Annotated in this window: 99 protein-coding genes and 2 pseudogenes (2 of these 101 cut by a window edge); 70 read left to right on the plus strand and 31 right to left on the minus strand. The window is 61.7% G+C overall.

Annotated elements, in window-relative coordinates; all coding sequences use genetic code 11:
- The 5 genes from A3AY_RS0116050 to A3AY_RS0116070 form a co-directional block, all read right to left on the minus strand.
- Window positions 1-966 carry the 5' portion of an ABC transporter permease gene (locus A3AY_RS0116050; protein WP_018326675.1) on the minus strand. It extends 210 nt beyond the left edge of the window, so only the first 966 of its 1,176 coding nucleotides appear in the window; its start codon is at window positions 964-966; its stop codon lies beyond the left edge, outside the window.
- Window positions 963-1,961 (minus strand): ABC transporter permease, encoded by a 999-nt coding sequence (locus A3AY_RS0116055; RefSeq protein ID WP_018326676.1) that lies wholly within the window; start codon window positions 1,959-1,961, stop codon window positions 963-965. The genes A3AY_RS0116050 and A3AY_RS0116055 overlap by 4 nt, the downstream gene beginning before the upstream one ends.
- A gap of 2 nt (window positions 1,962-1,963) precedes the next feature.
- Window positions 1,964-3,865, minus strand: coding sequence for an ABC transporter substrate-binding protein (locus tag A3AY_RS0116060; protein ID WP_026203501.1), 1,902 nt, complete (start codon window positions 3,863-3,865; stop codon window positions 1,964-1,966).
- Complete coding sequence (locus A3AY_RS0116065; protein ID WP_018326678.1) at window positions 3,862-5,763, minus strand: dipeptide ABC transporter ATP-binding protein; 1,902 nt, start codon at window positions 5,761-5,763, stop codon at window positions 3,862-3,864. The genes A3AY_RS0116060 and A3AY_RS0116065 overlap by 4 nt, the downstream gene beginning before the upstream one ends.
- Window positions 5,764-6,019: 256 nt before the next feature.
- Window positions 6,020-7,372, minus strand: a complete 1,353-nt coding sequence (locus tag A3AY_RS0116070) for an adenylate/guanylate cyclase domain-containing protein (RefSeq protein ID WP_026203502.1) — start codon at window positions 7,370-7,372, stop codon at window positions 6,020-6,022.
- 260 nt (window positions 7,373-7,632) lie between these two features.
- Between A3AY_RS0116070 and A3AY_RS0116075 the strand changes: the two genes are divergently transcribed.
- Complete coding sequence (locus tag A3AY_RS0116075) at window positions 7,633-8,982, plus strand: nucleotide sugar dehydrogenase (protein ID WP_040668860.1); 1,350 nt, start codon at window positions 7,633-7,635, stop codon at window positions 8,980-8,982.
- Here A3AY_RS0116075 and A3AY_RS0116080 read toward each other — a convergent pair.
- On the minus strand, window positions 8,972-10,150 hold the full coding sequence (locus A3AY_RS0116080) for a DUF3095 domain-containing protein (protein ID WP_018326681.1): 1,179 nt from the start codon (window positions 10,148-10,150) through the stop codon (window positions 8,972-8,974). The two genes, A3AY_RS0116075 and A3AY_RS0116080, sit on opposite strands and share 11 nt — an antisense overlap.
- Window positions 10,151-10,398: 248 nt before the next feature.
- On the opposite strand from A3AY_RS0116080, the gene A3AY_RS0116085 reads away from it, so the two are divergent.
- Window positions 10,399-10,881 carry a class I SAM-dependent methyltransferase gene (locus A3AY_RS0116085; RefSeq protein ID WP_018326682.1) on the plus strand — a complete coding sequence of 161 codons (483 nt, stop codon included), beginning with the start codon at window positions 10,399-10,401 and terminating at the stop codon, window positions 10,879-10,881.
- 14 nt (window positions 10,882-10,895) lie between these two features.
- On the opposite strand, the gene A3AY_RS0116090 is transcribed toward A3AY_RS0116085, so the two are convergent.
- Together A3AY_RS0116090 and A3AY_RS0116095 are read right to left on the minus strand one after the other, a co-directional pair.
- Window positions 10,896-11,759, minus strand: a complete 864-nt coding sequence (locus A3AY_RS0116090) for an FkbM family methyltransferase (RefSeq protein ID WP_026203503.1) — start codon at window positions 11,757-11,759, stop codon at window positions 10,896-10,898.
- Window positions 11,760-11,865: 106 nt separating this feature from the next.
- Window positions 11,866-13,029, minus strand: coding sequence for a dihydrodipicolinate synthase family protein (locus tag A3AY_RS0116095; protein ID WP_018326684.1), 1,164 nt, complete (start codon window positions 13,027-13,029; stop codon window positions 11,866-11,868).
- 330 nt (window positions 13,030-13,359) lie between these two features.
- Here A3AY_RS0116095 and A3AY_RS0116100 point away from each other — a divergent pair, with 330 nt between their 5' ends.
- The 5 genes from A3AY_RS0116100 to A3AY_RS0116120 are packed head-to-tail and all read left to right on the plus strand — an operon-like array spanning window position 13,360 to window position 19,311.
- On the plus strand, window positions 13,360-14,409 hold the full coding sequence (locus A3AY_RS0116100; RefSeq protein WP_018326685.1) for a LacI family DNA-binding transcriptional regulator: 1,050 nt from the start codon (window positions 13,360-13,362) through the stop codon (window positions 14,407-14,409).
- Window positions 14,406-15,407: a Gfo/Idh/MocA family protein gene (locus tag A3AY_RS0116105; RefSeq protein ID WP_018326686.1), complete on the plus strand. Its 1,002-nt coding sequence runs from the start codon at window positions 14,406-14,408 to the stop codon at window positions 15,405-15,407. The genes A3AY_RS0116100 and A3AY_RS0116105 overlap by 4 nt, the downstream gene beginning before the upstream one ends.
- 10 nt (window positions 15,408-15,417) lie before the next feature.
- Complete coding sequence (locus A3AY_RS0116110) at window positions 15,418-17,031, plus strand: acyl CoA:acetate/3-ketoacid CoA transferase (RefSeq protein WP_018326687.1); 1,614 nt, start codon at window positions 15,418-15,420, stop codon at window positions 17,029-17,031.
- Window positions 17,024-17,803: an enoyl-CoA hydratase/isomerase family protein gene (locus A3AY_RS0116115; protein ID WP_018326688.1), complete on the plus strand. Its 780-nt coding sequence runs from the start codon at window positions 17,024-17,026 to the stop codon at window positions 17,801-17,803. Before A3AY_RS0116110 ends, A3AY_RS0116115 begins: the two co-directional genes overlap by 8 nt.
- Window positions 17,803-19,311, plus strand: a complete 1,509-nt coding sequence (locus A3AY_RS0116120) for an aldehyde dehydrogenase family protein (RefSeq protein WP_018326689.1) — start codon at window positions 17,803-17,805, stop codon at window positions 19,309-19,311. Before A3AY_RS0116115 ends, A3AY_RS0116120 begins: the two co-directional genes overlap by 1 nt.
- Before the next feature lie 71 nt (window positions 19,312-19,382).
- Here A3AY_RS0116120 and A3AY_RS0116125 read toward each other — a convergent pair whose 3' ends face one another.
- Window positions 19,383-20,402: a LacI family transcriptional regulator gene (locus tag A3AY_RS0116125; protein WP_018326690.1), complete on the minus strand. Its 1,020-nt coding sequence runs from the start codon at window positions 20,400-20,402 to the stop codon at window positions 19,383-19,385.
- 370 nt (window positions 20,403-20,772) lie between these two features.
- On the opposite strand from A3AY_RS0116125, the gene A3AY_RS0116130 reads away from it, so the two are divergent.
- The 13 genes from A3AY_RS0116130 (at window position 20,773) to A3AY_RS0116195 (ending at window position 36,036) form a co-directional block, all read left to right on the plus strand.
- A complete protein-coding gene (locus A3AY_RS0116130; protein ID WP_018326691.1) occupies window positions 20,773-22,029 on the plus strand; it encodes an ABC transporter substrate-binding protein in 1,257 nt (418 codons plus the stop codon).
- Window positions 22,030-22,277: 248 nt separating this feature from the next.
- Complete coding sequence (locus A3AY_RS0116135; protein WP_018326692.1) at window positions 22,278-23,159, plus strand: carbohydrate ABC transporter permease; 882 nt, start codon at window positions 22,278-22,280, stop codon at window positions 23,157-23,159.
- A complete protein-coding gene (locus A3AY_RS0116140) occupies window positions 23,156-24,037 on the plus strand; it encodes a carbohydrate ABC transporter permease (RefSeq protein ID WP_018326693.1) in 882 nt (293 codons plus the stop codon). Before A3AY_RS0116135 ends, A3AY_RS0116140 begins: the two co-directional genes overlap by 4 nt.
- A 4-nt stretch (window positions 24,038-24,041) precedes the next feature.
- Window positions 24,042-25,154 carry an ABC transporter ATP-binding protein gene (locus A3AY_RS0116145; protein ID WP_018326694.1) on the plus strand — a complete coding sequence of 371 codons (1,113 nt, stop codon included), beginning with the start codon at window positions 24,042-24,044 and terminating at the stop codon, window positions 25,152-25,154.
- 7 nt (window positions 25,155-25,161) lie between these two features.
- Window positions 25,162-26,670: a GMC oxidoreductase gene (locus A3AY_RS0116150; RefSeq protein ID WP_018326695.1), complete on the plus strand. Its 1,509-nt coding sequence runs from the start codon at window positions 25,162-25,164 to the stop codon at window positions 26,668-26,670.
- Window positions 26,667-27,434, plus strand: a complete 768-nt coding sequence (locus A3AY_RS0116155; protein ID WP_018326696.1) for a 3-ketoacyl-ACP reductase — start codon at window positions 26,667-26,669, stop codon at window positions 27,432-27,434. The genes A3AY_RS0116150 and A3AY_RS0116155 overlap by 4 nt, the downstream gene beginning before the upstream one ends.
- Before the next feature lie 167 nt (window positions 27,435-27,601).
- Window positions 27,602-29,257, plus strand: coding sequence for a GMC family oxidoreductase (locus A3AY_RS0116160; RefSeq protein WP_026203505.1), 1,656 nt, complete (start codon window positions 27,602-27,604; stop codon window positions 29,255-29,257).
- An 8-nt stretch (window positions 29,258-29,265) separates the two neighbouring features.
- Window positions 29,266-29,580: a Dabb family protein gene (locus A3AY_RS0116165; RefSeq protein ID WP_018326698.1), complete on the plus strand. Its 315-nt coding sequence runs from the start codon at window positions 29,266-29,268 to the stop codon at window positions 29,578-29,580.
- A 6-nt stretch (window positions 29,581-29,586) separates the two neighbouring features.
- Window positions 29,587-30,855: a glycerate kinase type-2 family protein gene (locus A3AY_RS0116170; RefSeq protein WP_018326699.1), complete on the plus strand. Its 1,269-nt coding sequence runs from the start codon at window positions 29,587-29,589 to the stop codon at window positions 30,853-30,855.
- Window positions 30,856-31,255: 400 nt separating this feature from the next.
- A complete protein-coding gene (locus A3AY_RS0116175; RefSeq protein WP_018326700.1) occupies window positions 31,256-32,173 on the plus strand; it encodes a transglutaminase-like domain-containing protein in 918 nt (305 codons plus the stop codon).
- Between the two features lie 608 nt (window positions 32,174-32,781).
- Window positions 32,782-33,516: an MBL fold metallo-hydrolase gene (locus tag A3AY_RS0116185; RefSeq protein ID WP_018326702.1), complete on the plus strand. Its 735-nt coding sequence runs from the start codon at window positions 32,782-32,784 to the stop codon at window positions 33,514-33,516.
- A 16-nt stretch (window positions 33,517-33,532) separates the two neighbouring features.
- On the plus strand, window positions 33,533-34,966 hold the full coding sequence (locus A3AY_RS0116190; RefSeq protein WP_018326703.1) for an aldehyde dehydrogenase family protein: 1,434 nt from the start codon (window positions 33,533-33,535) through the stop codon (window positions 34,964-34,966).
- 170 nt (window positions 34,967-35,136) lie between these two features.
- Window positions 35,137-36,036, plus strand: a complete 900-nt coding sequence (locus A3AY_RS0116195; protein ID WP_420830240.1) for a DMT family transporter — start codon at window positions 35,137-35,139, stop codon at window positions 36,034-36,036.
- Here A3AY_RS0116195 and A3AY_RS0116200 read toward each other — a convergent pair whose 3' ends face one another.
- Together A3AY_RS0116200 and A3AY_RS0116205 are read right to left on the minus strand one after the other, a co-directional pair.
- Window positions 36,037-37,215 carry an aminotransferase gene (locus tag A3AY_RS0116200; RefSeq protein ID WP_018326705.1) on the minus strand — a complete coding sequence of 393 codons (1,179 nt, stop codon included), beginning with the start codon at window positions 37,213-37,215 and terminating at the stop codon, window positions 36,037-36,039.
- A gap of 18 nt (window positions 37,216-37,233) precedes the next feature.
- Window positions 37,234-38,280, minus strand: a complete 1,047-nt coding sequence (locus A3AY_RS0116205; protein ID WP_026203507.1) for a LysR substrate-binding domain-containing protein — start codon at window positions 38,278-38,280, stop codon at window positions 37,234-37,236.
- Window positions 38,281-38,532: 252 nt separating this feature from the next.
- Between A3AY_RS0116205 and speB the strand changes: the two genes are divergently transcribed.
- From speB to A3AY_RS0116260, 11 genes are all read left to right on the plus strand, one after another.
- Window positions 38,533-39,594 (plus strand): agmatinase, encoded by a 1,062-nt coding sequence (gene speB / locus A3AY_RS0116210; protein WP_018326707.1) that lies wholly within the window; start codon window positions 38,533-38,535, stop codon window positions 39,592-39,594.
- A 63-nt stretch (window positions 39,595-39,657) separates the two neighbouring features.
- Entirely contained in the window at window positions 39,658-40,458 is an 801-nt protein-coding gene (locus A3AY_RS0116215) for a transporter substrate-binding domain-containing protein (protein WP_040668863.1), read from the plus strand.
- A 4-nt stretch (window positions 40,459-40,462) separates the two neighbouring features.
- A complete protein-coding gene (locus tag A3AY_RS0116220; protein WP_018326709.1) occupies window positions 40,463-41,131 on the plus strand; it encodes an amino acid ABC transporter permease in 669 nt (222 codons plus the stop codon).
- Window positions 41,128-41,775, plus strand: a complete 648-nt coding sequence (locus A3AY_RS0116225) for an amino acid ABC transporter permease (protein ID WP_018326710.1) — start codon at window positions 41,128-41,130, stop codon at window positions 41,773-41,775. The genes A3AY_RS0116220 and A3AY_RS0116225 overlap by 4 nt, the downstream gene beginning before the upstream one ends.
- Before the next feature lie 94 nt (window positions 41,776-41,869).
- Window positions 41,870-42,958, plus strand: coding sequence for an ABC transporter substrate-binding protein (locus A3AY_RS0116230; RefSeq protein ID WP_018326711.1), 1,089 nt, complete (start codon window positions 41,870-41,872; stop codon window positions 42,956-42,958).
- A gap of 157 nt (window positions 42,959-43,115) precedes the next feature.
- Window positions 43,116-44,153: an ABC transporter ATP-binding protein gene (locus A3AY_RS0116235; RefSeq protein WP_018326712.1), complete on the plus strand. Its 1,038-nt coding sequence runs from the start codon at window positions 43,116-43,118 to the stop codon at window positions 44,151-44,153.
- Window positions 44,150-45,004, plus strand: a complete 855-nt coding sequence (locus tag A3AY_RS0116240) for an ABC transporter permease (protein WP_018326713.1) — start codon at window positions 44,150-44,152, stop codon at window positions 45,002-45,004. The genes A3AY_RS0116235 and A3AY_RS0116240 overlap by 4 nt, the downstream gene beginning before the upstream one ends.
- Window positions 45,001-45,801: an ABC transporter permease gene (locus A3AY_RS0116245; RefSeq protein WP_018326714.1), complete on the plus strand. Its 801-nt coding sequence runs from the start codon at window positions 45,001-45,003 to the stop codon at window positions 45,799-45,801. The genes A3AY_RS0116240 and A3AY_RS0116245 overlap by 4 nt, the downstream gene beginning before the upstream one ends.
- The gene (locus A3AY_RS0116250) at window positions 45,798-46,580 is read left to right on the plus strand and encodes a carbon-nitrogen hydrolase family protein (RefSeq protein WP_018326715.1); all 783 of its coding nucleotides are present in this window, start codon (window positions 45,798-45,800) and stop codon (window positions 46,578-46,580) included. Before A3AY_RS0116245 ends, A3AY_RS0116250 begins: the two co-directional genes overlap by 4 nt.
- A 138-nt stretch (window positions 46,581-46,718) precedes the next feature.
- Window positions 46,719-47,672, plus strand: coding sequence for a ring-cleaving dioxygenase (locus A3AY_RS0116255; RefSeq protein WP_018326716.1), 954 nt, complete (start codon window positions 46,719-46,721; stop codon window positions 47,670-47,672).
- Window positions 47,673-47,765: 93 nt separating this feature from the next.
- Complete coding sequence (locus A3AY_RS0116260; protein WP_018326717.1) at window positions 47,766-48,323, plus strand: NADPH-dependent FMN reductase; 558 nt, start codon at window positions 47,766-47,768, stop codon at window positions 48,321-48,323.
- Between the two features lie 10 nt (window positions 48,324-48,333).
- Here the strand turns inward: A3AY_RS0116260 and A3AY_RS0116265 are convergent, their stop codons facing one another.
- Window positions 48,334-49,890: a VOC family protein gene (locus A3AY_RS0116265; protein WP_026203508.1), complete on the minus strand. Its 1,557-nt coding sequence runs from the start codon at window positions 49,888-49,890 to the stop codon at window positions 48,334-48,336.
- 118 nt (window positions 49,891-50,008) lie between these two features.
- Window positions 50,009-50,872 carry an SDR family NAD(P)-dependent oxidoreductase gene (locus A3AY_RS0116270; protein ID WP_018326719.1) on the minus strand — a complete coding sequence of 288 codons (864 nt, stop codon included), beginning with the start codon at window positions 50,870-50,872 and terminating at the stop codon, window positions 50,009-50,011.
- Between the two features lie 179 nt (window positions 50,873-51,051).
- Here A3AY_RS0116270 and A3AY_RS0116275 point away from each other — a divergent pair, with 179 nt between their 5' ends.
- The 5 genes from A3AY_RS0116275 (at window position 51,052) to A3AY_RS0116295 (ending at window position 57,879) form a co-directional block, all read left to right on the plus strand.
- Window positions 51,052-51,807: a Crp/Fnr family transcriptional regulator gene (locus A3AY_RS0116275; protein ID WP_026203509.1), complete on the plus strand. Its 756-nt coding sequence runs from the start codon at window positions 51,052-51,054 to the stop codon at window positions 51,805-51,807.
- A 156-nt stretch (window positions 51,808-51,963) separates the two neighbouring features.
- The gene (locus tag A3AY_RS0116280) at window positions 51,964-52,347 is read left to right on the plus strand and encodes a response regulator (protein ID WP_040668865.1); all 384 of its coding nucleotides are present in this window, start codon (window positions 51,964-51,966) and stop codon (window positions 52,345-52,347) included.
- Window positions 52,348-52,604: 257 nt separating this feature from the next.
- Window positions 52,605-53,702, plus strand: a complete 1,098-nt coding sequence (locus A3AY_RS0116285) for an efflux RND transporter periplasmic adaptor subunit (protein WP_234913024.1) — start codon at window positions 52,605-52,607, stop codon at window positions 53,700-53,702.
- Complete coding sequence (locus A3AY_RS0116290) at window positions 53,699-54,778, plus strand: efflux RND transporter periplasmic adaptor subunit (RefSeq protein WP_018326723.1); 1,080 nt, start codon at window positions 53,699-53,701, stop codon at window positions 54,776-54,778. Before A3AY_RS0116285 ends, A3AY_RS0116290 begins: the two co-directional genes overlap by 4 nt.
- A complete protein-coding gene (locus A3AY_RS0116295) occupies window positions 54,775-57,879 on the plus strand; it encodes an efflux RND transporter permease subunit (RefSeq protein WP_018326724.1) in 3,105 nt (1,034 codons plus the stop codon). The genes A3AY_RS0116290 and A3AY_RS0116295 overlap by 4 nt, the downstream gene beginning before the upstream one ends.
- Window positions 57,880-58,207: 328 nt before the next feature.
- Here A3AY_RS0116295 and A3AY_RS0116305 read toward each other — a convergent pair whose 3' ends face one another.
- Complete coding sequence (locus A3AY_RS0116305; protein WP_018326726.1) at window positions 58,208-59,239, minus strand: DUF2793 domain-containing protein; 1,032 nt, start codon at window positions 59,237-59,239, stop codon at window positions 58,208-58,210.
- 163 nt (window positions 59,240-59,402) lie between these two features.
- A complete protein-coding gene (gene cysQ / locus A3AY_RS0116310) occupies window positions 59,403-60,179 on the minus strand; it encodes a 3'(2'),5'-bisphosphate nucleotidase CysQ (protein ID WP_026203510.1) in 777 nt (258 codons plus the stop codon).
- Window positions 60,180-60,439: 260 nt separating this feature from the next.
- Here cysQ and A3AY_RS35420 point away from each other — a divergent pair.
- From A3AY_RS35420 to A3AY_RS0116360, 10 genes and pseudogenes are all read left to right on the plus strand, one after another.
- Window positions 60,440-61,689 (plus strand): annotated as a pseudogene (locus A3AY_RS35420) (sarcosine oxidase subunit beta family protein).
- An 8-nt stretch (window positions 61,690-61,697) separates the two neighbouring features.
- Complete coding sequence (locus A3AY_RS0116320; protein WP_018326728.1) at window positions 61,698-61,976, plus strand: sarcosine oxidase subunit delta; 279 nt, start codon at window positions 61,698-61,700, stop codon at window positions 61,974-61,976.
- A pseudogene (locus A3AY_RS35425) lies at window positions 61,973-64,902 on the plus strand (sarcosine oxidase subunit alpha family protein). The gene A3AY_RS0116320 and the pseudogene A3AY_RS35425 overlap by 4 nt, the downstream one beginning before the upstream one ends.
- A gap of 6 nt (window positions 64,903-64,908) precedes the next feature.
- Window positions 64,909-65,466 (plus strand): sarcosine oxidase subunit gamma, encoded by a 558-nt coding sequence (locus A3AY_RS0116330; protein ID WP_018326729.1) that lies wholly within the window; start codon window positions 64,909-64,911, stop codon window positions 65,464-65,466.
- A 331-nt stretch (window positions 65,467-65,797) separates the two neighbouring features.
- The gene (locus A3AY_RS0116335; RefSeq protein WP_018326730.1) at window positions 65,798-66,700 is read left to right on the plus strand and encodes a branched-chain amino acid ABC transporter permease; all 903 of its coding nucleotides are present in this window, start codon (window positions 65,798-65,800) and stop codon (window positions 66,698-66,700) included.
- Between the two features lie 4 nt (window positions 66,701-66,704).
- A complete protein-coding gene (livM, locus tag A3AY_RS0116340) occupies window positions 66,705-68,096 on the plus strand; it encodes a high-affinity branched-chain amino acid ABC transporter permease LivM (RefSeq protein WP_018326731.1) in 1,392 nt (463 codons plus the stop codon).
- A complete protein-coding gene (locus tag A3AY_RS0116345; protein WP_018326732.1) occupies window positions 68,096-68,974 on the plus strand; it encodes an ABC transporter ATP-binding protein in 879 nt (292 codons plus the stop codon). Before livM ends, A3AY_RS0116345 begins: the two co-directional genes overlap by 1 nt.
- The gene (locus A3AY_RS0116350; RefSeq protein ID WP_018326733.1) at window positions 68,974-69,699 is read left to right on the plus strand and encodes an ABC transporter ATP-binding protein; all 726 of its coding nucleotides are present in this window, start codon (window positions 68,974-68,976) and stop codon (window positions 69,697-69,699) included. Before A3AY_RS0116345 ends, A3AY_RS0116350 begins: the two co-directional genes overlap by 1 nt.
- 107 nt (window positions 69,700-69,806) lie before the next feature.
- Window positions 69,807-70,151 carry a DUF6867 family protein gene (locus A3AY_RS0116355; RefSeq protein ID WP_018326734.1) on the plus strand — a complete coding sequence of 115 codons (345 nt, stop codon included), beginning with the start codon at window positions 69,807-69,809 and terminating at the stop codon, window positions 70,149-70,151.
- A 122-nt stretch (window positions 70,152-70,273) separates the two neighbouring features.
- Window positions 70,274-71,392, plus strand: coding sequence for a branched-chain amino acid ABC transporter substrate-binding protein (locus A3AY_RS0116360; RefSeq protein WP_018326735.1), 1,119 nt, complete (start codon window positions 70,274-70,276; stop codon window positions 71,390-71,392).
- An 82-nt stretch (window positions 71,393-71,474) separates the two neighbouring features.
- On the opposite strand, the gene A3AY_RS0116365 is transcribed toward A3AY_RS0116360, so the two are convergent.
- Window positions 71,475-71,924, minus strand: a complete 450-nt coding sequence (locus A3AY_RS0116365; protein WP_018326736.1) for a MarR family winged helix-turn-helix transcriptional regulator — start codon at window positions 71,922-71,924, stop codon at window positions 71,475-71,477.
- A 232-nt stretch (window positions 71,925-72,156) separates the two neighbouring features.
- Between A3AY_RS0116365 and A3AY_RS0116370 the strand changes: the two genes are divergently transcribed.
- Both A3AY_RS0116370 and A3AY_RS0116375 read left to right on the plus strand, forming a co-directional pair.
- Window positions 72,157-73,155 carry an alpha/beta fold hydrolase gene (locus tag A3AY_RS0116370; RefSeq protein ID WP_018326737.1) on the plus strand — a complete coding sequence of 333 codons (999 nt, stop codon included), beginning with the start codon at window positions 72,157-72,159 and terminating at the stop codon, window positions 73,153-73,155.
- Between the two features lie 519 nt (window positions 73,156-73,674).
- Complete coding sequence (locus A3AY_RS0116375; RefSeq protein WP_051108362.1) at window positions 73,675-73,968, plus strand: hypothetical protein; 294 nt, start codon at window positions 73,675-73,677, stop codon at window positions 73,966-73,968.
- Window positions 73,969-74,085: 117 nt separating this feature from the next.
- Here A3AY_RS0116375 and A3AY_RS0116380 read toward each other — a convergent pair whose 3' ends face one another.
- Window positions 74,086-75,006, minus strand: a complete 921-nt coding sequence (locus tag A3AY_RS0116380; RefSeq protein WP_018326739.1) for a response regulator transcription factor — start codon at window positions 75,004-75,006, stop codon at window positions 74,086-74,088.
- Entirely contained in the window at window positions 74,999-78,388 is a 3,390-nt protein-coding gene (locus tag A3AY_RS0116385) for a hybrid sensor histidine kinase/response regulator (RefSeq protein ID WP_018326740.1), read from the minus strand. The genes A3AY_RS0116380 and A3AY_RS0116385 overlap by 8 nt, the downstream gene beginning before the upstream one ends.
- Window positions 78,389-78,598: 210 nt before the next feature.
- Between A3AY_RS0116385 and urtA the strand changes: the two genes are divergently transcribed.
- The 17 genes from urtA (at window position 78,599) to ureG (ending at window position 92,924) form a co-directional block, all read left to right on the plus strand.
- Window positions 78,599-79,888 (plus strand): urea ABC transporter substrate-binding protein, encoded by a 1,290-nt coding sequence (urtA, locus tag A3AY_RS0116390; protein ID WP_026203512.1) that lies wholly within the window; start codon window positions 78,599-78,601, stop codon window positions 79,886-79,888.
- A 307-nt stretch (window positions 79,889-80,195) separates the two neighbouring features.
- Window positions 80,196-81,803 (plus strand): urea ABC transporter permease subunit UrtB, encoded by a 1,608-nt coding sequence (gene urtB, locus A3AY_RS0116395; protein ID WP_018326742.1) that lies wholly within the window; start codon window positions 80,196-80,198, stop codon window positions 81,801-81,803.
- Window positions 81,800-82,993 (plus strand): urea ABC transporter permease subunit UrtC, encoded by a 1,194-nt coding sequence (gene urtC, locus A3AY_RS0116400; RefSeq protein WP_018326743.1) that lies wholly within the window; start codon window positions 81,800-81,802, stop codon window positions 82,991-82,993. The genes urtB and urtC overlap by 4 nt, the downstream gene beginning before the upstream one ends.
- A 5-nt stretch (window positions 82,994-82,998) precedes the next feature.
- Entirely contained in the window at window positions 82,999-83,751 is a 753-nt protein-coding gene (urtD, locus tag A3AY_RS0116405; RefSeq protein ID WP_018326744.1) for an urea ABC transporter ATP-binding protein UrtD, read from the plus strand.
- A 93-nt stretch (window positions 83,752-83,844) separates the two neighbouring features.
- A complete protein-coding gene (gene urtE, locus A3AY_RS0116410; RefSeq protein ID WP_018326745.1) occupies window positions 83,845-84,540 on the plus strand; it encodes an urea ABC transporter ATP-binding subunit UrtE in 696 nt (231 codons plus the stop codon).
- An 11-nt stretch (window positions 84,541-84,551) separates the two neighbouring features.
- A complete protein-coding gene (locus tag A3AY_RS0116415) occupies window positions 84,552-85,382 on the plus strand; it encodes an urease accessory protein UreD (RefSeq protein ID WP_018326746.1) in 831 nt (276 codons plus the stop codon).
- Window positions 85,383-85,408: 26 nt separating this feature from the next.
- Window positions 85,409-85,711: an urease subunit gamma gene (locus A3AY_RS0116420; RefSeq protein WP_018326747.1), complete on the plus strand. Its 303-nt coding sequence runs from the start codon at window positions 85,409-85,411 to the stop codon at window positions 85,709-85,711.
- Between the two features lie 11 nt (window positions 85,712-85,722).
- The gene (locus A3AY_RS0116425; RefSeq protein ID WP_018326748.1) at window positions 85,723-85,977 is read left to right on the plus strand and encodes a DUF1272 domain-containing protein; all 255 of its coding nucleotides are present in this window, start codon (window positions 85,723-85,725) and stop codon (window positions 85,975-85,977) included.
- Window positions 85,978-85,995: 18 nt separating this feature from the next.
- Window positions 85,996-86,301 (plus strand): urease subunit beta, encoded by a 306-nt coding sequence (locus A3AY_RS0116430; RefSeq protein WP_018326749.1) that lies wholly within the window; start codon window positions 85,996-85,998, stop codon window positions 86,299-86,301.
- Window positions 86,298-86,729, plus strand: a complete 432-nt coding sequence (locus tag A3AY_RS0116435; protein WP_018326750.1) for a lysozyme inhibitor LprI family protein — start codon at window positions 86,298-86,300, stop codon at window positions 86,727-86,729. The genes A3AY_RS0116430 and A3AY_RS0116435 overlap by 4 nt, the downstream gene beginning before the upstream one ends.
- Before the next feature lie 10 nt (window positions 86,730-86,739).
- Window positions 86,740-87,390 carry a hypothetical protein gene (locus A3AY_RS0116440; RefSeq protein WP_018326751.1) on the plus strand — a complete coding sequence of 217 codons (651 nt, stop codon included), beginning with the start codon at window positions 86,740-86,742 and terminating at the stop codon, window positions 87,388-87,390.
- Between the two features lie 5 nt (window positions 87,391-87,395).
- Window positions 87,396-89,105, plus strand: coding sequence for an urease subunit alpha (gene ureC, locus A3AY_RS0116445; RefSeq protein ID WP_018326752.1), 1,710 nt, complete (start codon window positions 87,396-87,398; stop codon window positions 89,103-89,105).
- 1,088 nt (window positions 89,106-90,193) lie between these two features.
- Window positions 90,194-90,733, plus strand: a complete 540-nt coding sequence (locus tag A3AY_RS0116455) for a peroxiredoxin (RefSeq protein ID WP_026203515.1) — start codon at window positions 90,194-90,196, stop codon at window positions 90,731-90,733.
- A gap of 99 nt (window positions 90,734-90,832) precedes the next feature.
- The gene (locus A3AY_RS0116460) at window positions 90,833-91,105 is read left to right on the plus strand and encodes a putative quinol monooxygenase (protein ID WP_018326754.1); all 273 of its coding nucleotides are present in this window, start codon (window positions 90,833-90,835) and stop codon (window positions 91,103-91,105) included.
- On the plus strand, window positions 91,106-91,612 hold the full coding sequence (gene ureE, locus A3AY_RS0116465) for an urease accessory protein UreE (RefSeq protein WP_018326755.1): 507 nt from the start codon (window positions 91,106-91,108) through the stop codon (window positions 91,610-91,612).
- Window positions 91,605-92,276, plus strand: a complete 672-nt coding sequence (locus tag A3AY_RS0116470; RefSeq protein ID WP_026203516.1) for an urease accessory protein UreF — start codon at window positions 91,605-91,607, stop codon at window positions 92,274-92,276. The genes ureE and A3AY_RS0116470 overlap by 8 nt, the downstream gene beginning before the upstream one ends.
- A gap of 36 nt (window positions 92,277-92,312) precedes the next feature.
- Window positions 92,313-92,924 (plus strand): urease accessory protein UreG, encoded by a 612-nt coding sequence (gene ureG / locus A3AY_RS0116475; protein WP_018326757.1) that lies wholly within the window; start codon window positions 92,313-92,315, stop codon window positions 92,922-92,924.
- Between the two features lie 84 nt (window positions 92,925-93,008).
- Here ureG and A3AY_RS0116480 read toward each other — a convergent pair whose 3' ends face one another.
- From A3AY_RS0116480 to A3AY_RS0116510, 7 genes are all read right to left on the minus strand, one after another.
- Window positions 93,009-96,302 (minus strand): efflux RND transporter permease subunit, encoded by a 3,294-nt coding sequence (locus A3AY_RS0116480; protein ID WP_018326758.1) that lies wholly within the window; start codon window positions 96,300-96,302, stop codon window positions 93,009-93,011.
- A 14-nt stretch (window positions 96,303-96,316) separates the two neighbouring features.
- Window positions 96,317-97,510, minus strand: a complete 1,194-nt coding sequence (locus tag A3AY_RS0116485; RefSeq protein WP_026203517.1) for an efflux RND transporter periplasmic adaptor subunit — start codon at window positions 97,508-97,510, stop codon at window positions 96,317-96,319.
- A gap of 356 nt (window positions 97,511-97,866) precedes the next feature.
- Complete coding sequence (locus A3AY_RS0116490; RefSeq protein WP_018326760.1) at window positions 97,867-98,859, minus strand: ABC transporter substrate-binding protein; 993 nt, start codon at window positions 98,857-98,859, stop codon at window positions 97,867-97,869.
- A gap of 54 nt (window positions 98,860-98,913) precedes the next feature.
- Entirely contained in the window at window positions 98,914-99,783 is an 870-nt protein-coding gene (locus tag A3AY_RS0116495; RefSeq protein WP_018326761.1) for an ABC transporter permease, read from the minus strand.
- Window positions 99,780-100,664, minus strand: a complete 885-nt coding sequence (locus tag A3AY_RS0116500) for an ABC transporter permease (protein ID WP_018326762.1) — start codon at window positions 100,662-100,664, stop codon at window positions 99,780-99,782. Before A3AY_RS0116500 ends, A3AY_RS0116495 begins: the two co-directional genes overlap by 4 nt.
- Window positions 100,665-100,666: 2 nt before the next feature.
- Window positions 100,667-101,002, minus strand: coding sequence for a hypothetical protein (locus A3AY_RS0116505; protein ID WP_026203518.1), 336 nt, complete (start codon window positions 101,000-101,002; stop codon window positions 100,667-100,669).
- Between the two features lie 192 nt (window positions 101,003-101,194).
- Window positions 101,195-101,986 (minus strand): ABC transporter ATP-binding protein, encoded by a 792-nt coding sequence (locus A3AY_RS0116510; protein ID WP_018326764.1) that lies wholly within the window; start codon window positions 101,984-101,986, stop codon window positions 101,195-101,197.
- Between the two features lie 134 nt (window positions 101,987-102,120).
- Here A3AY_RS0116510 and A3AY_RS0116515 point away from each other — a divergent pair, with 134 nt between their 5' ends.
- A complete protein-coding gene (locus A3AY_RS0116515) occupies window positions 102,121-102,534 on the plus strand; it encodes a cupin domain-containing protein (RefSeq protein WP_018326765.1) in 414 nt (137 codons plus the stop codon).
- Between the two features lie 252 nt (window positions 102,535-102,786).
- Here A3AY_RS0116515 and hydA read toward each other — a convergent pair whose 3' ends face one another.
- From hydA to A3AY_RS0116530, 3 genes are read right to left on the minus strand one after another with little or no spacing between them, the layout of a single operon-like run.
- Window positions 102,787-104,241, minus strand: coding sequence for a dihydropyrimidinase (gene hydA / locus A3AY_RS0116520; RefSeq protein ID WP_018326766.1), 1,455 nt, complete (start codon window positions 104,239-104,241; stop codon window positions 102,787-102,789).
- A gap of 13 nt (window positions 104,242-104,254) precedes the next feature.
- Window positions 104,255-104,935 (minus strand): endonuclease domain-containing protein, encoded by a 681-nt coding sequence (locus A3AY_RS37900; RefSeq protein ID WP_338053437.1) that lies wholly within the window; start codon window positions 104,933-104,935, stop codon window positions 104,255-104,257.
- On the minus strand, window positions 104,901-106,154 hold the full coding sequence (locus A3AY_RS0116530) for a Zn-dependent hydrolase (RefSeq protein WP_018326768.1): 1,254 nt from the start codon (window positions 106,152-106,154) through the stop codon (window positions 104,901-104,903). Before A3AY_RS0116530 ends, A3AY_RS37900 begins: the two co-directional genes overlap by 35 nt.
- 292 nt (window positions 106,155-106,446) lie before the next feature.
- On the opposite strand from A3AY_RS0116530, the gene A3AY_RS0116535 reads away from it, so the two are divergent.
- Window positions 106,447-107,097 carry a TetR family transcriptional regulator C-terminal domain-containing protein gene (locus A3AY_RS0116535; protein WP_018326769.1) on the plus strand — a complete coding sequence of 217 codons (651 nt, stop codon included), beginning with the start codon at window positions 106,447-106,449 and terminating at the stop codon, window positions 107,095-107,097.
- A 230-nt stretch (window positions 107,098-107,327) separates the two neighbouring features.
- On the opposite strand, the gene A3AY_RS0116540 is transcribed toward A3AY_RS0116535, so the two are convergent.
- The 3 genes from A3AY_RS0116540 to A3AY_RS0116550 form a co-directional block, all read right to left on the minus strand.
- The gene (locus A3AY_RS0116540) at window positions 107,328-108,998 is read right to left on the minus strand and encodes an adenylate/guanylate cyclase domain-containing protein (protein ID WP_018326770.1); all 1,671 of its coding nucleotides are present in this window, start codon (window positions 108,996-108,998) and stop codon (window positions 107,328-107,330) included.
- 577 nt (window positions 108,999-109,575) lie between these two features.
- Window positions 109,576-110,889, minus strand: a complete 1,314-nt coding sequence (preA, locus tag A3AY_RS0116545; RefSeq protein ID WP_018326771.1) for an NAD-dependent dihydropyrimidine dehydrogenase subunit PreA — start codon at window positions 110,887-110,889, stop codon at window positions 109,576-109,578.
- Window positions 110,890-110,904: 15 nt separating this feature from the next.
- Window positions 110,905-112,266: an NAD(P)-dependent oxidoreductase gene (locus A3AY_RS0116550; protein ID WP_026203520.1), complete on the minus strand. Its 1,362-nt coding sequence runs from the start codon at window positions 112,264-112,266 to the stop codon at window positions 110,905-110,907.
- A 204-nt stretch (window positions 112,267-112,470) separates the two neighbouring features.
- Here A3AY_RS0116550 and A3AY_RS0116555 point away from each other — a divergent pair, with 204 nt between their 5' ends.
- The 3 genes from A3AY_RS0116555 to A3AY_RS0116565 form a co-directional block, all read left to right on the plus strand.
- A complete protein-coding gene (locus A3AY_RS0116555; protein ID WP_018326773.1) occupies window positions 112,471-113,424 on the plus strand; it encodes a sugar-binding transcriptional regulator in 954 nt (317 codons plus the stop codon).
- Between the two features lie 152 nt (window positions 113,425-113,576).
- The gene (locus A3AY_RS0116560; protein WP_018326774.1) at window positions 113,577-114,887 is read left to right on the plus strand and encodes an ABC transporter substrate-binding protein; all 1,311 of its coding nucleotides are present in this window, start codon (window positions 113,577-113,579) and stop codon (window positions 114,885-114,887) included.
- Window positions 114,888-115,079: 192 nt separating this feature from the next.
- Window positions 115,080-115,343: the beginning of a carbohydrate ABC transporter permease gene (locus A3AY_RS0116565; protein ID WP_018326775.1), read on the plus strand. 609 nt of this gene lie beyond the right edge of the window; 264 of the gene's 873 nt are visible here — the first part of the coding sequence; its start codon is at window positions 115,080-115,082; the stop codon falls past the right edge of the window.

Genomic DNA, 115,343 nt, shown 5'->3' on the forward strand with positions numbered 1-115,343 from the left:
CATGCCGGGGATCGACATCGTCGCCGTGGCGATCAGGTGCGACATGAAACCGGGGACGAGGTGGCGGCCGATGACGCGGCTCGAGCCGGCGCCCATCAGCTGCGCGGCCAGGACGTAGTCTTCCTCGCGCAACGCCAACAGCTTCGAGCGCACGGCACGCGCCAGGCCCGTCCAGTCGAGCATGCCGAGAATGGCTGTGATGCCGAGATAGATGAGGATCGGGCTCCAGGTCACCGGCATGATCGCCGCCAGCGCCATCCAAAGCGGAATGCTCGGGATGGATTGCAGCACCTCGATGACACGCTGGACGATCAGGTCGAAGACGCCGCCGTGATAGCCGGCGAGACCGCCGATGACGATGCCGAGCACGAAGCTCATGGTGATGCCGAGCAGGCCGATGGTGAGCGATATGCGAGCGCCGTAGAGGATGCGCGACAGGACATCACGACCCAGACGGTCGCTGCCGAGCAGGAACAGTTCTCCGTCCTTGGCCGGGCAGACCAGGTGTTTGTTGGCTTCGAACAGGCCCCAGAACCGGTAGCTGTCACCGCTGCAGAAGAAGCGGATCGGTTCGACCTTGTTCACATCGTCGGTGTAGATCCGGCGCAGCGTGTCCATGTCGAGCGTCATTGTGCGCCCATAGACGAACGGTCCGACGAAATTGCCGTCATGGAAGAAGTGAACCCGCTGCGGCGGCGAATGGATGAAATCGACGTTGCGCGTGTGCAGATTATAGGGCGCCAGGAGCTCGACAATGGCGATGACCGCGTAGAGAAACCCGAGGAAATAGAGCGAGTACAGCGCCAGGCGGTGCTTCTTGAACTTCCACCACATCAGCCGCATCTGCGACGCCTGATAGACGCGCGATTGTTCCTCGGTCATCACATCGACGGAATGCGGGTCGAAGGGTGCGGTCGATACGTAATGCGCCAGCGGCGCGCCGGATTCGGGAAGGGATATCGTCACTTGGTGCTACCGCCTTGTAGTCTGATGCGCGGATCGAGCAGGGCAAGCGCAAAGTCCGAGATGAGGACGCCGATCACCGTGAGGAACGCCAGGAACATCAGGAACGAGCCGGCAAGATACATATCCTGGCTTTGCAACGCTTTTATCAGCATCGGACCCGTTGTTTCGAGAGACAGGACGATGGCGGTGATTTCGGCACCGGAAATGATCGCCGGCAGGATCGAACCGATATCCGAGATAAAGAAGTTGAGTGCCATGCGCAGCGGATATTTGACCAGTGCGCGGAACGGATGCAAGCCCTTGGCACGGGCAGTCACGACATACTGTTTTTGCAGCTCGTCGAGCAGGTTGGCGCGCAGCCTTCGGATCATGCCCGCGGTGCCCGCCGTGCCGACGATCAGCACCGGGATCCACAGATGCTCCAGAATCGACTTCATCTTCTCCCAGCTCATCGGCTCGGCCAGGTATTTCTGGTCCATCAAGTGGCCGATGGAGGTCCCGAACCAGATATTGGCGAAATACATCAGGATCAATGCGAACATGAAGTTCGGAATGGCGATGCCGATCAGGCCGAGGAAGGTGAGACCATAATCGCCCCAGCTATATTGATGGGTGGCGGAATAGATGCCGATCGGAAAGGCGACGAGCCAGGTGAACAGGATGGTGACGAAGGAGACGAGCACGGTCAGCCAGAGACGATCGCCGACGACCTCGTTGACGGGAAGCTGGTACTCGAAGGAATAGCCGAAATCGCCCTGCAGCATGCCGGCAACCCAATGGAAATAGCGCAGTACCGGCGGGCGGTCGAAGCCGTATTGGGCCCGCAGTTCTTCGATCTCCGCCATGTCCACGGCTTCGCCCTGGGCGCGCAGTTCGGAGATGTAGCTTTCGAAATAGTCGCCCGGCGGCAGTTCGATGATGGTGAAGACCAGCGCGGAGATGATCAGCAGCGTCGGGATCATCGCCAGGATGCGCCAGAATACGTAACGCAACATGATCAGCTAACCTCGCTGCTGTACCAGAAGGTATCCGGCATATAGACACCGAGAAAACAGGTCGGATCGAAGCCGTAGAGACCCGTTTCGGGAACGTTTCGCAGATGGGAAGAGTGGAGCACCGGCTGAAGCGTGGCGTTGACGATACCGATCGAAAATACGTTCTGCGTGTAGATAGCGAGCATTTCGTGCCAGATCCGCGTCCTTTCGGGGGTATTGACGGTCCTGCGCCATTCCTTCAAGAGCTCGACGAGCCTGATCGCTTCCGGCAGTTCCGGAGCATGGCCGTTTTGTTCAAGGGAGAGGTAGTACATACCCCAGACCGGCCACTGCAACTGGTCGTCGGCGCTCGGCGCAAGGCGCGAAGGGTTCATGTCCGCCGTCGGCACGCCGTTTTCGAGGCCGTTCCACATCGACATCATGATGTCGCCGCCCATCGCACGACTGCGGAAGACGTCGCGCTGCGATGTCTTGATGAAAAGCGAGAAACCGATTTTCATCCAGTGATCCTTGATCAGTTCCAGAACATCGGTTTCGAGCGTGCTTTCACCGGCGGTCTCGATGACGATCTGGGCCTCGCGGCCATCCGGCAGGAGGCGAATGCCCGCGCTGTTTTTCTCTGTAAGACCGACCTCGTCGAGCAGCGCATTGGCCTGGTCCGGATCGTGGCTGGCCCAGGCCGAGGCATATTCGGGCTTGAACAGGGGGCTGTCCGGAAGGATCGTGTCGGCGCTTTCCTTGCCAAGACCATAGAAGCTGACCATGTTGATCTCGTGCCGGTCGATCGCGAGCGAAAGCGCCCGGCGCACCCGTACGTCCCAGAACAGATTGCGCCAAACCTTGTCGCTGCAGTTGAGGTTGGGCAAAAGGGCGATGCGGGAGCCTTCCGTTCTCTTGAAGAGCTTGACCTTCACCGGGTAGCGTTTTTCCGAGTCTTTGAAAAACGCATAGTCTGAGAAATCGACGCCTGTCGATTGAAGGTCGCTCTCGCCCGCCCCCGTTTTGGCCGGAATGATTTCGGACGAACTGATATTGAGCAGGAAACGATCGATATAAGGCAGTTGCAGCCCGTTTTCATCGACCCGGTGGAAGAAGGGATTGCGCTCGAAGACGAATTGTTCGGCCGGCGGCGCCGTTCTGTTCATCCAAGGATCAAGCGTCGGCAGATCGGGGTTTTCGGGGCGGTACTGCCGCGACATCTTGATATGCAGGTCGGCCCATTTCTTGGCGCGGTACTGCTTCATCAGCGCCGAGAGGCGAAATTCGTCCTGATACTTCTTGTGGAAATGCCGCATATAGGCGGAGGGCAAGAGTAGGATGATCGGGGACGCGGCGGCAAGACCCGGGAGGAAGTCCGGGTTCGGTGCGCTCCACGTGTAGCGGACGGTCAATTCGTCCAGAACCTCGAAGACGGGCGGTTTGCCATCGGCCAGAAGTTCGCGCTGGACGCCACCCTTGCGCAGGTCCTTGTTGAGGATCACGTCTTCCCACGTGTAGCGGAAATCCTCGGCTGTCAGATAGCTGCCGCTCGACCAGCGATGACCATCGCGGATCTTGAACGTGAAGATGCGGCCTTCCTGCACATCGAAGCTCTCAAGGATATCCGGCTGGAACTGCAGGTTTTCGTCATAGCCAACCAGACGGGAATAGCCGTTGATCGTCATATAGCGGATATCCTTCTGGCTGCCGATCAGCATGCGGGCAGTTCCGCCATATTTTCCGGGCTCACGACCCATGGCCGCAAGATTGACGCGGCGGGGATTTTTCGGAATCCGCTCGCTGAGCACAGGCAGCGTTTGCGCACGCAGGTAGGGTCGCAGAAATGCAGGCTCCGGCGCGGCGCGGCTGGTGCCGGGAACCAGCACGGAGGCAAGCATGCCAAGTGTCGTTCTGCGGGTAATCACGGTCGTAACTCCCTCACATCGGCGTTTCGCCGCGCAAGGACCAGATGGCCACCGCCAAGATCCGCCGTCGATAGAACGCCCTCTTCTCCCTCATCGGAGAACTGTTTGCCCCAGCTGCGCTTGTCGGAGGCGCCGCCCGGATCGAGAATGGAAAAATCGAGCGGCCGGTCGAGATCGGGGAAGGGCACGGCGGCGAGCAGCGACTTCGTATAGGGATGGACGGGCGCACGCATCAGCGTCTCGCGCGGGGCGACCTCGACGATCCGCCCGCCGCACATCACGGCGATCCGGTCTGCCATGTAATCGACGACCGCAAGGTTGTGCGAGATGAAGAGATAGGTGAGCCCCAATTCCTTCTGCAGGTCCTTCAACAGGTTGAGGATCTGCGCCTGGACGGAAACGTCAAGCGCCGAGACGGGTTCGTCGCAGATCAGGAGATCGGGTCCGAGCGCAAGCGCCCTGGCGATACCGATGCGCTGGCGTTGGCCGCCGGAAAAGCTGTGCGGATAGCGGTTGAGATGACGCTCGTTGAGGCCGATCGCCTTGAGCAAGGCCTTGACCGTCTCGACGCGCGACTTGCCGCTGCCGCGATCATGAATTTCGAGTGGTTCGCTCAGGATGTTCTGGACCGTCATCCGCGGCGAGAGCGACGAGACCGGATCCTGGAAGACCATCTGCACCTTGGTGCGCAGCGTTTGCAGTCCGTCACCTTCCGCCTTCAGCACATCGATCGGGCCGTCGCTGCTGTTGAGCAGGACCGCGCCCGCGTCGGGCGTCACGGCCCGCATCAGGATCTTGCTGACCGTCGTCTTGCCGCAGCCGCTTTCGCCGACGAGCCCCAGACATTCGCCGCGCATGATGTCGAAGCTGACGCCATCCACCGCCTTGGTCCCGGCAGACGTATCCTTCGTCAGCCAGCTCGATTTGCGCGTGCTGAAGGTCTTGCTGATGTCGCGCACGGAGAGGAGCACATCGGGCTTGGTAGGCGCTGCATGTGCAACAAGCCTCTTCTTCCCAAGCAGGCTGCTGGTATTGACCGGTACCTCGCGCAGCGCTTTCAGGCGTTCTCCCGGTTTCATGTCGAAATGCGGCACGGCGGCCATCAGGCCCTTGAGATAGGGATGCGCTGGCTTGCGGAAGATGGTCTCGACCGGTCCTGCTTCCATGATCTCGCCGTGATAGATCACCACGACTTCGTCGGCGACGTTGGCGACGACGCCGAGATCGTGGGTGATCAGCAGCATCGCCATGTTGAGCTTCGTTTGCAAGCCGCGCAGCAATTGCAGGATCTGCGCCTGGATGGTCACGTCGAGCGCTGTCGTCGGCTCGTCGGCGATCAGAAGCGAGGGATTGCAGATCAGCGCCATGGCGATCATCGCACGCTGGCGCATGCCGCCGGACAGTTCGAAGGGATACATGTCGAAGGCGCGCGACGGTTTGGCAAAGCCGACCAGTGCGAGCATTTCCTCGGTGCGCTCACGCCGCTCCCTGGCAGATTTGTCCGTGTGGATTTTGAGCGCTTCGCTGATCTGGTTGCCGATCGTATGGAGCGGCGACAGCGAGGTCATCGGCTCCTGGAAGATCTTGCCCATGCGGTTGCCGCGCAGGTGGCGGATTTCCCGCCCGTCGCGCGGCATCTGCAGAAGATCGGCCGGACTTCCGCCAGTCGCCGGATCACAAAAGAGGATACGGCCGCTGCACGATGCCGTCTTCGGCAGGATACCCATCACGGCTTGGCTGATGACGGACTTGCCCGAGCCGGACTCGCCGACCAGAGCCGTTACCTTGCCCGGCAGGACGCGCAGGCTCGCCTTGCGCACGGCATCGAGCTGCCCGCCGAGCATCGCGAACGAGACACTCAAATCCTCGATCCGCAGCAGGTCTGCGCCTGAATTCATGCCAGCAGGTGTCCTTGTATCATGGCTGCTCGCGGTCACGCAGAGCTCGCCTCCGAGTGGAGACCCGGCTTCATCTTAGCCAGACTATCGCACGGAAATTGGCCTGTCCATGACCTACGGCTGGTAAAGTTCGCGCCGATATAATGCCTCGGCGGCGAAGTGCCGCGAATGGAGAAACACCAATCATTCGAGCGGGATCGCGCCATCCTGCGTCCCGCGGGACAATGGGTGCCGCAGGGGCACCGCCACCCGGTCTTTACTGCAACAGCTTGTTCCAGAGAAGCTCGCGCGGCTCCGCTTTCTTCTTGCTGTTGCGATAGAGCAGCATGACCTGTTCCGCTTCCGAGCGCGTCTCCAACGACCGGCCTTGCGTGGCCTCGCCATTGTCCAGCTTCATGTTGGCTTCGCCAGGCACAAGCACCGTGACCTTCTGGCCCACGCCGCGCAACTTCTCCTGGCCAAGCGTCACCCAGTCGCCGCCGCAATAGGTGGCGAAGGACTGGCTGGCGATGATCGGTTTTGAATATTTCTTCGTCAGCCCCTGCAACCGCTCGACCTCGTTGACCGCGGCCCCGAAGGCGGAAAAGGTCAGGCGGTCGTTGAGGCCGACATTGCCGAACATGACATTGCCCACATGCAGTCCGATCCCGTATTTGACATCGGCCAGCCCATGCCTGCGGCGGCCGTCATTGAGTTCCGCCATGCGCGCCGTCGCCTGGCGAACCGCCGCCATCGCGGCCAAGGAGGCGACCTGTGATGGGTCGCGGTGACGGCCACAGGGATAGACGGCGAGAAAGCCGTCGCCGAGGAAACTGAGGATTTCGCCGCCGTTGCGGCTGAACGGCGTCGCGATCGCATCGAAGAACTGGTTGAGCGTATCGATGTAGACCTGCCGGCCTTCCTTCTCGGCAAGCACGGTCGACTGGCGCATGTCCGCCATGACCAGCGCGGCGCGGATGGTCTCGCCGTCACCGCGGCGGGTCTGACCCGACAGGACGCGCTTGCCGGCATTTTCCCCGAGATAGGTGGTGAGCATATTGTCGGCGAGCTTGCCGAGAACCGCCATCTTGGCTGCCACCGCGAGGCTGTTCTGGATGCGCAGAAGCGCCTCGATGACGTTGTCGCCAAAGCCGCCATGGGCATCGGTGGACCACGAGCCGATCATGCCCTGGCCGGAGGTTTCGCCGAAGGATTGCACGAAGGCGATGTAATCGGTAACGCCCATTTCCTTCAAGTCGTCGAAGATGGGGAATTCGGACGGGGTCGTCGGATCGAGCTGCCGGCGCAGGTGGTCGAGATTGTTGCTGAGCAGGTAATAATAGGGGCTGAGCAGAAAACGATCGGGTTTGTCGTCGTTGGGATCGGCGCGGTAGCCCTCGACGGTGACACCCTGGCCACGCAGCCAGGTGAACCCCAATGCATCGTAGAGGGGGTGCAGCATTGAGAAGCTCAGGTGGACGCGATTGAGCGGCAAGCCGGCCGCTGCCAGCCTTTCGCAGAAGCCCGTCACCACGGTTTCGAGATTTTCGCCGTTGAGGGCAGCCTGCTGCAGCCAATTCGACACGCGGTCCAGCAGGTGAACGGAAACATTCGTCTCGTTGATGTTCATTGCGTTTCTGCCGCTTTCTACAGGAAAATCCGACGGTTCGCCGATCCGGCACATGCAAGCCGCTTCTAGGTGGCCCGGTATTTGCCCTCGCTCAATATAGGTGGCGATATCGGCGAAACCAGATTGCGCGCCAACAATTTGGCAGACCGCTGCGTGTCGGCCGCAGCACGATAGAGGCCCGTGCTTGACACCCGGTGAATTTATCCTCAACTGACCGGCATCAGCAAAGCCGCTTTCGCGTGCCACGATCAGCCGGGAATATGCATTTGACCGTCCTTTCCTCCCCAAGCGAAACCCTTCTTTCGAAGATCGCAGACCGCAACGCCCATGCCGGCGTGATCGGCCTCGGCTATGTCGGCCTGCCGCTCGCAATCACCGTCGCACGCAGCGGATTTGCCGTCACGGGCTTCGATATCGACCCGGAGAAGATCGTCGCCATCGATGCCGGACGTTCCTATATCGAGGCGGTGCCGGATGCGGTCCTGACAGGGGAAACGGCGAAGGGTCGCTTTCGTGCAACGACGGATTTCGGGCGGCTTGCCGATTGCGACATCGTCGTCATCTGCGTGCCGACGCCGCTGACGAAATACCGAGATCCCGATCTTTCCTTCATCACGAAGACCTGCGACCGGATCGCCGAAACATTGAGGCCGGGGCAGTTGATCGTGCTGGAATCGACCACTTATCCCGGCACGACGGACGAGGTCGTGCGGCCGATCCTGGAAAAGACCGGGCTGAAATCGGCGAAGGATTTCTTTCTCGGCTTTTCGCCGGAGCGCGAAGACCCGGGCAATCGCGATTTCCATACGTCCAGCATTCCCAAGGTGGTCGCAGGCGATGGCGCCGAGGCGGCGAAACTGATGGAGGCCTTCTACGGGGCTGCGGTGCAAACCGTCGTGCCCGTATCGTCCACGGCGACGGCCGAGGCCGTGAAGCTGACCGAGAACATTTTTCGCGCCGTCAACATCGCGCTCGTCAATGAGTTGAAGGTCGTCTACGAGGCGATGGGCATCGACATCTGGGAGGTGGTCGACGCGGCCAAGACCAAGCCGTTCGGTTACATGCCATTCTATCCAGGCCCGGGACTTGGCGGCCACTGCATCCCGATCGATCCCTTCTACCTGACCTGGAAGTCGCGCGAATACGAACTGCCGACCCGTTTCATCGAACTCGCCGGCGAGATCAATTCGGCGATGCCACGTCATGTCGTGGGACGGCTTGCCGAGGCGCTGGATATCCATCTCGGCAAGGCGCTTAGCCGTTCGCGCGTTCTTGTGATCGGCCTTGCCTACAAGAAGAATGTGCCGGACATCCGGGAGAGCCCCTCGCTGAAGCTGATCGAACTGATCGAGGAGCGGGGCGGCAGTGCGGCCTATCACGACCCGCACGTCGCCGAGATTCCCCGGACGCGCGAATATATGGCTTTGAAGGGGCGGCAATCGGTGCCGCTCACCGAGCAATCGGTGAAGGCCTTCGATGCGGTGTTGATCGCCACCGATCACGATGCGGTGGACTATGCCGCGCTTGCCCGTTGGGCGCCGCTCATCGTCGATACCCGCAATGCTTTTGCTAGACGAGGCATCGCGGGCCAGACGATCCTCAAGGCGTAGCGGAGACGGCGGGCGGGGCGAGCGCCTGCTTCTTCAGGCGGCTGGCCGCCACCGCATAGCCACCCGCAGCACCGTCGATGAAGTGCATGTGGTCGTGGCTGAGCGGCGTCGGCACGATGCAGGTCATCAGCGCCGAATCCTGCCGGTGCAGGCCGTAGCGGCAAACGCCGGCCCTGGCGGCTTCCTCCAGCCGCGCCTCGATCAGGCGCAGCCGTTCCGGAGCGACATCGATCGTCATTTTCAGGCCATCGTCGAACTTGCGAAAATCCGAATTGCGGGAGACTTCCCGCCGATAGCTGCGCGGGTCGAAATTGCCGAGCGTCAGGCCGAGGCGGTAGAGCCCAACGAGAAGCAGATATTGTGCAAGAATGAAAAGCCGGCGCCGGAGGCGTTTGCCCTGCGGCGCGATTTTCGTCTCCGCCGACAAACCCGCCGCCGACAATCCCAACTGCGGTCCCTCGGATGCGACCGGATGGCCATCTCGTTCTTCGCCGGCGGCGAGCGCCACGACATCGGAAATCAGGGCTTGAAACGCTTCATTGTTGCCCGAACCGGCTGGCACCGCGATGATCGAGACGATGTCGCCATGGCGGGACTGGATCGGGTTCCAGCGGCAGGAGAGGCCTGTCAGGTCGGGTCGCGCGCCTTCCGGCGCCGGCGGGACGGCATACTGGCCCTCCTTCATGCGGGTTTCCGCCCAGCTCGAGCCACCGCCGGCGAACATTGCATAAGAGATGTTCGGGTTGACCTGAAAGCGCGCGACGCGGACCTCGAGGCCGGCGGCGACGACATCGGCGACAGGAACGAGGGCGGCGCGGAGCGTCAGCTGCAGTTCTTCCCTGACCCATTTCTGCACCGCCGAGAGGGCGGTGCGGGCTTTCTCAATTCCCGACGGCGGTACGGCAACCAGCGCGCCGTCGCCGCCGAACACGAAGGGGAGGTCATGCTTGCCAAGCGCATTCAGGATCGCCGAGATGACGCTGGCGCCCGCCATGTTGACGGCCTTGTAGCGCCCGGCCTCGATCGCGCCGGTCGAATCGACGATGTCGGCGGTGGCCAGCGCCCAGTCGGCGGGCAGCCCCCGATAATTGCTGGCATCGGCAACGCCTTGAAAATCGACGAAGACCGGAAGCGCATTGAAGAATGTTTCGCTGGAAAGCTCGTTCATGGCGGGAGGCTAACATATTCGTGCAAGGCAGGCGACGGCGGTTTGACAAGCGCAGATGTCAAAAATGTGTGGATACGACCGCGCTTGCGGCATCCTTCTCGCGTGCTGAAATAGCTGCTTATTTCGTGCCGCTGCGGTCGACCGGTCGCGCAACCTCGTGTTAAGCGGGACAATGCGCATGATCTAGGCCGCGTGATTTGGGTCGCATGATTTGGGTCGCATGATTTGAAATGGATGGATAGAATTAGATGAGCCGCCTCGATAGTTTTATTTCACGCATGCAGTCGCAGCGCGCTGTTCTCAACCATATCAAGGACACGTCGATGGTTGCGGCCGATGGCGTGATTCTGGAAATCGGGCTCGGAAACGGCAGGACCTATGACCACATCCGCGAACTGTTTCCGACCAACCGCATCATCGCTTTCGACCGAGCCGTGGGCTCTCATCCGCACTCGACGCCACCGGAGGCCGATCTCGTGCTTGGCGACATCCGGGAGACGATCAGGCAGTTTGCCGGAAAGGATGTTGCCTTTGCGCATGCCGATATCGGCACGGCCTATCCGGAACGGGATGCCCAGACGCTGACATGGCTGCCGCAATCGGTCGCCGCCGCGCTTGTATCCGGCGGCATCGCCGCAAGCGGCCTGCCGCTTGACCATTCAGCACTTGAGCCGTTGCCGCTTCCCGCCGGCGCCGAGCCGGGGCGGACCTATTTCTACCGAAAGCGTTGATTGAGCCGATGCCGTCAGGGCAGGAGCAGGACGTCGAACTGCTCGATGTCGGCCGGCATTGCCGTCACCTTCATCTCCACCTGCCGGTCCTCGAAGAAGACGATGCAGTTGGTGTAGAATTGTGCGAGGTGATCGATGAAGGCCTTTGATCCGTCAGGTCCATAGAAGACCGGCGAAAACTCCATATAGAACGGCACGCGGCGCTCAAGCAGCGGCTGCATCGAGCGGGCCGCGACCGGCTCGTAGCCTTCGATATCCATCCAGATCAGCCCGATCTCCTCCGGCGCGATGGCCGCTTCCGCGAGGATGGCGGTGACGGGCTTCACCGGAACGGTGATCGCGATGTCCCGGTCGCTCTGGCGCAGGGCGCTGCTCTTGCCGTGGTTGTCGCGATGCAGGAAGAAATCGAGCGCGCCTTCGTTTTCGCCGGCTGCACTGTTGATCGCCGTGATGCGGTCGCCCATCGCGTTCTGGTCGATGTTGGTCTTCAGGAGCCTGTAATTGCGTGGGTCGGGCTCGACGGTCACGATGTGGCGGAACGCCTTGCTCAGGGCGAAATAGAGGGTTTGCGTGCCGATATTGCCGCCGAGTTCGAGAAGAACCGCGTCCTGCTTCAGCAGATTGCGCTGGCGCAGGATGGCCAGCAGGCGGTCGACGTTCTCGCGCTCGAAATGGCCCTTGCGATAGATTTTCCGGCCAATGTAGTCATGTGGCGAGAAGGTCATCAGGTGGTCGCCGCAATCGGCCGTCATCGTCAGGACCCGGGGGCTTATGGCGTTGACGAGCATCTCGCGGCCTGCGCGGGTGCTCAGGATGCGTCTCGCGATGCGGTTGCGCCATTTGCGCAATCGTCGCTTCCAGGATTTCATCGCAAGCATGCCTTCGCCGTCTCCCGCATTTTCCAGGTCCTTCTTCAACACGAGATCAGGCAAGAAATGAAGGCGTTTCTGCGAAAAGCGGGAAGCAATCGTGAAGTCCGGGATCTCAGAATCCCTGGGTGACGAGAAACGCCTTCATCCTCTCCATGGCCAGTTCCGGCTTGTCGAGCACGTTGGCCCTGTCCGCAAGTCGGAAGATGTCGGCATAGTGCAGCACGCCGCGAGCCGACTGCATGCCGGCCGGCATGGTGAAGTGCTTCTGGTGGCCGTTCAGCCAGGCGAGAAAGACGACGCCGGCCTTGTAATACTGCGTCGGCGCCTCGAAGATCTTGCGCGACAGTGGCACGGTCGGCTCGATGACGCTGCGGAATGTTGCGACGTCGCCCGCCGCCAGCGACGCCAACGCCTTCGAAGCCGAGGGCGCGACGGCATCGAAAATGCCAAGCAGGGCGTGGCTGTATTTCCGGCCGTCGCCTTCGATCAGTTCGGCATAGTTGAAATCATCGCCGGTGAAGCAGAGCACGCCGTCCGGCAACCGGTTGCGCAAGGCGACTTCGCAGGCATTGTCGAGCAGTGAAATCTTGATGCCTTCGACCTTGGCCCTGTTGTCCTCGATGATCGACAGGACCGTCTCCAGCGCGTCCTCGAATTTTTCAGAGCCCCAATAGCCCTTCAGCTTTGGATCGAACATGTCGCCGAGCCAGTGGAGCACGACCTTGTCCTTCGTCTGGCGGAGAATGTGGCCGTAGACCTTGCGATAATCATCCGGCGATCTGGCAATATGTGCGAGCGCCCGGCTTGCCATCATGATCGACCGGCCGCCTTCCTTCTCAACAAAACCGATCTGCGTCTCATAGGCGTGGATGACGTCGTCGAGTGAGCGTGTATCGGCGGGGGCGAGGTGATCGGTGCCGGCGCCGCAGGCGAGATCGGCGCCCGGCACGGTACGGGCTTCGGCCAGCGAGCGGCGGATCAGTTCCTGAGCGCCGGCCCAATCGAGACCCATGCCGCGCTGTGACGTGTCCATCGCCTCGGCTACCTTGAAGCCCAGCGCCCAGAGATGATGCCGGAACGCCATCGTCGCTTCCCAGTCGATGGCAGGGCGGCCCCACGGCTGCAGATCGGCCAGCGGATCGGACACGACGTGGGCGGCGGCATAGGCGATGCGATTGAAGGCGGGGACTGCTGCGGGCCGCACGATCGGTGTTCCTGACAGGCGGTAAGGCTCGAGCGTGCCATCGACGCGCGGCAGCGACAGGGTAAAGGACATGCGGGTTCCTCCTCGGGCGTTATCGGTCGAATAATTTAGATCGTTCCAAATTTCAAGAGGAATTTAATGTGGCTATTGTGCTTTGGGACGCTCGAGCAATGGTCTTAATTGCCTCGTTTCGAGGTTGTGGACGATGGAATTCCTTACTGATTTAAGATTTTACTGTTCAAAATCAACGGAATGAGCGATCGGCAAGTCGTCACGGCGCTTCACTGAAGGCCTTCTGTCAGCGCGCCCGCACATTTTTCAAGAAATACGCTTGACAACTTTGGAACGTTCCAATTATCTAATGGCGGATGTTGAGGCGAAAGACCTCGTAGGGAGGAAGATGTGGGCAAGGAACGGGTCACGGTCATCGATATTGCGCGCGCCGCCGGCGTGTCGAAGTCGACTGTGTCGCTCGTCCTGCAGGCAAGTCCGCTCGTCAACGAGGCGACCCGCGCCAAGGTCAATGCGGCCATCCGCGAGCTTGGCTATGTCTATAATCGCGGCGCCGCCAATCTGCGCCAGTCCAATGCCAAATCGAAAATCATCGGAATCGTCGTCAACGATCTGACCAACAGCTTCTTTGCCGAGCTTGCCGTCGGGGTCGACATGGTCGTGCAATCGGCCGGCTATGTGCAGTTCCTCGCCAATACCGGCGAGAGCGTCGACCGGCAGCGCGAGGTCATCGCGTCGATGCGCGAGCATGGCATTTCCGGGCTGATCCTGTCGCCGGCGCGCGGCACGGAGGCGGCCGATCTGAAGTCGCTGGTGGCAAGCGGCATTCCGGTGGTCAATGTCGTCCGCCAGGTCGCCGGTGCCAAGGTCTCGTCGCTGGTTTCGGACAATCATGCCGGCACGCGCGAAGCGGTGCGGCATCTTGCCGGGCTCGGGCATCACCGCATCGCCTTCCTCGGCGGTTTTCCCGATACGGCGGTCTTTCATGAGCGGCTGCAAGGCTATCGCGATGCGCTCTCGGACATGGATCTCGCCGTTCATGGTGAACTGGTCATCAGTTCCGCGCCGTCGCGGGCAGGTGGCGTGGCTGCGATCGAGCGGGCGCTGCTGCTGCGCGAGCGGCCGACGGCGGCGGTCTGCTTCAACGATGCGGTCGCCTTCGGGGTTTGCGACGGGTTGCGCGCCCACCGCCTCGATCCGGGCGAGGATTTTGCCGTCATCGGCTTCGACGACGTGATCGAGGCGCAGACGGCGGTGCCGGCGCTGACCACGATTTCCGTCGACCCGCAAGGCATGGGCCGGCGCGCCGCGCAACTGCTCCTGAAACAGATCAATGCCGGCAAGGCGGACGCCGAAGCAATCGTCAGTTCGGTGCGTCTCGTCGTGCGCCAGAGCTGTGGCGCTGCGACCGACAAGAGAGAAAGGCTGTCTCTGCTATGACGCATTGGGGTTTGATCGGGGCAAGCACGATTGCCCATGAATGGGTCATCGATGCGATCCGCACCGTCGGTGGCGAGATCGTGTCGGTGATGAGTACGAGCGCCGAGCGGGGTGCTGCCTATGCGCGCGATCACGGCATCGCCAAGTCGGTGAACGGTGTTGACGAACTCGTCAATGATCCCGATGTGCAGGCCGTCTATATTTCCACCACCAACGAACTGCATCGCGATCAGGTGTTAGCAGCCGCGCGGGCGGGAAAACATATTCTCTGCGAGAAGCCGCTGGCGCTCTCGCTCGACGATGCCCATGCGATGGTGAAGGCTGCCCGCGACGCCGGTGTGGTGATGGCGACCAATCATCATCTGCGGGGAGCTGCCACCCATCGCGCCATGCGTGACGCGATCGCGGCCGGGACGATCGGCAAGCCTCTGGCGGCGCGCGTCTTTCACGCCGTCTACCTGCCGCCGCACCTGCAGGGCTGGCGTCTCGACAGGCCGGATGCCGGCGGCGGCGTCATCCTCGATATCACCGTGCATGACACCGATACGCTGCGCTTCGTGCTCGGCGACGATCCGGTCGAGGCCATCGCCGTTGGGCAATATGGCGGCATGGCGAAGGCCGGGCTGGAGGACGCGGCGATGGGCGCGCTGCGGTTCAAATCCGGGCTGATCGCGCAATTCCACGACGGCTTCACCACGAAATACGCGACGACGGGCTTCGAGGTGCATGGATCCGAAGGCTCGCTGATCGGTCGCAACTGCATGACCCAGCAGCCGGTCGGCACGGTCACGCTGCGCAACGTCGATGGCGAGACCGAACTGTCACTCAATCACCGCAATCTCTACCAGAACACGCTCGCGGGCTTCGAGGACGCCATCGCCGGTAGGGGCAAGCCACTTTGTAGTGGCGAGGATGGCATCTGGTCGTTGAGCACCGGCCTTGCCGTTATGCAGGCCGCGGCGAGCGGCAGCGCCGTTCGCATCGAACCCGGACTTTGAGACGAGACTGATGAGCAAGCATATCACTCCTGCGGAAGCCGCTTCCCTGATCCCGGATGGCGCGATCGTGTCGTTGTCGTCGTCGAGCGGGCTCGGTTGCCCCGACCTGATGCTGAAGGCGATCGGCGAACGCTTCGATGCAACCGGTCACCCACGCGATCTGACGACGCTGCACCCGATCGCCGCCGGCGACATGAGCGGCATCAAGGGTGTCGACCACATCGCCAAAAAGGGCCTGTTGAAGAAGATCATCGGCGGCTCCTATCCCTCCGGCCCATCGACGGCCGAACCGCCGATGATCTGGCAGATGATCGGCAATGACGAGGTTGCGGCCTACAATATCCCCTCCGGCGTGCTGTTCGACATGCACCGGGAAGCGGCGGCGAAGCGCCCGGGCGTCTTGACCAAGATCGGGCTCGATACTTTCGTCGATCCGTCGCGCCAGGGCTGTGCGATGAACGCGAAGGCCGCTGCCGAGCCGGTGGTGAAAAAGATCGAATTCGAAGGCGAGGACTGGCTCTATTTCAAGGCGATCGTGCCGCAGGTGGCGATCATCCGCGCGACGACGGCCGACGAGCGCGGCAACCTCACCTATGAGCACGAGGGTGCTTATCTCGGCGGCCTCGACCAGGCGCTGGCCGCCCGCAACAACGGCGGCATCGTCATTGCGCAGGTCAAGCGCATCACCAAGTCCGGCTCGCTCAAACCCCATGACGTGCGCGTGCCCGGCATGCTGGTCGATTACATCGTCGTCGATCCGGACCAGAAGCAGACGACGCTGACGGATTACGACCCGGCCATTTCCGGCGAAATCTTCCGGCCGCTCGAAACGTTCCGCGTGCCGGAATTCAACATCCAGAAGGTCATCGCCCGCCGCGTGGCGCAGGAATTGCAGGGCGGGTCCTGCGTCAATCTCGGCTTCGGCATCTCGGCCAACGTGCCGCGTATCCTGCTCGAAGAAGGCCTGCATGGGTCGGTTACCTGGGTGATCGAGCAGGGCGCTGTCGGCGGCGTGCCGCTGCTCGATTTCGCCTTCGGCTGCGCCTCGAATGCGGACGCCTTCATGCCGTCGCCCTACCAGTTCACGTATTTTCAAGGGGCAGGCTTCGATGCCTCGCTGCTTTCCTTCCTCGAAATCGGCAGGGACGGCTCGGTGAATGTTTCGAAACTCTCCTTCCGGCCGCATGTGACGGCGGGGGCGGGCGGTTTCGTCGATATCACGGCGCGGGCAAAGAAGATCGTCTTTTCGGGCATGTTCAATGCCGGCGCGAAGCTCTCGATGGTCGACAGCAAGCTGGTGATCGAGAAGGAAGGCAAGTTGAAGAAACTCGTCAACGAGGTCGAGCATGTCACCTTCTCCGGCCGCCGGGCCGTCAGCCAAGGTCAGGACATCACCTATGTCACCGAGCGCTGTGTGATGAAGCTGACGCCGGAAGGTATCATGCTTACCGAGATTGCGCCCGGCGTCGACCTGCAGACGCATATCCTCGACCAGTCGGAGTTTCCGCTGATCGTATCCGACCGGCTTAAAGTAATGGACGAGGCCCTGTTCCACGAGGCGCCGATCGGCCTGACGCTGCCGCAAAAGCCGGTGCGGAAACTGGAAGGAGCCTTGGATGTCTGATGCCCGGCTCAAGATCGAGATCGACAATGCGATTGCGCTCCTCACGGTGGCGCGGCCGGAAAAGCTGAATGCCTTCGACATCGACATGCTGAAGGCGCTCTCGGCCACGTGCGATACGGTCGAGGCTGACGCCAGCGTGCGTGTCGTCATCCTGACCGGCGAGGGCAAGGCCTTTTCCGCCGGTGGCGACATCAAGGCGTGGGCGGCGATGAGCCCCAATGAATTCGGCCATCAATGGGTACGCTTCGGCCACCGGGTGTTCGAGCGGCTGGCGACGCTGCGCATGCCGGTGATCGCCGCGATGAACGGCCACGCGCTTGGCGGCGGGCTGGAACTGGCGGCGGCGGCCGACATCCGCATCGCGGAAGCGCATGTCAAGATCGGCCTGCCGGAAACAGGGCTCGGCATGGTGCCGGGCTGGTCGGGCACCCAGCGTCTGGTCAAGCGCTTCGGCGCGCAGGTGGTGCGCCGCATGGTGCTCGGCGGCGAGATGTTTACCGCCGAAGAGGCGAGGGTGCTCGGGCTGGTCGATGCGGTGGCCGAGAGCGGAACGGTGCTGGCGGTGGCGAAGGATTACGCCGGCCGTATCGCCAGGCGCGGCCCGGCGGCACTGGAGATCTGCAAGCTGATGATCGCGTCTGCCAACGGCGAGGACAACGGCACGGCCGTCGAGGCGCTGGGGTCGATGCTCGCCGCCAAGACCGGCGACATGAAGGAAGGCGTTGCGGCTTTTGCCGGCAAGCGCCCGGCGGAATTCAAGGGAGAATGGTAATGACGGTTGTGGTGAAGCCCAAGGCTCTGGTCGACGCAAAGGTGCGCGACTTCCAGATGCTGATCGACGGCAAGTGGGATGCTGCTGCCGAAGGCAGGACGCTGGAGCGTGTGGCGCCTGGTCACGGTGTCACCATCAGCCGCTATCCGGCCGCCACCAAGGCGGACGCGGAGCGGGCGATCGCCGCCGCGCGAAAGGCGTTCGACGATGGTCCATGGCCGCGCATGACCGCGTCGGAGCGCTCGCTGATCCTGCTCAGGGCCGCCGACATGATCGCCGCCCGTGCCGATGAACTCGCCTATCTCGACTGCATCGAATCCGGCAAGCCGATCAGCCAGGCCAAGGGCGAACTCGGCGGGGCCGCCGATATCTGGCGCTATGCGGCCGCCCTTGCCCGCGACCTGCATGGCGAGAGCTACAATACGCTGGGCGACGGCACGCTCGGCGTCGTCCTGCGCGAAGCGATCGGTGTCGTCTCGATCATCACGCCCTGGAACTTCCCCTTCCTGATCGTCAGCCAGAAGCTGCCTTTCGCGCTTGCGGCCGGTTGCACCACCGTCGTCAAACCTTCCGAGCTCACATCGGGGTCTACTCTGGTTCTCGGTGAAATCCTCGAGGCCGCCGGCGTTCCGGCAGGTGTCGTCAATATCATCACCGGCACCGGCCCGGATGTCGGCGCAGTGATGACGAGCCACCCGGATGTCGACATGGTCTCCTTCACCGGCTCGACCGGCGTCGGCAAGCTGACGATGACCAATGCGGCGCAGACCCTGAAGAAAGTCTCGCTGGAACTCGGCGGCAAGAACCCGCAGATCGTCTTTCCGGACGCCAATCTCGACGATTTCATCGATGCGGCGGTGTTCGGCGCCTATTTCAATGCCGGCGAATGCTGCAATGCCGGCTCGCGGCTGATCGTTCATCGCGAGATCGCAGCCGAAGTCACCCGCCGCGTTGCCGAGCTTTCGGCCAAGGTCAGGGTCGGCGATCCGCTCGATCCCTCGACGCAGGTTGGCGCCATCATCACGCCGCAGCATCTGGAAAAGATCGTCGGTTACGTTTCGGCCGCCTCCGGCAATGGCGCGACCGTGTCGCATGGCGGCGCGGCGCTCGATCTCGGCTCCGGCCAGTTCATGTCGCCAACCATTCTGTCGGCCGTGACGCCCGACATGGCGGTGGCGCGCGAGGAAGTGTTTGGGCCGGTTCTCTCCGTCCTCACCTTCGAGACGACCGATGAGGCGATCCGGACAGCCAACTCCATCGATTACGGCCTGTCGGCCGGCGTCTGGAGCCGCGATTTTGACACTTGCCTCACCGTCGGTCGCAAGGTGCGGGCGGGAACGGTCTGGATGAACACCTTCATGGACGGTGCCTCCGAGCTGCCCTTCGGCGGCTATCGCCAATCCGGCCTTGGGCGCGAACTCGGTCGCCATGCGGTGGAAGACTATACCGAAACCAAGACGCTCAACATGCACATCGGCGGCCGCACGGCCATGTGGATGCCGCGCTGAGCAACGGAAGAGAATCGTAGATGACCGCCATTTCGGCTTTTTCGACGCCTGACCGGAAGGGGGGCGTATTCTCAGCCTCCGCTTTGCGGCGCCGGAAAGTTGATCTGCGGCTTGAGCAGCACCTGCATATCGGTCGTTTCGCCGCCGGCGATCCGCGCGAGAAGAATGCGCCCCATCTGCTCGCCGGTGTCGGTCAGGTCCTCATAGATGGTCTCGACCTTGGGCTGGATGTTGACCAGCAGTTTCGACGTCTGCTTGGCGACGATGTCGTATTCGACGCCGAGCGTCAGGCCATGGTCGCTCATGCCGGTGATGGTCGCGAGCGCGGAAACCTCCCCGCCGCAGGCAAATCCGTCGGGGGCATCGGGCTCGCCGGCCCGGCGGCTGATGTAGTCGCGGATCTGGTCGACGGGACAGTCGAGGTCGATTTCGGTGGGGATCTCGTAGGCGACGCCCGCCTCGCGAACGGCGGTCATGAAGCCGTGCAGCAGGTGCTGCGAGAAGGTCATGCGCTTCGGCGGCAGGATGATCATCGGCTTGCGGCGGCCCCGGGCGATCAGCCGTTTGGTGGCCTCGTAGGCGAACGAGAAATTGTCGTAATCGACGTAGGGGTGAGGCGTGGTGAACTCGGTTCGCCCATGCGTGACGAAGGGAAAGCCGTTTTCGAGAAGAAGGCGCACGCGCGGGTCGAAGGGCTCGGTGCGGGAGAAGATCAGCCCGTCTGCCATGCCGTTGCGGACGATGTGCCTGATCGCGTCGACATTGCTGTCATTGATGAAGTTCGGCGTGACGATCAGGTGGTACGGCGTGTTTTTGAGCGCTTTGGCAAGGCCGAGCATCAGCGACGTGCCGTAGCCGAGGATTTCCTCGTGCGGATCGAGAAGCACGCTGATGACGTTGGTTCGGCCGGTTTTCAGTCGCTGGGCGGCACGATCCGGCAGATAGCCGATTTCGGCCGCAACCTCGTGAACACGCTTGCGGGTATCGAGCGAAATCTGCGGCGCATTGCTGAGCGCACGCGACACGGTGGTCACGGCAAAGCCAGTGATGTCGGCAATCGTGCGCAGGGTCGGCTTGCCGCCTTTCAGCATGCTTTCCGAGGGGGCGGGTTTGGGAGTGTCGGGCAATGAAATACTCCCGCGAGGCGAACACAAGACCGCCTTTGTAACGCTGCACGAACGGATGTGCAATGTGTTTTATGCAAACGTTTTAAACAGCATTTATCGGAAGTATTTGCTGCAGTGCGGAATCGGTAAAATGGACTATAATCATCCAAATTCAGTATGTTATAGCTATTGATATGGAGATTGTGAGCAACCCTTGACTTGAGGTAACTTATAACGTTTTAAATGTGCCAGCGGCGGAGGCCGCGACCAATTGCTTCCCGTTTCGAGACGGGACGGCATTCAACGGCGGGGGAGGAGTTTTCCCGCTCTACGACTTGCAAACGGGAGGAATACGATGCGCAAGTTTTTGACGACGACGGCAGTGGCAGCGATCATGATGGGCAGCATGGCGGGCGTCAGCGCCGTTCATGCGGCCGAGAGCGTTGAGGTTCTGCATTGGTGGACATCGGGCGGCGAAGCGGCCGCGCTGGACGTCCTGAAGAAGGATCTGGAAAGCAAGGGCATCTCGTGGACCGACATGCCGGTTGCCGGCGGCGGTGGCACGGAAGCCATGACGGTGCTTCGCGCCCGCGTCACCTCGGGCAATGCCCCGACGGCGGTTCAGATGCTCGGTTTCGACATTCTCGACTGGGCCAAGGAAGGCGCACTCGGCAATCTCGACGACACCGCTGCCAAGGAAGGCTGGGACAAGGTCATCCCGACCGCGCTGCAGCAATTCTCCAAATATGACGGCCACTGGATCGCCGCTCCGGTCAACGTCCACTCCACCAACTGGGTGTGGATCAACAAGGCAGCGCTGGACAAGGCAGGCGGCAAGGAGCCCCAGAACTGGGACGAACTGATCGCTCTGCTTGACAACTTCAAGGCTCAGGGCATCACCCCCGTCGCGCATGGCGGCCAGCCCTGGCAGGACGCGACGATCTTCGACGCCGTCGTGCTCTCGCTCGGCACCGATTTCTACAAGCAGGCCTTCATCGATCTCGATCCGGCAGCCCTCGGCGGCGACAAGATGAAGGAAGCCTTCGACCGCATGACCAAGCTTCGTTCCTATGTGGACGACAACTTCTCCGGCCGTGACTGGAACCTTGCTTCCGCCATGGTCATCGAAGGCAAGGCCGGTCTGCAGTTCATGGGCGACTGGGCAAAGGGTGAATTCGTCAAGGCCAAGAAGGTGCCGGGCACCGACTTCATCTGCATGCGCTTCCCGGGCACTCAAGGGGCCGTGACCTTCAACTCCGACCAGTTCGCGATGTTCAAGGTTTCCGAAGACAAGGTGCCGGCCCAGTTGCAGATGGCTTCGGCGATCGAAAGCCCGACCTTCCAGTCGGCCTTCAACGTGGTCAAGGGCTCCGTTCCCGCGCGCACCGATGTTCCGGACACGGATTTCGACGCCTGCGGCAAGAAGGGGATCAAGGACCTGGCCGAAGCCAATGCAAGCGGCAAGCTGTTCGGTTCCATGGCGCATGGCCATGCCAATCCGGCCTCGGTGAAGAACGCGATCTACGACGTTGTCACGCGCCAGTTCAACGGTGAACTGTCTTCGGAAGATGCCGTCAAGGAACTGGCCTCCGCCGTCGAAGCCGCAAAATAAGGCTTGAGGGTTTCGAGGTTTTGCCCCTCACCCTGACCCTCTCCCCGCAGGCGGGGAGAGGGGATCACGGAGGTTGCCGCTGTCCCTTCTCCCCGCAAGCGGGGAGAAGGTGCCCGACAGGGCGGATGAGGGGCTTTTACGACTGTTCCAAAGGCAGGAAATGCCCGCGGATTTTCTGGGTTTCGAAATTGTGCGCGATCGATCCGGACCTTGCGGGCCCGGAGGTATGCGCCAAAGGTGGTGTCACTATGGATAGCCGCAGCCGGTTGCAGGATATTGTGCCAAAGTTGGTACTTGCTCCAAGCTTCCTCATCGTCCTGATTTTTGTCTATGGCTTCATCGCCTATACCGGCTTCCTGTCGATGACGGACAGCAAGATGCTGCCGTCCTACAACTTCGTGGGCCTCAGCAACTATTCCAAGCTCTGGGCCCTGCCGCACTGGTGGCGGGCGATCTCCAATCTGGCGATCTTCGCGACGCTCTATATCGGCATCTGCTCGGTGCTCGGGCTTGGTCTTGCGATCCTGCTCGACCAGAAGATCCGCGCCGAGGGTCTGCTGCGGCCGATCTATCTCTATCCGATGGCACTGTCTTTCATCGTCACCGGCACCGCCTGGAAATGGTTCCTCGACCCCGGCATCGGGCTGGAAAACACCATGCATCTCTGGGGCTGGGAGAGCTTCACCTTCAACTGGATCAAAGACCGCAACTACGCGATCTATTGCGTGGTGATCGCAGCCGTCTGGCAATCCTCGGGCTTCATCATGGCGATGTTCCTTGCGGGTCTGCGCGGCGTCGACAACGAGATCATCAAGGCAGCGCAGATCGATGGCGCCTCGACGACGACCATCTACCGCCGGATCATCATTCCGCTGATGCGCCCGGTCTTCCTGTCGGCCTTCGTCGTGCTCGCCCATCTTGCCATCAAGGCCTATGACCTGATCATCGCGCTGACCGGCGGCGGGCCGGGGCAGGCAACCGAACTGCCGGCAACCTTCATGTATTCCTACACCTTCACCCGCAATCAGATGGGCATCGGCGCTTCCTCGGCGATCATCATGCTGGTGATGATCTTCTCGATCATCATTCCCTACCTCTATTCCGAAATCAAAGGGGAGAAGCGCCAATGAGCGTCCAGAGCCCTGACAACGCCATTTCCAGCGGCCGCCTGACGCGCGCGATCATCTATTCGGTGCTGATCCTGTTTGCGCTCTATTCGCTGCTGCCGCTCTACGTGATGGTGGTCAATTCCTTCAAGCCGCTCGATGAAATCCGTCAGGGCGGCATGCTGAGCGTGCCGCAGACCTGGACGATCGAGCCCTGGCTTTCCGCCTGGTCGACCGCGCAGATCGGCGTGCAGCCGACCGGCCTTCGCCCCTTTTTCATCAATTCCATCCTCATGGTCATTCCGGCTGTGGCGATCTCGACCATCGTCGGCGCGCTGAACGGCTATGTGCTCACCAAGTGGCGTTTCCCTGGATCGGGCATCTTTTTCGGCATGCTGCTTCTTTCCTGCTTCATCCCGTTCCAGATCGTGCTGATCCCGATGGCACGCATTCTCGGCATTCTCGGGCTGGCGGGGTCGGTGCCTGGCCTGGTTTTCGTGCACGTCATCTACGGTCTCGGCTTCACGACGCTCTATTTCCGCAACTACTATGAGGCGTTCCCGACCGAACTGGTGCGGGCGGCGCAGATTGATGGCGCGAGTTTCTTCCAGATTTTCCGGCGCATCCTCCTGCCGTCCTCAGGCCCGATCATCGTCGTCTCGGTCATCTGGCAGTTCACCAATATCTGGAACGACTTCCTGTTCGGCGCCTCGTTCTCCGGTGCGCATTCGACGCCGATGACGGTCGCGCTCAACAACCTCGTGTCCTCCTCCACGGGGGTCAAGGAATACAACGTCCACTTCGCAGGCGCGATCCTCGCCGCCCTGCCAACGCTTGTCGTCTACATCGTCTCCGGCCGCTACTTCGTCCGCGGCCTGATGTCCGGCGCCGTGAAGGGTTAAGACCATGTCGTTTCTGAAAATCACCGATCTGCGCAAGTCCTACGGCTCGCTGGAAATCCTCAAGAACATCAATCTCGAGATCGAGGAGGGCGGCTTCCTGGTGCTGGTCGGCCCGTCCGGCTGTGGAAAATCGACGCTTCTGAACACGATCGCGGGGCTGGAGCCGATCACCTCGGGCGAAATCTCGATCAATGGCAGGTCGGTCGCGGGCCTGCATCCTTCAAAGCGCGATATCGCCATGGTCTTCCAGTCCTACGCGCTCTATCCGAACATGACGGTTGCGGGCAACATCGCCTTCGGCATGGAAATCCGCGGGGTGCCGAAGGAGGAGCGCGAGAAGGCGATCAAGCAGGTCGCCGATATGCTGCAGATCGGCCACCTGCTCGAGCGCAAGCCGAGCCAGCTCTCCGGCGGCCAGCGGCAGCGCGTCGCCATGGGCCGGGCACTGGTGCGCAATCCGCAGGTCTTCCTGTTCGACGAGCCGCTGTCCAACCTCGATGCCAAGCTGCGCGTCGACATGCGCACCGAGATCAAGCGCCTGCACCAGCGCATGAAGACGACGATCGTCTACGTCACGCACGACCAGATCGAGGCGATGACGCTGGCGACCAAGATCGCCGTCCTGAAGGATGGCGTGCTGCAGCAGTTCGGAACCCCGGCCGAGATCTACAACAATCCGGCCAACCTGTTCGTCGCCGATTTCATGGGCTCGCCGGCGATGAACCTCCTGAGCGCGACCGTCGAAGGGGGCGGCAACGATCTTCGGGTCTCGCTGGCACGCCCGGATGCGGAGCCGCTGCATCTGCCGGTGGCGCAGGTGAATGGCCTTTCCGCCTATGCCGGCAAGCAGATCGTCTTCGGCATCCGGCCGGAAGCCTTGACCGATCCGGATGGCGCCGACCGCAATGCCCGCTCGCTGGTCGAAGGGGAGTGCTTGATCGAAGTGGTCGAGCCGGCCGGTTCCGATACGTTCGCCGTGACCAAGCTCGGTGGTAAGGAAGTGGTCGCACGCCTGCGCGCCGATGCGCGTATCGCGCCCGGACAACACACAAGGCTTGCCTTTAACCTGGACAAGGCGGTGTACTTCGATCCGCAAAGCCAGCAGCGCATCGGCTGAGTCTGTCATGGTGAAGCAGCCCGATATCGTCATCATCGGCTCCGGCATCGGCGGGGCGACGATCGCCTCTGCCCTTGCGGGTTCCGGCGCCGACATCCTGATCCTGGAGGCCGGCAGTCATATCGAGGACCGGCCGGAAAACCGCGACCAGCGAGCGATCTTCCAGCGCGGCCATTTCCGGCCAAAGGAGCTCTGGTACGAAACCGACGGCACGGGCTTCAATCCGGGCAACTATTACAATGTCGGTGGCAATTCGAAATTCTTCGGTGCCGTGCTGGTGCGCTATCGCCGCGAAGATTTTGCCGAAATGCGGCATCTGGAAGGTGTCTCGCCCGCCTGGCCGTTCCCTTATGAGGAACTGGAGCCCTGGTACAGTCGCGCCGAACAGCTCTATCAGGTGCGTGGCACGCTCGGTGAGGACCCGACGGAGCCGCCGCATTCGCAAGGCTACGCCTTTGCGCCTGTGCCGGACGAACCCCCGATTGCCGCAGTGCGCGAGAAGCTCAAGCGCAACGGCCTGCATCCCTATTCGCTGCCGCTTGCTATCGATATCGACAAGTGGCTCGCCAAGGCGAAGACACCCTGGGACGCGCACCCCAACAGCTTCGACGGCAAGATGGATGCGGAGACCGCGGCGCTGACGGTCGCGTTGCAGCATCGGAATGTCCGGTTGCAGACCGGGTCGCGGGTGACGCTGCTGGAAACGGCGCCGGATGGCAAGCGGATCGAGACCGTTCGCTATGCCAAGGATGGCGTCGAGCAGACGGTGACGCCGAAACTGGTCATCCTGTCGGCAGGTGCGGTGCAGTCGGCGGCGCTGTTGCTACGCTCGGCCAGTGCGGCTCATCCGAAGGGGCTTGCCAACAGTTCGGACCAGGTCGGCCGCAACTTCATGAACCACAATTCGAGCGCAGTGATCGCGGTTTCGCCGTTCTACAGGAACAGCTCGATCTACCAGAAGACCTTCGGCTTCAACGACTACTACCTTTCGGACGGTGAGGGCGGCCCGCCGCTCGGCAATGTGCAGCTTCTCGGTCGCATCTCCGGTCCCATCCTGAAGGCGAACATGCCGTCCGTGCCGGAATGGCTGCTCGGTCGGATCTCGGCGCATGCCATCGACTTCTACGCCATGAGCGAGGATATCCCGCATCCGGAAAGCCGGATCATGGTCGATGGCGAGCGTATCGTGCTGCAATGGGTACGCACCAACTGGCCGGCGCATCTGATGCTGGTGAAGAAGCTGAAGCAGGCGCTGAAGGCGGCGGGATTCCCGATCGTGCTGTCGCGCCCCTTCGACAAGCGCACGCCGTCGCATCAATGCGGCACGGTGCGGATCGGCAACGATCCGGCGTCTGCGCCGCTCGATGTCTATTGCCGCGCCTTCGATCATCACAACCTGTTCGTCGTCGACGCGTCGTTCCTGCCGACATCGGCAGCGGTCAATCCGGCCCTGACGGTCGCGGCGCAGGCGTTGCGCGTTGCCGATCACATCGCTTCGAAGGATCTGGCGGCATGACGAAACGTCCCGTTGCCATCGTCACCGGCGGCCGCCGCGGTATCGGCCTTGGCATCGCCAAGGCGCTGGCAAAAGGCGGTTTCGACATCGCCATCACCGGCATCGGCGAGGCTGATCAGATCGGCACCGCGCTCGACGACCTTTCCGCACTCGGTGCCAAGGCGATCTTTCTGCAGGCCGATCTTTCCGATCTCTCGGGGCACCAAGCGACTGTCGATGCCGCCCAGGCGCAACTGGGGCCCATCGCCTGCCTCGTCAACAATGCCGGCATGGCGTCGGTGGTGCGCGGTGATTTTCTCGATCTGGCGCCGGAGAATTTCGACACGATCGTCGCCACCAATCTGCGCGGCACGGTGTTCTTCACCCAAGCCGTGGTGAAGGCGATGCTGGCCGTCGGTTGCGAGGCGAAACGCTCGGTGATCAACATTACCTCCGTTTCGGCGACGATGAGTTCGCCGGAGCGGCTGGACTACTGCGTCACGAAGGCCGGGCTCGCTGCCTTTTCGCAAGGGTTGGCGCTGCGTCTTGCAGAAACCGGCATCGCCGTTTTCGAGGTGCGGCCGGGCATCATCCGCTCTGCCATGACCGCCGGCGTTTCCGCGAAATATGACGCCCTGATCAATGACGGTCTGGTGCCGATGAAGCGCTGGGGCGAGCCGGAGGATATCGGCGCAATCGTTGCGGCATTGGCGAGCGGCGGTTTCGGCTTTGCGACGGGATCGGTGATCAATGCCGATGGCGGGCTGTCGATCGGACGGCTGTGAGGGTGCGTCGGCGATTGCCCCTCACCCTGGCCCTCTCCCCGCAGGCGGGGAGAGGGGACAACTGAGTTTGCCGTACTCTCCTTCGCCCCGCTTGCGGGGAGAAGGTGGCCCGGAGGGCCGGATGAGGGGCCCTGGCTTGGCAAAACGTGGAATTTGAGGACGACGACATGACTTACGACTACATCATCACCGGAGGCGGTCCGGCGGGTTGCGTGCTTGCCAACCGGCTGACGGAGGATGCCGACGTCAAGGTGCTCCTGCTCGAGGCGGGCGGCAGCGACTGGAACCCGCTGTTTCATATGCCGGCCGGTTTCGCCAAGATGACCAAGGGCGTGGCAAGCTGGGGCTGGGAAACCGTGCCGCAGAAGCACATGAAGGGGCGGGTGCTGCGCTATACGCAGGCAAAGGTGATCGGCGGCGGCTCATCGATCAATGCGCAGCTTTATACGCGCGGCAATGCGGTCGATTATGATCTGTGGGCGAGCGAGGACGGCTGCGCGGGTTGGGATTACCGCAGCGTCCTGCCCTATTTCAAGCGGGCGGAGGACAACCAGCGTTTCGCCGACGACTATCATTCCTATGGCGGGCCGCTCGGTGTTTCCATGCCTGTTTCCGGCCTGCCGATCTGCGATGCCTATATCCGTGCCGGCCAGGAGCTCGGCATTCCCTACAATCATGATTTCAATGGCAGGCAACAGGCCGGCGTCGGTTTCTACCAGCTCACCCAGCGCAATCGCCGCCGCTCCTCCGCCTCGCTCGCCTATCTCTCGCCGATCAGGAACCGCAAGAACCTGACGGTCAGGCTCGGCGCGCGGGTGAGCCGGATCGTGCTCGAAGGCAAACGCGCCGTCGGCGTCGAGATCGCCACGTCGCGCGGCGCCGAGATCCTCCGCGCCGGGCGCGAGGTTCTGATCACGTCCGGCGCGATCGGTTCGCCGAAGCTCCTGCAACAGTCCGGCATCGGGCCTGCCGATCATCTGCGCTCGGTCGGTATAGAGGTGAAACACGATCTGCCGGGGGTCGGCTCCAACCTGCAGGATCATCTCGATCTCTTCGTCATTTCCGAATGCACCGGCGATCACACCTATGACGGCGTCGCCAAACTGCACCGCACGCTCTGGGCGGGGGTGCAATATGTGCTGTTCCGCTCCGGCCCGGTGGCCTCCTCGCTCTTCGAGACCGGCGGCTTCTGGTATGCCGATCCGAATGCCCGCTCGCCCGATATCCAATTCCACCTCGGTCTCGGTTCCGGCATCGAGGCGGGCGTCGAGAAGCTGAAGAATGCCGGCGTCACGCTGAACTCCGCCTATCTGCATCCGCGTTCGCGCGGCACCGTGCGGCTATCCTCTTCCGACCCGGCGGCCGCTCCGTTGATCGATCCGAACTATTGGGAAGATCCGCATGACCGGAAGATGTCGATCGAGGGATTGAAGATCGCGCGCGAAATCCTCCAGCAGGCGGCTCTGAAGCCGTTCGTCATGGCCGAGCGTTTGCCGGGACCCAAGGTCATGACGGACGAGGAATTGTTCGACTATGGCTGCGCCAACGCCAAGACCGATCATCATCCGGTCGGCACCTGCAAGATGGGCACCGGTGCGGACGCCGTCGTCGATCTGGAGCTGAAAGTCCATGGCCTTGAAGGCTTGCGTGTCTGCGACAGTTCCGTCATGCCGCGCGTGCCCTCCTGCAATACCAACGGCCCGACGATCATGATGGGCGAAAAGGGATCCGACATCATCCGCAACCGGCAGCCGCTGCCGGCGGCGATTTTCAGCCACGAACGCAACGACCTCAGACCGCGGGCACGCGCCGAGATCCGATAGGAGCTACCATGATCCGCCATTGCGTCTTCCTCCGCTTCAAGACGAGCGTACCGGATGCCGAGAGGGCATCGATTCTCGCCGACATAGCGGCGTTGAAGCCGCTTGTTCCTGGATATCTCACCATCGACATCGGCCCCAATGTCAGCCCCGAGGGCCTTGGAAAGGGCTACAATGGCGGCTTCATCATCGATTTCGCCGATGCAGCTGCGCGCGACACCTATCTTTCCCATCCCGAGCATGAGAAGGCGGGAGGCCGCATCATTGCTGCGACGGAAGGCGGCGTTGATGGCGTTTTCGTCTACGACTTCGAAATCGCGAGATGATCCTGAATGATGCTAGAACCGCGTCCCTTGCTGGCCAGCCTGTTCGAGGCCGCCGTCGAAGCTGCCGATCCGCTTGCGGCCATTCGTGCCCATTTGCCTGCGCGGCCCAGAGGCCGAACCATCGTCGTCGGCGCCGGCAAGGCGGCAAGCCAGATGGCGGCGGCGTTTGAACGCCTGTGGGATGGCCCGCTCGAGGGTGCTGTTGTCGCCCGGCACGGGCCGATCGCTGCCTGCGAGCGTATCCGCATCCTGCAATCGGCGCATCCGGTACCGGACGAGGCCGGCCTTGCCGGCTCGGCCGAATTGCTGCGGCTGGTGCAGGGGCTGACGCCGGATGACCTCGTCGTGGCGCTGATTTCCGGCGGCGGCTCGTCGTTGCTGCCGGCGCCGCCCGCCGGCTTGTCGCTTCAGGACGAGATTGCCGTCAACCGCGCTCTCCTCGCTTCCGGCGCTCCGATTTCGGCGATGAACGTCGTGCGCAAGCATGTCTCGCGCATCAAGGGCGGTCGTCTGGCCTTTGCGGCGGCACCCGCCAAGGTCGTCAGCCTGATCGTCTCCGACGTGCCCGGCGACAATCCGGCCTTTGTCGCATCCGGCCCGACCATCCCGGATCTGTCGACACCGGCGGATGCTCTTGCCATCGTCGAGCGCTACCGGATGGAATTGCCCGAGGCGGTGATGCGGCACCTGAACTCATCCGAAGCCGCAGCGCCTCGGCCGGACCACGCGGCCTTTGCCGGTCACGAGCGTCATATCATCGCTTCGGCCAGCGTTTCGCTGGAAGCGGCTGCTGCCAAGGCCCGGCAGCAGGGCATCGAGGCGGTGATCCTTTCCGACGCGATCGAGGGAGAGGCCGCCGATATCGGCCGCATGCATGCCGCGATCGCGTGCGAAACGGCGTTGCGCAACCGGCCGTTCCAAAAACCTGTCGCCATCCTGTCCGGCGGCGAAACGACGGTGACCATTTCCGGCAACACCTATGGCAAGGGCGGGCGCAACAGCGAGTTCCTGTTGTCCTTCGCGCTCGATATCGAGGGCGTTGAAGGCATCCATGCCCTGGCGGCCGATACCGACGGCATCGATGGCTCGGAGGACAATGCAGGGGCTTTCGCCGATGCGGGGACGGTGACGCGTGTGCGTGCGGCCGGTGGCGATCCGCGCCACTATCTTGCCCGGCACGATGCCTGGAGCGCCTTTCATGCGAGCGGCGACCTGTTCATTCCCGGTCCGACAGGAACGAACGTCAACGACTTTCGGGCGATGCTGATCGTTTGAATCTGCTTATAAATCAGAAGTTTAATGTTGGATGTCGCGATTAAGCCGCGCACGCCTTCGGGCATCCCCTGCGAACCTTTTCGCTTGCACATCAATACCCGGCATCCATCGGTAGGTTGTCAGCGTTTGGCGATCGGCTTAGTATTTGCGGTAAATGTCTGCCTCGCGGCGACGCCCGAACGGCGCCCGGTTCCGATTATCGAGGGCCCCGGGCAGTGGCGGTAGGCACCTTATTCTCAAGGCTCGATCCTCCAAGACGCCGGGACGAGCGATAAAGACATGCGTCAGATGTGCGATTTGCGTTCTGTAGCGTAAGCTCTCTTGGGTTCTCATTTTCCAGACCTGAAGCCGGAAGAATGACGCGGGAAATCCGTTCCCGCTCGGTGGTGGGAGGTAGCGTATGTTCATACGGTTCGGATACGAGATCGGTATCAGCTGCGACCAGCCGACGCCGATGATGACCTATCTTTCCGTCGATCGGGCCAGGCGGTCCGACATCATCAGCGAGCGGGGACCGGTTAGCGATCCAGCCGTGAAAATCGGCGAGGTCATCGATCCGCATGGTAATGTCTGCATGCGCATGGTGGCGCCGGCAGGCGGGCTGCATTTGAGCTACGACGCCGTCGTAAGGGATAGCGGCCGGCCTGATCGCGTCAATCTCGACGCGAAGGCTGTACCGGTCGAGAGACTGCCTTCCGCCTGCCTGCCCTATCTTTCTGCCAGCCGCTATTGCGAAACCGACCGCTTTGGCCCGCTTGCCTGGCGCCTGTTCGGAGATATCGAACCGGGTTGGCAACGTGTGAAGGCGATCTGCGACTATGTGCATGACCGACTGATCTTCAGCTACGGATATGCACCAGCCTTGCGGACGGCGATGGAGGCGCATGAGGAGCGGGCAGGAGTCTGCCGGGATTACGCCCATCTCGCCGTCACCCTCTGCCGCTGCATGAACATGCCCGCCCGCTACGTCAACGGCTATATGGGTGATATTGGTGTCGCCGGTGATCCCGCGCCGATGGATTTCAATGCCTGGTTCGAAGTCTATCTTCAGGACCGATGGTACACGTTCGATGCCCGCCACAATATTCCGCGTATTGGCCGCATTGCCGTTGCACGCGGCCGTGACGCCGCCGACATTCCGCTGATCCAGACCTTCGGCAAGCATGAGCTGACGACCTTCAAGGTATGGACCTACATGGAAGAGACCGGTGCGATGACGAAGCCGCACAGCCAACCGGATGTTTCGTTGCTCAGTCCCTGGTTCAGCGAGCAATGGTCCCGGCACGTAAGAGAAAGAGAACACGGCCGGGAACATTAGGGCGCCTGCCGCGTTTCTTCCTTTGGCCGATCGCGCCCGAGGACGGTTTTTCCTCCCGAGTGGAAAAACAAAGAAAATAATATCTATAAACTCAATGGAAAATATCGGAGAAAACCGGGGCGACGATACGGCCGGCAGAATATCTGCAACAACGCGAAGTGGAGGACAGGATGCAAGGTTCGAAACCGGTGATTCAGAATCGCTCAACCGCCTTTGGCGCGCATACCGGACCTCAGTTTTCCTGGAACATGGCAGCGCAGGCGGTCGCACTGGCTGCAGCGTTCCTTTTTGTTTGCGCGCTCGTCTTCGGGGCGATCTGAGCCTTTTCGAAACGGCGAGTTTCAAGATTGCGAGGCCTCTGAATCGATACTGATTCAGAGGCCTCGTTTGTTTTGGTCGCTCGCCTCCGTCGCGGTGCAGTCAGTAGCGCCCTCCGTTCGCACCGTGTCCGCAGTATCGCTGCCATCTGAGGCCGGGCGACATCCGGGAGTTTGCGATCGTGGCGCATGGGCCGTAACCGGCAGCGGTGGCTGAGGTCAGATCGTCCCACTTGCCGTCAATCCTGCCGATGTCGTAGCCTTGCCAGCGTGACACGGCAGGAGATGGGTATGGAACGCCTCGGTCCCGACAAATGGTATGCCGTCAAACGTCTCGATGACGGCGTAACCGCAATCTCCGAGCCCTTCATCCAGGAATTCTACCGCTGCAATATCTGGCATGTGCGCGGCCGCGATCGCGACATGCTGGTCGATAGCGGCATGGGCGTGGTTTCCCTGCGTCAGTGGGTGCCGCTGGTGACCGAACGTGATCTCGTCGCCGTCGCCAGCCACACGCATTTCGACCATATCGGCTGCCATCACGAATTCGAATGCCGCGCGGTGCATGCCGCCGAGGCCGATCTGCTCGCCAGCCCGACCCGGGCAAACACCCTTGCCGACCTCTACGTGACAGACGAGATTTTTCACGCCCTGCCGCCGGAACCCTATTGTTCGAGATGTTACGCCGTAAAAAAGGCGCCAGCGACGCGCATTCTCGACGACGGTGATGTCATCGATCTGGGCGACCGGGTCTTCGAGGTCATTCATACGCCCGGCCATTCCCCGGGTGGCATTGCGCTCTATGAGAAGGCTACCGAAATTCTGTTCTCCGGCGACATCCTCTACGATGGCCCGCTGGTCGAGGACATCTATCACTCAAATGCCGCTGACTATCTCACATCCATGGAGCGGCTGTTGAAAATCCCCGTGCGCATCGTACATGGCGGACATTTTCCAAGCTTTTGCGGCGCACGTTACCGCCAATTGATCACCGATTGGCTGCAGGAAAAACAGAAAACGATCTGACGGGAGGGAGCGACTCATGCTCGACAAACGCAAGTTCTACATCAACGGCGAATGGGTAGACCCGATCACGCCGAATGATCTCGAGGTGCTCAATCCGGCAACGGAAAAGCCGGTCGCCGTGATCTCGATGGGCACGGCGGCCGATATCGACCGCGCGGTTGCGGCCGCCAGGAAGGCCTTCGTCAGCTATAGCCGCACCAGCGTCGAGCAACGACTGGCGCTTCTGGAAAAGCTGCTTTCGATATACAAGCGCCGCTACGACGAAATGGCGCAGACCATCACCATGGAACTGGGTGCTCCGGCGACGATGAGCCGCGAGCAGCAGGCCGATGTCGGCATCGGTCATCTTCAGGGCTTCATCGATGCCTTGAAGCGCCTGCATGTGCGCAAGGTGCTGGCGAACGGCGATGTGTTGCTGCGCGAGCCGATCGGTGTCTGCGGCCTGATCACGCCGTGGAACTGGCCGATCAACCAGATCGCGCTGAAGGTCGTTCCGGCACTGGCGACGGGCTCGACCTGCGTCCTGAAACCGAGTGAATTCACGCCGCTGAATGCGCTCCTTTACGCTGAAATGGTGCACGAGGCCGGCTTCCCGGCCGGTACGTTCAACCTCGTCAACGGCGATGGGCCGAATGTGGGCGCGGCCCTTTCCCGGCACAAGGACGTCGACATGATGTCGTTCACCGGCTCGACCCGCGCCGGCATCGCCGTCAGCAAGGATGCGGCCGATACCGTCAAGCGCGTCACGCTGGAGCTCGGCGGCAAGTCGCCGAACATCGTCTTCGAAGATGCCGACCTGGAAGAACGCGTTACTGCCAGCGTGCTGGAATGCTTCAACAATTCCGGCCAGTCCTGCGACGCGCCGACGCGGCTTCTGGCGCAGAAATCCGTCTACGACAAGGTCGTCGAGATCGCCACGCGGGTCGGCAAGCAAGTCAAGGTCGGCAATCCGACCGAAGAGGGCAGCCATATCGGCCCATTGGTCAGCGATATCCAGTTCAGCCGGGTACAGGCGTTGATCGAGGCGGGAATTACCGAAGGCGCCCGGCTTCTGGTCGGCGGCGCCGGCAAGCCGCAGGGTTTCAAGCAAGGCTATTTCGTCAAGCCGACGATCTTTGCCGACGTCAACAACAGGATGCGGATCGCCCGCGAAGAAGTGTTCGGCCCGGTGCTTGCCATCATGCCGTTCGAAACTGAAGAAGAGGCGATCGAGATCGCCAACGATACCAGTTACGGTCTCGCCGCCTATGTCCAGACCGGCGATCCCAAACGTGCCGAACGCGTTGCCGCGCGGCTTCGCGCCGGCATGGTCCACATCAACGGCGGCCCGCATCGCTACGGAAGTCCCTTCGGCGGCTACAAGCAGTCGGGCAACGGCCGCGAAGGCGGTATGTTCGGCCTTGAGGATTTCCTCGAGGTGAAGACGGTGCACCGGCCGGATGCGGGGTGAGGCCCGTGTGTTGAAACATATGCCTCGCGGCCTTGCGGCTGCGGGGCTCGCTTCACCAATTCTCATGCTTCCATAAGGAGAAGTCGTTGTTTCCGGCGGCGGGTTTCTGCTAGCTCCGATGCGTTATCGCGTGGCGGCGCCGTGCCGCGCAGATTCTGTGGACAGCTCTCGTGTCAGACACTGCCCTTGGTTCTTCCGCGTCTGCGTCCGCAAGCCGCCTTGCCCTGGTTGCACTGCTGGTTGGTGGTGTGGCGATCAGCGGGTCGCCGATCTTCGTGCGGCTGTCGGAAGTCGGCCCCATGGCGACGGCGTTCTGGCGGGTGGCGCTGGCGCTGTTGCCGCTTCTGATCTGGGCCAAGGCGACGGAAAAGACGGTTTCGGATTCCCGGCCGGCCGGGTTGGCCGATTACGGCCTGCTCGTCCTGCCGGGCGTCTTCCTTGCGGCCGATCTCGCCGCCTGGCACCTGTCCCTGCATATGACCTCGGTCGCCAATGCGACGCTGCTTGCCAATATGGCGCCGATCTTCGTGACGCTCGGCTCGTGGGTGCTGTTTCGCGCCCGTGTCAGCGGCGTGTTCCTCGCCGGCCTGGCGACGACGCTGGCCGGCGTCGTGGTGCTCAAAGGCGGGCCTGCGGCACTCGGCGATGGTCATCTGGCCGGTGACGCGGCGGCAGTCGTCGCTGCCGTCTTCTATGCAGGCTACATCCTCTCGATCGGCCGCCTGCGCAGCCGCTTTTCCACCAGCCGGATCATGATCTGGAGCACCGCTTCGGCAGCGGTGTGCCTGTTGCCGTTGGCACTCCTCCTCGAAGACAGCTTCATCCCCATGGCGCTGTTCGGCTGGGCCATTCTGATCGGCCTTGCGCTTATCAGCCACGCCGGCGGGCAGGCGCTGATCATCTATGCGCTCGCCTTCCTGGCGCCGGCCTTTTCGTCGCTGACGCTGTTGCTGCAGCCCGTCGTGGCGGCAGTCCTCGCCTGGGTTCTGCTCAGCGAGCCCATTGGCCTGATGCAGGCGGTCGGCGGCACCGTCGTGCTTGCCGGCATCATGGTTGCCCGCCGGGGCTGATCAGATCCCCGGCAGATGGAAGGTCGACAGGCGTTCTTCCAGTTTAAGGATCGTCGGCACGTCGGCATTGGCGAACGCAAAGCGCAGGTAGCCTTCCTGGCCCTCGCCGAAATAGTCGCCCGGCAGGCAGACGACGCCGGCAATCTTTGCCAGCTTCTCGGCCACGAATTCGGAGCTGATATCTGGATAGGGGTGGCGGATATAGGCAAAGTAAGCGCCGATCGCCTGGAGTTTCCAGCCGGTCAGTTTGCTCATCACCTGTCTCAGCGCTTCGGCCCGCCTGCCAATTTCTGCGCGATTGCTCGCACGCCAGTCGTCCAGCGCCGGAAGCGCCCTGGCCACGGCCGCTTGCGCCGACCGTGGCGCGCAAATTTGCAGGTTGTCCATGACCTTTGCGACCTGCCGTACGACGGCAAGGCCAGCCGTGATCGCGCCGAGGCGGTGACCGGGAATGCAGAAGGATTTGGAGAAACTGTAGAGGCAGATCAGGCCGTCCTGCCACCCCTCGAGCGCCAGAAGATCGTGCGGCGCGCCGCTGCCTTCGCCCAGAAAGTCGCGATAGGTTTCGTCGAGGATCAGCCAGGTCTTGTTGGCGCGGCAAAGATCATAGATCCGCCGCAGCAAGGCCGGCGGATAGACCGATCCGGTCGGGTTGTTCGGCGTGACGAGCGCCAGCGCCCGCACGCCTGGTTTCAGCGATGAGGCGATGGCGTCGATATCCGGCAGGAAGCCATCGCTTGCGTCGCAGGGTACCAGCTCGACACCGATGCCGAGCATGGCAAGCGTGGTTTCCTGGTTGAAGTAGAAGGGGTTGGTCATCAGGACCGTATCGCCGGCGCCGGCGATCGCAATCACGGTCGAGATGAAAGCCTGGTTGCAGCCGGAGGTGATGTGGATGTTCCGCGCGTTGATCGAGGCGTTGTAGAGGCTTGAGACATGCGTGGCATAGGCGGCCCGCAGAACCTGCTCGCCTTCGATCGCGCCGTAGCCTGCATATGCGGGAGAGGCGGCGGCCTCGCCGAGCCATTTCAGCATCTCGGGATGCGGCGGATAGCCGGGAACTGCCTGGCTAAGGTCGATGAGCGGTCCACGCGCGCCGTCATAGGCCTTCGCCCAGGCGAGGACGGAAGGCACCGGCGGCGGCGATAGTCTGGCGATCAGCGGATTGAAACGCGGCATTCTGATTATCCTGTGTTTTCAAGACTTGACCCGGCGCTTTGGGGTCGGTTCGGGCCGACGGGCGCGGGCAGGAGAGGAGACGGGCTTGAAGCCATCCTTGGATGGCAGGCGCTCGGGGGCGCTGACCTTGGCGGCGCGGGCGCGGATGATGGTGCGCGCCGAGGTCTGCAACTCCGGCATGGGGTCGCTTTCCAGCGCCGAGAACAGCCAGTCGATGAAGACCTTGACGATGGGGGCGGCGCGGACCTCGTTGCGGCAGGCGACATAGAAGGCGTCGTTGGCGGGCACGGTGAGATCGAAAGGTGCGATCAGTTCGCCCTTGGCGATCAGGCTGCCGGCGGTGATCGTATCGCCGAGCGCCACGCCCTGATTGTGCAGCGCCGCTTCCGTCGAAAGGCGGGCGTCGCTCATGAAATGCTGGCGGCCGCGCTGGATATCGATGCCATCGGCGGCGGCAAGCCAGGTGTTCCATTCGCGGCCATCGTCGCCATGCAGGATGACGTGGTCGCGCAGGTCGCGCACCGAGCGCAGCGGCCGCATGTTGAGCAAGGTCGGGCTGACGACGGGAAACAGTTCCAGCCGGCTCCACAGACGCGCCCAGCAATCCGGCCAGTTGCCGTCGCCGTAGAGGAGGCAGATATCGACATCGCCGGAAAACAGGTTGGCTGCGTCGTTCGAGGCAATCAGGGTCAGTTGCACATCGGGAAACTGTTCGGTGAACAGGTGCAGGCGCGGGATCATCCAGAAGGACAGGAGCGCCGGCACGCAGGCGATGCGCAATTGACCGCTCGTCGTCGGTCGCGTCATGGCCGCGGTGGCCGCGGCGATCCCCTGGAATGCCTCGGTAACGGCCGGCAGCAGCAGTGCCCCTTGAGGCGTAAGCTTCAGCCGCTTGCCGCCGCGTTCGAAAAGCGCCGCATTGAAGGAGAGTTCCAGCGCTCTTATCTGGTGGCTGATCGCACCATGCGTGACGTTGAGCTCGCGCGCCGCCGCCGAAACGGAGCCACGCCGGGCCGTCGCCTCAAAAGCGCGCAACGGGTTTAGCGGGGGCAGGCGGCTGGACACGGAAACGGCTCCGAAAGGCGGAAAATGATGTGAGTTTTTCTCACACCAAACGCTATAACAATGTCAATTGATTTTCCAATCAAATTGTTTCCTAATGTCGGCAACAAGGGCAAAAGCCTGGGGAACATGCACGCAAGCGCTTTGACACCGATGTCGATGCGCGAACCGTTTTCGGCGAACATTCGAGCCGCTTTAAGGCTTTTCGATCGCCGATCCCGCACGTCTCCTCCGGCCCGATACGAGGTGACTGATATGGCGTGGGACGAGAAAAAGCTGAGCGCGCTGAAGGCGAAGTATGGCGAAAGCCACGGCGGCGAGTTGTTCGATCCGGCCTTCCGCAAGGTAGCGGACAAGATTTTCTCCAAGACCGGCACGCGCCTTGCGCCCTATGCCGGCGTTCCGACCTTCCTGACTGCCCCCTATATGCCGGTCGATGCCAGCGCGCCCGATTTCGGCAATCTCCAGGTTGCCATCATCGGCGTGCCGATGGATCTCGGCGTCACCAACCGTCCAGGCTCCCGCTTCGGGCCGCGCGCCATGCGCACGATCGAACGTATTGGCCCCTATAACCATGTGCTCGACTGCGCACCGGTATTCGACCTGCGCGTCGCCGATATCGGCGACGTCCCGTTTCAAAGCCGCTACCGGCTGGAACTCAGCCATGATGATATCGAGAAGCGGGTCAACCAGATCGTCGATGCCGGCGTTGTGCCGCTGTCGGTCGGCGGCGACCACTCGATCACCCATCCGATCCTGAAGGCCGTCGGCAAGAACCGCCCGGTCGGCTTGATCCATATCGACGCGCATTGCGATACCGGCGGCGCCTTCGACCAGACGAAATTCCACCATGGCGGACCGTTCCGCAATGCGGTTCTCGATGGCGTGCTCGACCCGACGCGCACGGTCCAGATCGGCATTCGCGGTTCGGCGGAATATCTCTGGGAGTTTTCCTACGAGTCCGGCATGACCGTGATCCATGCCGAGGACGTGACCGGCATGGGCATGCCGGCGATCGTCGAGAAGGCGAAGCAGATTGTCGGCGACGGCCCGACCTATCTCTCCTTCGACATCGACAGCGTCGATCCGAGCTTTGCGCCAGGCACCGGCACACCGGAGATTGGCGGCCTCACCACCCGCGAAGTGCTGGAACTGATCCGCGGCCTGAAAGGCATCAACCTCGTCGGCGGCGATGTCGTGGAAGTGGCGCCGCAATATGACGCGACCACCAATACGGCGCATGTCGGCGCGCAGGTGCTGTTTGAAATTCTCAGCCTCATGGTGTTCAGCCCCTTCGTCAACGGCAAGCGGGTCTGATCCCACATCTGCGGCCGGATTGCCCGCACCACCCAAAGCAATGTCCGTATAAAGGGGAAGACAATGAAAAATGTAATGAAATCATCCTTTGCCGGCGCCCTGATGCTGAGCGCCGCCGTTCTCGGCTTCGCCGGCAACGCCCAGGCCGACGCCATCGACGATATCACCAAGGCAGGCGTCCTGAATGTCGGTGTCTTCGCCGATTTCCCGCCCTTCTCCTCGGCCAGCGCCGATATGAGCCTCAAGGGTTATGACATCGACGTTGCGCAGTATATTGCCGACAGCCTGAAGGTGAAGCTCGTTCCGGTGCCGGTGACCGGCCAGAACCGCATCCCTTACCTGACCGAGAAGCGCGTCGACGTGCTCGTCAGCGTCGGCTACAGCAAGGAGCGCGCCGAGGTCATCGATTTCGCTGCGGCCTACGCGCCTTACTATATCGCCGTGATCGGTCCGGCTGCCCTGGAAGTGAAGGGCAAGGAAGACCTCGCCGGCAAGAGCATCGCCGTCAATCGCGGCACGCTCGAAGACACGTCGCTGACGGAAGCAGCACCGAAGGATGCCGACATCAAGCGCTTCGACAACTACAACTCGGTGATCCAGGCCTTCATCTCCGGCCAGACCGAACTGATGGTTGTCGGCAACGACGTCGGCGCACAGGTTCTGGCCCGCCAGGAAGCCTTGAAGCCGGAGCAGAAGTTCCAGCTCCTGACCTCGCCGTCGCATCTGGCGCTCAACAAGGGCGAAGATCGCCTGAAGCAGGCAATCAACGACGCGGTCGCCAAGATGCTCGCCGACGGCAAGCTCAATGAAAGTTCGCAAGCGTGGCTGAAGACCCCGCTCAACCCTGATAACCTGAAGGATTGATCCTTTGGGCTATGCGCTCGATTTCGGCTGGCTGAATGACGCGGTCTCGCTGATCGCGAGCGGCGCGGCCATGACGATCTTCCTGATCGCGGTGTCGGCAATCGCCGGCATCGTGCTCAGCATTTTGGGCGCGGCAGCCCGGCGCAGTCGCCATGCCATCCTGCGCCAGGGAATTGCCGGTTATGTCGAGCTCGTCCGCAATACGCCATTTCTGGTGCAGCTTTTCTTCATCTTCTTCGGGTTGCCCAGCCTTGGCATCCGCCTCGATCCCGTCGTCGCCGCCATTCTGGCGATGACGCTGAACATGACGGCCTATACGACGGAAATCGTCGGCGCCGGGCTCGATGCCGTGCCGAAGGGGCAGAGGGAAGCAGCGCTTGCACTGGGCTTGCGGCCACGCGTGGTCTTCATGAAGATCGTGCTGCCGCAGGCGCTGAAGGTGATCTATCCGGCGCTGACGAGCCAGATCGTCATCATGATGCTGGAATCAGCCGTCGTTTCGCAGATTGCCGTGCGCGAACTGACCTATGAGGCCGACATGCTGCAGGCCCGCACCTTCCGCGCGTTCGAGACCTATTTGATCGTCACGCTCGTCTACCTCGCGATGAGTATCGGCTTGCGCCGCTTGCTGATCGCCGGAGGCAACCGCATGTTGGCTGGAGGCGTGTCGTGATCGAGTTCACGCTCTGGGACATCATCCGCAACCTCTTGCTGGCAGCCCGGTGGACGGTGCTTCTGTCGGCGGTGGCCTTCGCGGGCGGCACGATTGTCGGCCTGCTCATCCTGTTCCTGAGGATATCCAAGCGCTACTGGATGCGGCAGTTCGCCGAATATTACATCGGCCTGTTCCAGGGCACGCCGCTTCTGATGCAGCTTTTCCTGTTGTTCTTCGGCCTGCCGCTGCTCGGGTTTCGCATCGAACCCTGGACCGCTGCCGTGCTCGGGCTTACCCTGTGCGCCAGCGCGTTTCTGGCGGAAATCTGGCGCGGCGGCGTACAGGCGGTGCCGCTTGGGCAGTGGGATGCCGGCAGCAGTCTCGGGCTGCATTATCTCAAGCAATTGCGGCTGATCATCCTGCCGCAGGCTTTTGCAATCACTCGGGCTCCCACCGTCGGTTTTCTCGTGCAGTTGATCAAAAGCACGGCGCTCACGTCGATTATCGGCTTTGAGGAACTGGTCAGAACCTCGAATGCGATCAACAATGCAACCTTCGAGCCGTTCACGGTCTATGGGTTTGTTGCCTTGATCTATTTCGCCTTGTGTTTTCCGTTGACGCGATACGCAAAGGTGCTGGAACTTAGGGCCTTGAAACATTGACTGGCATGCAATCCGGACTTGCATGCCGGGTCAGAAATTGGGAACAGACCGGAAGCTGAAAAAGAGCGGCACCGGCAAAAACAGGAGAGTGACGATGACTGAATTTCTGAAACAAAATATCGGCCGCCGGGCCGTGCTCGGCGCCGGCCTTGCCGGTGTGTCGATGCTGGCCATGCCATCGATCCTGCGGGCGCAGGACAAGTCGCTGAAAGTCGGCGTCTATGGTGGTTATTTCAAGGATTCGTTCGACAAGAACATCTTCCCGGAATTCACCAAGGCGACGGGCATCGCGATCGAAGCCGTTGCCGAACCGACCGGCGAAGCCTGGCTTGTCCAGCTCGAACAGGCGGCCAAGGCCGGCCAGGCGCCTGCTGACGTCTCGATGATGTCGCAGGTTTCGATGCTGAAGGGCCAGGCGACCGACCTCTGGGCGCCGCTCGATGTTGCCAAGATCAAGAATGCGTCCAATCTGATCGATCGCTTCGTCAACAAATACCCGGATGGTCGCATTGCCGGTATCGGCGCCGTTTCGTGGTACATCACGCTGGTGACGAACACCGATGTCTACAAGGAAGCCCCGACCTCCTGGGAAGCTTTCTGGGATCCGGCGAATGTCGACAAGCTCGGTCTGCTGGCGCTCGTATCCAATTCCTTCCTGCTCGAAGTGACGGCCAAGACCTTCTTTGGCGGCACCAATGCGCTCGATACGGAAGAGGGGATTGAGAAGGCCTTTACCAAGCTCGCCGAAGTCAAGCCGAACGTTCGGCTCTGGTATCGCGACGAGGCACAGTTCGAGCAGGCGCTGAAGTCGGGCGAAATCCCGATGGGGCAGTATTATCACGACGTTACCGGCCTTGCGGCTGCCGACGGCAATCCGGTCCGCTCGACCTTCCCGAAGGAAGGCGGCATTCAGGACTCCGGTTGCTGGGCGCTGTCGCGCGCCTCGCAGAAGGTCGAGGAGGCCCACATCTTCATCGACTATATGAGCCAGCCGTCGATCCAGGCCATTCTGTCGCGCAAGGTCGGGACCTCGCCGACCGTCAAGCGCGAACTCACGGATCTCACCGCAGAAGAGTTCGCCGCCGTGTCGTCCGACATCGAGCCGATCATTCCGCGCTACGACCTCTACCAGACGAAATCGGATTGGCTGAACCAGAAGTGGACCGAGCTGATCGTCGGTTGAGGGTGCGCCCCTCATCCGGCCTATCGGCCACCTTCTCCCCGTGAACGGGGAGAAGGACTAAGCGGCAACCTCGATCGTCCCCTCTCCCCGCTCGCGGGGAGAGGGTTAGGGTGAGGGGCTTTGAATATTACGTTCGAGAAGCGGAACAAGGAAACTCATGTCAGGCCTCGCGCTCAACAACGTCACGAAGGAATTCGGGACCTTCACTGCGGTCAACAATGTCGATCTGACGGTGCCGCACGGCACGTTCGTCTGCATGCTCGGACCGTCCGGCTGCGGCAAGACCACGCTCCTCAGGATGATCGCCGGCCTCGACCTGCCGACAGGCGGCGCAATCCGGCTCGACGGCGACGACATCACCCGCGTCCCGACGCACAAGCGCAATCTCGGCATGGTGTTCCAGTCGCTGGCGCTGTTCCCGCACCTGACGGTCGGCGAGAATATCGCCTATCCCCTGCGTATCCGCAGCGCGCCGAAGGAAGACCAGAAAAAGCGCGTTGATGAACTGCTCTCGATGATCCATCTCTCCGGCTATGCGGACCGGCCGGTATCGAAACTCTCCGGCGGCCAGCGGCAACGCGTGGCGATCGCGCGCGCTCTTTCGATCTCGCCGAAGCTCTTCCTGCTCGACGAACCGCTCTCGGCGCTCGATGCCAAGCTGCGCGAGGCAATGCAGGTCGAACTGCGCCAGCTCCAGCAGAAACTCGGCATCACCACCATCGTCGTGACGCACGACCAGCGCGAGGCGATGACGATGGCCGACACGGTCGTGGTGATGAACCGTGGAGAGATCCGTCAGGCGGCATCTCCGATTGAAATCTACCGTCGCCCCGCCGACACCTTCGTCGCCGACTTCATCGGCTCCACCAACCTGCTCGAGGCGGAAGCCGACAGCGCCGGCCGAGTCACCGTGCTCGGTCAGCCGGTTGCCGGCATTTCCCTTGGCCCGAATATCAGCAAGGCGACGCTGTCTGTCCGGCCGGAAGACGTGCATCTGACGGCGCCCGGCGACGGCGCGCTGTCCGGCACGGTGACCTTCGTGCGCGATCTCGGCGGCACGATCGAGACATTCGTCGACGTTGCCGGCCGGCAGATCATCGCCGTCTCGACGCCGCGGGCGCGGCCCGATGTTTCCGTCGGCCAGCCGGTTGGCGTGGTGCTCTTGCCCGACGTTTGCGTGGTGCTTGCCAAATGAGACGCGAAACGCCGCAACGCCTGGCCGACTACGGGCCGCTGTTCTTCCCGGCGATGATGCTCATCGTCTTCTTCGTCGTGCCCTTTGCGACGATGATCGCCGTCTCGTTTTTCCAGCGCCAGCAGGGCGGCTTCTATGTGCCGGCCTTCGAACTTTCGAACTACCAGCGATTCCTCAGCCTGTTCTTCGCCAATGTGCTCGGCTTCTCGCTGATGCTGGCGATCGCGGTTGCGATCTGCTGCGTCGTGCTCGCCATCCCCTTTACCTACCTTCTGACTCGCATGGCGAGAAAAGTGCAGATCATCTGGCTGGTGGCGCTGCTGTCTGTGCTGTCGCTGTCGGAAGTCATCATCGGCTTTGCCTGGTCGACGCTGTTTTCACGCACCGCCGGGATCACCAATCTGCTGGTCATGGCGGGGCTCATGAGCGAGGCGAAGGCGCTTTTGCCGAGCTTCGGCGCGGTCCTGACCGGCATGGTCTATCAGGCCTTCCCCTATACGGTGCTGGTGCTTTATCCGGCACTGGTGCGGCTGGACCCGACACTGACGGAAGCGGCTCGCACGCTTGGCGCTTCGCCCATCAAGGCCTTCTTCACCGTCGTAGTGCCGGCGTTGCGCAACACCATCACCGCGACGCTGATCATGGTCTTCATCTTCGCGCTCGGTTCCTATCTCTTGCCGCAGCTTCTCGGTCGCCCGCAGCACTGGACCCTGTCGGTGCTGATCACCGATCAGGCGATCTACCAGTCCAACATGCCGTTTGCGGCCGCGATGGCGGTGTTCCTGGTGCTGGTGACGCTCGGACTGGTGGCGCTGACCGTGATAGCCGGACGCAAGGGAGAAGCAGCATGACCAGTGCGCTCAGCAAAGTCTATTTCTTCCTGATCGGCCTGTTCATGGCGCTGCCGATGATCGTCGTTGCCGGCGTGTCGGTGAACGCGAAGCAGACGCTGGCTTTCCCGCCAAAAGGCTTCTCGCTCTCCTGGTACGGCGAAATCTTCCTCAATCCCGAATGGCGCAACGCATTGCTTGCTTCGCTGACGCTCGCCATCCTGTCGGCGGCTCTGGCGGTGGCGATCGCCCTGCCGCTTGCCTGGTTCCTGTGGCGACGGATCGCTCCCTGGGCGAACATCTTCCAGTTGCTCGGCGTGGCGCCCTTCACGCTGCCACCGGTCATCACGGCACTCGGGCTGCTCACCTTCTGGGCGACCACCGGCTTTTACGGCCAGCCATGGACCGCCGTCGTCAGCCATGCGATCTTCTTCGTCACCTTGCCGCTGGTGACCCTGTCGCTTGGCTTCACGGCGATTGACCGGTCGTTGGTCGAGGCGGCCGCCACCATGGGGGCCGATGACAAGACGATCTTTCGCACGGTGGTCCTGCCGCTGATCCTGCCCTATATCGTCTCTGGCTATGCCTTCGCCTTCGTGCTGTCGCTCAACGAGTATATCGTCGCCTATATGACCGTCGGTTTCATCATGGAAACACTGCCGATCAAGATCTTCAACGCGCTCCGCTACGGTTACACGCCGACCATGGCTTCGGTGACGATCCTGTTCGTGGTGACGGCGGCCGTCATCTTCTCCCTCGTCGCGCGGTTCGGCGATTTGCCGAAGCTGCTCGGCGCCATGTCATCGGACGACACATGATTACGCTCGCCGCCCTGCAGATGAGATCGGAAAGCGGCGACGTTGCCGCCAATCTGGCACGCATCGGTGAGGCGGCGAGGGATGCTGCCGGCAAGGGCGCAAGCCTGCTGATCACGCCGGAGCTCGGGCTGACGGGCTATGGCGCCGGTGACATCATAAGCGATCTGGCAGAGCCTGCGAATGGACCTTTGGTGCGGAGGCTACAGGCGATTTCAACGGCGACCGGGGTGGCGGTGATCGCCGGTTTTGCCGAGAGGGCGGGTCCCGAAGTCTTCAACAGCGCTGTTTACGTCGACGGCGCGGCAGAACCCGTCGTCTATCGCAAATCGCATCTCTACGGGGCCTACGAGCGTGCGCTGTTTGCTGCCGCCGCGCCGAGCGCGGTGTTGTTCACCCATCGCGGCGTCAAGTGCGGCATGCTGATCTGTTATGATGTGGAGTTTCCGGAAAACGTCCGGCGGCTGGCTCTGGCGGGCGCCGACGCGGTACTGGTGCCCACGGCGCTACCGGCCGGTTATTCGGGCACCTTCATTGCCGATCACATGATCCAGACCCGTGCCTTCGAAAACCAGGTTTTCGTTGCCTATGTCAATCATTGCGGCGCCGACGAGCGCTTCACCTTCGCAGGTTCCTCGCGCATCGCCGCACCCGATGGCAGCCTGCTTGCAGGCGCCGCATCCCATGGCGAGACGCTGATGATCGTGACCGTCGATCCGGCCGTATTCGATGTTTCGAGAAGCGAAAATACCTATCTGAGCGATTTGCAGCGCCAGGCGTGATCGCCTCGCGCGACGAGGTGCTGCAAAGCCGCCGCGACTGTCCACGGTCATTGAACGTTCTGTTCGGGCTGTGCCCCTTTATTAAACAGGTGAAGCGACCGATATTCGCTCCATATCTTTCCGATGGAGGAGGCAGCCATGAGCTTGCAACTGACAGGAATTCATCATCTGACGGCGATCACCGCGAACGCGCCTGAAAACCTGCGTTTCTATACGCAGACGCTCGGCATGCGCCTGGTCAAGAAGACGGTCAATCAGGACGACACCAGTGCCTACCATCTCTTCTACGCCGACGGACAGGCGACGCCCGGGACGGACCTGACCTTCTTCGACTGGCCGGTCCAGCCGGAAGGCCGTGGCACCCACAGCATATCGCGCACCGGCCTGCGTGTCGGCAGCCGCGACACGCTCGCCTGGTGGAAGAGCCGTTTCGACCAGCTCAAGGTCAAATCCGAGGCAGTGACCGAAATCGACGGCCGCGCCTCGCTCGACTTCGAGGACGGCGAGGGGCAGCGGTTGCGGTTGATCGACGATGGCGGGCTGGCGCCATCTCACCCATGGGACAGGAGCCCGGTTCCGGCCGAGCATCAGATCAAAGGCCTCGGCCCCATCATCATGAGCGTGCCGGATCTCACCAATACGGCGGCGGTTCTGGAAGAGGTGATGAATATGAGCAGGGTGCGCCAGTATGCGTCGCCGGATGGCATTGGCGACGTGCATGTGTTCTCGATGGGCAAGGGCGGTCCGGCGGCGGAGCTGCATGTCGCCGTCCAGCCGGGGTTGCCGGCTGCCCGGCAGGGCGCCGGCGCCGTCCACCACGTCGCCTTCCGCGCTCCGGACGTGGCGGCGCTGCATGAATGGACCGAACGGCTGCAAAACTTCCGCCTGCCGTCGAGCGGCGAGGTCGAACGCTATTATTTCCGCTCACTCTATTTCCGCGAGCCGAACGGCATCCTGTTTGAGATCGCAACCGACGGCCCCGGCTTTGCGGTCGACGAACCGATGGAAACGCTCGGTGAAGGGCTGTCGCTACCGCCATTCCTGGAACACAAACGCAGCCAGATCGAAGCGAGGCTGAAGCCGCTGGTCTAGCAGAATAGGCCGGGGAGCATCGTTTTCCGGCTTTTCCATCTGTACTTTTTCGCTTTTCTGACCATCTTTTGCGAAAACAAAGGATGGAATCGGATGACAAAACTGATCGGCATTTCCGGGAGCCTGAGAAAGGCATCGTTCAACAAATCCCTCTTGAACGCGGCGATCCCGCTGGCGCCGGAAGGCGTGACGTTCACGACGGGAACCATCGAGGGCATCCCGCTCTACAATGCCGATGTCGAGAAAGAAGGGGTGCCGGCCGCGGTGCAGCTTCTCAAAGACCAGATCGCGGCGGCCGACGGCGTCATTCTCTTCACGCCGGAATACAACAACTCCATACCCGGCGTTTTCAAGAACGCCATCGACTGGGTGAGTTCCTCGATGACCGGTGCGCCGAATGTCTTTGCGGGCCGCGCCTTCGCGCTGGCCGGCACGTCGCCCAGCGCCTTCGGCACCCTGCTCAGCCAGAATGCCTGGCTGCCGGTGCTGCGCACGCTGGGCGCCGACCTCTGGTCCGGCAAGCGGCTGATGCTGCCGAAAGCGGGCTCGCTGTTCGACAAGGACGGCAACCTTGTCGACGAAGATGCCAAGGCAAGGCTGAGGGCCTTTGTCGAGGCCTTCGCCGCTTATGTCGCCCGGAAAACCGCCTGAGTCTTGGCCGTCAGGCTCCGAAGGATTTCAGCCATTCGCGAACGGCCTTCGCGTCCATGTCGCCGATCTCGTGTCCGGCTTTCAGCGTGACGGTCTCAAGCGTCGCGCCTGCCTTGCGCAGAATCGCCTCAAGCGGCGAGGCATAGCGGGAATAGGCGTCTGTTGCCCCTGTCACCGTCAGGATATTGGTGCCGGAAAGATCGGCGTCCGGTACCGTTTCCAGCGGGTTCATCATGCGCAGCAGCGCGGCATTCCTGATCAGGCCCGGATGAAGCAGCATGGTCGCGATCAGCATGTTGGCACCGTTCGAATAGCCGATGAAAACCATCCTTTCGCGGTCGATGCCGTAGGCCGGAACGGCGCCCTCGATCATCGCGACAAACGCTTCGACTTCGGAGACGATATCCTTCTGGTCGAAGCTGAAGGGCGTGATCCGGCGAAAAAACCGCGGGAAGCCCTCTTCGGTGCTACGTCCCCTCAGGCTGAAGAGCAGGGAATTCGGGGCGATCTGCCGGCCGAGTGGCAAGAGGCTCGTCTCGTTGGCGCCGCTGCCATGCAGCAGCACGAGGGTGCGCCCGTCCGGATGGTCTGGCTGGTGCAGGCGGTGAATGAAGGGCAGGTCGCGCTGGGTGAAACGCTCCTCGCCCGGCAACGCGAATTGCGGCAGGACGACGAGGTTGGATTCCAGATCGCCGCCGAAATGTTCGGGAACGAACAGGCGCGTTCCGAGCGAGGCCACATCCTCGTCGACCGTCATGCCGGGGGCGTCGGTTGCGAATTCGAACAGCGTGCCGGCCGGCTCGCGCACATAGAGCGAGAAGAAATATTTGCGGTCGTGGGCCGAGATCGTTCCGGCGTCCTCCGCCGCCAGCCGTGTACGCAGATCGTCGACGGCGGCCCTGTCGGCTGCCCGGAAGGCGATGTGGTCGATCGTGCCCGTCCCGGGGGCGGCGGTCCAGAATCCGCTGGCATCGCGAACGTCGATGACATCGCCGGAGGCCGAGCCGAGGCGGCGGATGGTCTCGGTCCTTGCCGTTTCGGCATAGCCGAAATGCCGGCCGATGAAGGCTGCCGTCCCCTCCGGTTTGTCCGTCAGGATCGTTGCGCCACGCAGCCGCCGGATTGCGTCCTGAGGCAGAATCTCCTGCGTGGCGCAGGGTGTGTCGGTGGCAAGGGCCGCGGTACCGACGAGTTTGACGATGACGCCGTCGGGATCCTTCAGCCGGATGACGGGTTCATCGAACTCCTGGGTCGGACCAGTTGTAGAGATATTGTATCGCAGCGCCCGGGTCAGCCAGAAGCCGATGCTTTCCGGCGCAATGGCAAAGGCGATCTCGCTCGGCTGGCCATGACCGACGCGGCCCGGCGCCCCGTCTTCCCAGACGAGGAACGTCACCAGCGATCCCGGCGACCCGATGGCATCGCCATAGAGCAGGTGAAGCTGCATCGCGTCTTCAAATCCCGCTGTCCGTTTGACCAAACGCAGGCCGAGAAAACCGGCGTAGAAGTCAACATTCGCTTGTACCTTGCGGGTGATCAGCGTGATGTGGTGGATACCGCTCGTCATGTCATGAAACCTTTTGATCACGCCGCAGGAAAGCAGCAAATGGCGGTCGACGCCAGCCCTGCCGGGCGAACACAGCGTCACCGCACGAAGATAGGAAAGCGCCTTTGAGCCGCTGGCGTCAGCCGATCTTGGGACGATCCTTCGTCAGGAATGCCTTGAAGGCGTCAGCATAATCCGGGTGCCAGCGCGACAGGGGCGGGCGGTTCTCGATGATATCGCCGGCGGCCCATAGGATGCGTTTCTCGTCGGTGGCGCGCTCGACGTCATTGTCCGGGCAGAGAATGTAGAAGTCGTCGTTTTCGAGGCTTTGCATCATGAAATCGACCGTTTCCTGCGGCGTCCAGGCGCCCTGAGGCTTTTCCGTCCGGCCCTGGGCGGTGAGCGCCGTGTAGACGAATCCTGGAATCAGCAGGTGTGCCGTGATCCTGCAGTCGGGCGTGTTGCGCAATTCGTGCTGCAGTGCTTCGGTGAAGGCTTTGACGCCGGCCTTCGTCACATTGTAGGCGGGGTCGCCAGGTGGGGTGGTGATGCCCTGCTTGGAGCCGGTATTGATGATGAGGCCGGTCTGGCCGTGGGCGATCATGCCGGGCGCAAAGATGCGTGAACCGTTGATGACGCCCCACAGATTGACGGCGAAGACCTTTTCCCACGCGTCCTGCGCGCCGAACATCGAGCTGCCCGGAATGCCGGCATTGTTCATCAACACGTGAACGCGGCCGAACAGCGCGACGACGTCCCGTTCCAGCGCCTGCAGCGATTCGATCGACGCCACATCCGCGGCAATGGCTGCCACGCTGTCTAAGCCATGCGGGGACAGCGCCGCCGTCTCGCGCGCCGCCGTGTCCAGCCGTTTGCCCGGCAGATCGGCGAGCACGACGTTCATTCCGAGGCCAGCGAAGCGCTGGGCGGCGGCAAGGCCGATGCCTGACGCGGCTCCGGTCACAACGGCGACATGGTTGCTGGCAAAGGCTGGATGGTTCATTGCGGTTCCGTCCCATTCTGAAGGGTATGATCTCGAAGCGAAAAACTAGGCTTGCCGGGTGCAGAAGTCCACCGGCGCGTTGCAAGCTGCCCTTGCCGGGAAAACATTGGCCTCTAATTTTCATTGTAAATCAAAGCCCTGTTTCCAGGGCCGATCTTTCACTTTGCCGAGGACACCCGATGGCCGCTCCTAAAGCCCGCAACAGCAAACAGACGCCCTGCGAGCAGTGTCCCTTGCGGGCGCTCGAGCATTTCCGTGAATTCAAACCGGACGAACTCGCGTTTGTTTCCAACTTCAAGACGGGTGAACTGGCTGTCGATGCGGGAACGACGATCCTGGTGGAGGGATCTCACAGCGCCCATCTTTTTACGGTGCTTTCCGGGTGGGGCTTTCGCTACAAGATGCTGGACGACGGCCGACGGCAGATATTGAACTATATGATGCCGGGCGACCTGATCGGCCTTCAAGGCAGCCTCATGGGCGAGATGCAACATTCGATCGAAGCGCTTTCGCCCGTGATCCTGTGTGTGTTCGAGCGTGACAAACTCGGCACGCTATTTCGCAACTACCCCGATCTTGCTTTTGACCTGACCTGGATTGCAGCGCAGGAAGAGCGCATCCTCGATGAAAACCTGCTCAGCATCGGTCGCCGTTCGGCACTGGAAAGGGCGGCCTATCTGCTAGCCTTCCTCTATCAGCGCGCCAGGGCGGTGCATCTTTTCAAAGGCGCGCGCGTCTCCATTCCAATCACCCAGCAGCATGTCGCCGATACGCTCGGGCTTTCGATCGTGCACACCAACAAGACATTGAAAAAACTGGGGGAACGGAAGCTGATCCGCTGGGCTGATCGCGGCTGCGATATTCTCGACGACAAAGGCCTGATGAAGATTTCGGGCTGGGAAGGGCATTCGGAAAAGACGCGCCCCTTTATCTGACTGCGAAAGAGCGCCCGTCCAACGCAATCGCCGAGATGGTCCGGCCGTTCGATGATCTACATGTCTTATTTAAATGCCGCCGCCCCGTTCTTGTTTTAACTGGAAAGGTTCGAGACCCGTTCGCAGCTGAGCGGCCGAAGGCAGGGACCAATATCGGTGGCATTTACGGAAGTCGAAGTTTTGACGAAGCGTGTGTTGGTGCTGGAAGACAATTTGCTCATTGCCATGGAGGCGGAGGATATTTTGAAATCGCTGGGCGTCGAGCACGTCGAGATTGCCACTGACCTGACGCAGGCCGCGGCACTCATCGAACAGCAGACCTTCGATTTCGTATTTCTCGACGTCAAACTTGGTCCCCACACGAGCTTCGATTTCGCCGGCGTGCTGATCGCGCGCGGCATCGCCTTCGGCTTCGTCAGCGGCTATGGCGAGGACGCAAGTTTTCCGGCGGCTTTGCGGGACGTTCCCCGGATCGGCAAGCCGTTCAATGAACGGTCGCTCGGCAGCCTCCTCGGTGTCGTGGTGACTGGTCGATCATGAGTTTCCTGCCCTCGGAACTGGTCACGGACGTCCCGTTCTGCGTTCCCCGACCAAGAGAGCAATCCGGTTTTTCTCGCCCTTTGTAAGAAATTCTCATAAGTTCGCCGTCCAGTCTGCTTGGTGCCCACGAGGGCCGATTCTTCTCGCTGTGAAAATTGCGTCCTGTCCGTCCGGGTAGCTTGTCACGGTCTTTGACCTTCTATATTGAGGGGCCACAATAAATGGTTCAGCGCGATTTTCGGAGCGAGCAGCCGCAGATGAACGGAAAACAAAATCACGGCCCGGGCAGGTGGTTGGCGGCGACTGCCGTTATGCTCGTTCTCGCCTCCTGCCAGGGCGAGACGCAGCAATCGGAGAAGGAAAAGGCGACGGTGCGGGTGCAAAGCGCCGACGTTGTCGACTATCAGCAGAGGGTGATGCTCACTGGCGAGGTCGTCGCCCATGTCCAGACCAATCTTTCGTTCCGCGTCAGCGGTCAGGTAACGGAGTGGTATGCGGATGTCGGATCGCACGTGACGGTCGGAGACGTTCTGGCGCGCATCGACCCAAGGGTGCAGCAGGCGGATGTCAGGTCTTCGGAAGCCGCAGTCCGTTCGGCGGAAGCGCAGGTGAGGCAGGCCACATCCGCTTTCGAACGTCAAAAATCCCTGCTTGCGAAAAATTCCACGACGCAGGAAGCCTTCGATCAGGCGCAGACGGCCTTGCGGACTGCCGAGGCATCGCTCGATTCCGCCAGGGCGCAACTCGGCACATCGCGCGATGCCCTTTCCTACACCGAGCTACGCGCCGATGCGGACGGCATTGTGACCGTGCGCAACGCCGAAGCGGGCCAGGTGGTTCAGGCAGCGCAAACCATGTTCAGCGTCGCGAGGGACGGCCCGCGCGATGCGATCTTCAACGTCTATGAATCGCTGCTTTTCGAAAGGCCCGCGGAGCCCAAGATCGGTCTGGCGCTGGTCAGCGACCCCTCGGTCAAGGCCGAAGGAGTGGTCAGCGAGATCTCGCCGACGATCGACGCGGCGACGGGCACGGTGCGCGTCAAGGTCGCTATGGACAGCACGCCCGACCGCATGACGCTGGGCGCGCCGGTCACCGGTTTTGCCAGTTCCCGGCCAATGAAACTGGTTATCCTGCCCTGGACCAGCCTTTCCGAACTGGATGGCAAGCCTGCCGTCTGGGTGGTGGATGAAAAAAACAGCACCGTCGATCTGAAGCCGGTGACGGTGGCGACGTACGAGAAGGGCCGCGTGCTCATTTCCGATGGCATCGCCAAGGGCGAAACCGTGGTGGTCGAGGGTGCAAAGATGCTGCGTCCCGGCCAGGTTGTCGACGTCATCAAGGAGCAGGCGGAATGAACCGGATATCGCTGGCGCTGGTTTTCGCGCCTGTCACGCTTCTGATGCTCACGGGTTGCCAGAAGGGCGAGGAGCAGGGGCCTCCGGTGATCCGTCCGGTGCTTTCACAAATCGTCACTCCCACGCGTCTGCCCGGTTCCACTTTCGCAGGCACCGTGCAGCCGAAGGTTCAGACCGCTTTCGGTCCGCGCACGACCGGTCTTCTTGTGGCCCGTGACGTCGATACCGGCGATGTGGTCCGCCGCGGTCAATTGCTGGCGACGCTCGATCCGACGGCGCTCGAGCTTGCGGTCGGGTCGGCCCGCGCAGATCTCGCCAATGCCCAAGCCACGCTCGCCAATGCCGTTTCCGTCGAGCGCCGCGCCAAGGCACTGTTCAAGGTTGGCACGGAAACCCAGGCGGCAGTGGAAAGCACCGAGCAGGCGAGGACGGCGGCTCAAGCTTCGGTCGTGCAGGCGCAGGCAGCCTTGGCGAAGGCCAAAGAGCAACTTTCCTATACGCAAGTCACGGCTGCATTCGACGGCGTCGTGACGCAGACCGGGGCGGAGGTGGGGCAGGTCGTCGCCGCCGGCGCCGCCGTCGTGACGGTGGCCCGGCCAGATGAGCGCGACGCCGTGGTGGATGTGCCGGATGGCAATGCGCTGTTGCCGGTGGGCACACCGTTTTCGGTGACCCTACAGATCAATCCTGCCATGGCGGTGAGCGGCAAGGTGCGCGAGATCGCGCCGGCCGCAGATGCCGCCACCCGAACGCGCCGCATCAAGATCGCTCTTGAAAACCCGCCGGAGAGTTTCCGGCTCGGAACGACGATCACCGCTTCCCTGAAGGAAGCCGCCGTCGAGCAAATGGTTCTGCCGGCGACCGCTATCCTTCTGCGCGACGGCAAATCCTTTGTCTGGGTGGTCGACGAGGGTGACGGAACCGTCAAGAGCCGCGAAGTGATCACCGGGCATGCGCTCGGAAGTGGGATCGTCGTTACCGCCGGCATCGACGCCGGGATGCGTGTCGTGACAGCCGGCGTGCACAGTCTTCAGGAAGGGCAGAAAGTGAAATTCGAAAACAAGGCGCGGTCATGAAGAAGTTCAACCTTTCCGACTGGGCACTCGATCATGCCTCGATGGTCTGGTATTTCATGATCGTCTTCGGCCTGCTCGGCTTTTTTTCCTATCTGAGCCTCGGCCGCGAGGAAGACCCGTCCTTCACCATCAAGACCATGACGATTTCGGCCCAATGGCCGGGCGCTTCGGTCGAGGAGACCACGCGGCAGGTCACCGAGCGCATCGAGCGCAAGCTCGAAGAGCTTGAATCCCTCGATTACACCCGCAGCATCACCACTTCGGGCCAGACGCTCGTCTTCGTCAATCTGAAGCAGTCGACGAAGGCCCGCGATGTCGCCTCGATCTGGGTGACCGTGCGCAACATGATCCGCGATATCAGCGGCCAGTTTCCCTCCGGAGTCGTGGGGCCATCGTTCAACGACCGGTTCGGCGATGTGTTCGGCAATATCTATGCCTTCACCGCCGATGGCCTGACGCAGAGGCAATTGCGCGATTATGTCGAGGACGCCCGCCGGCAGATCCTTACCGTTCCGAACATCGGCAAGGTCGATATCATCGGCGCGCAGGACGAGGTGATCTATCTTGAGTTCTCGGCGCGCCAGCTCGCCGCACTCGGCATCGACCAGAACGCTGTCGTCGCCACGCTGCAGGCGCAGAACGCCATCGCGCCCTCGGGCGTCGTGCAGGCCGAGGGAGAGCGGATCAGCCTGCGCGTCAACGGCCAGTTTACCTCGGAAGAAAGCCTGCGCGCCGTCAACCTGCAGGTGAACGACCGCTTCTTCCGGCTGAGCGACATCGCCACGATCACCCGCGGATATACCGATCCGCCCTCAGCACTGTTTCGATTCAACGGACAGCCCGCGATCGGTCTTGCCATCGGCATGAAGCAGGGCGCCAACCTCCTGGACTTCGGTGCCCATGTCGAGGAGCAGATCAAGGCGGTGGAAGCCGAGTTGCCGGTCGGCGTCGGCGTGCACCTCGTCTCCGACCAGCCGCTGATCGTCGAAGAGGCCGTTTCGGGGTTCACCCGCGGACTGGCGGAGGCGGTGATCATCGTGCTTGCCGTCAGCTTTGTCAGCCTCGGCATGCGCGCCGGCTTCGTCGTCGCCCTTTCTATTCCGCTGACGCTCGCCATCACCTTCGTCGTCATGTCCTATTTCGGCATTTCGCTGCAGCGCATTTCGCTCGGCGCGCTGATCATTGCGCTCGGCCTTCTCGTCGATGACGCGATGATCGCGGTGGAAATGATGGTGGCACGGCTGGAGGCGGGCGACTCTCTGCGTAAGGCAGCGACGTTTGTCTATACCTCGACCGCCTTTCCGATGCTGACCGGCACGCTCGTCACCGTCGCGAGCTTCATTCCGGTCGGCCTCAACGACAGCGCCGCGGGCGAATTCACCTTCACGCTGTTCGTCGTCATCGCCGTTTCGCTGCTGGTCTCGTGGATCGTTGCCGTGGTGTTTGCGCCGCTGCTCGGTGTCACCATCCTGCCGAAAACCATGAAGCAGCATCACGGCGAGAAAGGCCGACTGGCACGGATGTTCTCCGCCGTTCTCCTCCTGTGCATGCGCTGGCGCTGGACCACCATCGTCGCCACCGTGGTCGTTTTTGCGGCCTCCGTCTTCGGCATGGGCCACGTTCAGCAGCAGTTCTTCCCGTCGTCCGACCGGCTTGAGCTGATCGTCGACTGGTCGCTGCCGCAAAACGCATCGATCACCGAGACCGACGCGCAGATGGCGAAGTTCGAGCAGGACAAGCTCGTCGGCAATCCCGATATCGAACGGTGGTCCACCTATGTCGGCCAGGGCGCGGTACGCTTCGTCTTGTCCTTCGATGTACAGCCGCCGGATACGTCCTTCGGCCAGACGATCATCGTCACCAAGAGCTTGGAGGTGCGCGACAAGGTCCGCGCCGACCTGCAGAAATACCTGAAGGAAACCTTCATCGGTACGGATGCCTATGTGAAGCTGCTCGACATCGGCCCACCCGTTGGCCGTCCGGTGCAATATCGCGTCAGCGGGCCGGATATCGGCGAAGTGCGCAAGCACGCGCTCGAACTCGGCAGCGTTCTCGCACGCCATCCGCTGCTCGGCGGCATCGTCTATGACTGGAATGAACCGGCCCGCGTGATCAAGGTCGATGTTCTGCAGGATAAGGCCCGCCAACTGGGTGTTACCTCGCAGGATATCTCCTCGGCGCTGAACGGCATCGTCGGCGGTACGACCGTCACGCAGGTTCGTGACGATATCTATCTGATCAACGTCGTTGCCCGTGCCAAGGTGTCGGAGCGGCAATCGATCGAGACGTTGCGTGATCTTCAGCTGCCGGGCGCAAGCGGCACCTCCGTACCGCTCGCCGCGGTTGCGAACTTCCGCTACGAAATGGAGCAGCCGGTGGTCTGGCGGCGGTCGCGCATGCCGACGCTGACCGTCAAGGCGGGCATCATCGGCCCGACGCAGCCGGCGACGATCGTCGCGCAGTTGGAAAAGGACGTCGCCGCCTACGCCGAAAAGCTGCCACCGGGATACAAGGTGACACTCGGCGGCAGCGTCGAGGAAAGCGCCAAGAGCCAGGCGCCGATTGCGGCTGTCGTGCCATTGATGCTGTTCGTCATGGCGACGATCCTGATGATCCAGCTTCAGAGCTTCTCGCGACTGTTCCTTGTCTTTGCGGTAGCGCCGCTGGCGCTGATCGGGGTGGTCGCGGCGCTTTTGTCGAGCAATTCGCCGATGGGCTTCGTCGCCATTCTCGGCATCCTGGCGCTGATCGGCATCCTCATTCGCAATTCCGTCATCCTGGTCGTGCAGATCGAGGATCTGCGCAAGGAGGGGATGGCGCCCTGGCAGGCCGTGCAGGAAGCGACCGAACACCGCATGCGGCCGATCATGCTCACCGCCGCGGCAGCCAGCCTGGCGCTGATCCCGATCGCGCGCGAAATCTTTTGGGGACCGATGGCCTACGCCATGATGGGCGGCATCATCGTCGGCACGGTGCTGACGCTGCTCTTCCTGCCGGCGCTCTATCTCGCCTGGTTCCGTATCAGGCCGCCGGAAAAGGAGGACGAGGCGACAGCCGCGGGCACGGAAACGCCGGTTTCCGGCGAGGCCGTGCCGGTTTAGGAGATATCGTCCCTCTGTCGGATGTTATTGGGACTGTTCCACACCTTCTTCACCCCCCTCTGCCCTGCCGGGCATCTCCCCCTCAAGGGGGGAGATTGGCGTGGGGCTGGCCTCTTGCTCCCGATCTCCCCCCTTGAGGGGGAGGTGTCACGGAGTGACAGAGGGGGGTATTTCGATGCTGTCGTGTAATGTGACTCGGAGAAAAACAGCACCGCCTCTAAGCCGACTTTCGTTGGCAGGCCAACGAACGTCTGCTTAGGCGTTTGTTTTAACGCAGGTTCTGGCCGGAAAACCGTTGGACACTTTTCCGAAACCTGCTTAGCGCGCCTTACAGCATGACCACCGTCAGCTCCGTTTTGTCGTAGCCGAAATCGAGCGGCGTGGTTCCCGTGTGTTCCAGGACCAGCCAGTCTCCGGCATTCAGAAGCGCCACTCCGACCGCGCAATTGCCGTAGGATGAAGAGGCCGCGTCGTTGTCGTTGATGCTGGCGATCGTCGTCGTCCCATTGATCTTTACGGCAACCGAAAACGCGCCGGCGGGATTGGCTTCGACGCCGAGGGCTACGAGGTAAGGGGCCGTCACGGGAATGATCAGCCGGCTGCCGCCGCCGGCGACCGTGGCGCCAAGGGTGAAGCCGCCCTGGTTGACGCTCGGGGTAGAGAACCCGGTCTGCGAGCCGGATGCGGGCGTCAGCACACCGCCGCCGCGGGTGGCGCGCACCAGCGGCCGTTGCGGCATGCGCACCTGGCCCTGACCGGTAATATCGAGTGCAGACGTCCAGCTGGTGCCGTCGGGGCTGACCTTGATGGCGAATTCGTCCGTGCCGGCAAGGCCCATTTCCGCCCGGCCCGACCAGCCGCTCTGGAACAACAGGCTTGCTGTGTCGCCGGCCACCGCCTTGTTCACCTTCACCTGGTGACCATTGCCGTCATGGGTCAGCAGCGTGGCGGCGGCCGAGACGGCAAGCCGGTTGGTGCTGTCGGCGGTGGTGTTGATGCCGAGAAGCGACGGTGTGCCGATGGCGTCATAGATGGCCCAGGCCGCGCCGTCGTGGATCTTCAATTTGTCCTCGGCCAGGAACCAGCCGCGCCAGCCCTCTTTCGGGCTGATGAAGATCCAGTCGCCGTCCTGGCGGAAGGCGAGTTTGCCGCTCTTGCCAGTCCATGCGCCGGTCGAGGACGTGGCGATATCGTAGCAGGTTCCTTCCTCTGGATCGGAAGGCGGGGTTGCCAAGCTCGCTGTCACCGTCAGCTGGGTGACGGCGTCGAGCCGCTGCAGTGCTTCATTGTGGGTGACGTGCTTTTGTGCCTGGGAGGGCAGGATATAGGGCAGTTCGAGATTGGCGGTGGTCTCGCTCATCGTGCGGTTCTCCTTTGTCGTGAGGAGAAGGGTATCCGTTCACGGCAAAGCGGGGACGGATGCTCCAATGTAGCGTTGGCCGCAAAGGGGAATTTCGCCCGACTGTTCCCGCTGCCGCCGCACAGCGAGTAGGCGCGCAGTGCGCGCCTTCCGAAAAATCGCGTCAGTGTTTTCCCCGCGATACGAAGTGCGGGTTGGCGAAGTCGACGTCGAAGGCCTGATTGCGCTTTCCGTAGGACAGGGGATTGCCATCCATGGTGACTGTCTCGCCGCCGGCCGCCCGCAAAACGGCGTCGCCGGCGGCGGTGTCCCATTCCATCGTCCGGCTGAGGCGTGGATAGATGTCGGCCAGACCTTCGGCGAGAAGACAGAATTTCAGCGACGAGCCGATGGACTCGTAATCGGTGATGCCGTGCTCGGCGAGGTAGGCGATGGTTTCCTGGTTGTTGTGCGACCGGCTGGCCAGCGCGACCAGGCGGTCGCCGCGGCTGCGGCAGCCGATGATCGTCGGCGGGCCGATTTCTCGTTGGCCCGAGACGACGGCCTTCTTCGCCTTGTTGCGGCTGGCGGCGTAGAGAATGCCGAGTGCCGGCGCGTAGACGACGCCGGCCACGGGCTCGCCGTTTTCGATCAGGGCGATATTGACGGTAAAGTCGTCGTTGCGGCCGACGAATTCCTTGGTGCCGTCGAGCGGGTCGACGAGAAAGAAGGGCTTGCCCTCGATATCGGGAACGTATCCGGCCGAGACGGCTTCCTCGGCGACGACAGGGATGTCCGGAAAGGCCGCTGCCAGCCGATCGAGGATGATCTTTTCCGCGCTCTCGTCGGCATCGGTGACGGGTGAGGAGTCGGCCTTGTAGCTGACATCCGGGCCGGCATGATAGACGTCGAGGATTGCTTTCCCCGCTGCCACGGCCGCTTCTTCCAGTATGTCCAGCATCTGCATCCTGCGCCCTTGATGAATTTTCTCCGGAAACCGCCAATGATGTTGTCCGGAACGACGAGTATACATCCACGTTCCTTACCGGTCTTTTCAAGATTTGTTCGTCGAATTTTATCGACTGTGCCGGATTTGGCACTGTATCGCAGGTTCGCTTCGGCTAGAGATTCGACAGCATGGCGTGGGCCGAGGCGGCCTTTGCGCTGGTCGCAGCCGGTGGAAATGTGGCGCTGCAGCATGATGGGGGAAATGGGACTGGCATGCGCTATTCGGCATTCTCGATCGTCAGGAACGCGCTTTCGGGCAACCTCAACTGGAAGCCGGCCTGGCGCCAGCCGGAGCCGAAACCATTCTATGACGTCATCATCGTCGGCGGCGGTGGCCACGGACTGGCGACGGCCTACTATCTCGCCAAGGAATTCGGCCTCAAGAACATCGCGGTTCTGGAAAGGGGCTATCTCGGTTCGGGCAATGTCGGCCGCAACACGACGATCGTGCGCTCCAACTACATGCTGCCCGGAAACGAGCCATTCTACGAATTTTCGATGAAGCTCTGGGAGGGCCTGGAGCAGGATCTGAACTACAACGCCATGCTGTCGCAGCGCGGCGTCATCAATCTCTACCACAACGACAGTCAGCGCGACGCCTATATCCGCCGCGGAAATGCCATGTGGATGGAGGGGGTTGCAGCCGAGCTGCTCGACCGAGCCGCGCTGAAGAAGATGCTCCCTTTCCTCAATTTCGACCATGCGCGCTTCCCGATCCTGGGCGGGCTGCTGCAGAAGCGCGGCGGCACGGCGCGCCATGACGCTGTCGCCTGCGGTTACGCCCGCGCCGCCGATCGCCTTGGCGTCGACCTCATCCAGAATTGCGAAGTCACCGGCATCCACCGCGAGAACGGCGCAGTGACGGGCGTCGACACGTCGAAGGGCTTCATCGGCTGCGGCAAGCTGGGCTTGGCGGTGGCGGGCAATACGTCGCAAGTCGGCCAGATGGCCGATCTGAAGCTGCCAATCGAAAGCCATGTGCTTCAGGCCTTCGTCACCGAAGGGCTGAAGCGGCGATCGATCACGTCATCACCTATGGCGCCGGGCATTTCTACATCTCCCAGTCAGACAAGGGTGGCCTCGTCTTCGGCGGCGAGATCGACGGTTACAATTCCTATGCGCAGCGCGGCAATCTGGCGACGGTGGAACATGTGATGGAGGAGGGGGTCTCGATGATCCCCGGCCTGTCGCGCGTGCGCGTGCTGCGCTCCTGGGGCGGCGTCATGGATATGAGCATGGACGGCTCGCCGATCATCAGCCATACGCCGATCGGCAATCTGTATCTGAACTGCGGCTGGTGTTACGGCGGCTTCAAGGCGACGCCGGCCTCAGGCTGGTGTTTCGCGCATCTGATCGCCAGGGACGAGCCCCATCCCGTCGCCCGTTTCCTGCGTCTCGATCGCTTCCAGCGCGGCTATGCCATCGATGAACGCGGCGCCGGCCCGCAACCCAATCTGCATTGAGACCCTGAATGGCAAGCCTTATCCATTGCCCGCACTGCGGCGTCCGGCCCAGCCAGGAATTTTCGATCCGCGGTGACGCATCGGTGGTGCGTCCGGCCCCCGACGCCGCAGATGAAGCCTGGCACGAATACGTTCATCTCCGTTCCAATCCGCGGGGCCGCCATCGGGAGCACTGGCACCATGTCGCGGGCTGTCGGCGATGGCTCGTCGTCGAGCGCGATACGTTTACCCATGACGTCTTTTCGGTGACGGATGGCGCAGCCGTGGCGCGGGAGGGTGGCCGATGACCGCCTATCGCCTCGGATCCGGCGGTGTCGTCGACCGCAGCAACACGTTGAGCTTCAAGTTCGACGGCCGGGCCATGAAGGGATATGCAGGCGAGACGCTGGCCTCGGCCCTGCTTGCCAATGATCAGCTTCTGGTCGGCCGCAGCTTCAAGTATCACCGGCCGCGCGGCATCGTCACGGCTGGCCCTTCCGAGCCAAACGCGCTGGTTGCGATCGGCAAGGGGGCAGCCACCGACCCGAATACCAAGGCAACGGTCGCCGAGCTTTACGCTGGGCTCGATGCCCGCAGCCAGAACCGCTGGCCGTCGCTGAAATACGACATCGGCGCCCTCAACGGTCTTCTGTCGCCATTCCTGTCGGCGGGTTTCTACTACAAGACCTTCATGTGGCCGGCTGCCTTCTGGGAGAAGGTCTACGAGCCTCTCATTCGCCGCGCCGCAGGTCTCGGCCGGGCCGTGCTGGAACACGATCCGCATAGTTACGAGAAGTGCTGGGCGCATTGCGACCTGATCGTTGTCGGCGCCGGACCGACGGGCCTGATGGCGGCGTTGACTGCCGGCCGCGTCGGGCTGCGGGTCATTCTGGCGGACGAAGATTTCCGGCTCGGCGGTTCGCTGCTGGCCGAGACGACACGCATCGACGACCGCCCTGCGGTGGATTTCGCCGAGGCATGCCTTGCCGAGCTTCGCGCTTTGCCGAATATCACGATCATGCCGCGCACTACCGTCTTCGGCTGGTATGACGACAATGTCTTCGGTGCGCTGGAGCGGGTGCAGAAGCATGTGGTCGCGCCGCAGGCGAAGCTGCCGGTGGAGCGGCTCTGGCGTATCGTCGCCAAGCGCGCGCTGTTGGCGACGGGCGCGGAGGAAGGGCCGCTGGTGTTCGGCGGCAACGATCGGCCGGGCGTGATGATGGCAGGCGCCATGCGCACCTATGCCAACCGGTTCGGCGTTGCGGCGGGCAGGTCGGTGGCGATCTTCACCAATGGCAGCGCGGGCTACAGGACAGCCAGCGATCTCTCTGCTCATGGGGTCGAGGTGGCGGCCATCATTGACAGCCGCGACGCGCCCCGCGATGCGGCGCCAGCGGGTGTACGCGTCATTCCGTCCGCCTCGGTCATCGATACGCGCGGACGCCAGCGCGTCTGCGGCCTCGTGGTCGAACGTGCGGGTTTCGAGGAAACGATCGCCTGTGACGCGATCGGGATGTCCGGCGGCTGGAACCCGGTCATTCATCTCGCCTGCCAGCGCGGCGCGAAAGCGGTCTGGTCGCCGGAACTGAACACGTTTCTTGCGCCTGACATCGGCAACGGGCTGGTCGTTGCCGGCTCTGCCGCCGGCCGTTACAGCCTTGGCGGCTGTCTCCGGGACGGCGCGGAACGGGCTGCAAGGATCGCGGGAGATCTCGGTTTTCCATCCGTTGGCAATCCGTTGCCGGCGGTGGGCGACGAAGTCGATCCTTCCTTCACGGCATTGTGGTACGCCCCGGGCGCCAAGGCGAAAGCCTTTGTCGATTTCCAGAATGACGTTGATGTCAAGGATCTCGGCCTGGCTCTCAGGGAAGGTTTCGGCCATGTCGAGCATGCCAAGCGCTACACCACTGCCGGCATGGCAACGGATCAGGGCAAGTTGTCGGCTATCAACACCACCGGTCTTCTGGCGGCCATGCAGGGTATCAGCCCCGCCGACGTCGGAACCACCACCTTCCGTCCCTTCTATACGCCGGTCGCATTCGGTGCCCTGGCCGGAACAGCGCGTGACGAGCGTGCCGCGCCGGTGCGCAAGTCGCCTCTGTATGGCTGGGCGGAAAAGAACGGTGCGATCTTTGTCGATTCCGGCCTGTGGTATCGGCCGGCCTATTTTGCCCGGCACGGCGAAAAGACATGGCGGGAAAGCACCGACCGCGAGGTTGTCAACGTCCGCCAGCATGTCGGGCTCTGCGATGTCTCGACGCTCGGCAAGATCGAGATTTTCGGGCCGGACGCCGCCGAGTTCCTCAACCGGCTCTATTGCAATCCTCAACCTGCCGGTCGGCAAGGCGCGCTACGGGCTGATGCTGCGCGAGGACGGAATAGTCTATGACGATGGCACCACCAGCCGGCTTTCGCCGCAGCACTTCGTCATGACTACCACCACGGCGCTCGCCGGCGGGGTCATGTCCCATATGGAACATTGCGCGCAGGTGCTCTGGCCGGAGCTCAAGGTTCGTTTTTGCTCGTCGACCGATCAGTGGGCGCAGATGGCGATTGCCGGTCCGAAATCCCGCCTTGTCCTCCAGGCGCTGGTCGGGGATGATGTCTCGGATACGGCCTTTCCATTCCTTTCCGCCGGCGTTGTGACCCTGAGGGGCGGGCTTAACGCGCGGCTGTTCCGCATCTCCTTTTGCGGTGCCCGCGGGCTTGGGTGAAGCCGTCGCCGACGCGATCATGGAAGAGGGCAGCGCGCATGGCATCTGCGCCTATGGGCTGGAGGCCATGAACGTGCTGCGCATCGAGAAAGGTCATGTCACCCATGCCGAGTTCGACGGCCGCGTGACGCCGGACGATGCCGGCTTCGGACGGTTGGTATCGGCGCAAAAAAACGATTTCATCGGCAAGCGGCTTTCGACGCGCTACGGACTGACGGCGGCGGACCGCATGCAGATGGTCGGGTTGAAACCCGTCGAGACGGACCAGCATATCCGCGCCGGGGCGCACCTGCTGCGCGAGGGCGCCAAGGCGTCGACCTTGAACGACCAGGGTTACGTCAGTTCCGCCTGCCACTCGCCGACGCTCGGTCATGACATCGCGCTCGCCTTCCTCAAATCCGGCCGCGAACGCTATGGCGAACGTGTCGTCGTCTGGGACGAGCTTGGCGGCAGCGAGACAGTGGCGGAGATCTGTCACCCGGTCTTCGTCGATCCCGGCAATACGCGGTTGAGGGGGTGAGCGGACATGACCAAGACCTACATTTCCCACCACCCATTGGAAGGCCGCATTCCGCTGGATCCCGGCATTCGGGCCGTCGATCACCTGGAGGTCCCTCGCAGGCAGGCGATCGTGACGGTCATGGCGGCTGATGGCGAGGAAACTGCCGTCGCCGCGGCGCTGACTACGATGAGCGAGCCATCCTTGCGATTCGTCGGGCCGGGAGAATGGCTGGTGGTGTCGCAGTCGGAAACGCCGGACGGCCTGCTGCGACGCAGCCTTTCGCTTGTCCTTGCCGACACCGCCTATGTCCTTGACCAGAGCGACGGCCGCATCGTCCTGCGGTTGTCGGGTCCGAACGTGCGTCGCATCCTGGCCAAGGGCGTGGCGATCGATCTGCACCCTTCCGTTTTCGCGATCGGCGCCGCGTCGAATCTTCTGTGCGGACATATCAGCGTCAATCTGGCGCGAACCGGCGAGAACGAATTCGAACTGATCGTCACGCGAAGTCTTGCCGAATCGCTGTTTGACGACCTGAGGCTGATGGGGCGGGAGTTCGGTCTCTCCGTCGATTTCTCCGGCTGAAACCGTTCGTTGTTGATGTCCTGACAGTTCGCCTGAAGGTGCAACCCTTTGTGCCGCGGATCGCACCTGCGATCTTGCCGACAGGACTGGCGGGGCTCTCGCCGTAGGTTTCACGGTTTGCTGCCTAAAAACCGGCATGCGACTGCTATTTTTTTGATTTTTTGGCCCTAAAAGCGTCAATGTCACTAAATTGGGAAAGAATTTCAGCAAGCTGTCATTTTACGCTTCACTTTTTGTTCGAAAGCATTATGGAATCCGTATCGAAAAAGGCTCGCTAAGAGCTTCTAAAACAAGAGGTCTGACCTAACAGGATCGGGCCCGGGGGATATAGATGGAGTATTTTGTCCAGCAGCTCGTCAACGGGCTGACGCTTGGCTCGATTTATGGTTTGGTCGCCATTGGCTACACAATGGTTTACGGCATCATCGGCATGGTCAATTTCGCCCACGGCGATATCTTCATGCTGGGCGGTTTTGCAGCTCTGATAGTCTACCTGATCCTGCTGGGATTGTTCGGTGGCATTCCGATTGCCCTTGCCCTGTTCATCATGATTCTCATTGCGATGCTGATGACGGGCCTGTGGAACTGGGTTATCGAAAAGCTGGCCTACCGTCCGCTGCGCGGTTCGTTCAGGCTGGCGCCGCTGATCACTGCGATCGGCATGTCGATTGCGCTGTCGAACTTCGTTCAGGTGACGCAAGGTCCGCGCAACAAGCCGGTTCCGCCGCTGGTGTCGTCCGTTTACGACATTTTCGGCATAGCGATTTCGCTGAAGCAGATCATCATCGTGCTGGTGACCGCGGTTCTGCTGACGATCTTCTGGTACATCGTCAATCACACGCCGCTTGGCCGTGCGCAGCGGGCGACCGAACAGGACCGCAAGATGGCGGCGCTGCTTGGCATCGACGTCGACAAGACGATCTCGATCACTTTCGTCATGGGTGCAGCTTTGGCGGCCGTCGCCGGTACCATGTACCTGATGTATTACGGTGTGATCGTATTCACGGATGGGTTTACGCCGGGCGTCAAAGCGTTCACGGCGGCCGTTCTCGGCGGCATCGGCTCTCTTCCGGGCGCCGTGCTGGGTGGTCTGATGATCGGCCTGATCGAATCGCTCTGGTCTGCCTATTTCACCATCGACTACAAGGATGTCGCGACATTCTCGATCCTCGCCATCGTGCTGATTTTCAAGCCGTCTGGTATTCTGGGTCGGCCGGAAGTCGAGAAGGTATAATTTTATGGCAAACATTTCGCAAACCAATGAGGCCGTCGGCACCAATCTGATGGCGCGGGCTCTGCGCGAGGCCTTCTATGCGGGTCTCATCGCCCTTGGCCTTTTCGTGCTGTTCGTCGGACTGAAGACCGACCAGAACATCCTGAACGAGCTTATTCTTGTTCAGCGCTGGGGTCTTCTGGCGATCTTCGTCGCCATTGCCGTGGTCGGCCGTTTCCTGACGGTCGCCTATATTCGCCCCTGGTTCGAGGAGCGCAAGGCAGCAAAGGCCGCGGCTCCCGTGGTCGAGCGGGAAGCGAGCTTCGTGGCACGCAATTTCAGTCTGCTCGCCGTCCTCGCCCTGATCATCTATCCGCCGGTCATGGTGGGATTGTTCGGCTTCCAGGGCTCGCTGAAATGGGTCGACAACTTCGGCATCCAGATCCTGATCTATGTGATGCTGGCCTGGGGATTGAACATCGTCGTCGGCCTCGCCGGCCTTCTCGATCTCGGTTATGTCGCCTTCTACGCGGTCGGCGCCTATTCCTACGCGCTGCTGTCGTCCTATTTCGGCCTGTCCTTCTGGTTGCTCCTGCCGATGGCCGGCGTCCTGGCAGCGCTATGGGGCACCATCCTCGGCTTCCCGGTGCTGCGCCTCAAGGGTGACTATCTGGCGATCGTGACGCTCGCCTTCGGGGAAATCATCCGGCTGGTGCTGATCAACTGGACGGAAGTCACCAAGGGCACCTTCGGTATCTCGGGCATCGCCAAGGCAAGTGTCTTCGGCATCTGGTCCTTCGACATCAGCGCCGCGAACAACTTCGCCAAGGCGTTCGGCCTGCCGATGTCCTCGGCCTATTACAAGATCTTCCTGTTCTATCTCGCTTTAGCACTCTGCATGCTGGCTGCCTTCGTCACGATCCGCCTGAGACGCATGCCGATCGGCCGTGCCTGGGAAGCGTTGCGTGAAGACGAGATCGCCTGCCGTTCGCTCGGCATCAACACGGTTACCACCAAGCTGACGGCATTCGCCACCGGCGCGATGTTCGGGGGGATTGCAGGGTCGTTCTTTGCCGTCCGCCAGGGGTTCGTCTCGCCGGAATCCTTCGTCTTCCTGGAATCGGCGATCATTCTTGCAATCGTGGTTCTCGGCGGCATGGGCTCGCTGGTCGGCATCGCCGTCGCTGCGACCGTGATGATCGGCGGCACCGAACTGCTGCGTGAAATGAACTTCTTGAAGCAGATCTTCGGCCCGGACTTCACGCCGGAACTCTACCGCATGCTGATCTTCGGTCTGGCAATGATCGTCGTCATGGTCTGGAAGCCTCGCGGCTTCGTCGGCTCGCGCGAACCCACGGCATTCCTGCGTGAACGCAAGAGTGTCTCCGGCAGCTTTACCAAGGAAGGGCACGGCTGATGGCCCTCGAGACAGACACCATGACGAAAGATCCAATTCTCAAAGTCGAGCATCTGTCGATGCGTTTCGGCGGACTGATGGCCATCAACGACCTGTCGTTCGAAGCCTATCGCGGTGATATCACCGCGCTCATCGGCCCGAACGGGGCCGGCAAGACGACGGTGTTCAACTGCATCACCGGCTTCTACAAGCCGACGATGGGCATGATCACATTGCGGCAGAAGGCCGGGAAGGAATACCTTCTCGAGCGCATGTCGGATTATGAAGTCAACCGCGATGCCAAGGTGGCCCGTACCTTCCAGAATATCCGGCTTTTCTCGGGCCTGACCGTCCTGGAAAACCTGTTGGTCGCCCAGCACAATAAGCTGATGCTGGCTTCGGGCTACACCATCCTCGGTCTGCTCGGCTTTCCGACCTACAAGGCGGCGGTCGGAGAATCGATCGAGCGTGCGAAATACTGGCTCGACAAGGCAAACCTGACCGACCGCGCCGACGACCCGGCCGGCGACCTGCCATACGGTGCGCAGCGTCGCCTGGAGATCGCGCGCGCCATGTGCACGGGGCCGGAGTTTCTCTGCCTCGACGAGCCAGCCGCTGGTCTCAATCCGCGTGAATCGCTCGCCCTCAACGAGCTCTTGCGCAGTATCCGCAAGGACACGGACACATCGATCCTGTTGATCGAGCACGACATGTCGGTGGTCATGGAAATTTCCGACCACGTCGTGGTGCTGGAATACGGCCAGAAGATTTCCGACGGAAATCCGGACTTTGTGAAGCACGATCCGAAGGTTATTGCGGCCTATCTCGGTGTTGAAGACGTTGAGGTCGAAGAAGTGATCGAAGAGATCCAGGAAATCGCACCGGGAGAGACGCACTGATGAGCGATACTCTCCTGAATGTAAAAAGCGTCGAGACCTATTACGGCAATATCCGCGCGCTCGCCGGTGTTGATGTCGAGGTCAAGCGCGGTGAAATCGTCTGCATGATCGGTGCCAACGGCGCCGGTAAGTCGACCCTGATGATGACCATATGCGGCAGTCCGCAGGCCAAGACCGGTTCTGTCACCTTCGATGGACAGGACATTACCCGCATGCCGACGCACGAAATTGCCCGGTTGCGCGTTGCCCAGTCTCCTGAAGGCCGGCGGATCTTTCCGCGCATGACCGTCTTTGAAAATCTTCAGATGGGCGCGAGCCTCGACAACTTGAAGTATTTCGATGAGGACGTGGAAAAGATCTTCACGCTTTTCCCGCGGCTCAAGGAGCGGCAGGCGCAACGCGGCGGTACCCTGTCCGGCGGTGAGCAGCAGATGTTGTCGATTGGCCGTGCGTTGATGGCCCGCCCGAAGCTTTTGCTGCTCGACGAACCATCGCTCGGTCTTGCGCCGCTGATCGTCAAGGGCATCTTCGAAGCGATCAAGAAGCTCAACGAACAGGAGGGCCTGACCGTCTTCCTCGTCGAGCAGAACGCCTTTGCCGCCTTGAAGCTCTCCCATCGCGGCTATGTCATGGTCAACGGCAAGGTGACCATGAGCGGCAGCGGCAAGGAATTGCTGGCCAATCCGGAAGTGCGTGCCGCCTATCTTGAGGGCGGCCATCATTGATGCCATGCCTGCCGCCGGCATCTCTTTGCAGCCGGCAGGGGTGATTTCGGTACGTTGGAGCGTTTTGCGCGGCTTGAGACCCGCAGCGCTTTGAAGGGAGAAATGGAATGCAAGGCATTCTCTACGAAGAACCGACCGTTCTGCAATTTGCGCTCGTCACCGTGGTGATGGGCGGATGGACGGCTTGGCGCACGGGAAAGAGCGCCGCCGAGGGGTGGAGCAAATACTCGACATTGGTCATCTACACACTGCTTCTCGGTGTCGCGATCCGCTTTATCCATCATGCGCTTTTTAACGGCAGCATGTTGACTTTGCAGTACTATATCGTGGACACCGTCGCTCTTTTGCTGTTTGCTACGGCCGGCTATCGCTACTACCGCACGAAGCAGATGACCAACAATTACTACTGGCTCTATGAGAAGGCGTCGCCTTTCTCCTGGCGATCGAAATAATAGAGGGAAACCCATGGGTAGCGCCGGGCGCGCTGCCTGCGGATACAAGAATACCGGCGCGATTATGGTGGGTATCGTGACCGGCTTAAACGGCACCCGCTTAAATTTTTGGGAGTAACAAGATGAAGAAGTCACTTTTGTCGGCTGTTGCGCTGACTGCAATGGTCGCTTTCAGCGGCACTGCATGGGCTGACCTGCTGGTTGGTGTTGCCGGCCCGCTGACGGGACCGAACGCAGCTTTCGGCGCGCAGCTCCAGAAGGGTGCTGAGCAGGCCGCGGCTGACATCAATGCTGCCGGCGGCATCAATGGTGAGCAGATCAAGATCGTCCTCGGCGACGACGTTTCCGACCCGAAGCAGGGCGTTTCCGTCGCCAACAAGTTCGTTGCTGACGGCGTGAAGTTCGTGGTCGGCCACTTCAACTCCGGTGTTTCGATCCCGGCTTCCGAAGTCTACGCAGAAAACGGCATCCTGGAAATCACCCCGTCTGCGACGAACCCGGTCTTCACCGAGCGCGGCCTGTGGAACACCTTCCGTACCTGCGGTCGCGACGATCAGCAGGGTGCCGTTGCCGGTGCCTACATCGCTGCGAACTTCAAGGATGGCAAAGTTGCCGTGGTTCACGACAAGACGCCTTACGGCCAGGGTCTTGCTGACCTGACCAAGGCAGCCATGAACGAAGCCGGTGTGAAGGAAGTCCTTTACGAAGGCATCACGACCGGCGACAAGGACTTCTCGGCGCTTATTGCCAAGATGAAGGAAGCCGGCGTAACCGTGGTTTACTGGGGCGGTCTGCACACCGAAGCCGGTCTCATCATGCGCCAGATGGCTGACCAGGGCCTGAAGGCCACGTTCATGTCCGGCGATGGCATCGTTTCGAACGAACTTGCTTCGATCGCTGGCGACGCTGTTGACGGCACGCTGATGACGTTTGCTCCGGATCCGCGCAAGAACCCGGCTGCAAAGGAACTGGTCGAAAAGTTCCGCGCTGCCGGTTTTGAGCCGGAAGCCTACACGCTGTACTCCTATGCCGCTCTGCAGGTGATCGCGGAAGCAGCCAAGGCTGCTGGCGGCAACGACGCGCAGGCTGTTGCTGAAAACATCAAGGGCAAGGGTCCGTTCAAGACCGCCATCGGCGAATTGAGCTATGACGAAAAGGGCGACATCACCCGTCCGGACTACGTCATGTACACCTGGAAGAAGGGTGACGACGGCAAATACACCTACTCCCAGAACGAATAGTCGTTCAAATTATCCATCTGGATCGCGAAAGGCCCGGCATCGCCGGGCCTTTTTGCGTCTCTATACAGAGCTCGCGCTGCCGCTATCGCAGCAGCGATGATCTCAGCGTCGCGATCTCTTCCTTGAGCCGCGCCAATTCCTCCACCTCCAGGCCGCTTGCGTCGAGAATGCAGGGCGGAATGGCTTTCGCCCGAGCTTGAAGGGCGCGTCCCGCTGCCGTCAGTTGCACCCGCACCTGCCGCTCATCCGTCTTGTCGCGCGTCCGGGCGATAAGCCCCAAACCTTCCAGACGTTTCAGCACTGGCGTCAGTGTGCTCGATTCCAGGAACAGCTTTTCGCCCAGGCTACCGACCGTCCGGTCATCCTGCTCCCAGAGCGTGACCATGGCTATGTACTGCGTATAGGTAAGCCCGATCTCGTCGAGCAGCGGCTTGTAGACGCGGTTGAGGGCATGGTTGGCGGAATAGATGGCGAAACAAAGGAAGTCGTCGAGTTTCACTGTGTCGGTCTTGCCGGTCGATGTTTGATCCATTGTGTCCGTCCTATATCTGTCGCGCATAAAATAAATCGTTCGCGATTTAATAGCAAGGCATTGACATTCAAAACGCCGATGGATAAAGATCGTGCACGATTTGATTGTGCACAAAGATGTGTGGGTCGGCTGAGCTGCTCACAGTGGAAGCTTCGGATATTTATATCGTGCACGATTAAATCGCCATAGATAGACACAGCGCCGCCAGCGGCATCGAAAAAGGAGCAATCTCATGTCCAACAGCGCCACCAACCAGAATTTTTCCCGTCGCAACGTCCTGCTTGCCGGTGTCGGCGGAGCAGGGATCGCCGCCGTATCAGGCGCTCTGACCGGTGCGCGCGCGGACGCCGAGGAACAGGCTGCGCCGGCATCGGCAGATCGCTCGCCGGTAAAGCAGAGCGTCAACACCATCCTCACCCGCGATGGCGTCGAGATCTACTACAAGGACTGGGGCCCGAAGGATGGTCCCGTCGTCATTCTCAGCCACGGCTGGCCGCTGTCTTCCGACAGTTGGGAAGCCCAGGCGCTGCATCTTGCCAATAACGGTTTCCGCGTCATTACCCATGACCGTCGCGGTCACGGCCGATCCTCCCAGCCCTGGCACGGCAACGACATGGATCACTATGCCGACGACCTGGCCGATCTGATCGAAGTCCTGGACTTGAACGCCGTTTCGTTGTTCGGCTTCTCCACGGGGGGCGGCGAGATCAGCCGCTATATCGGCCGCCACGGTACCAGCCGCGTGGCCAGGGCCGGTCTGATCGCCGCCGTGCCGCCGCTGATGCTGAAGACTGCTGCCAACCCCGGTGGCCTGCCGATCGAGGTCTTCGATGGTATCCGTGCAGCGTCGATCGCCGACCGCTCGCAACTCTACAAGGATATCGCTGCAGGCCCGTTCTTCGGCTTCAACCGGCCCGGTGCCAAGCCTTCGCAGGGCATGATCGACTCATTCTGGTTGCAGGGCATGATGGCCGGCCACAAGAATACCTATGACTCGATCAAGGCGTTTTCGGAAACCGACTTCACCGAGGACCTGAAGAAGTTCGACATCCCTACGCTGATCGTACACGGTGACGACGACCAGATCGTGCCGATCGACGCTGCAGCCCGCGCTTCCAAGGCGCTGGTGCCGCACGCCACGCTGAAGGTCTATGCTGGCGGGCCGCACGGCATCACCGATACCCACAAGCAGCAGTTGAACGACGACATGCTCGCCTTCCTGAAAGGCTGACGACAACCATTCGGGGCGCTACCCTGGCGCCCCGATCTTCACGGGGAGAGACCCAATTCGGTGGGCACGGAAGTCGCTGGGAACGTCCCGGCGCTGTTCGAAAGCCGGCAGCTTCCAGATCGCGTCGCATAAGCCCCTGACTTTTAAATGTTAAATTTTAGAATGTTGCGATATTGCAACGTGGAGCGTTTGTCGACGACCGCCGATTGCCGCCGCGGACAAATCGGCAGATAATGCTTAAATATAAGGCAGGCTGGCACCACCCAAGGATTGTCGTGGCGCCATGTCCAGGAACGGAGGCAGGACCCGGAAGGGATCATGCTGATGTCGGCGTCGGCGGAGCTTGCCGACGTCAGCCGGCATCCGGGAAGAAACGCTTCGACGGCGGGAACAGCAGTGGTCCCAAACCAGGAGTTCTTCATGCGCTTCTCAAAGGTAGCCTACCGCCCCATAACCGATGGACATGTTTCGGTTGCGATCCTCGTCCTTCAGGAAAGAAGATACTACCTCGCCTGGCTTATACCGCCGCTGATTGCAGCTGGCTTGTGGCCTGCGGTGGCCAAGGCGCATGATGCGCCGTCCGGCTGGAGCTATCCGTTCTCCTGCTGCTCCAATCAGGATTGCCGGCCGGTCGCCACCAAGGCGATTAGCGAGAGGCCGCAAGGCTATGTCATCAATATCACCGGTGAGGTCGTGCCCTATAGGGATACGCGCGTCAGGACGTCGCCGGACGGCGAGTACCATTGGTGCTCTGTCGCCGGTGAGGAAAGAAGCCGGACCATCTGCCTCTTCGTCCCTCCGCATTCCTATTGACGGCGGCTAGAGCCGAATGATTTTAGTCGAATCGACCTAACCTCGAATCCGCTCTGGAATCAAAGAAGCAGAGCATGATGTCGTGCGAAAGCCGCTTACACGCTTCGGCATCATACTCTAGACCTCGCGCAAGGCATTCGCCGCCTTGACGGCGGCAGACGCCCGGTTTTCGACGCCGAGCTTCACGTAGATCTGTTCCAGGTGCTTGTTGACCGTGCGGGCGCTCAATCCCAGGATTTCGCCGATGTCGCGGTTCGACTTGCCCTTGGCGATCCAGAGCAGCACCTGGGCCTCGCGCACCGTCAGCGAAAAATTCTGCCTGAGAATGTCGTCGTCGCTGGTCTGGCTGACGCCGGTGAGGCGGAACAGGAATTCGTCGCCGCCGATGGCGCCGAGATAGGCGAGCTGCAAGACCGGTTGCCCATGCTGGTGGATCATCAGCGGCTCCTTGGTGACACCGTGTTTTTCGCGCTCCTCCAGCCAGGTGCGGATATGGTCGGCGAGCGTCTCCAGCCCGTCATCCCGGCCGGTTGCGGCATTGACCAGCCGCGTCGCCTGCGGCGTCGACCATTGGATGCTGCCGGAACCACGTACGGCAAGCAGGTGCCGCCCGGCCGCATCCAGCGCCACGCGCGCGCTTTGCGCCGAGCGCGCATTGGCGAGATGAACGCGGATGCGGGCGCGCAGCTCGTCGATGTTGATGGGTTTCGAAAGATAGTCGACGCCGCCGGATTCGAGCGCGCGGACGATATGTTCGGTTTCCGTCAGCCCGGTCATGAAGATCACCGGAACCTGAGCGATGCCGGGGTTGGCCTTGAGGCTGCGGCAGGTGTCGAAACCGTCCATGCCGGGCATGACCGCATCCATGAGGATGATATCCGGCGTGATGCGATCAACGACATTGATCGCAGCCTTGCCGGACGTGGCGATCAGTACCGAGAACCCGGATTGTTCGAGCGCATCGGTGAGGAAGCCCAGCGTTTCCGGAGAATCATCCACGATGAGCACGATATCGCGTGGATGGACTGCGTCATTCACCGGCGGCTCTCCCCTGTTTGTTTATGCTCTGGAGGAAATCCGCATAGCCGGCAAGGTCGAAAGCCTGAACATAGGTCTTCACCGCCTCGGTGAAGGGCTGATTTTCCTCCAGACGTGCGAGATCGGCGAGCTTTGCCTCGATGCCGCGGACATAACCGATTTCACCCAGCCGGATCAGTTCCTCGACATGGGCAACACCGGGCGTCTTGACCTTGGCGTTGACCTTCGGCTTCGGCGCAGGTGCAGCCGTATCGCTGTATTCCCATTTGAGCGCCAGATGGACAGCCAGCTTGTCGTGCAACTGGCGGATATCGAAAGGCTTGGCAAGGCTATCGTTGTGGCCAGCGTGGCTGTCTGCCTCGCTACTGTCGCCGATATTGGCAGACAGCATGATGATCGGTGCGGTTTGTCCGTGCTCGCGCAGGCGGGTGACCAACTGCCAGCCGTTCATGCCGGGCATCGAGATGTCGATCAGGAAGAGATCGGGTTCGATGCCCTCGATCAGCGTCAGGCATTCCGTTCCGCCCGCGGCCGTCAGGACGACGAAATCGAGCGGCATCAGCACCTCGCGCATCAGGTCGCGGTGATCCTCGTTGTCGTCGACGACGACGATCGTTCGGCGCGGTCCGGCGTAGCCGGCGATCTTGCGCACCGAGGGCAGGGAGGCGGTCGGCCGGTTGATTGCCGAAAGCATCAGGCGGACCCGGAAGGTCGAACCCTTGTCGCGCTCGCTGTCGACGACGATCTCGCCGCCGAGTGTCTGGGTCAGAAGCCGGGTGATGGTGAGCCCCAGCCCAAGGCCCGGCATCGGCCGGACATGTTCGGCCTCGCCACGCTGGAAGGGTTCGAACATGCGCGGCAGGTCGGCTTGCGAAATGCCGCGACCGGTATCGGAGACGGTGAAGGTCGCGACCTGGCTGCGATAGGCGACATCGAAGCGGATTGTGCCGGTGTCGGTGAACTTGATGGCATTTGAGAGCAGGTTGACGAGGATCTGGCGCAGCCGTTTCTCATCGGTGCGGACATATTGCGGCAGGGTGCTTGCCCGCTCCTGCGCGAAGACCAGGCCTTTGGCCTGCGCCTGCGGGCGGAACATGTCGACGATCTGGTCGAGGAAATCCTGGATGTTGATCTCATTGGAATAGACCTGCAGCCGGCCGGCCTCGATCTTGGAAATATCGAGCAGCCCGTCGATCAGGCCCGACAGGTGGTCGGCACTGCGCTTGATCACCTTGATCGCTGATTGACGCGGCGCCGGGATGGTCTCGTCGCGCTCGAGGATCTGCGCGTAGCCGAGCACGGCGTTGAGCGGTGTGCGCAGTTCATGGCTGAGCCCCACGACATAGCGGCTCTTGGCGCGGTTGGCTGCCTCCGCCGTTTCCTTGGCATATTGCAGGGCGGCGTCGGTCTTCTTGTGGGCGGCGATTTCCTTCAGCAGCAAGGTGTTCTGGCGCGAGGATTCCTCCTCCGCCACCAGCCGGCTGTCATGCGCCAGAACGTAGAACCAGCAGACGATGCCGGTGACGACGGCAAAGACGAAGAAGACAATGCCGATCGTCCGGTTGATCACCGCCGCGGTCTCAGGCGATGCGCTGCCGGTCTGGTGCGCGATCATCGCCAGGATGATGCCGATGCCGGCAACCGACAGCACAACGGCGATCCCGTAGCGGCCAAGGCGCGTGGAAAGCGTTTCCGTCACCTTCTGCGGCAGCAATGTCTTGGCAACCACGGCCGTCTGGTAGTTGAAGCTCGCATGCGGTTTGCACATGTCGTGGCAGCGGCTGTCGAGCGAGCAGCAGAGCGAGCAGATCGGCGCGGAATAGGCCGGGCACCAGGCCATGTCCTCGGGTTCGAACGGATGTTCGCAGATCGAGCAGGTGACGGTGGACAGCTTTTTCCAGCTCTGGCGCGGCTTGCGGGCGAGATAGTATTTGCCCTTCGTCGCCCAGGCGATGGCGGGAGAGGTGATGAAGGCGGTGATCAGCGCAATATAGGGCGCCAACGACGACGCCATCGCCCCGAGCAGACCGAAATGGGCGGTGAGGGCGATCAAGGCCGACAGCGTCATGGCGCCGACGCCGACCGGATTGATGTCATAGAGATGGGCGCGCTTGAACTCGATGTTTGCCGGCGCCAGACCCAGCGGCTTGTTGACGAATAGATCGGCCGAGATGGTGCAGAGCCAGGACATGGCGATGATCGAGAAGATGCCGAGCGTTTCCTCCAGCAGCTTGTAGATGCCCAGTTCCATCAAAAGCAGGGCGATCGCCACGTTGAACATCAGCCAGACGACGCGGCCGGGGTGGCTGTGGGTCAGGCGCGAGAAGAAGTTCGACCAGGCGAGCGATCCCGCATAAGCATTCATCACGTTGATCTTCAATTGCGAAACGACCACGAAGGCGGCCATCAGCAGCAAGGCCGCATTGTGCCACGGGATCATGTAGCCGAATGCGGTCAGGTACATATGTGCCGGATCCGCCGCATCCTCGACCGGAACGCCGGCGTTGAGGCAGAGCACGACGAGAAAGGAGCCTGCCAGCAATTTCGGCGCGCCGACGATCACCCAGCCGGAACCGGCGAGGAATACGGCGATCCGATGATGCAGCTTGCGCTGTCCTTCCGGGGGCAGGAAGCGCAGAAAGTCCACCTGTTCGCCGATCTGCGCCATCAGGGCGAGGATGACGGCCGACGCTGCACCGAACTCGGCAATGGAAAACGGTGCCAGGGTCCCAGGGGCACCGGCCGACTTGTGGGCACCGGCAAAGGCGAGCCAGAGGTCGAATTTGCTCCAGTCGGCGAGCGCGATGAAGATGAAGGGCAGGATGTTGAGAATGATCCAGAATGGCTGGGTCACCAGCTGGAACTTGCTGATCAGCCGAACGCCATGCGTCACCAGCGGGATGACCATGACGGCGCTGATGATATAGCCGATCCAGACCGGGATGCCGAGCGCCAGTTCCAGCGCCGCCGACATGATCGAGGCCTCGATGGCAAAGAGCATGAAGGTGAAGCTCGCATAGATCAGCGAGGTGATGGTCGAGCCGATATAGCCGAAGCTTGCGCCGCGGGTGAGGAGATCGATGTCGACGCCATGGCGAATGGCATAGCGGCTGATCGGCAGGCCGACGGCGAGCATGACGATGCTGGCCGCCAGAATGGCGATGACGGCGTTGGTGGTGCCGTAGGACAGCGTGATCGCGCCGCCGATCGCCTCAAGCGCCAGAAAGGAAATCGCCCCGATCGCCGTCTGCGAGATGCGCTGCGAGGAGAATTGCCGGGCGCTCTTGGCGGTGAAACGCAGCGCATAGTCTTCCAGCGTCTGGTTGGCGACCCAGCGGTTATATTCACGCCGGACCGGTATGATGCGCTGGCGGGCTGTCATCGGCGGTGTCGGTTCCCCTTGCTGTCTTTGCGTCCGCGACAAAGTCGTAGCACAGAAGATCGCGATCCTTAAAGGTGCTGCATTGCACACTTCGCCCCCGTGTCTACGTCAATTGACGTATACAGGTTTCTCTGCCCCGGGCGGATAGTTCCTTTACGAACGGTAAAGGTCTCCCCAGAGCCGTCGTCCAAAGAACGAGAGGGGTTCACAATGAAAATCAAATCTCACGTCATGAGCGCGTTCCTCGCCGGTGCGCTTGCCACGACTGCATTCTCCAGTGTCCATGCTGCCGAGGACACGATCAAGGTCGGCGTCCTGCATTCACTGTCCGGCACCATGGCCATCTCCGAGACGACGCTCAAGGATGCCATGCTGATGCTCATCGAGGAGCAGAACAAGAAGGGCGGCCTGCTCGGCAAGAAGCTCGAAGCTGTCGTCGTCGATCCGGCGTCCGACTGGCCGCTGTTTGCTGAAAAGGCGCGCGAGCTGATCTCCGTCAACAAGGTTGCAGCCGTCTTTGGTTGCTGGACCTCGTCGTCGCGCAAGTCCGTTCTGCCGGTCTTCGAAGAACTGAATTCGCTGCTCTTCTACCCGGTCCAGTACGAGGGCGAAGAATCCTCGCGCAACATCTTCTACACGGGTGCTGCTCCGAACCAGCAGGCAATCCCGGCGGTCGATTACCTGATGAACACCGAAGGCGTCGAGCGCTTCGTGCTCGAAGGCACCGACTATGTTTATCCGCGCACGACCAACAAGATCCTCGAAGCCTACCTGATTGCCAAGGGTATCCCGAAAGAGGATATCATGATCAACTACACGCCGTTCGGGTTCTCCGACTGGCAGACGGAAGTGGCGAAGATCAAGGAATTCGGCTCGGCCGGCAAGAAGACCGCCGTCGTCTCGACCATCAATGGCGATGCCAACGTTCCCTTCTACAAGGAGCTCGGCAACAAGGGCATCAAGGCAACCGATATTCCGGTCGTCGCATTCTCGGTCGGCGAAGAAGAACTTGCCGGTCTCGATACCAAGCCGCTGGTCGGCCATCTGGCTGCCTGGAACTACTTCCAGTCCGTCGATGCTCCGGTCAATGCCGAATTCATCGAGCAGTGGCACGCCTTCACCAAGAACGACAAGCGCGTGACCAACGATCCGATGGAAGCCGCCTATATCGGCTTCAACGCCTGGGTGAAGGCCGTCGAAGCTGCCGGTACCACCGACACCGATGCGGTTCTCGACACGATCATCGGCACCAGCGTTCCGAACCTTTCGGGCGGTTATTCCACCGTCATGCCGAACCACCACATCACCAAGCCGGTGCTGATCGGTGAAATCCAGGAAGACGGCCAGTTCGAAATCGTTCAGCAGACCCCGGCGGTCGTCGGCGACGAATGGTCCGACTACCTGCCCGACTCGAAAGACCTGATCTCTGATTGGCGCAAGCCGATGTCCTGCGGCAACTTCAACGTTGCCACCGGCAAGTGCGGCGGCAAAGGCTCCTGATTTTCATCAAGGCCAGCATAGTCCGGAAACGGCCTGACCGCCGTTTCCCCCAAATCATACACTCACCTTTCGATCAGACACCAATACCCCCTCCGTTCGGGTCTCCCACCCGGACGGGGGACTATCTGCCCCACGGTGTACTGGCATGTTTTCTGCATGAGTGGAGCGTGACGACGTGGTTCCCGATGCCGCATCGGTCCGATCTGATCGCCGGACGGGCGCATTGCGGAAACTTTAAGCAGCAGCGCCAGCAGTCAGGCACCCGCCGGAATTCGCAGCGCCAGCCAAAACGGAACTTGAAGAGCTCATGTATCGCGCCCTCCAGACCTTCCTTATTGCTCTCTGCCTGCTGGTCAGTTGCCTTGCAACCGGTCTGCGTGCGCAGGAAGATATCCGGCCATTGGTCGATGCGCTCGGGACCGGCGGCTTTCCCCAGAAGATAGAGGCCGTCAAGGCGCTTGCGGCTTCGGGCGACGCCAAAGTTGCCGAAATCCTGCAAAACCTCAGCGACGGCAAACTTTACGCGCCGAAGACCGGTGGCTCCGTCTACCTCGCCGCACCGACAGATGGCGCCTATGTCGATGTGCTGACCGGCGCGCCGGTGGCCGATGTCCCCGGCAATCTTGCCAGGATCAAACTGAACAACGGACTGCGCGGCGCGATCGGCGCGGCGCTGAGCCAGCTGACGCTGCTGAGCCCCGACCGGGCCGCCCGTCTGGCCGCATCGCAGGACCTGCTCAAGGACGCTAACCCCGATAATCTCGATCTTTTGAACGCCGCTTTGGCTGAGGAGAAGGACGTCGAGGTCAAGTCGACCATGGAAGCGGCACGGGCCGTCATCCTGCTCAAGACCGATGCCAGCGCCGAGGACAAGAAGGCCGCCATCGATACGATCGCAGCGCGCGGAAACCGCGATGCGCTGACGATCCTGACCGCGGCCATGGAAAATGCGCCGGAGGACCTGAAGCCGGCGATCGAGCAGAACATCACGTCGATCGAGACCAGTCTCGCCATTTGGGATGTGGCGCAGAACGTCTGGTACGGCCTGTCGCTCGGCTCCGTTCTGCTTCTCGCCGCCATCGGCCTTGCCATCACTTTCGGCGTCATGGGCATCATCAACATGGCCCATGGCGAAATGGTCATGCTCGGCGCCTACACCACCTATGTGGTGCAGCAGACGCTTCATGCCGTCGCGCCCCAGATGAGTGATTATTCGCTCGCCTTTGCGGTGCCCGCGGCGTTCCTGTTCACGGGCCTGGTCGGCATCGGCATCGAGCGCAGCGTCATCCGCTGGCTTTATGGCCGGCCGCTGGAAACGTTGCTTGCCACCTGGGGCATTTCGCTGATCCTGCAGCAGGCGATCCGCACCATCTTCGGGCCGACCAACCGCCAGGTCGACAATCCGAGCTGGATGTCGGGCGCCTTCGACGTCGGCGGCCTGGCCATCACCTATAACCGCATGTGGATCATCGTCTTTTCGCTCGGCGTCTTTGTCGCGCTGCTCCTGCTGCTCAAGCGCTCCAAGTTCGGGTTGCAGATGCGCGCCGTGACGCAGAACCGCCGCATGGCGTCGTCCATGGGTATCCGCACGCCTTGGGTCGACGCGCTGACCTTCGGTCTCGGTTCGGGCATTGCCGGCATGGCGGGCGTTGCGCTCAGCCAGATCGACAACGTCTCGCCCAATCTCGGCCAGAACTACATCATCGACAGCTTCATGGTCGTGGTCTTCGGTGGCGTCGGCAATCTCTGGGGGACGCTGGTCGGCGCCTTGACGCTCGGCATCGCCAACAAGTTCCTCGAACCCTATGCCGGCGCGGTGCTGGGCAAGATCCTCATCCTCATCTTCATCATTCTCTTCATCCAGCGGCGGCCACGCGGCCTGTTCGCGCTCAAGGGAAGGGCGATCGAACAATGATTACGCAAATGCTGTTCAGCCGGCACGAGAAGAAGGTCCTCTGGGCCGTGGCGCTTATCCTTCTGGCGGCAGCTCTCGTGCCGCTTGCCAACCTTCTGATCCCGGAAGGCAACTTCTTCCATGTCCCGGGTCATCTCGTCCCTCTTCTCGGCAAGTACCTCTGCTACGCCCTGCTTGCGCTCGCGCTCGATCTCGTCTGGGGCTATTGCGGCATCCTTTCGCTCGGCCACGGCGCGTTCTTCGCGCTCGGCGGTTATGCCATGGGCATGTATCTCATGCGCCAGATCGGTGACCGGGGCGTCTATGCCAACCCGCTGCTGCCGGATTTCATGGTGTTTTTGAACTGGAACGAGCTGCCGTGGTACTGGTACGGCTTCAATCATTTCGCCTTCGCCGCGTTGATGGTGCTGCTGGTTCCCGGTCTGCTCGCCTTCGTGTTCGGCTGGTTCGCCTTCCGCTCGCGCGTCACCGGCGTCTATCTGTCGATCATCACCCAGGCGATGACCTACGCCCTGCTGCTCGCCTTCTTCCGCAACGAGATGGGCTTCGGCGGCAACAATGGCCTCACCGATTTCAAGGATATCCTCGGCTTCAACGTCCAGGCCGGCGGCACCCGGGCGACGCTCTTTGCGGCAACCGCCATCGCTCTCGCCCTGGCGCTGATCCTGAGCTCGGCCATCGTCCGTTCCAAATACGGCAAGGTTCTGGTCGGCGTGCGCGATGCCGAAAGCCGCACGCGTTTCCTCGGCTACCGGGTGGAAAACATGAAGCTCTTCATCTTCACGGTTTCTGCGATGATGGCCGGCATCGCCGGCGCGCTCTACGTGCCGCAGGTCGGCATCATCAACCCCGGTGAATTCGCGCCGGCAAACTCGATCGAAGTCGTCATCTGGACGGCGGTCGGCGGGCGCGGCACGTTGATCGGGCCGATCATCGGCGCCGTCCTCGTCAATTTCGGCAAGAGCATCTTCACCGCCGCCTTCCCGGAATTCTGGCTGTTTGCGCTCGGTGCGCTGTTCGTCGCGACAACCTTGTTCCTGCCCAAGGGCGTCGTCGGCACGGTCCAGCAGTTCCTCGCGTCTCGCAAGGAACAGCGACGAGCCGACGCTGTCGAGCGGGCCTATCAGGACAAGGCGGCAGCCGAGGCCGAAAGCCGGCTTGCCTCACTCGAACCTCAGGCCGCGGAGTAAGACCGATGGATGCAAAGACCTCGCGCAGCCTTCTCTATCTCGACGGCGTCTCGGTTTCCTTCGACGGTTTCAAGGCGCTGAACTCACTGTCCTTCGTCGTCGAGCCGGGCGAACTTCGCGCCATCATCGGCCCGAACGGTGCCGGCAAGACGACGATGATGGACATCATCACCGGCAAGACCCGGCCGGACTCGGGCCAGGTTTTCTTCAATGGCGATATCGACCTCACCAAGAAGGATGAGGCCGAAATCGCCCAGCTCGGCATCGGCCGCAAATTCCAGAAGCCGACGGTGTTCGAAAGCCACACGGTCTGGGACAATATCGAGCTGGCGCTCAACCGGAAGCGCGGCGTTTTCGCGACGCTGTTCTACCGCCTGACGGCTGAGGACAAGGCTCGCATCGAGGAGATCCTCGAAACGGTGCGCATGACGGCGCGCAAGGACGATCTCGCCGCCAATCTCTCGCATGGCCAGAAGCAGTGGCTGGAGATCGGCATGCTTTTGGCGCAGGAGCCGAAGCTGCTGCTCGTCGATGAGCCGGTGGCCGGCATGACCGACGCCGAAACGGCGGAAACCGCCATCCTGCTCAAGGAAATCGCCAAGACCCGCTCGGTCGTGGTGGTCGAACACGACATGGGCTTCATCCGCGATCTCGGTGTCAAGGTCACGTGCCTGGCGGAGGGCTCGGTACTGGCCGAAGGCTCGATCGATTTCGTCAGCAACGATCCGAAAGTGATCGAGAACTATCTGGGGCGGTGAGATGCATTGCCCCTCATCCGGCCTGCGGCCATCTTCTCCCGGCAAGCGGGGAGAGGGCTGGGTGAGGGCAGTGAGGAAATGAGGTAACACAAGATGCTGACGGTCGACAATATCAATCTCCACTACGGCGCAGCGCAAGCGTTGCGTGGCGTCTCCATCACCGCTCCCATGGGCAAGATCACCTGCGTGCTCGGGCGCAATGGCGTCGGCAAGACCAGTCTGTTGCGCGCCATCACCGGCCAGCATGGGCCAAGTGCCGGTACGATCACTTTCAACGACACTCCGCTGAACGGCATGGCGCCCTATAATCGCGCCAGGCACGGCATCGGCTTCGTGCCGCAGGGCCGCGAAATCTTTCCGTTGCTGACGGTTAAGGAGAACCTGGAATCGGGCTATGCGCCGGTCGCCCGCAAGGACCGTTTCATTCCGGAGGACATTTTCAACCTCTTCCCGATCCTGCGCTCCATGCTCGGCCGTCGCGGCGGCGACCTTTCGGGCGGCCAGCAGCAGCAGCTGGCGATCGGCCGGGCGCTGGTGACGCGGCCGAAGATCCTCGTGCTTGATGAGCCGACGGAAGGCATCCAGCCGTCGATCATCAAGGATATCGGCCGGGCGATCCAGTATCTGCGCGATTCCACGGGGATGGCAATTCTGCTTGTGGAACAATATCTTGACTTCTGCCGCGAGCTTGCAGACCATGTCTATATCATGGATCGGGGCGAGATCGTGCACGAGGGGCCGGCAGAGACGCTGGACACGCCGGAAGCACGCCGCCACCTGACAGTTTAACGGCGGATTTTATGGCAGAAGCGGCGGCGATCGCTCCGCAACGAGCGTGGGGCAAGGGACGGCTCACGGCAAAGCCATTTGCCGGGCGCACGCGGCTCGCCGAATTCTATCAGGAAGGCTGCGCCAAGATCAGGCTACCCGATACGTTCGACGCCTCGATGGAAGCGGTGCTGATCAACAGTTCCGGCGGGCTGACCGGCGGCGACCATATGGAGTGGGAATTTTCGGCCGGCGAGGCCACGCATCTCACCCTGACGACCCAGGCTTGCGAGAAGATCTACAAGGCGAGTGCCGGCACGGCGGCAGTGCGGGCGAAAATCTCGGTCGGGGCCGGTGCAACGGTGCATTGGCTGCCGCAGGAGACGATCCTGTTCGACCGTGCCTCTCTGTCGCGCCGTCTCGACGTCGAAATCGCCGAGGGTGGCGAGTTCCTGGCCGTCGAGGCCATCCTTTTGGGCCGCAAGGCCATGGGCGAGGCAATGCGGACGGGCCTGTTTCAGGATTGCTGGCGTATCCGCAAGGCGGGAATTCTGCTGCACGCCGAAAATCTGCGCCTGAACGGCGACATCGCCGCGCTGACGCAGGAGACCGCCACGCTTGGCGGGCAGGTCGCCTTTGCCACGCTCTTCTACACCGGTATGGACTGCGAGCAGCAGCTGGCGAAGCTGCGGGCGCTGATCGGCGGTGCAAATGGCGGGGTCAGCCACTATCACGTTGCCGGACAGGACAAGCTGATTGCTCGCCTCGTTGCCGCCGACGGTTTTGCCTTAAGAAAAATCCTCATCCCGGTCATTTCGCACTTGCGCAAGGGCGCTTCCGTGCCGAAAGTCTGGAACCTGTAGTTGACACGCAATCTTGGTGGCCGCGCATGAATCTCACCCCTCGTGAAAAAGACAAACTGCTGATTTCGATGGCGGCGATGGTTGCCCGCAGGCGCCTGGAGCGCGGCGTGAAGCTCAATCACCCCGAGGCGATCGCACTGATCACCGACTTTGTCGTCGAAGGTGCCCGCGACGGCCGCTCCGTCGCCGACCTGATGGAGGCCGGCGCCCATGTCATCACGCGCGAGCAGGTGATGGAAGGGATCCCCGAGATGATCCACGACATCCAGATCGAGGCGACCTTCCCGGACGGAACCAAGCTCGTCACCGTCCACGAACCCATTCGCTGAAGGAACAGGCGATGCTGCAACTGAGACCCAACTGCGAATGCTGCGACAAGGATCTGCCGCCGGGCAGCCGCGAAGCGATGATCTGCAGCTTCGAATGCACCTTCTGCACACAATGCGCCTACGAGGTTCTGGACGGGCAGTGCCCGAACTGCACAGGCGAGCTCGTGCGGCGTCCGGTTCGCCCTGCCGCCAAACTGGGCAAGTTCCCGGCATCCACCGAACGCGTGTCGAAGCCGGACGGTTGCGCGCCGATCAAGGCAGCCTGAACAGGAGAGAGACAGATCATGATCCCCGGTGAAATCATTGCCGCCAGCGGCGAGATCGAGCTGAATGCCGGTCTGGAGACCGTCACGCTCGAGGTCTCGAACACGGGCGACCGACCCATCCAGGTCGGCAGCCATTATCATTTCGCCGAAACCAATGCCGGCCTGTCCTTCGACCGGGCGCTGGCGCACGGCAAGCGCCTCGACATTCCGGCGGGAACGGCAGTGCGCTTCGAGCCCGGGCAGACGCGCAACGTCACGCTCATTCCCTTTGCCGGCAAGCGCGAAGTCTACGGGTTCCAGCAGAAGGTCATGGGCAAGCTATGAGCCGGCGCCATGCTGCAAGCGCAATCGTGGCGGGCTTACTGGCCTTTGCGCCGCTTGCGCAGGCGCAGGACGAGCCCCAAGTCGATTGCGAGAAGGCAATGACCCAGTCGGATCTGAACATTTGCGCCAACAAGGACTATGAAGCGGCCGACAAGGAGCTGAACGCAGTCTACAAGACGACGATGACGGCGATGCAGGCGACCGACAGGCAACTGGGTGAGATCGACCCGAACTATGTCGGTGCCGTCGAAGCGCTGAAGAAGGCGCAGCGCGCCTGGATCGGCTATCGCGACGGCCAGTGCGAGCTTGCCGGTTTCGAGGCGCGGGGTGGATCGATGGAACCGATGCTGGTTTCCGGATGTCTTGCCGACCTGACGCAGAAGCGCACCGCGGAACTGAAGAGCCTGACCGAAGGCCTTGGAAACTGAGGGACGCCAAGTGACGGTGAGCCGGACCATCATGATCGTGGGAAACGGGCCGGTACAGGATGGTGCGGCGTCCGTCATCGATGCGGCCGATCTGGTGATCCGTGTCAACGATTGCCGCTCCTGCGGTGCGGGCGGCGAGAAAACCGATATCGTCGCCGTCTGCAACACGGGACGTCCGGCCCTGGCGATGCTGGGTGGCGGTCAGTGGAAATCGAATGCAGCGGTGCGGCAGGCACGCGAAATCTGGTGCGTTCGGGCGGCTGAAAAATTCAGGGAACTTCGGCCGCAAATTGAGGATCGCCATCCGGTGCTCGACGATCTCTGCGACGACTACACGGACGGCTTCCGGGCCTTCGCCAAGGCGACCGGCCGAGCCTTCCATACAGTCCCGGCGTCGACGCACGAAAGCGTTGATACCGAGTTGGGATATTTCCACTCCGGCGAATACGTCGTGCCGAGCAGCGGCCTGATCGTCATTGCCGAAGTGCTTGCCCATTGGCGCCAGCCGGGGGACCGCGTCGTTCTCGCCGGCTTTGGTCACGCCGGCTGGGAGTGGCATCCGTTCGCGGCCGAGCGTCGGTATGTCGACGCGTTGATTTCAAGGGGGCGTCTCATACGCCTCGATCAAAATTATCTATCCGCTTTTGCTCAGGGAGCCTGATACCCATGTCCTATAAAATGTCGCGCGCGGCCTATGCCAATATGTTCGGCCCCACCACCGGCGACAAGGTTCGGCTGGCCGATACGGAGCTTTTCATCGAGGTGGAGAAGGATTTCACCACCTATGGCGACGAGGTGAAGTTCGGCGGCGGCAAGGTCATCCGTGACGGCATGGGACAGAGCCAGGTGACGCGCGCCGCGGGCGCGGTCGATACGGTCATCACCAATGCGTTGATCGTTGACCATACCGGCATCGTCAAGGCGGATATCGGCCTGAAGAATGGCCGCATCGTCGGGATCGGCAAGGCGGGCAATCCGGACACGCAGCCGGGCGTCACCATCATCGTCGGTCCCTCGACGGAGGCGATCGCAGGCGAAGGCAAGATCGTCACGGCTGGCGGCATGGACAGCCACATCCACTTCATCTGCCCGCAGCAGATCGAGGAAGCGCTGATGAGCGGCATCACCACCATGCTTGGCGGCGGCTCCGGCCCGGCGCATGGGACGCTTGCCACGACCTGCACCGGCGCCTGGCATATCGAGCGGATGATCGAGAGTTTTGACGCCTTTCCGATGAACCTTGCGCTCGCCGGCAAGGGCAACGCGTCGCTGCCGGCCGGCCTCGTCGAAATGGTGCTGTCGGGCGCAAGCTCGCTGAAGCTGCACGAGGACTGGGGCACGACGCCGGCCGCCATCGACTGCTGCCTGTCGGTCGCCGACGAATATGACGTGCAGGTGATGATCCACACCGACACGCTGAACGAAAGCGGCTTCGTGGAAGATACCATCGCGGCGATCAAAGGTCGGACGATCCACGCTTTCCACACCGAAGGGGCGGGCGGTGGCCACGCGCCTGATATCATCAAGATCTGCGGCCAGCCGAACGTCATACCGTCCTCGACCAACCCGACCAGGCCCTACACCAAGAACACGCTGGCCGAACACCTCGACATGCTGATGGTATGCCACCATCTGTCGCCCTCCATCCCCGAAGATATCGCCTTTGCCGAAAGCCGCATTCGCAAGGAGACGATCGCTGCCGAAGATATCCTCCACGATATCGGCGCCTTCTCGATCATCTCGTCCGACAGCCAGGCCATGGGCCGCGTCGGCGAAGTGGCGATCCGCACCTGGCAGACGGCAGACAAGATGAAGCGCCAGCGCGGCCGGCTCACGCAGGAGAGCGGCGAGAACGACAATTTCCGCGTCAAACGCTACATCGCCAAATATACGATCAACCCGGCAATCGCCCATGGCGTCAGCCACGAGGTCGGCTCGATTGAAGTCGGCAAGCGCGCCGATCTCGTCATCTGGAATCCGGCCTTCTTCGGCGTCAAGCCGGAGATGGTTCTGCTCGGCGGCTCGATCGCGGGAGCGCCGATGGGCGATCCCAACGCCTCGATCCCGACACCGCAGCCGGTGCATTATCGCCTGATGTTCGGCGCCTATGGCAAGAACCGGACGAATTCCTCCGTCACCTTCGTTTCCCAGGCCTCGCTCGATGCGGGGCTCAAAGGCCGTCTCGGTGTCGCCAAGGAACTCGTTGCCGTCCAGAACACGCGCCATGGCATCGGCAAGCATTCGATGATCCACAACAGCCTGACACCGCATATCGAGGTCGATCCGGAAACCTACGAGGTTCGTGCCGACGGCGAACTGCTGACCTGCGAACCGGCAACGGTGCTGCCGATGGCACAGCGGTATTTCCTGTTCTAACAGACTTGGAATTTGGTCAGGGCGCGGGCGAAAATGCTGGTTTGCGAGTACCGAAGCGGAGCGTACCTATAGTAGGTGAGCATCGGAGCGCAGAAAAACGCCATTTGCAGCCCGGCCTCCACAGTACACGACGGTAGCCTTCTCAACCCCCCTCTGCCCTGCCGGGCATCTCCCCCTCAAGGGGGGAGATTGGCATGGGGCTGGCCTCTTGCTCCCGATCTCCCCCCTTGAGGGGGAGATGTCACGAAGTGACAGAGGGGGTATTCCGACGCTGCCTGTACCGTGGATGAGGGGCGGCCAATAGTTTAACGCTATGAAATATCTTCATAATCTTCTTCATCGATCGATTTCGATTAAGGAGGCAACAGGGCGTGTCCCGACGGCCACGACCCTTCCTCCCCGTGCATTTCATCCCCGCTGATCCCCGCCTCAAAAACCCGTGCCATGATCATGGCGTCCTGTCACGGATACACCGCAAGACGTTGGCGGCGAGGCAGGGCTGGCGCTCCACGGGAAGCCTCGTGGCCTTCGGCAAGGAGGCCCACGAACGTCAGGCGGACCGGAAGGAGAGCCCCCGGAAAATGGATCCCCTCCGCCCTTCTGGGGCGGGCGTGCCTGTGGGGCACACATGTCGGGGCAGGACGCGTGACGTACCGGAGCTGCGATGCTGAATGCCGGCACCGGAGACTGCGCCACGAAGTCGTCGCGAGGCAGAGGGTCCGAAGTCGGGGTCTGTAGGGGGGAAAGCTCCCGAGAGAACGCCAAACGGGGCGCTGGGAGGCGTCACATATACTTATTCACTAGCGACGGTTTCCAGTGCCCCGTCCGATTAATGCATGTTTGAAAAACCCCGGCGGCAACCCGCGCGGGGATGTTTCGGCTGTTCGATGGGAAGAGGGCAGGTATTTCGCGACGGAATGGACTTTCTACCATGCGCCTGGCGCATGGCAGCCATGCGAGGCGACTTTCTTGCCCGTCCCATGCTGCATCGCAGCACGGCTTGCGGTAAAAAGCGGCTTCAGCTTCCGCGCCGGGCTCCTCCCGAAGCCTGCTGCGCGGAAAGGTTCATTTTCAAGGAGATAGCTATGATCGTTGGCAGAAAAGTGCCGTCCGTGACCTTCCGCACGCGCATCCGCGACGAGGCCGTCGGCGGCCCCAATCCCTATCGCTGGCAGGACATGACCTCCGCGGATTATTTCGCCGGCAAGCGCGTCATCCTCTTCTCGCTGCCGGGCGCGTTCACGCCGACCTGCTCGACCTATCAGCTTCCCGATTTCGAAAAGCTCGCTGGTGAATTCAAGGCCCAAGGCATCGATGCGATCTACTGCATCTCGGTCAACGACGCCTTCGTCATGAACGCCTGGGGCAAATCGCAGAACCTCGAAAACGTCAAGCTGATCCCTGACGGTTCCGGCGAGTTCACCCGCAAGATGGGCATGCTGGTCGCCAAGGACAATCTCGGTTTCGGCATGCGCTCCTGGCGCTATGCGGCCATCATCAATGACGGCGCCGTCGAGCAGTGGTTCGAGGAAGAGGGTTATTCGGACAATTGCGACAGCGATCCCTATGGCGTCTCCTCGCCGCAGAACATCCTGGAAGCTCTGAAGTCGGAAAAACTGGCAGCCTGAGCTTGAAGCCCCGGACGATCTGAATCCGGAGCCGGGCCTCTTTGGTCTGGCGCCGGATTTTTTTATGGCTAAAGTGGCGCAAAGCATTCCGAGGTTTACATGATCGACGTCATCGCCCATCTGAAGACAAATCCCGGCACGGGCGCCGAGGTTGTTTCCAATGCCGCTCCCCTGATCGAGGGGACGCGCAGGGACTGCATCTTTTACGATCTCGACCAGACGGCCGGCGATCCGGACACTCCGGTGTTTGTCAAGCGATGGGAGGCGCATTTCGCCGAACCGCACATCGTCGCCTTCCAGAAGGCGACTGCGGAACTGGTGGCGGATGGCCGTATCGGGGTTGTTCACTCAGACAAGGTCGAGGTTCTCTGAATGCCCTATCGCTCGACTGAGATCCTGTCGCCCGGCCCGACGGACAAGACGCCGCTGCACACGATTGCGCTTGCCCACGACCAGCGGCATCTGCGCCGCAAATTGCTGCATCTCGACAATGACGACGTGGTGATGCTCGACCTGAAGGAGCCGGTGATGCTTGCCGATGGCGACCTTCTGGTGCTCGATACGGGCGACTATGTCCGCATCGCCGCGATCGAGGAGGCGCTCTACGACATCCGTCCGCGGGATCCGCAGCACCTGATCGAACTCGCCTGGCATCTCGGCAACCGGCACCTGCCGGCGGAAATCCGCCAAGACCGGATCCTGATCCTGCGCGACCCGGTCATCAAGGTGATGCTCGAGGGCCTGGGGGCGACGGTCTCCGAGGTGACGGAACCCTTCCAGCCGATGCGCGGCGCCTATCACGGTTCGGGCGGGCACGATCACGGTCATTCCCATGGACACTCCCACGGACATGGCGGTCATCAGCACGCCCATGACTGAGCAGGCAGATACGCGGGCGCTGCTCAGGCTGGTGACATGGCTGTCGCCGGCTTTTCCGGTCGGCGCATTCTCCTATTCCGGCGGGCTCGAGCAGGCTGTCCACGATGGGCTGATCACCGATGCTTCCGCCTTGAGGCGATGGCTGGAAGCGCTGATCCGCCATGGCTCAAGCTGGAACGACGCGGTGCTTCTGGCGGAGAGCTATCGGGCCTGTGACGATCGCCGCAGGCTTGATGCGGTGCGCGAACTGGCCGAGGCGCTGGCAGGCTCGCGGGAGCGCCACATGGAAACGATGCTGCAGGGCGAGGCTTTCCTCGCTGCGGCTTCGCATTGGCCGCATCCGGTGCTCGGTACGCTGGTCGGTGCCGTTGCCTATCCGGTCGCCGTTGGCGCTGTCGCCGGGGCGCATGGCACCGGATTGGAGCCGGCCGTGGCGGCCTATCTGCATGCCACGGCATCGAACCTGGTTTCCGTTGCGATCCGCTGCGGGGTAACGGGCCAGAAGCACGGTGTAGGCGTTCTTGCCGATTTGGAAGCCGCGATCGCCGAGACGGCGGAAAGCGCATCCTCAAGCACGCCGGACGACCTCGGCTCTGCTACAATCGTCGCCGACATATCGGCGCTTCGTCACGAGACCTTGTATTCGCGGCTCTTCCGCTCCTGACGGCTGCGACATCAATTGCGAGAAAGGAAGACTTCGATGAAATCTGCGAACGGCCCGCTCCGCGTCGGTATCGGCGGCCCGGTCGGCTCCGGCAAGACGGCGCTGACCGACAAGCTCTGCAAGGCGATGCGCGAGACCTATTCGGTCGCCGTCGTCACCAACGATATCTACACCAAGGAAGACGCGGAAGCTCTGGTGCGCATGCAGGCGCTGCCCTCCGACCGGATCGTTGGCGTCGAGACCGGCGGCTGCCCGCACACGGCGATCCGCGAGGATGCGACGATCAACCTGCAGGCGATCGCTGATCTCAACCGCCGTATTCCCGATCTCGACGTCGTCTTCATCGAATCCGGCGGCGACAATCTGGCGGCGACCTTTTCGCCCGATCTTGCCGATATCACAATCTATGTCATCTCGGTCTGCCAGGGCGAGGAAATCCCGCGCAAGGGCGGACCCGGGATCACCCGTTCCGATCTGCTGGTGATCAACAAGAAGGATCTGGCTCCCTATGTCGGTGCCGATCTCGAGGTGATGGAGCGGGATGCCAATCGCATGCGGGCCGAGCGGCCCTTCGTGTTTTCCGACATGAAGCGCGGCGACGGCATCGACAAGATCGTCGATTTCCTGCGCGTCGAAGGCGGTCTCTGACATCAGTCGCCTCAACGAAAAGGCCGGCCGCATGCGATGCGGCCGGCCTTTTCGTTTGGGTTACGTCATTCCGCGTGGGTTACGTCACTCCGCGGCGAGGTGGATGACGTTGCCGCTGCGTTTCGGGGCTTCGAGCTTGTCCAGCCGCTCCTGTAGTGTCGTGATCGTCTTGCCCTGATCGGTGACGATTTCCGTCAAGGCCTCGTTTTCCAACACTTTCAACTCGTCATCCTTCTTGCCGACCATGCGGCCGAACAGCCAGCCGAGCAGTCGCGAGACGTCGTCCATGATCAGGAAGAACGACGGCACCACGAGAAGAGACAGGACGGTGGAGACGATGATTCCGCCGATAACGGCGATCGCCATGGGTGCACGGAAGGAACCGCCTTCGCCGACGCCGAGTGCCGATGGGATCATACCGGCCGACATGGCAATGGAGGTCATAATGATCGGCTGGGCTCGTTTCCGTCCGGCCTCGATCATGGCCTGGACCCGCCCCATGCCATGCCGCTTCATCTCGACTGCGAAATCGACAAGCAGGATCGCGTTCTTGGTCACGATACCCATGAGCATCAGCACGCCGATCATCACCGGCATCGAGAAGGCGTTGCGCGTCAGGATCAGCGCCACCGCGACGCCGCCGATGGCGAGCGGCAGCGAAAGAAGGATCGTGAACGGCTGGATCACATCCTTGAAGAGCAGGATGAGAACCACCAGCACCATCAAAAGACCAAGCAGCATGGCATTGCCGAAGCTCTGCATCATTTCGCTCTGGATCTTCGCGTCGCCGCTTTCGGCAAGCCGGACGGTCCGCGGCAGTTTCGTCTCTTCGACGATGCGCTTGAACTCGGCAGTCGAGGTATCGAGCGCTGTCCCCTGCGGGACGTCCGAGCCGATCGACGCCACGCGATTGCGGGCATTGCGCAGGATGGAACTCGGCCCTTCCGCATAGCTGATATCGGCCACGCTATCGATCGGTACGGTCGCCCCTGATGCTGTTTTCACCTTGAGAGCGCCGATCGCCTGCAGGTCGCGCCGGACGTCGAGCGAGGTTTGCACCCGGATCGGTATCAGGCGGTCATCGAGCGAGATCTTGGTGAGCGCCGAATCGACATCGCCGGTCGTAGCCACGCGGATCGTCTGCGAGATCTGCTGAGGCGTTATGCCGAGGCGGGCGATTTCATCCTTGCGTGGAAAGATCTGGAGCTCGGGCCGGGGCAGGGCGCCCTCGGAGCTCACATTGGCGAGAATGGGGGAGGCGCGAAGCTTTGCTTCCAGCACACCAACGGCTTCATTCAGGTCATCTTCGTTCGACGACAGGAAGTTGAAGGTCAGTTCACGTTCGCCACGGTCGTTCAGCTTGGTGATGCGCACATCCGGGATGCCGCGCAGCTTGGCGAAGATGTCCTTCTCGACATCCCATTGCGGACGGGTTCGGCCATCCATTTGCATCTTGGGCATATACTGACCGATGACCGGAAGACCGCCGAGGCCCTTGTTGACGAGGGTTTTCAGCAAGGAATGATCGATCTTGCCGAGGATGATGCGCACCGTTGCGCGGCGCAATTCGAGGTCGCCCTTCGGCGATGCGCCGCCGAGAATGAACACGCTCTCGACACCGTCGACGTCGCGCACGGCATCATAAATGCGTGTCGTTGTCGCATCGGTTTCGGCAAGCGTGGCATTCGGCGGCAGCTCGACGGAAAGGACGACACGCGAGGAATCGTCGGGCGGCATGAAGCTGCCGGGCACCTGCGCCATCAGGTAGAGCGAGCCGACCAGGAAGGCAATCGCGGCCAGCATGGTCGCATAACGCATATACCAGCGCGCCGTCGTGGCGCTCACCAGCCACGTATAGGCCTTCATCATACGGCTGTCGTTGTCATGGTGGTCGTCGACACCATCTTCCGGCCGCATCAGATAGGCTGCCATCAACGGGGTTATCAGACGCGCCACCATCAGCGAGAAGAACACCGAAAACGCGACCGTCAGGCCGAACTGGATGAAATACTGACCGGCGACGCCGGGCATGAAGGATACCGGCACGAAGACGGCAATGATCGTGAAGCTCGTGGCGATAACCGCAAGCCCGATTTCGTCGGCAGCATCGAGCGACGCCCGGTACGGCGTTTTGCCCATCCGAATGTGTCGGGCGATGTTTTCGATCTCGACGATCGCGTCGTCGACGAGGATACCGGTTGCCAGCGTCAAGGCGAGAAAACTGACGAGATTGAGCGAGAAGCCCATCAGGTCCATGATCCAGAATGTCGGGATCGCCGACAGGGGCAGGGCAACGGCGGCAATGAATGTTGCGCGCCAGTTTCTGAGGAACAGAAGCACGACGATAACGGCAAGGATCGAGCCCTCCAGCAGCGTGTGCAGGGCAGCCTCATAGTTGCCGTAGGTAAAGTAGACGGCATCATCGACCATCGCGATGTTGACCTGGGGATGGGCGGCACGAACCGCGTCGAGGCTTTTGGCCACCGTTTCGGCAACCGAGACCTCGCTTGCTCCCTTGGAGCGGAAGACGGCAAATGTAACCGACGCATCACCGTTGAAGCGCGAGAAGGATCTCTGCTCCTCGTAGGTATCGGTGACCGTGCCGAGGTCGGACAGTTTCACGAACCGTCCATTGGGCAGGGCAATCGTGGTATTGGCCAGCTGAGCGACATTGCGGGCGTCGCCAAGCGTGCGGATGGTCTGCTCGTTGCCGCCGACCTGTCCGCGGCCCGAGCCGAGATCGACGTTGGTGCTGCGCAGCTGGTTGTTCACATCGGGCGCGGTGATGCCGAAGGAATCCAGCTTGCTGGGGTCGAGTTCGACCTTGATTTCCCGGTCCGAGCCGCCGTAGCGATCGATACGCCCGACGCCGAGCTGGCCCTGCAGCGCGCGTTTGATCGTGTCGTCAACGAACCAGGACAGTTCCTCCAGCGTCATGTCCGGCGACGTCACGGAAAAGGTCTGGATCGCCTGGCCTTCGACATCGATCTTGGTCACGACCGGTTCTTCGACATCGGCGGGAAGGTCGCTGCGGATGCGGTCGATGGCGTCCTTGGTATCCTGGACGGCTTCCTCAGTCGGCTTTTCGATGCGGAAGACGACGCTCGTCACCGATTGGCCGTCGGTGACAGTCGACTGGATTTCGTCGACGCCGGCGATCGAGGCAACCGCATCCTCGACCTCCTTTGTCACCTGCATTTCGAGTTCCGAAGGCGACGCCCCGTTCTGGGTTACCGTGATGGCAACAACGGGAACGTCGATGTTCGGAAACTTTGTGATCGGCAATGCAAAAAAAGATTGCAGTCCGAGGTACATGAGAAGCGCAAAACCGAGGATCGGTGCGATGGGGTTTCGGATCGACCAGGCGGAAAAGTTCATCGCTATGACCTCGATCAGTTCGATACGGCTGCGGTTGCTGCGAGCACTGGCTTGATGCGATCACCGTCGCGGACGAATGCGCCTGCCTTGGTGATCACCCGGTCTCCCTGCTTCAGGCCAGTGCGGACCTCAATAAATCCGTCATCTTCGATCCCCGTCTCGATCGGGGTTACCCGGGCTACATCGTTCTCGACCTTTCGAGCAACCATGCCGTCCTTTGTCTTCGTTACCGCCGACAGCGGAAGGACCAGGGCCTGTTTCTCGGTGACAATGATCTGTGCCCGCGCATACATGCCGACGCGTGCCTTTTCAGGTTCGAGCAGGCTGATATAGACGTTGCCGAGGCGGGTCTGCGTATCGATGACCGGCGATATCAGGCGGATCTTGCCGTCGATTTCTGTTTTCCCGTCGGCCAGCATCACCTTGGCCCTCTGGCCGATCGCGAGTTTCGGCAGGTCGGTTTCAATGATGTCGGCCTTCATCTCAACGGCGCCGTCGCGAATGATGGTGAACAGCGGTTCTCCGCTTCCGTTGGCGATCGCCCCGACCTTGGCGGTCCGTGCCGACACCACGCCCGTGACCGGCGTCTTCACGTCGGTGCGGACAAGCCGCAAATCGATATCGGAAATCTGGGCCTCGACGACCTTGATCTCGGCCTTGGCAACCGAGACCAGTTGTTCGGCTGAACGAACCCGTGCGAGTGCTGCCGTCGCAGCGGCCAGTTCCTGATCCCTTTGGGCCGTCGACATCGATCCGGCTTCGGCAAGCTTCTTCGACCGCTCGCTGACGCGCACGGCTTCTTCCGCATTGGCCTGCGCTTCGGCAAGTTGTGCCTCGTATTGGGCCAGTGCTGCGTTCGCCTTGGCAAGGCTGGCAGCATACTGGCTTTTCTGCAACACCAGCATGTCCGGGTTGAGAGTGGCAAGCGTGCTCTCGGCTTCCACGCGGTCACCGACATCGGCATTCAAGGCGCGGATGGAAAGCCCATCGACCAGCGGGGAGACATAGGTCTCTTCAACCGCCTTCACCGCACCGGTCGCCACAACCCGATCGACGATCGCCCTGGATTCAACCTCGCTGACGATGATCGAGGGCAGGTTCTGCTCTGCCTTGGGCGGTGCGGCTTCCTGCGCAAATGCCGCACTCGACAGGAAAGCCAGCAGAACGGTTATCGAAACACCAAACGCGTGGGTCTTTTTACGGGCCATCGGCTTACTTTCCTCGAATTCCGGATAAATCAAATTCGGTGACGCCACAGCCCTTCAAGGAAGGTTTTGCCATCGTCACCTGCTGGAAGGGAAGAAAATGTCGCGTCAATCGTATCGAGCGCAAGTTTCCCCCGCATCCTCCTCAAATGCCTCGGGCTCTATTTAGTTAGGCCCTTTCAGCGATGCAAGGCGATACAAATGAAGAATGGTGCCTCATCATTTTATTTGTATGATGCCATCAACGCAATTTCTGATTTATTTCGTTTTGTTGCGGAGAAGTCGCTTGCGCGTGGTGCAAATGAGAAACGCGCGAGACTGGCCCGCGCGTTCCCGGTCTACGAAGTACGGCAAATGGCCTACTTCAAGGCGGCGTCGGTGATCTCATGCGTAAAGGCGCCTTCCGGTTCCTTGGTGATGACCGGATCGGAACCGCCCTTCATCAGCGAAGCGACGGTGCGCTTGTAATCGGCCTCGTCGAGCGCGCCGTTCGAGCCGGCTGTCAGCTTGGCGATCTCGCCCATCATGCGCTTCTGGTGTTCTTCCGTCTGGGCACCGGTCGCATCGTTCTCCAGCACGATGCCGGCCGCTTCATCCGGATTGGCCTCGGCATATTTCCAGCCCTTCATCGAGGCACGGACGAACTTGACCATCTTCTCCTTGAAGGCCGGGTCCTTGAGCTTGTCTTCCAGCACGTAAAGGCCGTCTTCCAGCGTCGCGACGCCCTGGTCCTCATACTTGAAGGTCACCAGGTCCTCGGGCTTGATGCCGGCGTCGATGACCTGCCAGTACTCGTTATAGGTCATGGTGGAGATACAGGCAGCCTGCTTCTGGATCAGCGGATCGACGTTGAAGCCCTGCTTCAGGACCGTGACGCCATCCGGGCCGCCATCGGTCTTCAGACCAAGCTGGCTCATCCAGGAGAGGAACGGATATTCGTTGCCGAAGAACCAGACGCCGAGCGTCTTGCCCTTGAAATCGGCCGGCGTGGCGACGCCGGATTCCTTCAGGCAGGTCAGCATCATGCCGGAAGACTTGAACGGCTGGGCGATGTTGACCAGCGGTACACCCTTTTCGCGGGTCGCAAGCGCCGACGGCATCCAGTCGACGACGACATCTGCGCCGCCGCCGGCGATGACCTGCGGAGGTGCGATGTCCGGGCCGCCCGGCTTGATCTCGACGTCGAGGCCTTCCTCTTCATAGAACCCCTTGTCCTTGGCAACGTAGTAGCCGGCGAACTGGGCTTGCGTCACCCATTTCAGCTGAAGCACTACTTTGTCGGCGGCAGCAGCCTGAAAGGCCGACAGCGAAAAGGCGCTGGCCAGCAGCAGGGATGCGAGTCTTGTCTTCATATCAGTTCCCTCATTTTTGTTGTGCCTGTCCAACCACGGACAGGCGGTTTTTTTCTACGCCTGCCCACCGCGGACAGACGGGTGCCAGAACGTGACGGCGCGCTCGACGAGCGCAACCAACCCGTAAAACGCGGAGCCAGCCACCGCCGCGACGGCGATCTCGGCCCAAACCATGTCGACATTCATGCGCCCCACTTCCGTGGAAATTCGGAACCCCATGCCGACGATCGGCGTGCCGAAGAATTCGGCAACGATGGCGCCGATCAGCGCCAGCGTGGAATTGATCTTGAGCGCATTGAAGATGAAAGGCCATGCTGCCGGCAGCCGGAGCTTGAGCAGGGTCTGGAACCAGCTTGCGGCATACGTGCGCATCAGGTCCCGTTCCATTGAACTCGTCGCGGCCAGTCCCGAAACCGTGTTCACCAGCATGGGGAAGAAGGTCATGATGACGACCACCGCGACCTTCGACTGCCAGTCGAAACCGAACCACATCACCATGATCGGTGCCACGCCGATGACGGGCAGCGCCGAGACGAAATTGCCGAGCGGCAGCAGGCCCTTTTGCAGGAAGGGGGAGCGGTCGATGGCGATGGCGACGAGGAAACCGAGGCCGCAGCCGAGCGCGTAGCCGGTGATCACGGCCTTGAGGAAGGTCTGCTGGAAATCGGCCCAGAGCGTCGGCAGCGAGTTGATCAGCCGCGTCCAGATCATCGATGGCGGTGGCAGGAGAACGGAGGGTACGTTCAGCCCGCGCACGAGGCCCTCCCAGAGCACGAGAATGGTGATGCCGAAAAGAAGCGGCACGGCGAGCCTTGCGGCACGAGCCGCCGTCCGGTTTTTAAACTTACGGCGGACGAGCCATTCGTTGATGGCCCACGCAATCAGCCAGAAGGCGATGGCACCGACGATCAGAGCGGAATTCATGGCTTGACCCCCATGCGCCTGAGGACTGCCGTGTGGGCAAAGCCGACGATGATCACAAGGGTTGCGGCCAGAGCGGCTGCCATGAACAGCGCCGACCAGATCTGCACGGTCTGGCCGTAGTAGGAGCCGGCAAGCAGGCGGGCACCGAGGCCGGAGACGGCACCGGTCGGCAGTTCGCCGACGATGGCGCCAACCAGCGCAATGGCGATCGCGACCTTCAGCGAGGTGAAGAGATACGGCATGGAAGCCGGCCAGCGCAGCTTCCAGAAGGTCTGGGACGGGCTGGCATAGTAGGTATGCATTAGGTCGAGCTGGATCTGCTCGGGGCTGCGCAGTCCCTTCACCATGCCGACGACGATCGGGAAGAAGCTGAGGTAGGTGGAAATCAGCGCCTTCGGCAAAAGGCCGGCGATGCCGACCGCATTCAGCACGACGATGATCATCGGCGCGATGGCAAGGATGGGAATGGTCTGGCTGGCAATCACCCACGGCATCAGCGAGCGGTCCATCGCCCGGTTGTGGACGATGCCGACGGCAAGCAGAATGCCGAGCAGGGTACCGATGCCGAAGCCCAGCAGTGTCGCCGACAGCGTGATCCAGGCGTGATAGACGAGGCTGCGCTTCGACGTGATCGGCTTGTTGACGGTCGTGTCCCAGATCTCGGCGACCACCTGATGCGGGGCGGGGAGAACGGGGCGTTGCTGAAACATCGTCTTCGGCACGATTTCCGAGAAGCTGATCGGCGTTCCGGCACGCGCGGCGGTATCGCGCTCGAACGGCGCATTGAGGAAGATGACGGCGATATACCATATGACCAGGAGGGCAAGCAGGATGGTACCCACCGGCATGATCCTGTCGCGCAAAAAGCTCGGCTTCTCCATGTTCAAGCCTTCCCGCTCGACGGCAGCAGCATCAGCGCCATGGAAACCACGCCGAGGGCGACGCCTGCCATCTGCGAGAGCGTCAGCCGCTCGCCGAACATGGCAAAGGCGATGAGATTCACCAGAAGAAGCTGGGCAATCGCGGATGCCGAAATAGCAAGCCCCAGCCCACCCTCGCGCATCAGCCGCACCATCATCAGATTGCCGACGCAGTAGAGGCCAAGCGAGAAGATGAGGACGAGGATGTTGTTGCTGGCGACATAGTAGCGCGAGGCGGTTGCGGCACTGAGGAATATGGCCATGGAGGCGGCGAGCCAGAGGATGAAGGATGGGTTCATGGCAAGCACCTCGTCGTGCCGTGGCACCCCCCTCTGTCACTTCGTGACATCTCCCCCTCAAGGGGGGAGATCAGCCGCAGGCGTTGTGCTCGGCTTACCAGAGAGGCTGCGAGCGAAAGGAACAATCTCCCCCCTTGAGGGGGAGATGTCACGAAGTAACAGAGGGGGGTATTTTTAGGCACTGAGAGAAGCCTATTCATCATAGCTATGCCCCGCTCTCAGGCCCTCGCGCACCCGGCTGGCGATCTCCAGGAACTCCGGTGTCTCGCGGATATCGAGCGGCCGCTCCTTGGGAAGGGTGGATTCGATGACGTCGGTGACGCGGCCGGGGCGGGGGCTCATGACGACGATCTTGGTGGACAGATAGACGGCCTCGGGAATGGAGTGCGTGACGAAACAGATGGTCTTGTTGGTGCGGTCCCAGAGCTTCAGCAATTGCTCGTTCAGATGATCGCGGACGATCTCGTCCAGCGCGCCAAAAGGTTCGTCCATCAACAAGAGGTCGGCATCAAAAGCGAGCGCACGCGCGATCGAGGCGCGCTGCTGCATGCCGCCGGAAAGCTGCCAGGGGAATTTCTTGCTGAAGCCGGTCAGGTTGACGAGATCCAGCGTGCGCTCGATGCGGGCCTTCTGGTCGGCGGCGCTGTAGCCCATGATTTCGAGCGGCAGGGCGATGTTTTTCTCGATGGTACGCCAGGGATAGAGGGCGGCTGCCTGGAAGACGTAGCCGTAGGAGCGGTTCTTGCGGGCGTCTTCCGGTGTCGTGCCGTTGACGGTGATCGTGCCGGACGTCGGCTTTTCCAGATCGGCGATGACGCGCAGGAAGGTCGTCTTGCCGCAACCGGAAGGGCCGATGAAGGAGACGAAATCGCCCTTGTTGACGTCGAGATCGACGCCGGTCAGCGCGTTGACGGGGCCGTCATTGGTCTCGAAGGTGAGGCCGAGACTGCGGGCCGAGACGACGGATGCGGGTGTGATTGTCATTGGATCCGGTGCGCTCCGTCCTGAATGCCATTGCCTGGAGTGTCGTCATTCGGCTGTCTGCCTTCGATAGTCGTACTTCATATTTTTCGAATGAGGTATGCTGCGCGCGACGTTGCTGCGCAGGAGATGTGGATATGTTGCAATCATCAAGACCGACCTGCCGGATCATCCGCCCCGGCCAGACCTATGACGGCAAGCAGGGGCTCAGCTATTTCGAAGGCATTTCGGCCGAAGCGGTCGGTTCGACCGGCATCTGCATGCATCTCCTGACGATCCCGCCGGGCGGCCGCGCCAGGGCCCATCTGCACGAAAGCCACGAAACGGCGATCTACGTGCTGTCGGGTGAGGCGCACACCTGGTACGGCGACCGGCTGGAGCATCACGCTATCGTGCGGGCGGGCGAGATGTTCTACATCCCGGCGGGCGTACCGCATCTGCCGGCCAATCTGTCGGACCAGCCCTGTTCGGCGGTGATCGCGCGGACAGATCCGAAGGAGCAGGAGAGCGTGGTCCTGTTGCCGGAACTGGATGGGTTGGTTCCCGAGTGAGGCACTAAAGTCAATGGGGCCGCCGGGATGCCCCCCTCTGTCACTTCGTGACATCTCCCCCTCAAGGGGGGAGATTGGCCGGGTGTGTCGGATCGACCTCATGCGGATTATGTGCAGGGATGAAGGGCTTGCCGCTAGCGCTTTGCCCGATCGTTGGGGGATGCCGCACCCTCCCGATCTCCCCCCTTGAGGGGGAGATGTCGCGAAGCGACAGAGTGGGGTGTTAAGCGGCTGATACGACATGCGGATTCGTCACACGCCGCTTGCCGGAATGCCGGTGCGCTGGACCTTGCGCGGTGCGGTGATTTCCTTCCAGGTCGAAAGCGCCTTGCTGACCGCGGCAAAGGGTTCGCGGCTGATGAACTTGCCCTGGCCTTCACGGGTCTTGATCGTCGATTCCTCGATCGCCACCACGCCGCCGGTCAGGGTAAAGCGCGGCAGGCCGGTCACCTGCTTGCCCTCGAAGACGTTGTAGTCGATTGCCGACTGCTGGGTGGCCGCCGAGATCGTCTTCGAGCGCTTCGGGTCCCAGACGACGATGTCGGCATCGGCCCCGACCAGGATCGCACCTTTCCTCGGATACATGTTGAGGATCTTGGCGATGTTGGTCGAGGTGACGGCGACGAATTCGTTCATGGTGATGCGGCCGGTGGCGACGCCGTGCGTCCAGAGCATCGGCATGCGGTCCTCGAGCCCGCCGGTGCCGTTGGGGATCTTGGTGAAATCGCCGACGCCGAAACGCTTCTGCGCGGTGGTGAAGGCGCAGTGGTCGGTCGCCACCACCTGCAGGGAGCCTGCGGCAAGGCCGGCCCAGAGTGAGTCCTGATGCTGCTTGTTGCGGAAGGGCGGCGACATGACCCGACGCGCGGCGTGGTCCCAGTCGGGATTGGCATATTCGCTCTCATCCAGCGTCAGATGCTGGATCAGCGGTTCGCCATAGACGCGCATGCCGTTCTGGCGTGCCCGGCGGATCGCCTCGTGCGCCTGTTCGCAGGAGGTGTGGACGACATAGAGCGGGGCACCGGCCATGTCGGCGATGATGATGGCGCGGTTGGTCGCCTCGCCTTCGACGGCGGCGGGGCGGGAATAGGCATGCGCCTCGGGGCCGTTGTTGCCTTCGGCGAGCAGCTTTGCCTGCATCTGGGCGACGATGTCGCCGTTTTCGGCATGCACCAGCGGCAGGGCGCCGAGCTCGGCACAGCGCTGGAAGGAGTGGAACATCTCGTCATCATCCACCATCAAGGCCCCCTTGTAGGCCATGAAGTGCTTGAAGGTATTGATGCCCTTGTCCTGAACAATGGTCTGCATCTCATTGAAGACCTGCTCGCTCCACCAGGTGATCGCCATGTGGAAGGAGAAATCGCAATTGGCCCGCGAGGTCTTGTTGTCCCACATGGTCAACGCTTCGAGCAGCGACTGGCCGGGCGAGGGCAGCGCGAAATCGACGACCATGGTCGTACCGCCGGAGAGGGCCGCGCGCGTGCCGCTTTCAAAATCATCGGAGGAATAGGTGCCCATGAAGGGCATTTCGAGATGGGTGTGCGGATCGATGCCGCCCGGCATGACATAACAGCCGGTCGCGTCCAACGTTTCGTCGCCCGAGAGGTTCGGACCGATCTCGACGATCTTGCCGCCATCGACTTTGACGTCGGCCTTGTAGGTGAGGTCGGCGGTGACGATCGTTCCACCCTTGATGACTGTGCTCATTGTTTTTGTTCCCTCATTCCGTGTTCTTGTTGGTTTTGCCGATCAGTGGGGGCGAAAACCGGATGAAGTCGCATTGGGACGTTATCTCACCGTTCAACACAGCGAGGATAGTGTCGAGAACAGCGCGGCGTTCCTGCAGCACTTCGTGATTCCAGAACCGCAAAACGGAATAGCCTTGATTGTTGAGCCAGCGCGTTCGCGTCAAATCGGATTGCGACGCCGCATGTTGGCTACCATCGAGCTCGATGATCAGCATCTTCTCGCGACAGAGGAAATCGACAATGTACGGACCGAGCGGCATCCGACGGGTGAATTTATGGCCGTTCAGGAGCCGGTTTCGAAGGTGGCCCCACAGGCGATATTCGGCTTCCTGCTCATTTTGACGAAGATCGCGCGCTTGCTTCGTTTTACCCGGTCGACGTTTGACGGGGCTTGTCCTCTGGCTTGTGGCTTCGCCCCCCTCATCCTGCCCTTCGGGCCACCTTCTCCCCGCTGGGGAGAAGAGGGAACTCGTGGTTTCCGTCTTCTGCAATGCAGCCTCTTCCCTCGAATCCGCTGATGTTGAATTCGGGATGGCGGCAAACTCCCACTTCTCCCCAGCGGGGAGAAGGTGGCCCGAAGGGCCGGATGAGGGGGGTGATACGGCGAGACGCATCGGTCTATTCCACAATCTCCGCCGTCTCCACCACCGCATGGAACAACACGTCGCATCCGGCAGACGCCCATTCCTTCGAAATGTCCTCCGCCTCGTTGTGGCTCAAGCCCCCGACGCAGGGGCACATGACCATGGTGGCGGGCGCGACCTTGGCCGCCCAGCAGGCGTCGTGGCCGGCGCCGGAGATGAGGTCCATGTGGCTGTAGCCGAGCTTTTCGGCGGCGGTGCGCACGGCGGTGACGAGGGTCGGATCGAAGGTGACCGGCGCGAAATGGCCGATCGCCTCGATCGAACAGCCGACACCGAGAGGCTCGGTGATGCCGGGCGCTTCGGCCTCGATCCTGGCGCGCATGCGGTCGAGCTTGGCCTTGTCCGGCGAGCGGATATCGACAGTGAAGACGACCTTGCCGGGCAGCACGTTGCGGGAATTGGGCGAGAAGAACACCTGGCCGACGCCGCCGACGGCGCCCGGCTGGTTTTCCATTGCGACAGTCTGAACCATTTCCATGATGCGTGCCATCGCGAGGCCGGCATTCACACGCATGTTCATCGGCGTCGAGCCGGTGTGGGCTTCCCGGCCCGTGAGGGTGAATTCCAGCCACCAGAGGCCCTGACAGTGGGTGACGACGCCAATGGTCTTTTCCTCCGCCTCGAGGATCGGGCCCTGCTCGATGTGATATTCGAAATAGGCGTGCATCTTGCGGGCGCCGACCTCTTCGTCGCCCAGCCAGCCGATGCGCTTCAGCTCGTCGCCGAAGGTCTTGCCGTCGGGGTCCTTGCGGTCATAGGCGTAGTCGAGGGTATGGATGCCGGCGAAGACGCCGGAGGCGAGCATGGCGGGGGCAAAACGCGCGCCTTCTTCGTTGGTCCAGTTGGTAACGACGATCGGGTGCTTCGTCTTGATGCCGAGGTCGTTCATGGTGCGCACGACTTCGAGCGCGCCGAGCACGCCGAGCACACCGTCATACTTGCCGCCGGTCGGCTGCGTGTCGAGATGCGAGCCGACATAGACGGGTAGAGCATCGGGATCGGTGCCGGGGCGGGTGGCAAACATCGTGCCCATCTTGTCGACGCCGATGGTAAGCCCCGCGTCCTCGCACCAGGTCTTGAAGAGCTTGCGGCCTTCGCCGTCTTCATCCGTCAGCGTCTGGCGGTTGTTGCCGCCGGCAATGCCGGGGCCGATCTTCGCCATGTCCATTAACGTCGCCCACAGACGGTCCGCATTGACGCGCATGTTCTCGCCCGGTGCTGCTACCATGGCCGCTCTCCTCATCGTTTTGCGGGCGGCACGCGGTGGCGCGCATCCCCTTGTTCCCGTCGGTCGAATCGGGGCCATCTGGTTTTTTCGATTGCCCTGCGATCAGCCGTTGCGTTTGAATTTGAACTGACTGATAATTTGACCGGTTGGTAAAACATTACAACTTCCGTTGCCGCACTCAAGACGAAAAACGGAAAAAACGGAAGTGTCGCCCGAATTTTTAGATCAAGCGGTTTTCGGGCGTTTTCAAAGCCGTGCGCAGGCGGCGATTGGTGAGAAGACAGGGGGGAACATGGTACTTCCGAGGGCAGCCCGAACACAAAGGCGAACCCGCATCCAGGAGGAGAAGGAAGAACAGATCCTGGAGGCGGCGCTGGACGTGTTCGCCACCCACGGCTTTCGCGGCAGCACCATCGATCAGATCGCCGACGTGGCGGGCATGTCGAAGCCGAACCTGCTCTATTATTTCCGCACCAAGGAAGCGATGCACCGGGCGCTGATCGACCGGGTTCTCGACAGCTGGCTCGATCCGCTGCGTGAGTTCGACGCCGAGGGAAATCCGGTTACCGAGATTTGCAGCTATATCCGCCGCAAGTTGGAAATGGCTCGCGATTTCCCGCGTGAGAGCCGGCTGTTTGCCAACGAGATCCTGCAGGGTGCGCCGCATATCGAGGACGAACTGAAGGGGCCGTTGAAGGCGCTGGTGGACGAGAAGGCAGAGGTGATCAGGGCCTGGGCGAAGGCCGGCAAGATTGCCAAATGCGATCCCTACCACCTGATCTTCGCCATCTGGTCGACAACGCAGCATTATGCCGATTTCGACGTGCAGGTGCGCGACGTGCTTGGCGAGGAGCGGTCGGGCGAGGGACGATTTGAAGACGCAGCGCGGTTTCTTGAGCAATTGTTCGTCAAGGGCTTGGAAATCAAGAACGGGGGCGACTAACTGCCATCGGCGCTCACGCCGCAACCGGTAAAGCGCCGCGCGTCTATCCAGACGTCACGTACACGAAGCGACGAAATTCCCGGCTGGCCGCTCACCCTGGCCCTCTCCCGCAGGCGGGGAGAGGGGACTACAGAGGTTGCTGCTTGTCCCTTCTCCCCGTCCACGACGGGGAGAAGGTGCCCGACAGGGCGGATGAGGGGCGATGTGCCATTGAATGCTTTCCTCCCCCGTCAGGCCGGGGTCCCTTTCGGATGGTTCGCGGAAGCCATCATGATTCCGATCTCCGCCGCGTTCTGGATGATGAGTGTTTCGAGCGTGCCCGCACGGCCACGAATGGAGATGTTGTAGCTTTCCCGGTCGCCGACCGAAAGCCCGGCGTAGCGCACGACGTCGGCTGAAACGGCCAGTTGCGCGTCATATTCCTTGGCAAACCCTTCGAGCCGGCTCGCCGCGTTGATGGTGTCGCCGACGGCCGTCAGCGACGAGGCCTTGCCATAGCCGATCTGGCCGATGATTGCCGGACCGGCATGCATGCCCATCGCAATGCGCAGCGGCGTATCGAGCTCGCTCATGAAATTGCGGTTGAGCACTTCGACGCCATTGGCGATGCGCACCGTTGCGGCCAGTGCCTGAGCGCAGGCTTCCTCGATGGTGTTGCTCAGTCCGAAGATCGCCAGGGCGCCGTCGCCGATAAACTTGTCGATCACACCGCCCGATCCTTCGACAGCCTCGCCGATGGTTTCGAAATAGCGGTTCAACAGGAAGACGGTATCGAACGGCAATTGCTTCTGGGCAAGCAGGGTGAAGTCGCGCAGGTCGCAGAAGAGGACCGCGATGCGGCGCTCGCGACCGGCTGCCTGCTGCTCGCTCGGCTGGGCCTTCAGGCCGATATTGTCGGCTCCGAGAACGGGCGCGATCGACAGGTTGTGGTTCGGCCGCAGTTGGCAGGCCAGGCGGACATCGTCGGGCGCACGGATACGCATAAGCGTCGCCTTCTCGGCCTCGTTTGGCGGAGGCAGCCGATGCACACCCTCCGTCACCCGAACGCGACAGGTCGAGCAGCGGCCGCGGCCGCCGCAGATCGAGATATGCGGAATGCCTGCGGCGCGGATCGCCTCGAGCACGCTGAAGCCTTTCGGAACCGAGATGGCGCGGTCGGGATAGGTGATCTTGACCTTTCCCCGCACCGGGATTGCACGCAGGATCAGCGTTGCGCCAATCATTGCCAACAGGCCGGCTACGATGGAAAGCCGGATTTGTGCGAGGATTTCGGGCCGCGCATGGTTCGACATGAACCATGCTTCGGACGGCATCCCGACCTCCAGGGACCGTGCAGCAACGGCGAAACCGAGCAGGGCCAGCAGCGGGACGAGGACTGCGAAGGAATAGAAAAACAGGAAATAACGCGGATACCAGTTGCGGCCGCGCATCCAGAACCAGGCGCCGAGGCAGCCGTGCGCCCAGGCGAGAATGAGAGCAAGGGATTGCCGTGTTGCGCCGAAAGTGCTCGACCAAAGGACCGGCAGCACATCGTAGTAGCCGTCACCGGAGCCTGTCAGCATCCATTCGATGCGGGTGCTGACTACGTGGCCAACGATGAGGAAGGGAAAGGAAAGCCCGAAGATGATCTTCAGCGCTTCCCGAACCGGCATGCGCAGCGTTTGCCGGCGATACAGGCTTTCAAGCGCCAACAGAAAATGCAGCAGCAACGAGCCATAGAGCAGGATCGTGCCCGGCCAGCTTCGCCAGAACAGGTTGAAGACAACGCGCATTCTTTCCATCGCCTCGACCGAGACAAGGCCAAGCGCGTGATTGGAAAAATGGGTCAGCAGGAACAGTCCCAGGCAGGCGCCCGAAAGCAGGTGCAGCCTTTTGCGCGTTCGAGAAGAGGCAATTTTCAATCAGATATCCGAAGTTGGCGGCCGCGTAGTGTCGTGTTTCTTATTGACGAGTTCGCGATCAGGGGCAACGCACGTTTTATGGACGCTTCGTCGCAATTTCGTGTCCAATCCCTTATCGCCGAGCGTGTTTCACAAGGTTTCGCGGCGAAGTCCAACGCGGACCACAGGCGCCAGGAATAGGCCGGCGCCTGTGGTCATCCTTCAGGTTCGCTCTCTAAAAGTAATGATCCCGCTCGATGCCATCATAGGCGCCTGAGACGAGGCAGCAGTTCTTGAAACCTCCTCCCTGATCTGCAGGGGCAGGGATCTTTGCGGCCGAGTTTCTCGATCAGTTCGACGTCGCCATGAACGAACTGGTTGCCGGTCTTGACCTTGGTTTCCGAGGGATAGGATTTGCGTCGCTTGGACGTGATCTCAAAAGCTCACATCGTGGAAGGGCTTGCGTGACATGGTCGCCTCCTGTGCTGGGGCGCTGCAGTAAGATGCAGCGGGCGCTCCATAACAGGTTTGCAGCGCCGATCAATGGCAATCGGCCGCCTCGATTTTAAACGAAGCGGCCGATTTGCATTCAAACTCCTTATTCCGCGGCCTGCCGCGCCATCGGGTTGTTCGGGTGGGTCGTCCAGTTGGCGTAGTTCGCATCGACGACCTTGCCGGTGCGCTCATCCAGCGTGCCGGGTTCGAGGCCGACCATGGTGATGCAGTCCTGCACGGGACAGACGTTGACGCAGAGATTGCAGCCGACGCATTCGTCTTCCATCACCTCGAAATGCCTGATGCCGTCGACATACTGGGTGATCGCCTGATGCGAGGTATCCTCGCAGGCGATATGACAACGGCCGCATTTGATGCAGGCATCCTGATCGATGCGAGCCTTGGCGACGTAGTTGAGGTTGAGGTACTGCCAGTCGGAAACATTCGGGACGGCGCGGCCGCAGATGTCGTCGAGACTGCGATGGCCCTTGGCATCCATCCAGCTGGAAAGACCGGTGATCATTTCCTGGACGATCTTGAAGCCGTAGGTCATGGCCGCGGTGCAGACCTGTACGTTGCCGGCGCCGAGAACCAGGAATTCAGCCGCATCCCGCCACGTCGTGATGCCGCCGATGCCGGAGATCGGCAAGCCGTAGGTCTCCGGATCGCGGGCGATCTCGGCCACCATGTTGAGCGCGATCGGCTTCACCGCCGGTCCGCAATAGCCGCCGTGGCTGCCCTTGCCGTCGATCGACGGCTCCGGCGAGAAGGTGTCGAGATTGACGGCGGTGATCGAGTTGATCGTGTTGATCAGCGAGACGGCATCGGTGCCGCCGTTCTTTGCCGCGCGAGCCGGCTTGCGGATGTCGGTGATGTTCGGCGTCAGCTTGGTGATCACCGGCATGCGGGTGTACTGCTTGCACCAGCGCACGACCATTTCGATATATTCCGGCACCTGCCCGACCGCGGAGCCCATGCCGCGCTCGGACATGCCGTGCGGACAGCCGAAGTTGAGCTCGATACCATCGGCGCCCGTTTCCTCGACGAGAGGCAGGATCGCCTTCCAGGCATTTTCCTCGCAAGGCACCATGATCGAGGCGATCAGGGCCCGGTCCGGCCAGTTCATCTTCACCTGCTTCATTTCGCGCAGGTTGGTGTAGAGGTCGCGGTCGGTGATGAGCTCGATGTTGTTCAAGCCGAGCAGGCGGCGGTCGGCCCCCCAGATCGCGCCGTAGCGCGGGCCGTTGACGTTGACGACCGGCGGGCCTTCCTCGCCCAGCGTCTTCCAGACCACGCCGCCCCAGCCCGCCTTGAAGGCGCGCTCGACGTTGTAGGCCTTGTCGGTCGGCGGCGCCGAGGCCAGCCAGAACGGGTTCGGGGACTTGATGCCGACGAAGTTATTGCGCAGATCAGCCATTGTTCATTCTCCCCTTCAAGCGACGGCGACGACCGGCTGCGTCGCAGCGGCGAGAGCCCGGTTGATCGATTCGGCCGCATCGCGACCCATGGCGACGGCGGAAACCGTCAGGTCCTCGCCGCCCAGCACGCAATCGCCGCCGGCCCAGACGCGCTCGAGCGAGGTGCGCCCCTCGGCGTCGACGACGATGCGGCCGGATTGCAGCGCGATGGCGCCGAGACCGTCGGCCTCGAAGGTCTGGCCGATCGCCTTCAGCACGTGATCGGCGGTGATCACGCCGGTTTCGCCGGTGGTGACGAGACGTCCGTCATCGAGCGTCGTGTAGTCCAGCTCGATGCCGGCTACCTTGCCGTCACGGGTGAGAATGCGTTTCGGCTGCAGCCAGTGGCGGATGGTCACGCCCTTGGAGGCGGCGAGATCCTGCTCGAATTCCGAGGCGTTCATGTTTTCCTTGCCGCGGCGATAGCAGATGGTCACTTCCTCGGCGCCGAGCAGCTTTGCCTGAACGGCCGCGTCGATCGCGGTCATGCCGCCGCCAAGCACCACGACCCTGCGGCCGACCGGGATATCCGCCTTGGTTGCCGACTGCCGGAGAGCCGCGATGAAATCGACCGCATCTTCCACGCCCGCGGCCGTTTCGCCTTCGGTACGCAGCGCGTTGACGCCGGCAAGGCCAAGGCCGAGGAACACCGCATCGTGCTTCGAAAGCATGTCGTTCAGCGAAAAGTCGCGACCCAGCATCTGGCGATTGCGGATGTCGATGCCACCGATGGAGAGCACGTAGTCGACTTCCTTCTGGGCAAAGCTGTCGACGGTCTTGTAGGTGGCGATGCCGTATTCGTTGAGACCGCCGGCCTTTTCGCGGGCGTCGTAGATGACGACGTCGTGGCCCTTGACGGCAAGGCGATGAGCGCAGGCAAGGCCCGCCGGGCCGGCGCCGATGACGGCGATGGACTTCCCGGTCGGCTCGGCGCGCTCGTAGAACTGGACGTTGTCGCGCATGGCGATATCGGTCGCATAGCGCTGCAGCCGGCCGATCTCCACCGGCCGGTGCTCGGCCGTATTGCGCACACAGGCCTGCTCGCACAGCGTCTCGGTGGGACAGACGCGGGCGCACATGCCGCCGAGAATGTTCTGGTCGAAGATCGTGTTGGCCGACCCGATCGGGTTTCCAGTCGATATCTGCCGGATGAACAGCGGGATATCGATGGAGGTGGGACAGGCCGTCATGCAGGGCGCGTCGTAGCAGAAATAGCAGCGGTCGGAGGCGACCAGCGCTTCATGCTCATCGAGCGGCGGATGCAGATCGGAAAAATTCCTGTCGTATTCGGCGGGCGTCAGGCGTCCGCTCACTATTCCTGTTTCAGTCGTTCCCATTTTATTGCTCCCAAATGTCATGCCTTAGGATGATGAAACGGTAGCATGCTTTATTTTTTTATCAAACGGTAAAATTTTAAAAATGAAAACGCGGGAATCGCGGCGCCACAGGAGGTTCGTTGCTGTCTTTAGCAAGAGCATCGAGGTCTGTGTTTGACAGGACACCGGAAAAAGTGTCAGCACTTTTTGCAGGAGTACAGGACGATGGCCCGCAAACCGGAAGCAAGCAACAGGCTCGACGATGCCGCGCGCGCGGGTTGGCTTTACTATGTCGCGGGGCGCACCCAGGACGAAATTGCGTCGGCCATGGGGATCTCGCGACAGTCGGCGCAACGGCTGGTTTCGCTTGCCATGGCCGAGCGGCTGATCAAGGTTCGTCTGGACCATCCGATCGCGGCCTGTCTCGAGCTCGGACAGCGGCTTAAGGAAAAATACGATCTGCGGCAGGTGGATATCGTGCCAAGCGATCCCGGCTCGACCTCGACGACCGTCGGCATTGCCGAAGCCGGCGCCGCCGAAATCGAGCGCTGGCTGAAATCGACCGATCCGATCATCCTTGCCATCGGGACGGGAAGGACGCTGAAAGCGGCAATCGATCAATTGCCGGCAATGGAATGTCCGCAGCACCGAATCGTCTCGTTGACCGGGAATATCGGTCCCGACGGTTCGGCTGCCTATTACAACGTCATCTTCAGCATGGCGGATGCCGTCAAGGCGCGGCATTTTCCGATGCCGCTGCCGGTTCTGGTTTCCTCGCCGGAGGAGCGGGCGGTGCTGCACAATCAGGCACTCGTCAAATCGGCATTGCAGCTTGGCGCGGAGGCGAATGTCGCCTTCGTTGGCGTCGGCGAACTGGGCGATCGCGCACCTTTGTGCGAAGACGGTTTTCTCGCCCGTGACGAAATGGTGCGACTGATGGACGAGGGGGCGGCCGGAGAAATCTGCGGTTGGATGTTCGATCGCGACGGCCAGATGATGTCGGGTAGCATCAACAAGCGAGTCGCCAGCGTGCCCTTGCCGTCGCGTGATTCGGCGAGCGTCATCGGCATCGCCAAAGGCCAGCGAAAATATCTGGCGCTGAACGCCGCGCTCAAGGGGCGGGTGATCAACGGTCTCATTACGGATGAGGCAACGGCTGAGTTTTTGCTCACTCAGTGAGCTGATGCCCATAAATAATCAATAAAAAATACAAATGGTTAGTCCTTCGTTTCTGCAGTGCAGCAACGAATGCGATTGACATTTTTTGCAAAGGTGTGAGTAATTGCTCACGAGCAAGGCAAATGCTCATAACTCTTCTGGGAGGAAGATATATGAACTTGAAAACTTTTTTGCTGGGCACGTGCTCGGCAGTCGTCATCGCGGGTTTTGCCCAGGCTGAAACCCTCACCATTGCCACGGTGAACAATGGCGACATGGTCCGGATGCAAGGACTGACGGACGACTTCACCAAGGCAAATCCTGACATTCAGCTCGAGTGGGTCACCCTTGAAGAAAACGTGCTGCGTGAACGCGTCACGACGGATATAGCCACCAAGGGCGGCCAGTATGACGTGCTGACGATCGGCACCTATGAAGTGCCGATCTGGGCCAAGCAGGGTTGGCTCCTGCCGCTCGATAACCTGGGCGCCGACTACGACGTCGACGACCTGCTGCCGGCCATTCGCTCCGGCCTTACCGCTGACGGCAAGCTCTATGCGGCTCCGTTCTACGGCGAAAGCTCGTTCATCATGTACCGCAAGGACCTGATGGAGAAGGCAGGGCTCACCATGCCTGACGCACCGACCTGGGAGTTCATCGGTGAAGCGGCCCGCAAGATGACCGACCGTACGGCCGACATCAGCGGCATCTGCCTTCGCGGCAAGGCCGGCTGGGGCGAGAACATGGCGTTCCTGACCGCGACGTCCAACGCCTTCGGCGCCCGCTGGTTCGACGAGAACTGGAAGCCCCAGTTCGATCAGCCGGAATGGAAGAACACGCTCGACATGTACGTCAAGCTGATGAACGACGCAGGCCCGCAGGGCGCCTCGTCCAACGGCTTCAACGAAAATCTGGCGCTCTTCCAGCAGGGCAAGTGCGGCATGTGGATCGACGCCACGGTGGCTGCATCCTTCGTGACCAACCCGAAGGATTCCACGGTTGCCGACAAGGTCGGTTTCGCTCTTGCTCCAGACACTGGTCTTGGCAAGCGCGGCAACTGGCTGTGGGCATGGTCGCTCGGCATTCCTGCCGGCACGCAGAAGGCGGAAGCGGCCCAGAAGTTCGTGTCCTGGGCAACCAGCAAACACTATCTCGATCTGGTTGCCGAGAAGGAAGGCTGGGCAAATGTTCCTCCTGGCACGCGCTCCTCGCTCTACGCCAATCCCGAGTATCAGAAGGCCGCGCCGTTCGCCAAAATGACACTGGATTCGATCAATGCGGCTGACCCGACCAAACCGACCGTGAAACCGGTTCCCTATGTCGGCGTTCAGTTCGTTGCCATCCCCGAATTCCAGGGGATCGGCACGACGGTCGGCCAGCTCTTCTCGGCGGCTCTCGCCGGCCAGATGAGTGTGGATGATGCCCTCGCACAGGCGCAGCAGGTAACCACCCGCGAAATGACCCGCGGCGGCTACATCAAGTAGGTCCCTCCCAAGGGCGGACGATCCGGGTCTGCTATCCGGGTCGTCAAACTGGAACCTGACGTCAGCCGTGGGCGAATCTCCATCGTAGGAGCGGCTGACGTCAGGGCTTTCCGAGACAAGGACCAAGAAGACCGGTTTGCAGCCCTCCCGGCGGGGCGGGCCTGACCCGGCAGCAGCGGGAGGGTTGTTCCAATGGCGACACAGAATACGCGGGCGCTTGCGCGCCTTATGGTTGCCCCGTCGGTCGGGCTGCTTCTGATCTGGATGATCGTGCCGCTGGCGATGACGCTGTGGTTCTCCTTCCAGAACTACAATCTGCTCAATCCGGCCAATGTCAGCTTCGCCGGCCTGTTCAACTATCAGTATTTCTACACCGACCCCGCCTTTTTCCAGTCGATCTGGAATACGCTGGTCATTGTCGTCGGCGTGCTCCTTATCACCGTCATCGGCGGGATC

This window comes from Rhizobium giardinii bv. giardinii H152 (genome assembly GCF_000379605.1).
GTDB lineage: Bacteria > Pseudomonadota > Alphaproteobacteria > Rhizobiales > Rhizobiaceae > Pararhizobium > Pararhizobium giardinii.

Excerpts from the sequence above, each read along its gene's own strand:
- A3AY_RS0116055 (WP_018326676.1), bottom strand. The coding sequence starts at position 1,961 with ATGTTGCGTTACGTATTCTGGCGCATCCTGGCGATGATCCCGACGCTG.
- A3AY_RS0116065 (WP_018326678.1), bottom strand. The coding sequence starts at position 5,763 with ATGAATTCAGGCGCAGACCTGCTGCGGATCGAGGATTTGAGTGTCTCG.
- A3AY_RS0116070 (WP_026203502.1), bottom strand. The coding sequence starts at position 7,372 with ATGAACATCAACGAGACGAATGTTTCCGTTCACCTGCTGGACCGCGTG.
- A3AY_RS0116075 (WP_040668860.1), top strand. The coding sequence starts at position 7,633 with ATGCATTTGACCGTCCTTTCCTCCCCAAGCGAAACCCTTCTTTCGAAG.
- A3AY_RS0116080 (WP_018326681.1), bottom strand. The coding sequence starts at position 10,150 with ATGAACGAGCTTTCCAGCGAAACATTCTTCAATGCGCTTCCGGTCTTC.
- A3AY_RS0116085 (WP_018326682.1), top strand. The coding sequence starts at position 10,399 with ATGAGCCGCCTCGATAGTTTTATTTCACGCATGCAGTCGCAGCGCGCT.
- A3AY_RS0116090 (WP_026203503.1), bottom strand. The coding sequence starts at position 11,759 with ATGCTTGCGATGAAATCCTGGAAGCGACGATTGCGCAAATGGCGCAAC.
- A3AY_RS0116095 (WP_018326684.1), bottom strand. The coding sequence starts at position 13,029 with ATGTCCTTTACCCTGTCGCTGCCGCGCGTCGATGGCACGCTCGAGCCT.
- A3AY_RS0116105 (WP_018326686.1), top strand. The coding sequence starts at position 14,406 with ATGACGCATTGGGGTTTGATCGGGGCAAGCACGATTGCCCATGAATGG.
- A3AY_RS0116110 (WP_018326687.1), top strand. The coding sequence starts at position 15,418 with ATGAGCAAGCATATCACTCCTGCGGAAGCCGCTTCCCTGATCCCGGAT.
- A3AY_RS0116115 (WP_018326688.1), top strand. The coding sequence starts at position 17,024 with ATGTCTGATGCCCGGCTCAAGATCGAGATCGACAATGCGATTGCGCTC.
- A3AY_RS0116120 (WP_018326689.1), top strand. The coding sequence starts at position 17,803 with ATGACGGTTGTGGTGAAGCCCAAGGCTCTGGTCGACGCAAAGGTGCGC.
- A3AY_RS0116125 (WP_018326690.1), bottom strand. The coding sequence starts at position 20,402 with ATGCTGAAAGGCGGCAAGCCGACCCTGCGCACGATTGCCGACATCACT.
- A3AY_RS0116130 (WP_018326691.1), top strand. The coding sequence starts at position 20,773 with ATGCGCAAGTTTTTGACGACGACGGCAGTGGCAGCGATCATGATGGGC.
- A3AY_RS0116135 (WP_018326692.1), top strand. The coding sequence starts at position 22,278 with ATGGATAGCCGCAGCCGGTTGCAGGATATTGTGCCAAAGTTGGTACTT.
- A3AY_RS0116140 (WP_018326693.1), top strand. The coding sequence starts at position 23,156 with ATGAGCGTCCAGAGCCCTGACAACGCCATTTCCAGCGGCCGCCTGACG.
- A3AY_RS0116145 (WP_018326694.1), top strand. The coding sequence starts at position 24,042 with ATGTCGTTTCTGAAAATCACCGATCTGCGCAAGTCCTACGGCTCGCTG.
- A3AY_RS0116150 (WP_018326695.1), top strand. The coding sequence starts at position 25,162 with ATGGTGAAGCAGCCCGATATCGTCATCATCGGCTCCGGCATCGGCGGG.
- A3AY_RS0116155 (WP_018326696.1), top strand. The coding sequence starts at position 26,667 with ATGACGAAACGTCCCGTTGCCATCGTCACCGGCGGCCGCCGCGGTATC.
- A3AY_RS0116160 (WP_026203505.1), top strand. The coding sequence starts at position 27,602 with ATGACTTACGACTACATCATCACCGGAGGCGGTCCGGCGGGTTGCGTG.
- A3AY_RS0116165 (WP_018326698.1), top strand. The coding sequence starts at position 29,266 with ATGATCCGCCATTGCGTCTTCCTCCGCTTCAAGACGAGCGTACCGGAT.
- A3AY_RS0116170 (WP_018326699.1), top strand. The coding sequence starts at position 29,587 with ATGATGCTAGAACCGCGTCCCTTGCTGGCCAGCCTGTTCGAGGCCGCC.
- A3AY_RS0116175 (WP_018326700.1), top strand. The coding sequence starts at position 31,256 with ATGTTCATACGGTTCGGATACGAGATCGGTATCAGCTGCGACCAGCCG.
- A3AY_RS0116185 (WP_018326702.1), top strand. The coding sequence starts at position 32,782 with ATGGAACGCCTCGGTCCCGACAAATGGTATGCCGTCAAACGTCTCGAT.
- A3AY_RS0116190 (WP_018326703.1), top strand. The coding sequence starts at position 33,533 with ATGCTCGACAAACGCAAGTTCTACATCAACGGCGAATGGGTAGACCCG.
- A3AY_RS0116200 (WP_018326705.1), bottom strand. The coding sequence starts at position 37,215 with ATGCCGCGTTTCAATCCGCTGATCGCCAGACTATCGCCGCCGCCGGTG.
- speB (WP_018326707.1), top strand. The coding sequence starts at position 38,533 with ATGGCGTGGGACGAGAAAAAGCTGAGCGCGCTGAAGGCGAAGTATGGC.
- A3AY_RS0116215 (WP_040668863.1), top strand. The coding sequence starts at position 39,658 with ATGAAAAATGTAATGAAATCATCCTTTGCCGGCGCCCTGATGCTGAGC.
- A3AY_RS0116230 (WP_018326711.1), top strand. The coding sequence starts at position 41,870 with ATGACTGAATTTCTGAAACAAAATATCGGCCGCCGGGCCGTGCTCGGC.
- A3AY_RS0116235 (WP_018326712.1), top strand. The coding sequence starts at position 43,116 with ATGTCAGGCCTCGCGCTCAACAACGTCACGAAGGAATTCGGGACCTTC.
- A3AY_RS0116240 (WP_018326713.1), top strand. The coding sequence starts at position 44,150 with ATGAGACGCGAAACGCCGCAACGCCTGGCCGACTACGGGCCGCTGTTC.
- A3AY_RS0116245 (WP_018326714.1), top strand. The coding sequence starts at position 45,001 with ATGACCAGTGCGCTCAGCAAAGTCTATTTCTTCCTGATCGGCCTGTTC.
- A3AY_RS0116250 (WP_018326715.1), top strand. The coding sequence starts at position 45,798 with ATGATTACGCTCGCCGCCCTGCAGATGAGATCGGAAAGCGGCGACGTT.
- A3AY_RS0116255 (WP_018326716.1), top strand. The coding sequence starts at position 46,719 with ATGAGCTTGCAACTGACAGGAATTCATCATCTGACGGCGATCACCGCG.
- A3AY_RS0116260 (WP_018326717.1), top strand. The coding sequence starts at position 47,766 with ATGACAAAACTGATCGGCATTTCCGGGAGCCTGAGAAAGGCATCGTTC.
- A3AY_RS0116265 (WP_026203508.1), bottom strand. The coding sequence starts at position 49,890 with ATGACGAGCGGTATCCACCACATCACGCTGATCACCCGCAAGGTACAA.
- A3AY_RS0116270 (WP_018326719.1), bottom strand. The coding sequence starts at position 50,872 with ATGAACCATCCAGCCTTTGCCAGCAACCATGTCGCCGTTGTGACCGGA.
- A3AY_RS0116275 (WP_026203509.1), top strand. The coding sequence starts at position 51,052 with ATGGCCGCTCCTAAAGCCCGCAACAGCAAACAGACGCCCTGCGAGCAG.
- A3AY_RS0116285 (WP_234913024.1), top strand. The coding sequence starts at position 52,605 with ATGAACGGAAAACAAAATCACGGCCCGGGCAGGTGGTTGGCGGCGACT.
- A3AY_RS0116290 (WP_018326723.1), top strand. The coding sequence starts at position 53,699 with ATGAACCGGATATCGCTGGCGCTGGTTTTCGCGCCTGTCACGCTTCTG.
- A3AY_RS0116295 (WP_018326724.1), top strand. The coding sequence starts at position 54,775 with ATGAAGAAGTTCAACCTTTCCGACTGGGCACTCGATCATGCCTCGATG.
- A3AY_RS0116305 (WP_018326726.1), bottom strand. The coding sequence starts at position 59,239 with ATGAGCGAGACCACCGCCAATCTCGAACTGCCCTATATCCTGCCCTCC.
- cysQ (WP_026203510.1), bottom strand. The coding sequence starts at position 60,179 with ATGCTGGACATACTGGAAGAAGCGGCCGTGGCAGCGGGGAAAGCAATC.
- A3AY_RS0116320 (WP_018326728.1), top strand. The coding sequence starts at position 61,698 with ATGGCAAGCCTTATCCATTGCCCGCACTGCGGCGTCCGGCCCAGCCAG.
- A3AY_RS0116330 (WP_018326729.1), top strand. The coding sequence starts at position 64,909 with ATGACCAAGACCTACATTTCCCACCACCCATTGGAAGGCCGCATTCCG.
- A3AY_RS0116335 (WP_018326730.1), top strand. The coding sequence starts at position 65,798 with ATGGAGTATTTTGTCCAGCAGCTCGTCAACGGGCTGACGCTTGGCTCG.
- livM (WP_018326731.1), top strand. The coding sequence starts at position 66,705 with ATGGCAAACATTTCGCAAACCAATGAGGCCGTCGGCACCAATCTGATG.
- A3AY_RS0116345 (WP_018326732.1), top strand. The coding sequence starts at position 68,096 with ATGGCCCTCGAGACAGACACCATGACGAAAGATCCAATTCTCAAAGTC.
- A3AY_RS0116350 (WP_018326733.1), top strand. The coding sequence starts at position 68,974 with ATGAGCGATACTCTCCTGAATGTAAAAAGCGTCGAGACCTATTACGGC.
- A3AY_RS0116355 (WP_018326734.1), top strand. The coding sequence starts at position 69,807 with ATGCAAGGCATTCTCTACGAAGAACCGACCGTTCTGCAATTTGCGCTC.
- A3AY_RS0116360 (WP_018326735.1), top strand. The coding sequence starts at position 70,274 with ATGAAGAAGTCACTTTTGTCGGCTGTTGCGCTGACTGCAATGGTCGCT.
- A3AY_RS0116365 (WP_018326736.1), bottom strand. The coding sequence starts at position 71,924 with ATGGATCAAACATCGACCGGCAAGACCGACACAGTGAAACTCGACGAC.
- A3AY_RS0116370 (WP_018326737.1), top strand. The coding sequence starts at position 72,157 with ATGTCCAACAGCGCCACCAACCAGAATTTTTCCCGTCGCAACGTCCTG.
- A3AY_RS0116385 (WP_018326740.1), bottom strand. The coding sequence starts at position 78,388 with ATGACAGCCCGCCAGCGCATCATACCGGTCCGGCGTGAATATAACCGC.
- urtA (WP_026203512.1), top strand. The coding sequence starts at position 78,599 with ATGAAAATCAAATCTCACGTCATGAGCGCGTTCCTCGCCGGTGCGCTT.
- urtB (WP_018326742.1), top strand. The coding sequence starts at position 80,196 with ATGTATCGCGCCCTCCAGACCTTCCTTATTGCTCTCTGCCTGCTGGTC.
- urtC (WP_018326743.1), top strand. The coding sequence starts at position 81,800 with ATGATTACGCAAATGCTGTTCAGCCGGCACGAGAAGAAGGTCCTCTGG.
- urtD (WP_018326744.1), top strand. The coding sequence starts at position 82,999 with ATGGATGCAAAGACCTCGCGCAGCCTTCTCTATCTCGACGGCGTCTCG.
- urtE (WP_018326745.1), top strand. The coding sequence starts at position 83,845 with ATGCTGACGGTCGACAATATCAATCTCCACTACGGCGCAGCGCAAGCG.
- A3AY_RS0116415 (WP_018326746.1), top strand. The coding sequence starts at position 84,552 with ATGGCAGAAGCGGCGGCGATCGCTCCGCAACGAGCGTGGGGCAAGGGA.
- A3AY_RS0116420 (WP_018326747.1), top strand. The coding sequence starts at position 85,409 with ATGAATCTCACCCCTCGTGAAAAAGACAAACTGCTGATTTCGATGGCG.
- A3AY_RS0116425 (WP_018326748.1), top strand. The coding sequence starts at position 85,723 with ATGCTGCAACTGAGACCCAACTGCGAATGCTGCGACAAGGATCTGCCG.
- A3AY_RS0116430 (WP_018326749.1), top strand. The coding sequence starts at position 85,996 with ATGATCCCCGGTGAAATCATTGCCGCCAGCGGCGAGATCGAGCTGAAT.
- A3AY_RS0116435 (WP_018326750.1), top strand. The coding sequence starts at position 86,298 with ATGAGCCGGCGCCATGCTGCAAGCGCAATCGTGGCGGGCTTACTGGCC.
- ureC (WP_018326752.1), top strand. The coding sequence starts at position 87,396 with ATGTCCTATAAAATGTCGCGCGCGGCCTATGCCAATATGTTCGGCCCC.
- A3AY_RS0116460 (WP_018326754.1), top strand. The coding sequence starts at position 90,833 with ATGATCGACGTCATCGCCCATCTGAAGACAAATCCCGGCACGGGCGCC.
- ureE (WP_018326755.1), top strand. The coding sequence starts at position 91,106 with ATGCCCTATCGCTCGACTGAGATCCTGTCGCCCGGCCCGACGGACAAG.
- A3AY_RS0116470 (WP_026203516.1), top strand. The coding sequence starts at position 91,605 with ATGACTGAGCAGGCAGATACGCGGGCGCTGCTCAGGCTGGTGACATGG.
- ureG (WP_018326757.1), top strand. The coding sequence starts at position 92,313 with ATGAAATCTGCGAACGGCCCGCTCCGCGTCGGTATCGGCGGCCCGGTC.
- A3AY_RS0116480 (WP_018326758.1), bottom strand. The coding sequence starts at position 96,302 with ATGAACTTTTCCGCCTGGTCGATCCGAAACCCCATCGCACCGATCCTC.
- A3AY_RS0116485 (WP_026203517.1), bottom strand. The coding sequence starts at position 97,510 with ATGGCCCGTAAAAAGACCCACGCGTTTGGTGTTTCGATAACCGTTCTG.
- A3AY_RS0116490 (WP_018326760.1), bottom strand. The coding sequence starts at position 98,859 with ATGAAGACAAGACTCGCATCCCTGCTGCTGGCCAGCGCCTTTTCGCTG.
- A3AY_RS0116495 (WP_018326761.1), bottom strand. The coding sequence starts at position 99,783 with ATGAATTCCGCTCTGATCGTCGGTGCCATCGCCTTCTGGCTGATTGCG.
- A3AY_RS0116500 (WP_018326762.1), bottom strand. The coding sequence starts at position 100,664 with ATGGAGAAGCCGAGCTTTTTGCGCGACAGGATCATGCCGGTGGGTACC.
- A3AY_RS0116505 (WP_026203518.1), bottom strand. The coding sequence starts at position 101,002 with ATGAACCCATCCTTCATCCTCTGGCTCGCCGCCTCCATGGCCATATTC.
- A3AY_RS0116510 (WP_018326764.1), bottom strand. The coding sequence starts at position 101,986 with ATGACAATCACACCCGCATCCGTCGTCTCGGCCCGCAGTCTCGGCCTC.
- A3AY_RS0116515 (WP_018326765.1), top strand. The coding sequence starts at position 102,121 with ATGTTGCAATCATCAAGACCGACCTGCCGGATCATCCGCCCCGGCCAG.
- hydA (WP_018326766.1), bottom strand. The coding sequence starts at position 104,241 with ATGAGCACAGTCATCAAGGGTGGAACGATCGTCACCGCCGACCTCACC.
- A3AY_RS37900 (WP_338053437.1), bottom strand. The coding sequence starts at position 104,935 with ATGCGGTGGTGGAGACGGCGGAGATTGTGGAATAGACCGATGCGTCTC.
- A3AY_RS0116530 (WP_018326768.1), bottom strand. The coding sequence starts at position 106,154 with ATGGTAGCAGCACCGGGCGAGAACATGCGCGTCAATGCGGACCGTCTG.
- A3AY_RS0116535 (WP_018326769.1), top strand. The coding sequence starts at position 106,447 with ATGGTACTTCCGAGGGCAGCCCGAACACAAAGGCGAACCCGCATCCAG.
- preA (WP_018326771.1), bottom strand. The coding sequence starts at position 110,889 with ATGGCTGATCTGCGCAATAACTTCGTCGGCATCAAGTCCCCGAACCCG.
- A3AY_RS0116550 (WP_026203520.1), bottom strand. The coding sequence starts at position 112,266 with ATGGGAACGACTGAAACAGGAATAGTGAGCGGACGCCTGACGCCCGCC.
- A3AY_RS0116555 (WP_018326773.1), top strand. The coding sequence starts at position 112,471 with ATGGCCCGCAAACCGGAAGCAAGCAACAGGCTCGACGATGCCGCGCGC.
- A3AY_RS0116560 (WP_018326774.1), top strand. The coding sequence starts at position 113,577 with ATGAACTTGAAAACTTTTTTGCTGGGCACGTGCTCGGCAGTCGTCATC.